Here is a 112,579-nt window from a genome sequence, read left to right on the forward strand (position 1 = left end):
CTTAAAAAGGAGCAGCACCTGTTGCTGTGGCAGGCCCCAGAAGCGGTAGTGCAGGCATTGCGGCACGAAGGGTATACGTTTACAAGAGCCGAGGAGGCTCCAAGGGCAGGTGGTTATGACGCCGTGCTGCTGTTTGTGCAGCGCGCCGCCGAGCTGGAGCAGCTGGCACCGCAGGCAGTAGCGCTGCTGCAGCCGGAAGCCTTGCTCTGGATTGGCTACCCCAAAAAATCATCGGGCGTCAAAACAGACCTCACCCGCGACAGCGGCTGGCAGATAGTCGGCCAAATGCAGTTTGAGGCCGTGCGGCAGGTTGCGGTGGATGATACCTGGTCAGCCCTGCGGTTCAGGCACAAGGAGGAGCGAAAGCAGGCTTCCATGTTCGGAGTGGATAGGGCCGGCATTGACCGCAATACCAAAACGGTTGTAGTGCCGGAAGACATGAAAGTGGCGCTGCAGGAGGCTGGCTTACTGGAGAAATTCGAGAGCATGGCCTTTACGCACCGCAAGGAGTATGCAGTAGCGGTGCTGGATGCCAAAAAGCCTGAAACGCGCATGCGCCGCATCGCTAAAGCCGTGGAGGAGGTAGCTAAGAGGAACGTATAGCGTCGTATAGGCAGCCAAAAAAAAGGAGGCGCAACTTATAGAGTTGCGCCTCCTTTCTATTTTGTAACAGGGCTTACTGTTTGCTTATTGGATTGCAATGTTAAAGGTCGCCTCAATGTCGGTTTCACCAACGGTTACATCGCTTTCGTCGTTTTTCAGGCCTTCCTGGTGCTTCAGCGTAACCTTCAGCTTTCCGCTTCCGGTATTGCCCGTAGCCATCCTGGTCATCAGCCCGACAGGGCGGCCGTTATCGTCAAAATCATCCGGCACAATCTTCTGCACCACAACCAGGTCCTCAGACACCTCGAAGAAAACCTCGTGGTCTTCAGCCTCTGCTCTTATTTCATCCTCAATCTTGTCGTTGAAGGTGATGGTGGCGGTATACTGGGTGTTTGGCCGCAGGGTTAAAGTTGGCGTAGAGCCAGCCGTAAAAGTAGCCGTTGCTTGTGCAATGCCCTTGTCTGTAGCCACTGGGTCCAGCGTCAGCGTCATAGAGGTGATGTTTTCTTCCTCCTCAACCGGTGCCGGATCGTCGTCATCGCTGCAAGAGGTGGTAGAGATAAGGAGTGCGCCTAGTAAGAATGCTGTAAGATAAGGTTTAAATAGTTTTTTCATGATATAGGTGTTTAGGAATGTAAAACAATACGAGGTTATACAATAAATGATACTTATTTTTTTGAATTACTGAAATTGAGCGGCACCCGCACGCGCAGCATGAGCATCCGGCCGGGTTCATCGGCGTAGTAGCGCAGCTTGTTCAGGTATTCGCGGTACACAGTGTTTAGCAGGTTATTGCCCGTTATGCCCACCTCTATGGGCTGGTTGCCAAAGTGGACGGTAGTTCCTGCCTCAGCCTTTAAAAGAAAATATGCCTCCGGTGCCGGTGCGAAGTCCTGCTCCGCTTTCTCTGGCACCCGCTTTTGCTCTGCCACATACACTCCCCCCACCGATACGTAGGCGTTGGTTAACTTGCCGTTGTCTGCAGCTGCAAACTCATAGCGCAGGCTGTTGTCAAAGCGGTTGGAAGGCATGTAGATCAGGTAATCGTCGGTGTCGAGGTTGCGGGCGTAGAGCAGCGAGGTTTTCGACTCCAGTACCAATCCAGTGGCGATCTTATAATCCAGGTTGAGGTCCGCACCGGTAAAGGTGGCATCGGCCTGGGTGTACTTAAAGGCAGGGAAAGCACCGCGAACCGTTACAATAGGCTCTGGCTGCGGGGCCAGGTAAATAAAGTTGCTGATGTAGTTGTGGTAAAGACTCAGGGAGCCGTTCAGGCGCGGATTGCTGAAATAATCTACCGAGAACTCCAGGTTGTACGCCTGTTCCGACGTTAAGGTAGGGTCCCCCTCCTCGTACGTGGCCGCACTATGGTGCACCCCCTCGCTGAAAAGCTCGTTAGCGCCCGGCGCCCGCCAGGCCGAGGTGGCACTCAGGCCGAAGGTAAGGTGGTAGCCCACGTCATACATCGCCCCCAAGGTGCCGGATACGTTGTTAAAGTCATACTCCGGTTTGATCAGGGTGCGCTTGCTTTCAGCCTCCTCCTCGTACTTCTTCACCTGCAGGTACCTGTAGTCGTAGCGAATGCCTGCCTCTAGTTGCAGCCTGTCTTTTTTCCACTGCTCGGTGGCAAAGACACCGGCTGTCATACTTGTGTAGTATGGCAGAAAGTCGCTGTACTCGTAGGTGTTTTTCTGGTAGATGGTGCTCACGCCCACTGAGCCAAAAAAATTGCCCAGCGGCTTGTGGTTGAAAACAGCCTCGGTGGTATGCGTGTTTAGCGTAAGCTGCAGCGCTGGCAGGGAGCCACCACCACGGCGCGGCTCGTACTCCTCCCGCAGGTTGCGCTGCCAGCCGTAAACAAACTCCAGCTTCCCTGCCTCGCCCAGCTGCCAGTGCCCCTTGGCCTTTAGCAGGTCGTGCTGCACGTGCTGGTACGGTCGGTCTATGCCGTAGGTAAACTCCGCGTTTGCCGCATTGCTGGGCCTGCCGCGCTCAATGGCATACAGCAAATCCTGCACACTGCCAATGTGCGACTCCCGCAGAATACCCAGGTCGGTGCTGAAGTGGCTGTAGTACAGCTCCGCGCCATACGCCTCCTTGTTGTATCCCACTGCTGCCGAGAAGTTCTGCTCCTTCAGCCCCGTGTTCTCCAGGTAGTAATCCGGCGTTTTGGCATTGCCGGCTTTGCGCAGCGTGCCCTGCAGGCGCCAGCTTAGCGGCGGTACCTTCTCAAAATTACCCTCTACCGTAGCCGAGGTAGCCAACTGGCGGTTGTTGGTGCTGCCCAGCAGGTGCAGGTCTCCGGTGATGCCGGGGGATGTCGGTAGCGCCCTTGGCTCCACCAGCACCACGCCGCCAATGGCATCGGCGCCATAGCGCACGCCGGCGGCGCCTTTTATCACCTTCACCTCGGAGGCCACAAACGGGTCTATCTCCGGTGCGTGCTCTGCACCCCACTGCTGCCCCTCCTGTCGCACGCCGTTGTTGAGCAGCAGCACGCGGTTGCTGTGCATGCCGTGTATCACGGGCTTAGAGATGGTAGGGCCGGTTTGCAGCGAAGTAACGCCCGAAATACCCTTCAATGTTTCGGCCAGGGCCAGGCCGCGCGTCTGCTCCAGCTCCCGGCCGCTCAGGCTCTGCTGTGTCTGGGCCTGCTCGCGCAGGTGCTCACCGGTAACCTCCACTGTGCGCAACATGCGTGCGTCAGCGTGCAGCTGCAGGTCGCGGGTGGCAGAGCCTGACATTCTCACGCTGAAGCTTTCCTTCTCATACCCAACATAAGTCACCTGCAAGGTATAGGGCGCACGGCAAAGCTGATGGAAATGGTAGTTGCCATATTCGTCAGACATGGTGGCGCGGTCCAGCTCAGGGATGTAAACAGTAGCCCCGATCAGCGCCTCGCGCGTGTCGTGGTCCAGCACCTTGCCCGAGAGGGTAAGGCCGCAGTCCTGCTCCGTCTCCTCCGGCAACGGTGCCGGCAACGACTGCGCCTGCACCACCGGTAGCTGCAGCGCCAGTATGGCCAGGGCAAAAAGTATGGTTTTTGGGATCGGTTTCGTCTTTAACACTTCTTCCATTTTCAGCAAAAGAAAAATAACGGCTACAGAAACGTATAGCCAATTGCCTGCTGCGGCTGCATCTTGCCACTGGCAAAAGCATGCCTGCCAGGCTTAAAAGTATGGATAGATGATGTGCAGGCACCGCGGTCATACCAGGCAAAGTATGAGCGGAACCGTGCGGAGCAGCTGAAGGTTAGGCCACGGGAGGGCCTCGGAGGAAGTATAAAGAAGGTTTGCTGCCTTGCCCGCTGCAGGTGTAGGTAGCGGCATAAGCAACAGTATGCGTGATAGGGGTAAAATCGATTGAAAGCGTCGTGCCTTGGTATGGTGTGTTGAACACATCCTCTACCTGGCAGTGCTTGTGCTTCATGCCTACCTGCGCCTCATGGGTGTCGGCGTGGTCGGTGTGCACCGTGTGCGTGTGTGGGTGCAGCTCCTGAATCAGGGCATCCGGTACCATGGCTCTGCAGAATAGCAGCAGCAGGATCAGGGCGATATGTTGGATGTAACGGTGCACCTTGGGCGTTAGAACAAAGACAAATATATACTAAATTCCACAATGTTGCATTTGCAACAGGCTTACCTTCCCGATTTTACTGTACGCACAAGTATAAAGCGGGGGTTGTCTCGGGCATTGGACAAGAGCTCGGGGCGAAGGTTTAATCCGGGTGTGCAGAAATCTGCCGCAGCTGTTACTTTTTCCGCCGTGCTCTGACAACCTGTCACTCTAGCGGTGTCTGGAACAGGATTTGAAAGCAGGGCTGAAGCGTAAAGCAGCAACAGATCAACCTTAACCATATAAAGTATAGACAATGGAAGAAAGAGGTAATATCTCCATCCACACCGAGAATATTTTCCCGATCATCAAGAAATTCCTGTACTCCGACCACGAGATTTTCCTGCGCGAGCTGGTGAGTAACGCCGTGGACGCGACGCAGAAAGTAAAGCGCCTCTCCTCCATCGGTGAGTACAAAGGCGATTTGGGCGAGCTGAAGGTGAAAGTGGCCGTGAACAAGGAGGCCAAGACCATCACCATCTCCGACAACGGTATCGGTATGACGGCCGAGGAGATTAAGAAGTACATCAACCAAATTGCTTTCTCCGGGGCCACCGAGTTTGTGGAGCGCTACAAGGACGCCTCTGCCGACAAGGACCAGATCATTGGTCAGTTCGGTCTGGGCTTCTACTCGGCCTTTATGGTGGCTGAGCGTGTAGAGATCGTCACCAAATCTTACCAGGAGGGCGCCGAGCCTGCCCGCTGGGAGTGCGACGGCAGCACCGAGTTCACGATTACGACGGCCGACAGAGCCGAGCGTGGCACCGATGTGATCCTGCACGTGGCCCAGGACTCGGAGGAGTTTTTGGAGACGGCCCGCATCCGCACCATACTTGACAAGTACTGCAAGTTCCTGCCCGTGCCGGTGGAGTTTGAGGGCGAGACCATCAACAATCCAAACCCGATCTGGACGAAGCAGCCTTCGGATTTGAAGGACGAGGACTACAAAGAGTTCTACAAAGAATTGTACCCGTTCTCGGAGCCGCCGCTGTTCTGGATCCACCTCAACGTGGACTATCCGTTCAACCTGACCGGTATCCTGTACTTCCCGAAACTGAAGAACGACTTTGAGGTGCAGCGCAACAAGATTCAGCTGTACTCGCGCCAGGTATTCATTACCGACGAGGTGAAGGATGTGGTGCCGGAGTTCCTGATGCTGCTGCACGGCGTGATCGACTCGCCGGACATTCCGCTGAACGTGAGCCGCTCCTTCCTGCAGGCCGACGCCAGCGTGAAGAAGATCAACACCTACATCACTAAAAAGGTGGCCGACAAGCTGGCAGAGATCTTCCGCAAAGACCGCGAGACGTTTGAGAAGAACTGGGACGACATCAGCGTATTTGTGAAGTATGGCATGCTGAGCGATGACAAGTTCTATGAGAAGGCCAAGGATTTCGTGCTGCTGCAGAACACGGAGGGCAAGTACTATACTTTGGAGGAGTATAAAAACCAGGTGCAGGCCAACCAGACAAACAAAAGTGAGCAGCTGGTGCTCCTGTATACCACCGACCCCGATAAGCAGCACGCCTTTGTGGAGGCGGCCCAGAACCGCGGCTATGATGTGCTCAAGCTCGACTCCATCATCGATAGCCACTTTATAGGCCTGCTGGAGCAGAAGCTGGAGAAAACCACGCTTAAGCGCGTAGACTCCGAAACGATTGACAAGCTGATCGAGAAGGACGAGGCGAAGGAGAGTGTGCTGAGCGATAGTGAAAAGGAGGAGCTGAAGAAAGTATACGAGGAGGCCATCAGCAACCAGCACATGACCGTGGAGGTAGCGCCGCTTGCCCCGGACGACGCGCCGGTGGTGATCACGCTGCCCGAGTTTATGCGCCGCATGAAGGACATGAGCCGCGCCGGCGGTGGCGGGATGATGTTTATGGGCGATATGCCGGACACTTACAACGTCACCATCAATGCTAACCACCCGCTGAACCAGCGCGTGCTGAAGGCCGAGGAGAAAGGCAAGCTGGCCCGTCAGGCCTTCGACCTGGCCCTGCTGTCGCAGAACATGCTGTCGGGAGCGGCCCTTACTAGCTTCGTGAAGCGCAGCTTCGACCTGATGACAAAAGAATAGTACCTTTATTTAAATACCTAACAGCTAAGGCAGTGCCCGTTTGGGTGCTGCCTTTTTTGCTTTTGGCGCCTCCTAAAGTATAAATGAAACTTACCCGGCGCAGGCGTAGTTATAGGGGCTCAGTTACCTGTTGGTGCGTATACTTATATAATAATTGCTAAATTGCTTTACTGTTAACTTGTTGGTTTTCCTGTAGAAAGGGTCACGTATACTAAGATCATCCATTTAACAGTTTATCCATTAACAATAGAACACTTCAAAATTTGAAAAGCTCGGTTTATACTTTTTTGCTAAGTGTTGTGTTGCTAAGCCTGGGCAGCTGCGGCCAGCCCCAGTGGAACAGCGACTACAACCTGAACATGGCGCGCCTGAAGGAAGGCAACAAGGTAAAAACCGATGCCCTGGCCTCTGCCGATACCACACAACCAACTGTTGAGGCGAGAAACCCGCTGGAAGAGAAGATTGAGGAGAAGAAAAAGAAGCGCAAGGTAAAACGCAGCAAGCGCGAGTTTCTGGGTTACAAGATAAAGCGCGGATATACCAAGAGCGGCGCCCGCTACAAAGAAACCATCGAGACCTTCGGCTACCTGCCCGAGCATCAGGAGCCGGACCGCTATGCCCCCTACAAGTATTACTTCGACACCAAAAAGCGCAAGCTGGCCCGCTCAGGGTCTAACGTAGAGGACACCGACCGCTACAAGGTGCTGCACGGGCCATATAAGAAAACGCTGGACGGCGAGGTGGTGGAGGAAGGCTACTTTTACGTAGGCACCAAACACCTGCGCTGGGAGAAGTACCGCAACAACGAGGACCACACGCTGGTAGACAAAGAGCACTATGAGAAGGGCTTCCTGCGCGACGCGGTGGTGACCTATTACGGCGATACCAAGAAGATAAAGGAGGTGATCCCTTACGAGTACGGGCAGGTGCAGGGAACCTACTACCGTTTCTATGAGAACGGGCAGCTGGAGTGGAGCGGGCAGTACGAAAAAGGCCGAAAGGTGGGCGTGTGGATCAACTACTACGACTTCCGCAACCGCCGCCACTATGAGTACCAGTACCCTGAAACAGCCTACGACCCGCCGCACGAGCCCTACCTGCTCCGCGAGTACGACCGCCATGCTACCCCTATCTACGAGCGCGGCAAGTTCGACAAGCGCTCGCAAGCGAGTAGTAAGTAAGAAAACTAGCCACTGCCCTCGTGCAGATAGAAGGTTATGTGTAAACCCACCTCCTGGTCCGCTGATAAGAGGAATCCTGTAGCACTGGGTCCAACCATCCCTGCCCCTCCTTGTTTAAGGAGGGCAGCTCTGTAGCTACTTTGGCTAAAGGGTAAGCTTCATGGCTACTTTCCTCGCGCGGATTGGTTGCGACTTGTCCCTATAGGTGTAAACTCACCCCTAGCCCTTCTGAGGAGGGGGTTTGTCCGGCATCTGCTATCATCCCCTGTCCCCTTCCAAGGGAGACTGCAAAGACAGCAACTATCGAAAACTGTTCCCAGTCTTTGGGTTGAGCGCCTATGCGAGTTTTTCCGGTGCCGAAGGCATTGCGACGCAGGAGCAAAGGAAAAGCTCCCAGCGCGATGCCCTTATCGAGGGCCCCTACCCCCAGGACGAGGCCTCCCGGCCTGGAGGGAGCCAAAGCAGGAGATGAAACGAGCCGCTCGTAAAGCCAGTGGGATGAACGGCAGCTAGAAAGGATAGCTTGGCTCAAGTTGCAGAAAGCAGCGGCTATGAAAGTATTGCAAAAGCATGAAGCTTGGCTCTGCGAGCCAGTTGGGTTGCAAACCCAACATCATCGTGAGGCACGAGTTGCAAACTCGCGCCAGCGGAAACCTCTGAAAGACGCGCAACCTCAGTAAAAAGCATCCTCGATATGATGTATAGCCGGAGGAGACGTGAGCGTTACCGAGATGATATCAAACCGCACCTCATGCGGCCACTCCTCCTGCAGTATAAACGCCTCGGCGGCACCCAGCAGCATCGCCTCCTTGCGGTAATTAACCGCCTCCTCCGGATACCCGTATTTATTAGTAGACCTGGTTTTCACCTCCACAAACACCAGCAGGTTGCCTTTCTGCGCAATGATGTCTACCTCGGCGCGTTTATGTCTGTAGTTTTGCCGCAGTATGCTGTATCCCTGCTCCCGAAGGTAAGCAGCAGCGTGGTTTTCGCCTTGCTGGCCGGTGTGGAGATGTCTGCCTGTTTGAGAAGCCATTTAAAACTTGTACTTTGCAGCAGCTAAGGCTGATGCGCAACTTTAGCATACTATGAAACAACTTACTGAAGGTTTTACCCAACAGTTACGCCACGCCATAGAAATAGGAGAGAGTGCCACCGTCACCTTCTCCGGCCCCAAGTATAGCAATGTGGTTTTTTCCGGAATGGGGGGCTCTGGCATAAGCGGCAATATGGTGCAGGCGTACGTGGCCGATAAGCTCGGGGTGCCGGTAATCGCGCACAAAGGCTATAGCCTGCCGCTTTTCGTGGGGCCAAGCACGCTCTTTATTGCCTCCTCCTTTTCAGGAAACACCGAAGAAACGATTTCGAATGTGCGGCAGGCAATGGAAGCGGATGCCAGCGTAGGCTTTATTACCTCCGGCGGAGAGCTGCTGCGCCTGGCACAGGAGCGCAGCATGCCGCATATTGTGCTGCCCGCCGAAGTAAGGCACCCGAGGGCGGGGTTGGGGTACATGCTGGTACAACAGCTTTACCTGCTCCACTACGCCGGCCTGCTCGACGACACCTTCAAAACCGAGGTGCGGCAAAGCATCACCCTGCTCGAAGAGCAGGCGGGGAGCATTAAGGTGCAGGCCAGCGCCCTGGCTAGCGCCTTTCATGGCAAGCTGCCGGTTATCTACGCCGGAGATACTTTTGGCGCCGTGGCAATGCGGCTGCAGCAGCAGCTGAACACCAATGCCAAGCAGCTGGCGCACGTGAACACGGTGCCGGAAATGAACCACAACGAGATCGAAGGCTGGCGGCACCCGGAGAAACTATTCAGCCAGCTGGTTGTTTTATGCATTAAAACCGCCTACGACCACTCGCGCGTGAAATTGCGCATGGACCTGGCAAAGCCGATCTGTGCCTCAGCCGGGCATGAGATGCTGGAGGTGGAGGCCATGGGGGCCACTTTCTTGGAGCAGGTGCTGTACCTGGTCCATTTGTTTGACTGGGTGTCGGTGTACCTGGCCGAGCTAAACGGGGAGGACCCTGCTAGTAACGAGAACATTGATTCCCTGAAAAGGGAGATATCCAAAGTATAACGTGCAGAAAAATACTGACATTCAATTTGAGCACCTGGGGCTGATCGACTACAAGGAGGCGTGGGATTACCAGGACAAGCTCTTTACCGCCACCCTGGACCTGAAGGTGCGAAACCGCTCCGCGGAGCCGGATGCGCAGGTGGCGACGCCCAACTACCTGCTTTTCTGCCAGCATCCGCATGTGTATACCCTGGGCAAGAGTGGCCATGAGGAGCACCTGCTGCTGAACCAGGAGGGCCTGCAGGCCAAAGGCGCCACCTATTATAAGATCAACCGCGGGGGCGATATTACCTACCACGGGCCAGGGCAAATCGTGGGCTACCCTATCCTGGATCTGGAGAACTTCTTTACCGACATCCATAAATACCTGCGCTTTCTGGAGGAGGGCATCATCCTTACGCTGGCGGACTATGGCATTGCGGCCGGCCGCATTGAGGGCCTCACCGGCGTGTGGCTCGACCACGTGGAACAGCGCAACCCGCGCAAGATCTGCGCCATGGGCGTGAAGTGTAGCCGCTGGGTCACCATGCACGGTTTCGCCTTCAACATCAACACCGACCTGGACTACTTTAACAACATTGTGCCGTGCGGTATTTCTGATAAAGCCGTAACTTCGCTGGCCAAAGAGCTGGGGCATGAGGTGCCGCTGGCCGAAGTAGAAGAAAAACTGTTAAAGCACCTGGCCACCTTATTCGGGGCCACTATTACGACTGCTGCGCATGAAGAAGGACATTGATTTTGGGGCGGTAGAGGGGATCGCAGTGGCTGTTGCCAGAACCACGGACGCCTCCACAGACCAGCCTGCCTGGAACGTATACCTCCTCAACAACAATAATTTTCCGATAGAGAATGTACTGGTTGCCTCCAAGGGCTATGGCGTGGTAGAGGGCGAGGAGGTGAAGACCTCGGTGCTGCGGCACATGTTTGAGCGCGTAGAGGCCAAAAGCTTTGTGCAGGTGGAGCCCATCGACCCAGCTATTTTCCACATCAACAACGAGTATTGGGTAAGCTACTACATTGGCCGCCAGATTTACGACAAGCGCTTCGTGTTTGTGCCGGATACTATCGTGGAGGATAACCTCATTGAGATAAACATGCTGCAGATGCAGGGGGTGCTGCACTCCTGAAAGCACAGCCACAAGTATAAATAAAAGTATAAAACGGCCGTCGCCGCTTTGCTCCGTTAACTATTTGCACCGTGCAAAGAGCGTTTCTAAAGTATAGCCTCTCTTTCCTGCTTTTACTTGTAGTATGGCTGGGTGCCTGCCAGGTGCCTGTGCAAGGGCAGGTGTTGCCCCTGGAGCAGAAAAACACTATTACGGGCAACTGGCTCGTGCAGCGGGAAAAGGATGCCCAGTTGGTGCCGTATGTAGCCAACCAGCATGCCAGCTACAACGCTGTGCACCAGTGGCTGCCCATTACGCAGGCGCAGCCGTTCAATGTTGCCTTCACGGCCCCGCGCGACCTGTGCCTGTTCCTCAACAACCGCCTCATCTTTAAAGCCGACTCCACAGCCAATTACACCCTGGACCTGGCAAAGTTCAGCCGTGACACCGCGCCTGTGGAGGGGAAGTACCTGCTCACGGTGTGGCACCCCACGCAACAGCCCAACGTAGGCACCTTCCGCAACGTGGCGCTGGTAGCCGATGCCAAGCCCGACGAGGGGCAGCGCCCTTTCTCGGTGCAGGTGCGGGAGTACGTGAACCAAAACGCATTCATCATCTTTATGCTGCTGATCGGGCTCATCTATGGCCTGCTGCGCGTCAACTACCCGGCCGACTTTAAAAGCCAGTTCAACCCGTACAACTTCCTGCGCACCAACACGCAGGAGTTGCTGTACTCCAACAAGCCGCTGGGCACAGCCTCGAACCTGCTGTTTGTGCTGGCCTTCTCACTGTCCATGGCCCTGCTGATTGCCGCTATCCATACCAATGTGCAGCACGTGCGGCTGTTTAACCGCCTGTTCCCGGTGTCTGAGGCCGACATTACCACCAAAATCCTTTTTTATACTTTGCTGATCTTTGGCGTGGTGCTGCTAAAGTATGTTTTTTTAAAGGTGATGGCGTTCGTGTTCGGGCTGGGGGGGCTGGTGCAGCTGCAGTACCGGCAGTTTCTGCGCTCGCTGCTATTCCTGGGCCTCTTCCTGCCGCTGGTGATGCTGCTTTACCTCTCGCTGAACGCCGAGATGCCCGAGACGATTCTGCTGATTTCGAGCCTGGCGGTGTCTTTGCTGCTGGTAATCACGATCCTGCGCGTCTTTTACACCGTAAATAAGAAAGCCTCGGTGATAAATTTGCATTTATTTTCGTACCTTTGCGCCACAGAAGTGATTCCGCTGGCAATAATGCTAGAGCTGATCGTGTTTAATTTCTAGGCAGGTGGCAGCGGGCATCGCAGCAGGCGAACTTAAAAGCATCATTTTTAATATGGCTGAAAGCAAAGCAAAGGGCTCTGCGAACCCTGAAAGACACAAGATTCCTATCAAAAGTATTCTGGTTACCCAACCGCAGCCTACTACCGACAACTCCCCCTACCTGTCTATTGCGGAGAAGTATGGTATCAAGGTAGACTTCAGGGCGTTTATCGAGGTGGAGCCGGTTCCTTACAAGGAGTTCCGCAAGGATAAGGTGGACATCCTGTCGCACACCGCCGTGATCTTTACCAGCCGCAACGCTGTCGACCACTTCTTTCGCATCTGCCAGGAGAGCAAGATAGAGATGCCTGCCGACATGAAGTACTTTTGTATCTCCGACCAAACGGCATACTACCTGCAGAAGTACATCACCCTGCGCAAGCGCAAGTTGTTTGTAGGCGAGAAAACCGCCAAGGACCTGTTTGAGGTGATCAAGAAGCACAAGAACGAGAAGTTCCTGTTCCCGTGCTCCAACATCCGCAAAGACGATATCCCGGAGTTTCTGAAAACGAACAAGATCAAGCACACAGAAGCGATCATCTACAAAACCGTGGCCGCCGACCTGTCGGATCTGGACGATGTGACCTACGATTGCCTGGCTTTCTTCAGCCCGTCAGGAATCCACTCGCTGTTCATCAACTTCCCTGACTTTAAGCAGAATAACACGCGTATTGCTGCTTTTGGCCCTACCACGGCCAAGGCCGTTCGCGACGCAGGCCTGGAGTTGGACATAGAGGCGCCGATGCCGAACGCCCCATCCATGACCGGAGCTATAGAAGTATACATACAGAACCAGATGCAGGAGGCAAAAAAATAGGTTGCAACGCAACTTTTAAGCCTTTTTTGCATACTACTAAAACGCAAACGCCGCAGCTGCCTCAGGCAGCCGTGCATTTGCGTTTTAGCGTTTAATAGCTATATTTGAAAAGCGTTCCGTGCAAAACAGCTCATCCTAACCATGCCTTCTTAGCCGCAGCCTATGAAAAAGCTTTTATCTGTTTTGTTGCTGGTGCTCCTGGTGGCACCCTTTGCCCATGCGCAGCAGCAACCTCAGTTTACCCACTATGGGTTTAATGGCATGCAGTTAAGCCCTGCCTACGCAGGCATAACCAATCGGCCGGAGTTCATGTCCATTTACCGTTACCAGTGGCTTGGCTACGATGCCTCTTTCGATGACGGTGGCGCTCCGCAGACGCTCTTCCTGTCGGCCCATACACCGGTCAGGCTGCTGCACGGAGGCGTTGGCCTGAACCTGATGCGCGACAAGATCGCCAACACGACCATTCTGACAGCGGCTCTCTCCTATTCCTTCCACATCAATATTGGCGAAACCGGCAAGCTGGGCCTGGGCATACAGGGTAACGTGAACAATTACAAGAAGGGGCGCTACCGTGCCATAGACGAGGGCGACCCGAATGTGCCGTTCAACAGCGAGGACACCAAGTATGATTTGGGCGCAGGTGTTTGGTATGAGTCGGAGGTGTTTTATGCCGGAGGTGGCGTTACCAACCTGCTGAAGGCGGAGTATGAGTTCGCTGACTCCACGAACACCGGAAAAGGCACATTGCTGGGCGAGAACCACGTGTACGTGACGGCCGGTTACCACATGCCGCTGACTGCTGACCTGACCCTTACACCTACCGTTTTACTCAAGCACGACACGGAGACTTTCTCGTTTGATGCCGGTGGCCGGGTAACATACCAGGAAAAATATTGGGCCGGAGTGAATTATCGGCATGAAGAAGCTGTTAGTGCCCTTGTGGGAGTCTCTCTGTTTCAGGATAATGCGTTGCGGGTGGGGTACGCGCTGGATCTGACCACCTTTAACAAAGCGGCTAAAGCAGCCACCTCGCACGAGGTGATGGTAAATTACCGCCTACCGGAGCCAGTAGTAAGGTTTAAGCCACCGGTAAGAACTCCCCGCTACTTTTTTACACGGTAAGATGAATGGTAATTGTAATTGCTTTTTTACTTTTAGGAGCGATTCTTTAAAAAGTGCATAAAAAAATAGTCCTGCATAGCAATAATAATCAACCCCTTAGCGCGTTAAAAAAATTAAAAAAGGTGAAGGAGTGAATTGTTTTTTATTTATTCCTAATTCTTATATATTTGCTACACTCGTAGAAGTGTGCTAAAATCTATTACAGAAAATTTTACTTTTAACAGTCATCATGAATAAACTACTAAAGCTGTCTTCCTTCGCACTGGCGGTGGTGCTGCTTGCAAGCTGTGGTATGAGACGCGGGCCCCAAGGTGATCTTGTGGGCGCTGAAGACAGGCCAGAGTACAATCCGCAGGAAGTGCCTTACGGCATGGTGGCCTGCCCGGGCGGTACGTTCCACATGGGGCAGGCTGATCAGGATATAGCGGCATCTATGGCAAACTTGAACAAGCAGGTGACGATCGGTGGCTTCTATATGGATGAAACCGAGATCACCAACAACGAATACCGTCAGTTCATCAATGTGATGATGGAAGATTCGCTGGACGTGTTAGGGGAAGAGCATGTGATGAGCAACCTGTATCCAGATACAACTGTTTGGGTAAAAGACTACACCTACCACATGGGTGACCCGCTGATGGAGTACTACTTCTCTCACCCGGCGTTTGATGATTATCCGGTTGTGGGTGTAGACTGGTTTGCGGCCAAATACTTTAGCGAGTGGCGCACCAAGCACAAGAACCAGGCAAATGCAGAAAATGGACGTGCCCCAATGCCACAGTTCCGTCTGCCTTCTGAGGCGGAGTGGGAGTATGCGGCGCGAGGCGGCCGTGACATGGCGGTATACCCTTGGGGTGGCCCGTACCTGCGTAACGCCAAGGGCTGTCTGCTGGCTAACTTTAAGCCAGGACGCGGCGACTACTACAGCGACGGCTTTACTTACACTGCCCCTGTAGCGCAGTTCTTCCCGAACGACTTCGGCCTTTACGACATGGCCGGTAACGTGGCTGAGTGGTGCGAGGATGCTTATTCAGATGCCACCGTTCCTGTTACTTGGGACCTTAACCCGGTGTATTATGATGACAATGAACCTCGTAAGATTGTAAGGGGTGGCTCATGGAAAGATATCGCCTACTTCCTGGAGACAGGTACACGCAACTTTGAGTATCAGGACTCTTCCAGATCTTATATCGGCTTCCGCAATGCAATGCATTACCTGGGCCGTTCATCAGGCAGAGAGTTTTAATAAGCAGTAATTCAAACCCCTATATTAATTTACCAATCCCCCAATTAATCCTTAATTAATCGTTCACTACTTAATTAGAAAACAAAATGAGCAAAGCTAAAGGTCGCAGTTTCTTGTTCGACGTTTTGATGCCAAAGATTTATGGTATCGGTGCTGCCGTCGTGATTGTGGGTGCGTTGTTCAAGATCCAGCACTGGCCAGGAGCCGACTTGATGCTGATCCTTGGTCTGAGCACAGAGGCTATCATCTTCTTTCTGAGCGCGTTCCAGCCGCAGCATGCAGAGCCGGATTGGGCCAGAGTATACCCACAACTTGCCGATGACTACGCTGGTGAAGGCATTGTGCCTGCTACAGCAGCAGCTGCAGGTCCGTCTGTAACAGGAAAGCTCGACGAAATGATGCGTAATGCCGACATTACGCCGGAAACAATAAACCAACTTGGCATGGGCCTTAACCGCCTGAGCGAAACTGCTGCCAGCATGGCTGACATGACCAATGCCGCCGCCGCGACAGAGGAATACACTGTTCGCGTAAGAGCTGCCGCCGGTCAGTTGGATAAGATCAACAGCGCGTACGCTACTACAGCAGATGCCATTGCACAAATGGCTGTTTCTGCTACAGATGCTAAAGAATACCACACCCAAATCCAGGGCATGACCCGCAACTTGGGTGCGCTGAATGCAGTGTACGAGATGGAGCTTCAGGACGCTAACAACCACCTGAAAGCCATGAATAAGTTCTATGGCAACCTGAGCATGGCCATGGAAAACCTGACTGACGCCAGCAAAGATACAGAACAGTTTAAGCAAGAAGTTTCTCGCTTGACGCAGAACCTGCACTCTCTGAACACAGTGTATGGTAACATGCTGACAGCGATGAAAGGATAATTTCCTTCCTTGGTTAAATAAGTTGTATCTACAGAAAACACAGTTAATATAGTATAAAATGGCTGGAGGAAAAGAGACACCAAGGCAGAAGATGATCGGTATGATGTACCTCGTACTGACCGCACTTCTGGCCCTTAACGTGAGCTCGGCGATCCTGTTAAAGTTTCAGTTCCTGGATGAGTCTTTACAGACTGTGAACCGAAAAACAGTAACAGATAATGCCGGGGTCGTATCAAACATACAGGCTGCCATTGCAGAAAACAAGAACCCTTCTGCCAATGACCAGCGTGTGCTGAAAACAGCACAGGAAGTACGTAATCAGACAAATCAAATGGTTTCCTACATTCAGGATCTGCGTAAGATGCTGATTGAGAAATCAGGAGGAATGAATGATGAAGGCACAGGATATAAGCAGCCAGAAGGCAATGATATCGTGGCCATGAACATGATTGGTGCTGCGAGCAAGAACAACGGTAAAGCGTATGAGCTGGAGCAAAAGCTGAATGACTACGCCAAGTTCCTGCGCCAGTACAATGAGCAGGTTCCGCAAAAACTTGCCTTGAGTGGCAAGGAGGATCCGGTAGCACAGAATGACCCGGCACAAAAGCGCAAAGACTTCGCGCAGCTGAACTTTGAGGAGACACCAATGGTGGCTGCCCTGGCAGTGCTTTCTCAGAAAGAAGCAGAGGTACTGAAGTATGAGGCGGACGTGCTGCAGAAGCTTGCCCAGCAGGTAGGTGCTGACATTATCAAGTTTGAGAAGATTTTTGCCATGGCCCGCGCCGAGTCTAAGACAGTGGCGGCTGGTACAAAATATTCAGCGGATATGTTTATCGCTGCCTCTTCTGACAACATTACCCCTAAAATGAGTTTCCAGGGTAAGCCTGTAAAGGTTGAGAATGGCTTAGGTAAAGTAGAGTTTGTGGCTTCCGCCTCTAACTACGATGCCGATGGCAACTCAAAGCAAACATGGAAAGGCCAGGTTACCATCAACCAAAATGGCCGCGACACTACGTTTACGGTAACAGAAGAGTATATCGTAGCGAAGCCAGTGATTCAGGTGCAGTCTGCTGCTGTGCAGGCGCTGTACTTCCAGTGCGCGAATGAGCTGAACATCCAGGTGCCTGCCCTAGGTGCCGTGTATGACCCAAGCTTCAGCGCATCAGGAGGTTCTGCAATTCCTGGCTCTAAGAAAGGCGAAGTAACAATCATCCCGAATGCTACGGAGGTAACAATCAACGTAAGCAGCGGCGGCAACAGCATCGGTTCCGAGAAGTTTAAGGTGCGCCCGATACCTAAGCCAGAGATTGTGGCGCTAGTAAACGGCAAGCCAGTGGACGTGAAGCGTGGGGTACCGGCACAGTCTTTCAGAGCCGTAGAAATACAGGCTGTAGCAGACGAAGGCTTTAAGCAATTATTACCGAACGAAGCACGTTATAGAGTAACGAAGTGGAGAGCTTACCTGGTGCGTAACAACCAGCCGGTAGATCAGGGCGAGTTTAACGGCCCGTCAGCTAACCTGACCAGCTTTGCCGCTAAAGCAGCCAAAGGTGACCGTGTGGTGATAGAGGTGCTGGATGTGAAGCGCCTGAACTACAAAGGCAATGCTGTAGACGTGAACGTAGGTAGCCCGAACTTCAACGTTCCTTTAAATTAACAATTAGAAGCTTACAAGGAGTATGAAATTAGTTAAAGCAATAGGTGTAGCAGCCGGTTTGATGCTATCTGTAGGTGCCATGGCGCAACAGGTGTCAAACTCAACGTCCAGCAACCCATCGGCAAGGCCTATTCCTGAGTCTGATATCCTGTTCAAGAAAACGGTATGGCGTAAGATTGACCTGCGCGAGAAGCAGAACAAGCCACTGTTCTCTGAAAACAGGGAGATCACAAAGGTTATTATAGAGGCCGTTAAAAGTGGGGAGCTTACTGCCTACAGAAGCGACTCTGTAAACACGCCAATCACACGCGAGGAGTTTATGGAAAACATGACTCCGAAGCAGACAGATGGCGGGCTTAGCGAAGAGGAACTGGCTGCCGGCTTTGGCGAGGTAGAGGAAGAGAATGATGACGCCTGGGGTGCTGCCTTGGGTGGAAACGCCGGAACTACTGAAACCGCTCCTGTAAGCAATGAATATTTCCCGAAGCAACTGTACCTGCTGGAGCTGAAAGAGAACGTGGTATTCGATAAAAAGCGCTCGCGCATGTACCACGATATCCAGACGATCAGCATAAAGGTGCCGGCTACATTGAACCCGCTAGGTTTCGAGCAGAACGTGGCAAGCTTTAAAATGAGCGACCTGGTAACGCTGTTCCGCAACAATCCGGAAACGGCTATCTGGTATAACGCACAGAATGATGCCCAGCACAAGAACCTGGCAGATGCTTTCGATCTGTGGCTGTTCAGCTCATACATCACCAAGATCTCTAACCCAGGCGACCAAAGCCTGGCCTCGATCTACGGTGGTGGCAAAAAAGGGCTGCTAGCTGCACAGGATGCTTTGGAAGCACTTATCGAGTACGAGTATAGTCTGTGGAGCTACTAAGCAAAGCAGCAGTACCAATAAAAAAAGGAGGCTTGAGAGAGCCTCCTTTTTTGTTTATATACTTTAGTAAAACCAATAGCTTGAAGCTATACTTCTTTCCCTTCCTCGGTAGGGTGCAGGTAGTTAAACAGGATGGCAGCCTTAGCTTTGCCAATCTCAGAAGAAAGCTCTTCTAAAGTTAACTCTTTGATCTTCTTAACAGACCTGTACTTCTGCAGCAAAGCATCGGCCGTGGAAGGCCCAATTCCTTTGATGTCGGTAAGCCCGGTTTTCAGCGTTCCGGCATCGCGCTTGCTGCGGTGGAAGGTAATGGCAAACCGGTGCGCCTCGTTGCGCAGGCGCTGGATGAGCTTCAGAGACTCTGATTTCTTGTCGATGTACAGTGGAAGGGAATCACCGGGATAGAAGATCTCCTCCAGGCGCTTGGCAATGCCCACCACGGCAACTTGACCGTAGATGCCTAAATCGCGCAGCGCTTTCACGGCCATGCCTAACTGCCCCTTGCCTCCATCGATAACGATGAGTTGTGGCAAGGGCTGGTTCTCATCTAACAAACGGCGGTAGCGGCGGGTAACAATCTCATACATGGAGGCAAAATCGTCAGGGCCGACAACCGTTTTGATGTTGAAGTGGCGGTAGTCCTTTTTGCTGGGTTTGCCGTTCTTGAAGCACACCATAGAAGCGACCGGGTTATCGCCCTGAAAGTTAGAGTTGTCAAAGCACTCAATCTGGCGGGGGAGTTCGGTAAGGCGAAGGTCTTTCTTGAGGGTCTCCAAAACGCGTACTTCCCGCTGCTCGCTCAGTTCTTTGTTCTTCTCCTGTCGCCCCTCCCGCTCCTTGCGCAAGTATAAAGCATTCTTCAGCGATAGGCTCAGCAGCTTTTTCTTATCACCGATTTGTGGATAGGTAACGGTAACGTTGTCTAATGGCAGCCTTAGCTCAATGTTCGTAATGACTTCGCGGGAGGTGCTCTCAAACTCCTGGCGCAGCTGTACCACTACCGAGGCAAGTATGTCAGCATCCTCCTCATCCAGCTTCTTCTCCAGTTCCAGCGATTGGGTAAGGATGATGGAGCCGTTCATGACCTTCAGGTAGTTGATGAAGGCGCACTGCTCGTTGCTGGTGATCGTAAAGACATCAATGTTGGTGAGCGTATTGCTGACAACAGTAGACTTTGCCTGGAAATCCTCCAGCATGTCCAGCTTCTGCTTATACTTGTGCGCCACCTCATACTGGTAGTCTGCGGCAGCGGTAGCCATCTGCTCCTTAAAGTATGATTTTGCCACCGACAGGTTGCCGGCGAGGATGTTCTTGATCTGGGAAATATTGACGTTATACTCCGTCTCGTCCACCAGCGCTTCACAGGGCCCCTTGCAGTTGCCGATGTGGTACTCCAGGCACACCTTGAACTTGCCGGCGGCAATATTCTCAGGCGAGAGGGCATAGGTGCAGGTACGGAGCGGGTACAACGTCCGGATCAGGTCCAGCAGCACATTCATGGTCGTGACGCTGGGGTAAGGGCCGAAGTAGCGCGAGCCGTCGTTCTTTTTGTTGCGGGTGCTTATAACGCGCGGGAAACGCTCGTTAACAATGCAGATGTAAGGGTAAGTCTTGCCATCCTTCAGCAGGATGTTATACTTGGGCTGATACTGCTTGATGAGGTTATTCTCGAGCAGGAAAGCATCGGCCTCGGTGTCTACGATCGTAAACTCAATGTCCCTGATCTGGGAGACGAGCTTAAGTGTCTTTTTATTATGCTGGGCAGAACGGTTGAAGTAGGAGCTGACGCGCTTCCTGATATCAACCGCTTTGCCTACATAGATAATGCCATGATCATCGAAGAACTTGTAGATACCTGGCTTGTGTGGCAGGTGCGATATTTTTTCCTTCAGCTTCTCGTTGGCTGGCATATAGGTTTCAGAATTAGATCTCCAGGTCTAGTTGGGTAGGCAGATTCAGGAACTCATCCTGTTGCGTCGAGTCGATCTGCACACCGCGGTTATACTTATCACAATCTAATTCTACCGATAAAGGCATAGAAGGTTTAGGGAAAGGGTCTTTTGACACATCCAATGACTTATCGTTGTACACTTTCTGCATGAAGGCGCCATAGATAGGCATGGCTAGCCTGCCACCCTGGCCAAGGGCAATCGTGCGGAAGTGGATGGAGCGGTCTTCGCCGCCTACCCAGGTGCCTGCCACCAAGTTAGGGGTGATTCCCATAAACCAGGCATCGGAGTAATTCTGAGTTGTACCGGTTTTGGCACCCATTTCATTCTTCAGACCATTACGAAAGCGCAGGCCATAGTAAGCGGTTCCGCCGGGCTCGGCGGCGGCCTTCAGCATATGTACCATCATGTAAGCCGTTTCCTCGCTGAGGGCCTCTACCGTTTTCGGAACGAATTCAGCGATCACGTTGCCGTGCTTGTCCTCAATCCGGGTGATATACGTAGGCTCTACCCAGGTCCCACCATTCACGAAAGTGCCGTAAGCCCCCACCATGTCGTAAAGCGTCACATCACTTGTGCCAAGCACCAGCGATGGCGTCTCGTCGAGTTTGGTGCTGATGCCCATGCGGCGGGCGGTCTGGGCCACGGCAGGCGCACCGAGTTTATTCACCAGGAAAGCCGAGATAGAGTTCACTGACTCTGCCAGCGCCTTGCGCAGCGTGTACTTTTCGCCGCTGTACTTGTTATCCGCGTTTTTAGGGCACCACATTTTGCCGTCCGGCAACGGGATACAGGTCTCCGTGTCCAGCACCTCATAGCAAGGGTAATAGCCGTTCTCAATAGCCGTAGTATACAGGAATGGCTTAAACGTAGAACCCGGCTGGCGGGAGCCTTGTTTCACGTGGTCGTACTTGAAATGCTTGTAGTTGATGCCCCCTACCCAAGCCTTGATATGGCCAGTCTGCGGCTCCATTGCCATAAAGCCGGTCTGCAGGAAGTGCTTGTAATACTTCAGCGAGTCCATAGGGCTCATCTCCACCTGCTTCTCGCCATCCCAGCTGAAGATGGTCATCGGCACTTTCTTGTTCAGGTAATAGTTGATGGAGTCGGTGTCATCGCCAAAGCGGGCCTTCAGGCGGCGGTAACGATCGGAACGTTTGATGGCTTGCTCCGGAAAGCCTTTGATTTCGCGCATGTTCTCGTCTACCCACGGGTTGCGGCCTTTCCAGTGCTCAAAGAACGTTTTCTGCCGGTCTTTCATGTGCTCAGCTACAGCTTCCTCGGCATACTTCTGCATGCGAGAGTCTATGGTCGTGAAGATTCTCAGGCCATCGGCGTACAGGTCGTAGCCATTCTCGCGGCACCACTGCAACAGGAACTTGCTGGCCTCTGTGCGGAAGTAGGGCGCCAGGCCGATGTTGTGGTTCTCCACGCGGTAGTCCAGCGCAATATCCTCTTCCTTCAGCTGGTTGAACTCCGCCTCCGTCATAAAGCCATACTTCACCATCTGCGCCAGTACCGTGTTGCGGCGGCGCTTGGAGTTCTCCGGCTTGAACTTAGGGCTGTAGTAGCTTGGGGCCTTTAAAAGACCAACCAGCACTGCCGATTCCTGTACCTCCAGCTCCTCCGGCTTTTTATTGAAGAAGGTCTTGGCCGCTACCTTGATACCAAAGGCATTGGACCCGAAGTCAACCGTGTTCAGGTACATCGTCAAGATCTCGCGCTTAGTGTAGGAGCGCTCCAGCTTCACGGCCATAATCCACTCTTTTGTCTTCAGGATGAGCATGCGCAGGCCAGGCACATCGTTCAGCAGGCCATTGTTGAGTTCATCGCTGCGGGTATCGAAAAGGTTTTTGGCAACCTGCTGCGTCAGCGTGCTACCGCCGCCCTTCTGGTTTCCCGTGATGATACCAGCCGCCACCCGCACCATAGACTGTGGGTCGATGCCGGCATGCTCCTCAAATCGGACGTCCTCTGTGGCAACTAGGGCGTTAATCAGGTTGTCCGGCAGCTCCTCGTAGTCCGCCGGCGTGCGGTTCTCGCGGAAGTACTTTCCTAGCTGCACATTGTCTGCAGAGTACAACTCTGACGCAATCTCGCTCTTCGGGTTCTCCAGGGTGCGCAGGTCGGGCATTTCACCGAACAGGTTCAGGAAGTTGATGCTTACCGCGTAGATGTAGAGTACGAAAGCTGCAAAGCCACCGATAAACAGCAGCCACAGCACCGACACAACCTTTGGGTAAAAGGACTTTTTGGGAGAGAGGGTTTTTTGACGCGTAGTCATGGAATTAGTAATTGTCTTTGAAGAAGGTCAGGTAAACTTCAGGATCTTTCTTCTGTATAAATTTCTCGTAGTTGGCAGAAGAGATCACAAAGGTAATGAAATCTACGCCTCTTATTCTACCAACCGGAGCCTGGGGTGCCTTTTGTTTTACGTTGTAGGCATTGGCCAGCTTCGGGTCCTGGAAAGAGCGGGCCACCAGCATGGTTTTGCCACCCCCGTAGTCCAGGGTGTCCAGGCTTAGGTTCTCTTTTTTATAGTACATGGTGTTATACTTCTCATACTTCTGCACGATGTCGGCAAAGGCCTTCTCGCCATTGGGGTAGATCAGCACAAAGTAATAGGCTGAGTCTGCCTCCGCACGATAAGCCATTGGGTCAGCGGCCGGGTTCAGGAGCGTGTCAGAGGCTACTGCTGTTGATGGCGCCTGCACCTGTTGTACGGCAGTGTCTTGCGCTGCCACTGGCTGCTCCTTTTTGGTAGAGTCACCGGTTTGCGCAGTGCCCACTGGAGGCAGCACCACAGGCGTAGCCTTGGCAGCCGACGCGGTAGCCTGTGCAATTTCTGTGCTAACTTTCTGCTCCGGTGTCAACTCTGGGGCTTTTTCCTTGGGTTTTGGCGGGGCAGGGGCATCGGCGCGCAGCTGGTTTCGCTGCTCCAGCTCCTGATAAGTGGCCAATAGTTTATCGGCCTGCTTCACCAGCGGGCTGCCCTTGTGCTCTTTCTTGAAGCGGTTGAGCTTGTCGCGCAGTACCTCCGGCTTCTCGGTGCGGGCGGTAACCATGGCATCCAAGAACATCACCTTATCCTGGATATCATTAAAGGGATACTGCGCCGTGATGGTGTGGAGCTGCTCCTGCGCCAGCTTATACTCCTCTGCCTCATAATAGGCGTAGGCCGAGTCGTAGATCGCATGCACCTTGATGTTGTCGGCCGCGGTTTTGGCCATAAAACCCTCATCGTCGAGCAGGCGGGCGTAGGTGGTGTTCGGAAACTGCTGCTTTATTTTGTTATAGTATGCCTGCTGCTGTTCCTGGTTGCCGGCACGGCCGTAAAGCAAGTATAAGCTGTAGTACGTCTCGGCGGCATGTGAGGTATGCGGGAAGCGCTGCAGCAGCTGCTCATAGGTAGCGATTGCCTCGTCTGGAGCCTGCAGGTTTTGGGCATAGATGACGGCCAGGCGGAAAAGCGCCTCCTCCACCATTCTTTCAGACTGCTGCAAGGCTACCGTAGAAAGCGGCAGGCTCTGCAGGTACGTATCCACCTGGGCCTGCATGCGTGCCTCCGGGCTCACTTCCTCCGCTGGCTTGGTTATCATGTTCTCCGGAACCTGGGCCACCGGCGCTGGCTGGTTTCCGGCATCGCCGCGCGTGCGGGTGCGCCAGAAGTCCTGGTTCGGGCGGTCGCCCCAGCGGCGGGTAAACTCGGCACGGGCAGTGGCCATGGCCGTTGGGTTGTCAAAATACCACACGCCGCCGCTGTTGCTGGTGCCGAAGGCTTCTTCTCTGTTGTTGCGTACCTGATTGCGGCGGCTGCTCTGCTCCTGGCGCTGTGCCTGCTCCTGCTCCTGCGCGAGCGCTGCCAGCCTTTCTTCCTCCTGGCGCTGCGCCAGCTGCTGCAGAAAAACCATGCGTTCGGCCTCCGGCATTTTGGCGATCCGCTGCAGGCTGTCCTGGGTATGGATCGTGGTATACTGCTGGGCGAAGTCGGCCAGGATGTCGCGGCGCTCCGCCACGGCCTCGTATTGGGCGGCCTGCTGTGGGTATACCTGCACGGCACTATCGTAGTAGGCGGCAGCCAGCTCATACTTGTTCAGGTGCTCGAAGTAAATCTCGCCGGCCAGCACATAACTATAGGCCTTCTGGTTAGGCAAAGCCCCCGGCGTGCGCAGCGACTGCTCCAGGTGCTCCAGCGCCTCTTCGTGCTGCTGCTGGCGGAGCGCAAAGCGGGCCATTTCATAGTAGATCTTGTCGCGGTACTCCTTGTTCTTCTCGTCGCGGAGCATTTTCTGGTAATAGCCTTCAATGCGTTGCACGTCATTGTTGTCGGCCAGCTCCGTTACCTGCCCCAGGTTTAGGCGGCTGAAGAAGCCAAGGTCGTAGGGCGGGTTGTTGCGCAGCACTTTGCTGTACTGTTTGTTGGCTTCCTTCTGCTGTCCCGTTAGCTGATACAGCTGCCCCAGGGTATAGCGCGCCCTCGATTCCGCGTCCTTCTCCTCAAAGTTGGGCAGCGAGAGCGCCAGGTTCTCGATCACCTGGGCTGTGTCGCCCTGCAGGCGGTGGTACTGCGCGCGGGTCAGGTACAGCTCGCGGGCGTTGTCCCGGTTCAGGCGCTCCTTGCGCAGGTACTCCGATACCTGCTGCGCGTTTTCCATTTCGCCTAGTTCTATAAAGGAGCGCATGAGCCACACCAGTGCCTCGTGCCGCTCGTCTTTGCCTTTGCCATTCGCGTTCACATACTTAAAGGTGCGCACGGCTTCTTCAAAGTCCAGCTCATAAAAGTTGGCCTTGCCGATGAGTACATAGCTGTTGTCTACCCACTTGCTGTTCTGGTGGTACTGTATCGGGAAAGAGGCTTTCTTCTTGATGTCTTCCAGGTCGGCGGCCAGGGCGGTAGCCTTGGCCGTATCCAGCGGCGGGAAGATCGGGAGAACCTGGCTGTAGTCGTACAGGGCTTGCTCCTGCAACTGCTCCTCCAACAGGCGCAGCTTCTCCTTGGCCAGGAAGTAACCGTTGTAGCGGGCCGTGGTGTTGTGGTAAGTTTTGCTGAGCGGGTTGTTGCGCTCGGCAGAGCATGCCGCCAGCAGCAGCCCGGCAAGTATAAAAAATATGTGCAGCGGTTTCTTGTTCAAGGCGATGGTGTGCAGCTGGTTTGGGTGCTTCTTATTATATAAAGTATAAACGTCTGAGCCAAGGCCGAAAGTATAGCCATACTTGCTGTAACAGCCCGTGCAGCGTCGTTCCTAAAGGAGCTGTGCTGCAGGTTATCTACAAAAATACAATAATCATCGGATAGTTAAGCATATAGCCTGGCGGAGGCCTGCTATTGAACTATACAAAAATCTAAATGGTTTCAGGCCAAGTATACTTTGCGGCTTTACACTGCTTTGGCGCTTTTACCCGTAAAAAGGAGTATCTTTGCAAACTTCTGACACACATGGAGAATAACCCGGAAAAGGAGCAGAAGCCTGAGCAGCGCAGGCAGGAAAGTATAAAGCCTTACGTGAAATACTCGGGCATGGCATTCCAGATGATCGGGGCGCTGGTACTGGCGGCTTTTGCCGGGCGCTGGCTGGATGCACAGGTGGGGAACGATAAGCCCTGGTTTACCATTGCACTGCTGCTGCTGGCTGTTATCGCTACCATGATCCTGACCATACTATCTATCAACAAAAAATAAACCTTGTGAAGTTTGTTCGAAACCTGGCCGTGCTGACGGCTATACTTTGTGTGATAACAGGCGCGCTGCTGCAATTTACCGGTTACACACTGCTGCACAGCTATATCTGGTACATGCTTGTCTTCTTTGTCTTCATCACCGGGTTTACCTACTACCTCACCCAACTTGGGCACAAAAACGACCCTGAGAATTTCCAGGTGTACTATTTTGCCTCCATGGGGTTCAGGGTTGTGCTGAGTATCGGGGTGGTGGCCCTGTACGTCTGGTTCTTTAAGGATGGGCGTTTGCAGTTCGTCTTCAACTTCTTTGCGTTATATTTCCTCTTTACCGGGTTTGAAATTTACAGTTTGTTGGCTAACTTGCGCCCGCATTTGAGAGGGCAGAATTAACGGTAGGTTCTGTCTGTAAAATCTTGCTTCTAAATCATTCTTAATGAAGAGGTTATTCGTTCTATTGTTTTCCTTCCTTACGCTGACTGCTTTTGCTGAAGCGCCTGTGGAAGGCGGAGAGTTCCAGCCAGGGGATATGATCACGCACCACATCGCGGATGATTATACCTGGCATTTTGCTGACGGTGCGGTGGTGTACCTGCCCGTTATACTGGTAGACAATGGTGAGTTTAAGGTATTCTCTTCTCACAATTTCTACAACGAGAACCACGAGACGGTGCCATACAACGGCTATGCCCTGAATCATGGCCACATCGTGAAAGTGGATGAGGCGGGTGAGCCATTGGAGAGCCATGCAGGCCTGTATGATTTTTCTATCACTAAGAACGTGGCCTCTATGTTTGTTAGTGTGGCCCTGCTGCTGGGTATTTTCTTTGTTATCGCAGGCCGCTACAAGAACAACCCGAAAGCCGCTCCGCGTGGCATCCAGTCCTTCTTTGAGCCAATCATCATCTTTATCCGCGACGAGATTGCCAAGGCGAACATCGGTCCGAAGTATGAGCGCTACATGCCGTACCTGCTCACCGTGTTCTTCTTTATCTGGTTTAACAACCTGCTGGGCCTGATGCCGGGCGGCGCCAACCTGACCGGTAACATTGCGGTAACGCTGGTGCTGGCCCTGATTACCCTGCTCATTACCGTGTTCAGCGGCAACAAGAGCTACTGGAAGCACATCTTCGCGACGCCTGGCGTACCAACCTGGCTTGCCCCGATCATGATCCCGGTGGAGTTGATCGGTATCCTGACGAAGCCTTTCTCCCTGATGGTCCGACTTTTTGCGAACATCACGGCGGGCCACATCATCATTCTGTCGCTGTTTAGCTTGATCTTTATTTTCCAGAGCATCGCGGTTGGGCCGCTGAGTGTGGCCTTTGCCACGTTCATGAACTTCCTGGAGCTGTTTGTGGCCCTGCTGCAGGCCTATATCTTCACGCTGCTGTCGGCCATGTACTTTGGCGGCGCGGTAGAGGAGCATGACCACGCGGAGGACCATCATTAATCTGAATTTTATTTTTTAACTATATATTTCTATAACTATGTTGTTAGCAATTCTGCTTCAAGCTGTTTCTGAAGGCGCTGGTCTTGGTATCATGGGTGCCGGTATCGGTGCAGGTCTGGTTGCCCTTGGCGCTGGTCTTGGTATCGGTCGTATCGGTGGTTCCGCTATGGAGTCTATTGCTCGTCAGCCAGAGGCTGGTGGCAAAATCCAAACTGCCATGATTATCTCTTCTGCACTTATCGAGGGTGTAACCCTGTTCGGTGTAGTAGTGTGTCTTCTGATCGCTATTGCTTAATTACTTTTAGAGTAACAAGCTAACATTACCTGATCTCACGTCTGGGCGCATGGCCCAGACGATGAGATCAAAGTCATAGTTCCGATATAGTTAAATGGCAGCCAAAGCGGCTGTTGCAAAAGAACCTAATATTCAACCTACATAAACAATGGAATTAGTAACCCCTGGTATTGGTCTACTTTTCTGGCAGACGGTAACGTTCCTGATCGTTCTGTTCCTGCTTGGTAAGTTTGCTTGGAAGCCGATCATGAACGCGCTGAACGAGCGTGAGGCTTCTATCGAGAACGCCCTGAGCGCCGCAGAGAAAGCAAAGCTGGAGATGCAGGCGCTGAAAGCCGATAACGAGAAGCTGCTGGCTGAGGCCCGCCTGGAGCGCGACAAAATTCTGAAAGAGGCAACGGATGCTGCCAATGGCATTGTGGAAACTGCCAAGCTGAAGGCCAACGAGGAGGGTGCCCGCATGATTGAGCAGGCCCGTGAGTCGATTGAGAATGAGAAGCGTGCCGCGATCACGGAGGTGAAGAACATGGCTGCCTCTCTGTCGCTGGAAATTGCCGAGCAGATCCTGCGAAAAGAGCTGAGCGACAAGAACGCGCAGCAGGCACTGGCGCAGGATTATATCCGAGAAGTAACGCTTAACTAATAAAGTATAAACGCGGGCTGCCCAGGCAGTGCCGCTGCAACATAAACAACTATGTCAGATATTAGAGTTGCTTCCAGATATGCGAAGTCGCTGATTGAACTGGCTGAGGAGAAGAAGGTGCTGGAGCAGGTAAATGCAGATATGCAGCTGTTCTCGCAGGTCGTTTCCCAAAACCGTGATTTCAAGCTGCTGCTGCAGAACCCCATTGTGAAGTCAGACAAAAAGCTGGCGATCATCAACAAGGTTTTCAAAGGCAAGGTGCAGGAGCTGACGCTGGCTTTCTTTAACCTGATCGCCCGCAAAAACCGTGAGGCTGTGCTGAACGCCGTGGCAACCTCTTTCCAGGAGCAGTACCGCATCAAGCAGGGGATACAAAGCGCAGAAGTTGTTTCTGCGGTGCCGCTTACGCCTGCCTTGCGCGACGAGCTGGGCCAGAAACTGGTGGCCCAGACTGGCAAGCGCATCGAGCTGGTGGAGCGCGTGGACCCATCGCTCATCGGCGGTTTTGTACTGACAGTAGGAGATAAACAAATCGATAGCTCGGTGAGGAACAGTCTTCGCAAGCTTAGAAATCAATTTAAAGACAACCCATACATTAATAAACTATAATCATGGCAGAAGTAAGACCTGACGAAGTATCAGCCATATTAAGAGAACAGCTATCTAACTTCCGTACCGAGGCGGAACTGGAAGAAGTAGGTACTGTGCTGCAAGTGGGTGACGGTGTCGCTCGCATCTATGGCCTTTCCAAGGCTCAGTCTGGTGAGCTTTTAGAGTTCGAGAACGGCCTGCAGGCACTCGTTCTGAACCTGGAAGAGGACAACGTAGGTGCCGTATTGCTCGGTGACTACAGCGAGATCAAAGAGGGCGCCACTGTAAGAAGAACAAACCGAATTGCCTCTATCAAAGTAGGCGACGGCATTGTTGGCCGTGTTGTAAATACACTGGGCCAGCCAATCGACGGCAAAGGTCCAATCTCGGGTGAGCTGTATGAGATGCCGCTGGAGCGTAAAGCACCAGGCGTAATCTACCGCCAGCCGGTAAACGAGCCGATGCAGACAGGCATCAAGGCGATCGACTCTATGATTCCAATCGGCCGTGGCCAGCGTGAATTGATCATCGGTGACCGCCAGACAGGAAAGACTGCGGTTGCTATCGATACCATCCTGAACCAGCGTGAATTCTACGACAGAGGCGAGCCTGTTTTCTGTATCTACGTAGCCGTTGGCCAGAAAGCGTCTACAGTAGCTCAGGTGGTGAAGGCCCTGCAAGAGGGTGGCGCCATGGACTACACGGTAGTAGTAGCTGCTTCTGCCGCTGACCCTGCTCCAATGCAGTTCTTCGCGCCATTTACAGGTGCTGCCATCGGTGAGTTCTTCCGTGACACAGGCCGCCCTGCCCTGGTTGTTTATGACGACCTTTCGAAGCAGGCGGTGGCTTACCGTGAGGTATCCCTGCTGCTGCGTCGTCCACCAGGACGTGAGGCTTACCCAGGTGACGTATTCTACCTGCACTCTCGCTTGCTGGAGCGTGCCGCGAAGATCAACGCATCGGATGAGATCGCCCAGAACATGAACGACCTGCCAGAGTCTATCAAGCACCTGGTGAAAGGCGGTGGCTCTCTGACAGCCCTTCCGATCATCGAGACGCAGGCGGGTGACGTATCTGCCTATATCCCGACAAACGTGATCTCGATCACGGACGGTCAGATCTTCCTGGAGACGAACCTGTTCAACGCGGGTGTTCGTCCGGCCATCAACGTAGGTATCTCGGTATCGCGTGTGGGTGGTTCTGCGCAGATCAAGTCGATGAAGAAAGTAGCCGGTACCCTGAAGCTTGACCAGGCGCAGTTCCGCGAGTTGGAGGCTTTCGCTAAGTTCGGCTCTGACCTGGATGCCGCTACCAAGCTGACCATCGAGCGTGGCCGTCGTAACCTGGAGATCCTGAAGCAGGCGCAGTTCTCGCCGGTACCGGTAGAGGAGCAGGTGGCTACTATCTATGCCGCTACAAACGGTCTGCTGGATACAGTTCCGGTATCGGAGGTAAGAAACTTTGAGAAAGACTTCCTGCGCAACATGCGTGCACAGCATGCGGATGCCCTGAATGCTCTGAGAGTTGGTAAGCTGGATGACGAAACCACTGGCGTTATCAAGCAAGTGGCGAAGGAAACCGCTGCAAAGTATAACAAATAGTCTTTAAGTAAAGAGGCTGGGGTTAGGGGCAGGCGCCTTTAACCCTGGCTTTTGCTCATAGCGATAAAATATGGCAAGTTTAAAAGAGGTTAGAAGCCGCATTACATCTGTATCGTCTACGCAGCAGATCACCAAAGCCATGAAAATGGTTTCGGCTGCCAAGCTAAGACGCGCACAGGACAGTATTCTGCGCATGCGCCCTTATGCGCAGCGCCTGAGCGGCATCCTGACGAACCTCTCCTCTATGGCAGAGGGTGCTGTAACAAACCCTTACGCTGAGAAGCGCGAAGCGAATAAGGTGCTGATCATTGCGGTTACCTCTGACCGTGGCCTGGCAGGTGCATTCAACTCTAACATTGTGAAAGCAGTTAATGCGCTCGTAAACGGCCAGTACAGAAGCCAGTTCGAGGCCGGTAACCTGACCATCATGACCATTGGCCGCAAAGGCTTCGATGCCTTCCGCAAGAGAGGCTATAACGTTATTGGCGACTACAGCAACACCTTCACGAACCTGTCCTTCGATACCGTGCGCGTGGCAGCGGAGCGTGCCATGGCGGGCTTTGTGGCCGGTGAGTTTGACAAAGTGGACGTCATTTACAACGAGTTCAAGAACGTTGCGACGCAGATCGTGCGCCAGGAGCAGTTCCTCCCGATTGTGGAGAAGCCGGCTGAGGAAGCGGATGCGGAGATGACGCTGATCGACTACACCTTTGAGCCATCGAAGGAGCAGATCGTGGAAGAGCTGATCCCAAAATCGCTGAAGATCCAGGTGTACAAGGCGGTACTGGAGTCGAATGCTTCGGAGCACGGTGCCCGTATGACGGCCATGGACAAGGCAACAGAAAACGCAGGTGAGCTATTAAAGCAGCTGAAACTGACATACAACAGGACAAGGCAGGCAGCCATCACGAAGGAAATCCTCGAGATTGTTGGTGGTGCAGAGGCTTTGGCTTCAGAATAAGCAAAGCTAAAGATTCAGGAGCAGCGCCCACCCGTACAAGTGGGCGCTGCTTGTTTTATAAGCACCTGTTGTATGGCACCTGGCAGCAGGCGTGTTAACAATTCGTGAAATAAGCGTTGCGACACCAAGAAAGGCGTATTAATGCGCTGCAGTTCTTATATTTGTCGGAAACGAGCTATAGAAGAATGAGATACACACAGTTAATGAGAACATTAGGTTGGGCCAAAGCTACGGTAGCCTCGGTGCTGCTGCTGAGCGCTTGTGCCGGCACCACGCCTAATGCCCCTGCCGCTTCGCCATCTAAGACAACAGCCGTAAGCACTGTAGAAGACCCTATACAGCAGCGTCCGAAGCTGATAGTGGGAATAGTGGTAGACCAAATGCGCTACGACTACCTCTACCGCTACTGGAGCAAGTATGGCAACGATGGCTTTAAAAAGATGCTGTCGCAGGGCTTTAACTTTAAGAATACGCAGTACAGCTATGTGCCAACCTATACAGGTCCGGGCCATGCATCTATTTACACCGGCAGCGTACCGGCATTCAACGGCATCGTTGGCAATAGCTGGTACGACAGAGACCAAAAAAGTGTAGTATACTGTGTAGAGGATAAAAGCGTGCAGACAGTGGGCAGCGACTCTGATGCAGGCCTGATGTCTCCGGCTAACCTGAAGACAACCACTATTACGGATGAGCTGCGGCTGGCCACAAACAAGCAAGCCAAAGTGGTAGGGGTAGCGCTGAAAGACAGGGGCTCCATACTGCCGGCTGGCCATCTGGCAAACGGTGCTTACTGGTTTGACTCGAAGAGCGGCAACTGGATCACGAGCACGTTCTACCACGAGCAGCTGCCACAGTGGGTGCAGGAGTTTAACAGCCAGAAACTGGCTGACAAATACCTGAGCCAGCCATGGGAAACACTGCTGCCGATAGAAGAGTATACCGAGAGCACGGCCGATGATGTACCATGGGAGCACACGCTAAAAGGCGAGGAGCGCCCGGTGTTCCCGCACAACGTGCCAGCCATTAGAGGAAAAGACTTTGAGCTGATCCGCTCTGTGCCTGCCGGTAACACCATTACAAAGGATTTTGCCCTGGCAGCGTTGAGAGGAGAAGAGTTAGGCAAGGATGATGTCACGGACTTCCTGACGGTCAGCTTCTCTACCACAGACTATGTAGGCCATTCATTCGGACCTAACTCCATAGAGGCGCAGGACGTATTTTTGCGCCTGGACCGTGAGATGGCGGAACTGATCAGCACCATTGAAAACGAGGTAGGCAAAGGCGAAGTGCTTTTCTTTCTGACAGCAGACCATGGGGCAGCTCATGTGCCCGCCTTTCTGCAGGAAATGAAGGTGCCGGCAGGCTTAGGCTCTTCTGCTGTGATTCGCGACTCTGTAGAAGCTTACCTGGATGAAACCTATGGGAAAGCAGAGTGGCTGCAGCGCTACATGAACCAGCAGCTCTACCTGAACCGTAAGGCGGTAAATGACAAGAAGCTTAGTCTTAGCGAGGTGCAGCAGCGCGTGGCGGATTACGTGCTGCGCTTCGACGGGGTGATGCGTGCCGTGCCAGCCACTGTCCTGCAAAGCAGCAACTGGGGTATGGGCATGATGGCGCGTGTAGAGAGCGGCTTCCATGCCAAGCGCTCCGGCGATGTGATCGTGCTGCTGGAGCCAGGCTGGTTTGAGGGTTACGGCAAAGAGCCGAAAGGCACCACGCACGGCTCCTACTCGAATTATGACACCCACGTGCCGCTGCTGTGGTATGGCTGGAAAGTGCAGCCAGGCGAAAGCGACGCACAGGCAGAGGTCTCTGACATAGCCGCCACGCTAGCCGCTTGGCTATACATACAGGAGCCGAATGGCAGCGTGGGCAAACCATTACAAGTATACATGAAATAAAACCATAGCGCCTGAAGAAGAACAGATTGACGGCGCGACTAACATTAACGAGGAATATGGAGAATACAGAGGACAAAAACAATCCATGGCATAGCGTAAGCTACGGCGAGATGTCGCCAGAGGTGGTAACGGCTATCATTGAGATTCCGAAAGGATCAAAGGCCAAGTATGAGTTGGATAAGGATAGCGGCATGCTGAAGCTGGACCGTGTGCTTTTCTCATCGGTTAACTACCCAGCCAACTATGGCTTTATCCCACAAACCTACTGCGACGACAAAGACCCGCTCGATATACTGGTGATCTGCTCGATAGACGTGCAGCCGATGTGCCTGATAGACGCGAAAGTGATTGGCGTAATGCAGATGATCGATAACAACGAGGAAGACGACAAAATCATCGCCGTTGCCTATAACGACATGTCGGTGCGCCACATCAATGATATTTCGGAGCTGCCGCCGCACACGCTGCTGGAGATGCGCCGTTTCTTCGAGGACTACAAGAAACTGGAGCACAAAGAGGTGATCGTGGAGCAGTTCCTGGGTCGTGAGCATGCCATGAAGATCATCCAGGATAGCATTGAGCTATACAACACCACCTTCGGGGAGCCGACAAAAAAAGAAAAGGCACTCTAAAAACATTACTTTTCCTGTTAAGCCTGGCGTGGGGTAACCTGTGCCGGGCTTTTCTTTTTGAGAGGCAGCAAGAAGTATAGGGCAAGGCCACATGCTCGTTAACAGCGAAGGCATTTGATTGCGGCTGGATTTGTTGCGTACTTGCAAAGGAAGATGAGTGTGAACAAAGACATCGGAGAAAGAAAGGCGCAGCAGCCATACCGGCTGCTGGAGGGGTTGCTTTACAGCAGCGCCTTCATCTCTTTCTGCGGCTTTGCGCTTACGGTGGAAACGTACCTGCTGGCGGGGCTGCCGGTGTCGGGGCCCATGGCCGTGTTTGTTTTTCTGGCCACCCTGTTTACCTATAACCTCAGCAGTGTGCAAAGCATGCTCCGGCGTCCCAACCAAAGTATAAACAGGCAGGATCCGGTGTGGGGGCAGCGGCACAAGAGGGAACTGGCGGTGCTGGGGCTGCTGAGCATAGCGGCGGCGGCAGGCGTATACTTCTGGTTTGGGCTCCGCATAGACCCATGGTTTCTGCTGCACCTGGCCCTGATCTCGGTGGGGTATACGGTGCCGGTGCTGTACAAGCGGAAGCGGGTAAAGCCGCTGCGCAGTGTGCCGCTGCTCAAGGTATTTTTGATCGCCTATGTATGGGCCGTGGTGACGGCCATGTTCCCGCTGTTGGACGCAGGCCTGGACGCATGGCAGCCGGAGGTGCTGTGGCTGTTTCTGCGCCGCTTCCTGTTCATACTTGCCCTCGCTCTCCTCTTCGATGTCCGCGACTATGCCTACGACCGCGACATGAACACGCTGACCTTTCCGGGGTGGATAGGCGTGCGCAACACCAAGCTACTGTCGCTGGGGCTGCTGCTGCTGTATGTGCTGGTGTTGCTGGCAAGCGGGGAGAGGGGCCTTGTGCTTTGGGCCCTGCTGGCCAGTGCGCTGGGAGCAGCGGTCATCGTATGGCGATCAGCGGAAAACCGGCCACGGGCATACTTTGCCATACTTGCCGACGGGGCCATGCTGCTGCACGCCGGGCTGGTGCTGCTGGCTATGGCAATGGCCGGCTAAGGTGCAGGAAAGCCTTGGGCAGGTGGTCTATCACATCGGAGGCCGTCATGGCTATATCCCCCACACGTTGCAGCGCCAGGTCGGCGGCCAGGCCATGTATAAACACCCCAAGCCGGCAGGCCTCCCCTAGCGTATACTGCTGCCCCACCAGCGCTGTGATGATACCCGTCAGCACATCGCCGGTGCCGCCTGTGGCCAGGCCGGGGTTACCGGTGGTGTTAAAGTATACCTTGCCTTCGGGGGTGCCAACGGCGGTGTGGTTGCCCTTTAGAACCACGTGGCAGCCATACTCCAGGCAGAATTCCCGCAGGTGCTGCAGGCGGTCATAGTCATTCTTCACTTTTCCCACGAGCCGCTCAAACTCCTTGGGGTGCGGCGTAAAAACCACCTGCTTCTTGTACAGTTGCCCTTTTAACTTCTCACTGGATGCAACCAGGTTGATGGCATCGGCATCTAGCACAATAGGGTGAGAAGAAGTACTTAGCAGCTGCCCTATGGCCGTCTTGGTAACACGCTCAGTGCCAATGCCCGGGCCGATTCCCACCACGCTGTACTTCTCCATGCCCTGTGGCAGCTCCGAAAGGTGTTTTCGGTTTTTATCGGTCAGGGTCATGGCCTCGGGCACGGCCGTTTGCAGGATGGGGTAACCCGCCTGCGGCACCTGCACCGTGAGCAGGCCGATGCCGCCGCGGAGGCAGGCGCGGGCAGCCAGCACGGCGGCTCCCATTTTGCCGTAGCCACCACAGAGCAGCAGGGCATGCCCATACGTGCCCTTGTGCGAAAACTTCCTACGGAGCTTTAGCAGCTGTTGCATCTCCTCCTGCTTGGTGCAGTATAAGTCTGACTCCACCTCTGAGATAAACCGCTGGCTGAGCCCGATGGGTACCACCTGCCACTCGCCCACAAAAGGCTCATGCTGCGGCAGCAGGAAAGCCAGCTTGGGAAGCTCAAAGCTGACTGTGTAACTCGCCCTTATGATCGCCCCTTCTTCGGGTGTCTGGCTGTCGGTGTAGAGGCCGGAGGGGATATCGATGGCGGTGATGGTGGCGCCGCTGCCATTCAGCGCATCAATCACCTGGGCATACAAGCCGGTTACGGGGCGGTTCAGGCCGGTACCGAAGAGGGCGTCCACCACAAGCGCATCCTCTTTAAGCGCAGGTATGGGGCCATCCTGTTCCACGTGGATGGGGTGCAGCTCCGGTGGCAGGCGCCTGAGGTTTACGTTAAAGTCATCCGAAGCTTTGGTGATGTCACCCACCACATATGGCTGTACCTTATACCGGCGCTCGTGCAGCAACCGCGCCACTGCCAGGCCGTCGCCGCCGTTGTTGCCCGGGCCGCAGAGGATGTGCACCTCCCTGCCGGGCTGAAACTTATTTTCGAACCAGCCGGTAAAGGCTTTAGCCGCCCGTTCCATCAGATCGGTGGAAGAAATGCCTTCTTCACGGATCGTAAAAGCGTCGGCTTCGCGGGTTTGGGCGGCAGTAAGGATTTTCATGTGAAACAGCTGGGTTAGGTATGCCTACATATACTTTTAAGTGCTGCTTCGGTTGCGGGTGCAGATGACAAGCCTGCTTGGCTGATCCCGAAGCTGCTCACCAGAAAAAGCAGCGGCTGTGGCACAAATTATGCTAAAATGCAGTTTATTAGCTACTGCTCAAACTTAAAAACCTGCTAGGAGAATTGGAACTGAAGAATAAACTGACTGCTTTGCTGCTGGGGCTAACGGTGTTGGCAAACCCCGTGCTGGCGCAAACGCAACAACCGGATGTAAGTACAGGAGCCGTGATGCCTACGCCTGTAGAAGCAGACACAAGCGCGGCCCCGGCTTTCGATTTACGGAACAAGGCAATTATCACGGCGGAGGGTGATACCGTTTACCCGGGTCAAAAACACCCCTTCACAGAGGCGCAGCTGCGGGAGGGGGAGAATAAGCGCTACCTGAAGCGTGCCGTAATTCCGGCCGCTGCCCTCATCGGCCTCGGCATCTATACCATTCAGGACCGGGGTGTATTCAGCAGCTTTGATGCCCGTGATATCCGCAACAAGCATACACCGGACTTTGCCACCAAGGTGGATGACTACGTTTTCTTTGTGCCGCTGGCCTACCTGTATGGCTTCAACGCTTTCTCCTCGCAGAACCGGCACGAGGTGGGGCGGCAGACAAAACTGCTCATCGCCTCCGGTGCGCTAACCTCTGCCCTGGTGTGGCCCACGAAGAAGCTGACAGATATAGACCGGCCGAATGGAGACCCCACCGCTTTTCCGTCGGGCCATACGGCCTACGCCTTTACTATTGCCACTGTGGTGGATAAGGAGTTCCGGCACAAGAGCCCGTGGGTGAGTGTGGGCAGCTACGCCATCGCCACCGGCACCGGCGTGATGCGCATGCTCAACAACGAGCACTGGATGGCTGATGTGCTGGCCGGAGCCGGTGTGGGCATCCTTTCGGTAAACACCGTATACTGGCTGCACGATAAGTTTGCAAAAGACAAAGGGCTGAACACCATGGTGGTGCCGACGGTGCTGCCCAACGGAAGCCCGGGGGTGGGGCTGAGTGTAACCTTTTAACCTATACTTCACGAAGAACGGAAGGCGCTGCAGGAGTGGCGCCTTTTCTTTTTATCTTTACCCGATGCCATACTTCCGCAGCCTCTTACTTCTATACCTGTGCCTGCTAACTGGCACTGCCCTGGCGCAGGTGCGGCAGGTGCGGGGCGTGGTGCGCGACGCGGCCACCGGCGAGCGCCTGCCTTTTGTCAGCATCGTGGCCAACGAGGGCGAAACCGGCACCACCACCAACCTGGAGGGGGAGTATAACCTGCGCCACCGGCAGCCTATCCGCAGCCTGCGCTTCAGCTACGTGGGCTACCTGCCCCATACAGTCTACCCTGACTCCGTTGAAAGTATAAACGTGCAGCTACAGCCAACCGCGGCCCGGCTGCAGGAGGTGGTGGTGCTGGGCACCGGCGAGAACCCGGCGCACCGCATCATCCGGCTGGCCACGCAAAACCGCGAGCGGCACCACCTGCAGCACCTCGAGAGCTATACCTACCGCACTTACAACAAATTCATACTTACCGCCACCGATGTGGGGGAGCAGGAGCTGCGCGATACGCTGCAGCTGAGTAAACGAGACTCTGCCTACCTGAAATTGCGCAACCTGCTGGGCAAGCAGCATCTCTTCCTGGTGGAGAGCATCACCGACTACGCCTTTCTGCAGCCCAACCTCACCAAAGAGACTATCCTGGCCACGCGCGTGTCGGGCCTGCAGCAGCCGAGCTTTGGCGTAGTGGCGGCCGAGGCGCGGGAGTTCTCGGTGTACGACGACCTGCCGGTGTTCTTCGGAAAGCGTTACCTGAGCCCCATCAGCCCGGGCAGCACCCGCAAGTATAACTTTGTGCTACAGGAAACGGTGGTGCAGGGGCAGGACAGCATCTTCATCATTTCCTTTGAGCCGCAGCAGGGCCGGAACTTCGAAGGGCTGAAAGGGCTGCTGTATATCAACAGCAGCGGCTGGGCGGTGCAGAATGTGCTGGCAGGCTCGGCGGGGGATGATGATAAGCGTAACATACAACTGCAGCAGCGCTACGAGCGGGTGGGGCCGCAGCAGAAGTGGTTCCCCACGGAGCTGGATGTGGAACTGACCATCCCGCAGCTCAACCTGAACGGGCACCAGCCTTACGCGCACATGCGCACCTACATCACCAACATCAACCTGAATCCGAACCTGCGCCGCTCTGAGTTCGGCGTGGTGGCCCTCAGGCAGCAGCCCAATGCCCACCGGCAGCCCGACAGCTTCTTTCAGACCTTTCGCCCCGACTCGCTTACCCAACTGGAGCAGCGCACCTACGAGCGCCTCGACAGCGTAGGCCGCGCCCAAAAGCTAGACCGCACCATCCGCACACTGGAGTACCTGATGAGCAAGCAGATCCCCATAGGGCCAATAAGCCTGGACCTGAGGCGCCTGTTCCGCGTGAGTGCCTTTGAGGGCGTGCGCCTGGGTATGGGAGCGCATACGAATGACCGTCTTTCGGAGCGGTTTAAGGTGGGCGGCTACTGGGGCTATGGGTTAAAAGATGAGGAGGCCAAGTATGGCGCCGATGCCTCGGTTATACTTTACAAGCCTCTGGAGCTGCAGCTTAAGGCCGCGTACTTCAAAGACGTGCTGGAGACCGGCGGGCGCAGGTTGGCCTTCGAGGAAGGGCACGGCCTGCTGGGTAACCTGCGGCGGGCGCTCTTAACAGATATGGATTACACCTCGCACCAAAGCGTAGCCTTGCAGGGCCGCGTGCTGCGTTACCTGCAGGCCAATGCGCAACTGCGGCAGGAGGAGCGGCGGCCAACGCTGCTGCAGCCGGAGGGGGAGCCGATGCCGGAGTTTAACCTGACGGAGGCGGTGCTGAGCTTGCGCTATGCCCCAGGCGAAAAGTACATGCAGCAGTTCAACCGCATAGTGCCCATGGCCGGGGAGGATAAGCCGGTGCTGTGGCTGCAGTATACCCGCGGTTTGGATGGTTTTCTGGACGGTGACTACGGCTACAACAAGTATGATTTGCGGCTAAAGGCCCTGCTGCGCCACCGCACCTTCGGCGAGAGCAGCTTTACACTTGCCGGCGGCTGGGTAGATGGCAACGCCCCGTTGGTGTCGCGCTACAACGGCTACGGCAGCAACAACCGCGACTATAAACTGTACACCGGTGATGGCTTTGAAACGATGTACCCCTACGAGTTCTTCACCGACCGATATGCTTCCCTGTTCTTCTCCCAGAATTTTGGCAAGCGCCTGCTCAACACCCGCTTCTTTGCCCCGGACCTGGTGGCGGTCACCAACATCGGTATCGGCAGCATGGAAGAGCCGCTGCAGGAGCTACCTGAAATAGCCTACAGCAGCATGCGCAAAGGCTATTTTGAATCCGGGTTAATGCTCAACAACATCATCAGTTCTCCGTTTAGTGGCATAGGCATAGGTGCCTTTTACCGCTACGGCCCTTATGCCCTGGATAACTCCCGCGACAACCTCCGCATCAAGCTTACGGCAAGTTTGCTGTTTTAGCGAAGGCCAAGGTGTGGGAGCAGCAGTTTGGGACAATGCAAATATTGCCAATTACATAAGGATGTGCTTGAATTAATGCGAATGTGCTTGTAGTTATGGGTGATAGTAAACAAAATAATAAAACGTAGTTCATGCTAAAGTAGAAATCCATAACTTAGCAGCTCCTTCTTTCCACTCAGCAAATCATACAGTATGACAGTTTCTAAAATGGCGCAGAACCTGATCGGGTCCGAAATCATTCGGGTAGCCGGCGAGGTGAACGCAATGATTGCCAAAGGTGAGCCTATCTGCAACCTCACCATCGGTGACTTTAACCCTAGCATTTACCCGATACCGGAGGAGCTGCGCAAAGGCATTACAAAGGCTTATGAGCAGGGGCACACCAACTACCCGCCTGCCAATGGCGTGGCCGTACTCCGCAAGGCGGTGGTGGCGTTCACACAGGAGCGCCTGGGCCTTTCGTACCCCGAGAATGATATACTGGTGGCTGGTGGCTCTCGCCCGCTGATTTATGCCACCTACCTGGCCCTGGTGGATCCGGGCGATAAGGTGGTGTATCCAACCCCATCCTGGAACAACAACCACTACTGCCACCTGTCCGGCGCTACGCCCGTGGAGGTGAAGACGCGGCCCGAGAATAACTTTATGCCGACTGCCGCCGATGTGAAGCCGCACTTGAAGGGCGCCACTATGCTGGCCCTGTGTTCCCCGCTGAACCCAACCGGCACCATGTTCTCTAAAAAAGACCTGGAGGAGATATGCGACCTGGTGCTGGAGGAGAACCGCAGCCGCGGCGAAGGCGAGAAACCGCTGTACGTACTCTACGACCAGATTTACTGGATGCTGACCTTTGGCAATGCCGAGCATTACGACCCGGTGAGCCTGCGCCCGGACATGCGCCAGTACACCGTGTACATCGACGGTACCTCTAAATGCTTTGCCGCCACAGGCGTGCGCGTAGGATACGCGTTTGGCCCGACGGTGGTGATGGACAAAATGAAATCCATACTTGGCCACGTGGGGGCCTGGGCTCCTAAGGCAGAACAAATGGCTACCGCTGAGTTCCTGCAGGATCCGCAGGCCGTGGATAGCTTTATGGGCGAGTTCAAGCCAAAGGTGCAGGAGAGCCTGAACGTGCTCTACAATGGTTTTCAGGAGCTGAAAGCAGAGGGCTTTGCCGTGGATGCCATTGAGCCGATGGGGGCGATCTACCTATCTGCCAAAATGGACCTGGCGGGCAAAACCACGCCGGAAGGAAAGGTGTTGGAGACAAGCCAGGATGTGACGTTCTATGTGCTGCACGAGGCGAAGCTGGCCGTAGTGCCATTCTCCGCATTCGGTTCCGGCAAAGACCTGAACTGGTTTAGGCTGTCTGTAGGTGGTGCCTCGTTGGAGGATATCCAGGCATCCTTGGGAAGGCTGCGTGAGGCACTGCAGAAGCTGAAGTAGGCGAGTTCCCATACCTGGTGGGCAGGGGCTATATTACCAGCCATCATGATCTACCCACCAAGAGAATAAATAAACCATGTGCCGCCCGGAGCCAATGGCCTGGCTCTCGGGCTTGAGTTATACTTGTAGAGACGCCCTTACCGGCGTCTCTATTTTTTTGCCTGTTACTCTATCTGTATTTGCCGGTTTATACTCTCCTCCAGCGAGATCAGTGTTTCGGTGCGCTGCACGCCCTCGATGGACTGCAGCTTCTCGTTCAGCACCTCGCGCAGGTGGCTGGTGTCGCGGCAGATGATCTTAGCAAACATGCTGTAGGCACCGGTGGTGTAGTGCAGTTCCACGATTTCCGGTATATCCCGCATCTTCTCCACTGTTTCCTTATACTCCGAACCCTTCTCCAGAAACACGCCGATAAACGCACAGATATCAAAGCCTACCGCCGACGGATTTACCAGCAGCTGCGCCCCTTTCACCACCCCCATCTCTGTCAGCTTCTTCATACGCACGTGTATTGTGCCGCCCGAAACGTGCAGTTCCTTGGCAATATCGGTGTAAGCGCGGGTCACGTCCTGCATCAGCAGGCGCAAAATCTGCTTATCCAGGTTATCAATTTCGTAATTCATAGGCTCCTGTGTTTGCTGCTGTTAACAATATGACAAAGATAGTGGATTTATATTGATAATTTGACAAACATAAAAAATAATATTTAATAAATTTATAAAAATAGATAACGTTCTTTACATTTGTGATGTATAAATGTTGAATTGTTTAACAGATCTTCAAAAAAATGACTGAAGAAGTAACACTTTCGAAACCAGCGGTGCTCGATGCCACCGTAAGCCACCTGAGCCGTACGCAGTTGCCCAAGATTCTGAGGGTGCAACAAGGGATAGTGCGTGCCACACATGATTTTATGTACCGCAAAGGCCTGACGCAACTCATGCCGCTCATGCTCTCGCCGATTACCGACCCGCTGAACCACGGCGTGGTGGATGCCACGATTGGTTACGCCGACCAGCGCTGGAGCCTCACCAAGTCCATGATCTTCCACAAGCAACTGGCCCTGATGAACCCGGAGCTGAGCAGCCTCTACATTGTGTCGCCGAACGTGCGCCTGGAGTTCTCTGATCGCGCCGAAACAGGTCGCCACCTGTTCGAGTTTACGCAAATCGACTTTGAGTTCAAGGGCAAGGATCGCTTTTTCGTGATGGAGTTTATGGAGGAACTGGTAAACTTTGTGTTCCGCCGCCTAAACGAGGAGATACCAGAAACTATACTGGAGCTACGCGGGGAGTTGCTGCCGCAGTACGAGAAGTGGGAGGTATGCCGCACCGAAAAACTGGAGGCTGCCCTTGGCCCGGACTACGAGCGCATCAAATCGGAGGAGGCCACCGCCCCCTTCTGGCTGCTGAACCACAAGCGCGAGTTTTACGACAAAGAAGACCCGAAGAAGCCGGGCACCTACCTGAACTACGATGTGATCTGGCCAGGTGGCTTTGGCGAAGGCCTATCCGGAGGGGAACGCGAGCATGAGTACCACCAAATTAAGAAGCGTATGGCAGAGGTTGGTACCAACGAAGAGGCTTTTGCGCATTACCTGGAGGTAGTAAAAGAAGGTGGCATCCCGAAAACAGCCGGCGGTGGCTTTGGCGTAGAACGCATGACCCGCTTTATCTGCCGTCTCAGGGATGTGGATGAGGTGACTGTTTTCTCGCGTAAGCCTTTTACAAAGGCAGTGTTCTAGTGTAAAAGTGATCCCTACTACCCGTGTTAGATGAATAAAAGGATATGGATGACAATAGCGACAATGCGGATAATCCTGCGAATCATACGCTGACAGCGTGTTTTAAGATGATGTGAAGGCCTGCTGCTTAACTGCTGCAGGCCTTTTCTGTACCGCTAGTCCTTAATAGAATTTTAAATTGTTGAGCGTAGGATGCTCAACTCTTAGCAGGAGTAAGTTTAGATGAAGCTTTGTGATAGCTGGCGAGTAGTTGGCTGCTGCACCGCGCCCAACCACCCCTGCCCCTCCTTGTTTAAGGAGAGGAGTCTGTAGCTGCTGCAGCTAAATTATAAGTTTCATGGCTGCAGGGGTAGCATCAGCAGAAGTATAAACCCACCTCTAGCCCCTCCGAGGAGGGGAATTACTCGTGAACGATTAGCATCCCCCTACCCCCTTCAAAGGGGGACTTGGCTGAGGCTCCGTCAGCGCTGGCAATCGAATTCGATCCCAGTCTTTGGGTTGAGCGCCTTCTAGATTTCCGGTGACGAGCGAGAGCGAGGCATTGCGACAGCAAAGGAAATGTAGAAGGCGCGATGCCTTATCGAGGGCCCCTACCCCCAGGACGAGCCCTCTCGGGCTGGAGAGCACCAAAGTCAGAAATGCAACGATAGGCTTGTAAGGCTGAGGATCAGCAGCAGCTAGCAAGGATAGCTTGCATCAGGCTGCAGGAAGCAGCGGCTAAGCACAGGCACAAACGGACGCTTGCGCCAGGGAAGCCGACTCCTATTGCTATGGAGCTACAAAAAAGCCTGGACCGAAACCGGCCCAGGCTGCTGATTATACTTTCTAAAACTAATCTTACCACTTATAGTAGCCGTTCTCCTCGTTGTCGTTCAGCACGTCTGCGGCGGTGTTAGGGCTGCGGTGGATATCGGCCAGCTTGCGCTCTTTCCAGACAGCTGCCGACTCGCGCACCACCTCCAGGTGTGCATCCGACTTGATGCGCTCCTCTTCCCGCTTGGCATCCATTTCATACTCGCGGCGGGCGGCAAACTTAGCCTCTGCCACTTCCTGGCGGGTATCGTACTGCTTCTGGCGCTCCGCCACACGCTGCATTTCCTGCGTGGTACGCTCGTGCTCTATTCCCTTCAGGATATCGTCGTAGGGGCCTCTGCTGGAGATAAGCTTGGTGAAGATGGGCGCGGTCTCAAGGCAGATGAACAGCAGCGTGATGAAGAACACCGGCAGCCAGGGCAAGGAATCCAGCGCATTGATGCGGGCCATCAGACCATCATAGTTCGAGAAGCTTGTCTGCCCCTCCGCCACCGTTTCGTCGTACTTGGCCATCAGGTTGTTAATGCGCTGCTGGCGCTGGTTAATGCGTTCCTGAGCATCGGCCTGCAGTAGCTTCAGCTCTTCGTCCACCTTGTCATACTGGCGCTTCTTTTCCTCGTAAATAGGGCCTCTGCCTACCTTGCCCGTGCCACCGGTGCCATCGGCCTCGGCAGCCACGGCGTCGTACAGCTTGTTCCGCTCCTGCAGCTTGGCCTCCACCTCCTGGCGTATGGCGGCAATCTCTGCCTTTACAGAGTCTACCTCGGCAAACTGGCGGTTCACCAACTGCTTGTGCTCAATGGCCAGCTCTGCCTGCTTCTCCTTCAGCACGGCCTGTATTTCCTTATCGAAAATCTTTAGCTCGAGTGGCTTGGAAATAACCACGGCCAGCACCAGTGCCAGCAGAATACGCGGTGTTACCTGCAGCAGTTCTTTCCAGAACCTGCCCTCCTTGCGCAGCGTGGAGACAATAAAGCGGTCGAGGTTAAAGATAACGGCACCCCACAGCAGCCCGAAGGCAACGGCCATCGGCGCCGAGTCGAAAACGGTGTAAAGCGCGTAGCCGCCCGAGATGCTGGCCAGCACCCCTGTGAAGAGTACGGTGGCGCCCACACCCGCATACTTTAGGTGCTCCGATTTAGAGCATTTTTCAAGAATGGTATCGTCGGCGCCGGCACACCACCAAAAGAATTTCTTCATCTACACGTTATCAAAAGTTTTATGCAAAGCTACTGCAAAAGGTATAGGTTACTAACGTAAAGTACAGGTAGTTCTATACCTTTTCAGGGACATAATCGACTAATATCCAAATAGCTACTATAAAACAGCCAACAGTAGTAGCTAAGGGTTTGGTTCAAGCGAGGTGTTGGAGTCGTGGAGCTTCTCGTAGAGCAGCAGCGAAGCCATGGCGCTGGCCAGCACCATGCGGGTGTCGCCGGGGAGGTTGGGCTGCAGCCACACCTTGCCGTCGTTGAGCACCTGCACCGCCCCCAGTACCTGATCGCCTGCCCTAAACTCGTAACCTACAATGTCGGGTAAGGGCAGGCTCTTGCCCTCAAATTTATACACAGGTGCTACCGTATATACCTTGCTGCCATTGGATAGCTCCCCCTCGAAGCGCTGGCGGTCCTGGTAATGGCCTGGGTCGGCGGTGAGCAGGCGCCACTGGCCGCTCTCCGGGGAGGTGAAGTAGCTGGCGTAGTACTCCAGGTTGGGCGAGAGCCGTATGCTGATGCCGTTGTCGGACTTCAGGTTCTTCTCATGCAGCCGGCTGGCGCCGAACACGTACCACTCCGCGCCCTGTGCACTCCTCACGCTAAACTCGTGCCGTTGCTTTTCTTTGATGTTCTCATAACCGAGGAGGTTGAAGCCGCTGCTGTTTTTCCAGCCGCGCTGCACATGGCCCACGGTATAATCGCCGATGCTGAAGTTGCCGTTTGGCTTAAACGTTTTACGGCCTTCCACAGGCAGCTCCTGCGCCTGCTGCTTGAAGGTTGGCTCCACGGCCATGTGCGGAACAGAGCAACTCTGCAGCGCCAGCACGCCGGCCAGCACCGCGGTTAACAATATACTTCTCATAGTTTTATAGGTTGAGGTGTAAAGCACTAGGAACAAATATAGGCTTAGCATATATAGTGCCAGTTGCTGCTAAAGCGGCTGGGGGCGAGGCAAAAGTATGGCTAGTGGATTCGCGGAGCAGATGAAAGTACAGCCTAAGCAAGTATAGACTGTTCGGCCCGGCTCATGGGCACCCGCGCTTCCCGCGCCCGACACCTGTTTGTGTGGAAATGAAACAGCGGGCAACAAAAAAGGCAGGAGCCGTAGCCCCTGCCTTTCATACTTGCTGCAGTTTGTGCCTTAGAAGTTCAGGATCACCTCCTCAATGATGTCGCAGCACTCGTGCAACTGCTCCTCCGTCATCACGAGCGGCGGCGCAAAGCGAATGATGTCGCCGTGCGTGGGTTTGGCAAGCAGGCCTTTGTCCTTCAGGGCCACGCACACATCCCAGGCGGTGCGCCCATCCGGTGTCGGGTTGATGATGATGGCGTTGAGCAGCCCGCGGCCGCGCACCAGCGTTACCAGCTCCGGGCGTCCGCTGATCAGGCGCTGCATGCGCTCCCGGAACAGCTCTCCCAGCCTGCTGGCATTCTCCGTCAGGTTCTCTTCTCTAATAACCTCCAGGGCGGCAATGGCTACCACGGCAGCCAACGGGTTGCCGCCAAAGGTAGAGCCGTGCTCTCCCGGTTGTATGCACAGCATGATGTCATCGTTGGCCAGCACGCAGGAAACCGGCAACACACCACCGGAAAGGGCCTTGCCAAGTATAAGGATGTCGGCTTTTACGTCATCGTAGTAGCTGGCCAGCAGCTTGCCCGTACGCCCGATGCCGGTCTGTATCTCATCTGCCATCAGCAGCACATCGTACTCCTTGCACAGCGCATGCGCCTTGGCCAGGTAGCCTTCGTCGGGCACTACCACGCCAGCCTCGCCCTGAATCGGCTCCACCATAAAACCGCACACATTCGGGTTCTCCTTCAGGGCACGCTCCAGCGCCTCCACATCGTTGTACGGGATCACCTTGTAACCCGGCATGTACGGGCCGAAGCCTTTGGTGGAGTCCGGGTCGGTGGAGAAGGAGATGATGCCGGTGGTGCGGCCATGGAAGTTGTGTTCTACCACAATGATCTCCGCGTTGTGCGGCGCAATGCCCTTCTTCATGTAGCCCCACTTGCGGGCCAGCTTAATGGCCGTCTCCACGGCCTCGGCGCCAGAGTTCATGAACAGCGATTTGTCGTAGCCGAAGAGCTCGCACACATACTGCTCGGCAAGGCCTAGTTTATCGTTGTAGAAGGCGCGGGAGGTAAGCGTTAGCTGCTGCGCCTGCTCAGTAAGGGCACCCACAATCTTGGGGTGGCAGTGGCCCTGGTTCACGGCGCTGTAGGCCGAGAGGAAATCGTAGTACTTTTTGCCTTCCACGTCCCACAGGTGCACCCCCTCGCCGCGGTTCAGCACCACGGGCAGCGGGTGGTAGTTGTGGGCGCCATACTTGTGCTCAGTGTCGATCGCCTGCTGGCTGAAGGTGATGGTTTGAGTGTTCATAGTTTTCAATTATCAGATTCATGAGTAAAGGCAGTGTAACCGCCAATCTTTATTACAGCAAAATGTGTTTATTGTTGTCAAAATTACACATTTCGGGCCCACTTCAAAACCGATGCCCCACTTATGCCTCTGCAGGGCCAGGAGGCACCGCCTGGCATGTGCTAAACGTGTGGCAAAGCTTGTAGCCGTTGGTTTTAATGCCGTACTTTGTGAAAACATCGTATAGCTGTGGCGCAGAAGTTAACAGAAGGAGAGGATTTTTACTTTAACCGGCAGGGGCTGATGGTGCTCACTGCCAAGTACCTGCTCAAGCGCGGGTATTGCTGCAGAAACGCCTGCAAGCACTGCCCGTACGGGTTCCGCAAGGAGGTGACGGAGATGCAGAAGAAAGTATAAAACCTGTAACCACGGCCGGCGCGGCGAAGCAGATTCTATACATGGAAAGTAAAATTTTAGCTACAGGTTTGATATTCTGTATCTTTTTATAGATATTTGCACCCCTATTGAAATAAACCAGAAAAGAATACAAGATGGCACGAGTTTGCGACTTAACAGGTAAAAGACCACAGGTTGGTAACAACGTTTCTCACGCTAATAACAAGACGAAGCGTAAATTTTACCCTAACCTACAGAAGAAGCGCTTTTACATCCCGGAGGAGGATGCATGGGTAACGCTTAAAGTTTCTACTTCTGCACTGAGAACCATCAACAAGAATGGCATCTCTGCAGTGCTGAAAAAAGCTGCTGAGCAAGGTTATATCCTGTACTAGTAGCGCTGTACTTCCGGCTACGCCGCCAAGGTAGCTTCATTGGTGCCCCGGCTGCCAAGTGCCCGGAAAAGCCATCTGGTACTTTAAGATAAACATCGGCAACGGAGAGAAGCTGTTAGATGCTTTCCTCCGTTGCTCTTTTTTTGACCTTTGCCGTTTCTGCTGCAGCAGCAGGAGGGCGCACAGCAGCAAGTGTAAATTCTGTGGAATGCCGCCACGTGCTTTCACAAGAAAGTTTATACTTTGTTTGTAATTAGAGATTTAAGCTTTTATATTTGCAGTCCTAAATAAAAAATTACTGTCGAGATGGCTAAAAAAGCAAAAGGTAATAGAATCCAGGTTATTATGGAGTGCACAGAGCACAAAGCTACTGGCATGCCTGGTACTTCAAGGTACATCACTACCAAAAACAGAAAGAATACTCCAGAGCGTCTTGAGCTGAAGAAGTATAACCCTGTGTTGAAAAAAGTAACTGTACATAAAGAAATTAAATAACCATGGCTAAGAAGGTAGTTGCAACCCTAAAGACCGCTACAGGTAAAGACTGGGCAAAAGTGATCAAGGCTGTGAAGTCTCCAAAGACTGGTGCTTACAGCTTTAAAGAGGAGATGGTGCCTGTTGACAAAGTACAGGAGTTCCTTGCTAAGAAATAATACAGCCTACTCTACATCGATAGATAGATAACACGAAGAAGTCCCTTTACTGGGACTTTTTTAGTATATTACCGTATCACTGAGATAGCATTCACCCTACATCATAAACCGGCATGGGAATTTTTGACTTTTTCAGCAAAGAGAAGAAAAAAGAATCGCTGGACAAAGGCCTCGAGAAAACCAAAGACAGCTTTTTCGGTCAGTTAAGCAAAGCCGTAATGGGCAAATCCACTGTGGATGTGGAGGTGCTGGATGAGCTGGAGGAGGTCTTGGTGCATGCCGACGTAGGGGTGGAGACAACGGTGAAGATCATCGACCGCATTGAGAAGCGCGTGGCCCGCGACAAGTACGTGAGCACCGATGAGCTGGACCGCATCCTGCGCGAGGAGATCGCCGCGCTGCTGGAGGAGAACCGCGCCGGAGACGGTGCCAACTTCGAGCTGCCGAAGGACATCAAACCTTACGTGATTATGGTAGTAGGCGTGAACGGTGTGGGCAAAACCACGACCATTGGCAAGCTGGCGGCCCAGTTCCACAAGGCCGGCAAGCAGGTGGTGCTCGGCGCCGCCGATACGTTCCGTGCCGCCGCCGTCGACCAACTCATCATCTGGGGAGAGCGCGTGGGTGTGCCGGTTATTTCGCATGGCATGAACACAGACCCTGCCTCCGTGGCCTACGATGCGGTGAAGAAAGGGGTGGAGATGAATGCCGACGTGGTAATTATTGATACGGCCGGACGACTGCACAACAAGGTGGGCCTGATGAACGAGCTGGCTAAGATCAAGCGCGTGATGCAGAAAATAACACCAGACACGCCGCACGAGGTGCTGCTGGTGCTGGATGGCAGTACAGGGCAGAACGCCCTGCTGCAGGCCCGCGAGTTTACCAAGGCTACCGACGTAACAGCGCTGGCCATTACCAAGCTCGACGGCACGGCCAAAGGCGGTGTGGTGATCGGTATCTCCGATGAGTTTAAGATTCCGGTGAAGTATATCGGAGTGGGCGAGAAAATAGAGGACCTGCAGCTGTTCGACAAGCACGAGTTTGTGGAGTCATTCTTCTCGCGCAAGTAAAAAAGTATAGCCATGGTGAAGCTCCTGCTGTTGCCGCTGGCGCTGCTGGTATCGCAGTGCGGCGCCAATCAAACCCATCAGAATGCACAAGAGCGGATGGAGAGCCAGGAGCAGGCAAAAGAGGGGCAGCAAGCCCCTATAGCACAAGGCATCAGCGGACAGGTGCTGTGGCAGGCGGGCAACCAGATGCCATCGCCGGACGCGCCACCCAGCAAAGGCAGGGGTGTGCAGCGCACGCTCTATATCTATGAGCTTACCAAAGCCAGCCAGGCCAACACGACAGACGGTGTTTTTCACACCAACATTCAAACTAATTTAGTGACTCAGGTTGTTACAGATGCTAATGGCAACTTTGCGGTTAGCCTGAAGCCCGGCACATACAGCCTGTTCTCCAAAGAAGAGAAGGGATTGTTCGCCAGCCTTTACGATGAGGAGATGAACATCAATCCGGTAGAGGTGCAGGAAGGGCAGGTAACGCAAGTAGAGTTTCTGATCAATTATCAAGCAAGTTATTAATCCGTGAAAGTAAGATCGCTTAAGAAGGATAAAGTAAACGTAGTGACATTGGGTTGCTCTAAAAACCTGGTGGACTCGGAAGTACTGATGGGGCAGCTGCGCGCTAACGAATTTGAGGTGGCGCACGAGTCTGAGAACGACGATTCGAACATCATCATCGTGAACACCTGCGGTTTTATCGATAATGCCAAGCAGGAGTCTATCGACACCATTCTGCGGTATGCAGAGGCGAAAGAGGCCGGGCAAATCGATAAGCTGTACGTGACAGGTTGTTTGTCGCAGCGCTACAAGGATTCGCTGGAGCAGGAAATTCCGCAGGTGGATGCCTATTTCGGTACGCTGGAGCTGCCGCAGCTGCTCAAAAAGCTGGAGGCCGATTACAAGCACGAGCTGATTGGGGAGCGCCTGCTGACCACGCCTTCGCACTTCGCTTACTTTAAGATTGCCGAGGGCTGTAACCGCCCTTGCTCTTTCTGCGCCATCCCGTTGATGCGCGGCAAGCACGTAGACCGCCCCATTGAGGACCTGGTGCGCGAGGCGAAGCGCCTGGCAAGTATGGGTACGAAAGAGCTGGTGCTGATTGCCCAGGATTTGACTTACTACGGCCTGCAGCATTATGGTGAGCGTAAACTGGCTGATTTGCTGCGTAACCTGTCTGATGTGGACGGCATTGAGTGGATCAGGATGCAGTACGCGTACCCGTCGCAGTTCCCGATGGAGGTGTTTGACGTGATGAACGAGCGCGAGAACATCTGCAAGTACCTGGACATGCCGCTGCAGCACATTTCGGATAATATGCTGAAAACGATGCGCCGTGGCATCAGCAAGCGCCGCACCATCGAGCTGGTAGACCAGATCCGCCAGCGCGTGCCGGACATCGCCCTGCGAACCACCCTGATTGCCGGCCACCCGGGCGAGACAGACCAGGATTTCCAGGAGCTGTATGACTGGGTAGAGGAGACCAGGTTCGACAGGTTAGGCATCTTTACTTACTCACACGAAGATAACACGCACTCCTATACGTTGGAAGACAGCGTGCCGGAGGAGGTGAAGCAGGAGCGTGCGGATGCCATTATGGAGCTGCAGCAGGGCATCTCGGTGGAGCTGAACGAGGAGAAAATCGGCAATACCTACAAAGTACTGTTCGACCGCAAGGAGAGCGGCTATTTTGTAGGCCGTACCCAGTACGACTCCCCGGAGGTAGACAACGAGGTACTGGTGCCAGCCGACAGCACCTATGTGCGCCTGGGCGACTTTGCGAATGTGAAGATCACGGATGCCTCGGATTTTGATTTGTATGGGGAGGTGGTGGTTTAGACCTCCCCCTGCCCCCTCCTAAAAACAGGAGGGGGTGTGAAGATATTTTTTAAAGGCCTTTCTCTACCGTAGAGGAAGGCCTTTGCTTTTTGGAACATTTATAATGGGAGTTGATGTTTGCTGGCAAAGTATAAAATATGCGGAAAGACCAGCTACACAATATTCCTAACCTGAGGCAAGAGCGATCTACATTGAGAAGTGCTATGACTCCTGCTGAGGAAGAATTGTGGCGTTTGCTTCGGAAGCACAAGTTAAGGGGCAGGAAGTTCAGGAGGCAGCATAGCGTCGGCAGCTACATAGTTGATTTTTACTGCGCTTCTGAAAAGCTGATAATTGAAGTAGATGGTTCCGTGCATGATACCCCAGAGGCGAAAGCTAGTGATAAAGTACGGGATGAGACACTACAGCACCTTGGCTATGAAATTATTCGTATCAGAAACGAAGAGGTATTCGAGCAACCGGAACAGGTGCTACAGAGAATAGCCGTTGCTTTCAAAATTTCCTAAAGTACCCCCTCCTGTTTTTAGGAGGGGGTAGGGGGAGGTCACTTCAACACATACCTGCTCAGCACCCGATAGGCCTCGTTAATGTTATCCCCTTTCCGGAAATCCTGCTTGATAGTGGGCTGGTCCTCGCCGGTAAGCCAGATTTTTAGCTCTGCATCCAGGTCAGCGATGCCGGCGCTCTCTTTGGAGAACATCTTGATGCTGCCGTAAGGGATACTTTGGTAATCCGTTTTGGAGCCCGTGAGGCCCTGCTTATTGACAAGTATGAGCCGCTTGTTGGTAAATACCAGCATGTCCCGGATTAGCTTGTATGCCCGCTCAATGCGTTCGTCGTCAATAAGGATTGGCTGAAATTCCTTTGCCAGTTTTTCGATAGACACTTCCGAGGCGTGTCCCATCATGCCGCTTAATAGTCCCATAGTTCTAAATGAAAGTACCTGCTTGTTTACGTTTTCAGGCGGAATGGTTTACAGGGCTGGCAGCTGCGAGAGAGGTAGGTGCCGCTGCGTTGCCGCCTGTGGCTGTCTGGCGGCTTTCTATCGTATCATCTGCAAAACCAAAAATAAAACCTTTACTTTGTGCTGAGGCGGCGAAGTATAAAATAGCTGCAACACATTTCGGGCTAAACTGTTAAAAGGGCTAAACCTACGGCTACAGAGTAGATGGAAGTACAAACCATGAAGATCACCAAGATAGACTACGCCGCCACCGGCGCCTTCTCAAAAACTATAACTGACTACCTTTGTTGTAGCGAGCAGCTACAACCGTTCTACAACCGTTTCCCAACCTTGGAGGCCTTCGGTGCCCAGCTGAAGGAGAAGAGCTTCAGTGAGACCCAGCGTAAAACCCTGCACCAGGCGCTGCAGGAGCAGTATACTTCCATCGCCGAGATCAACCCAAAAGTACAGCAGCACATCGGCCTGCTGTTGCAGCCCAACACCTACACCGTTACCACGGGCCATCAGCTCAACATCTTTACCGGTCCGTTATACTTTGTTTACAAGATCATCACGGCCATCAACACCTGCCGGCAGCTGCAGGAGCAGTACCCCGACTACAACTTTGTGCCGGTATACTGGATGGCCACCGAAGACCACGACTTTGCCGAAATCAACCATTTTAGCCTGTTTGGGAAGAAGTACACTTGGGAGAGTGAACAAACCGGCGCCGTAGGCCGCTTCTCCACCGAAGATATGGAGCCGCTGCTAAAGGAGCTACCAGAAGCCTACCCGGTGTTTGAGGAGGCATACCGCAACAGCAAGAATTTAGCAGACGCCACCCGCGCCATCACGCATGCTCTGTTCGGGGAGTATGGCCTGGTAAGTATAGACGGCGACCATGCAACACTGAAAAAGGCGCTGACACCGGTGGTGGAGCAGGAGCTGACCGAGCAGCTGTCGAACCGGCTGGTGGAAGAGGCAAGCGAGCAGCTGGAGGAACTGGGTTACAAGCCGCAAGTATACTCCCGCGAGATCAACCTGTTTTACCTGACCGACACCTTGCGTGAGCGTATTGTGCCGGAAGAGGGCAAGTATAAAGTGCTCAATACCGACCTGAGTTATACCTTGGAAGAGCTGCTGCAGGAGGCGCAGGAGCACCCGGAGCGCTTCAGCCCGAACGTGATTCTTCGCCCGCTGTACGAGGAGCTCATACTTCCGAACCTGGCCTACATCGGCGGTGGTGCCGAGGTGGCTTACTGGTTTCAGCTGAAAACGCTGTTTACAAAGTATAAAGTGGCCTTTCCGCTGCTGATGCTGCGCAACTCTGCTATGTACATTAGCCGTAGCAACGCCAGCCGCATGCACAAGCTAGGCCTGCAGCCGCAGGACCTGTTCCAGGATTTCCAGGAGCTGAAAAAGCAGCTGTCCAGCCAGTTGCATGAAGAGGAGATTAGCCTGGAGGCGCAGCGCCAGGCGGTGGCCGCCGCCTTTGCCAGGGTGGGGAAGCTAGCCGAAAGCATAGACCCGACGCTGCAGAAGGCCGTGGGCGCCGAGGCGCAGAAAGCCGCCAACTCGCTGCAGATGCTGGAGAAGAAGCTCTCCAAAGCCCGCGACAGCAAGCACGAGCAAACCTTTAAGCAACTGGAGAACCTGAAGGAGAAGCTCTTCCCGGGGGGCAGCCTGCAGGAGCGCAAGGATAACCTGCTCACCTTCCAGACGAACAACCCCGATTTTATACCAGCCCTAGTAGAGGCCTTCGACCCGCTGGAGTTTAAATTTACTGTATTGGAGGAGGCCTGATGAAGAAGGCAGACCTACGCAAACACATGCTGCAGCAGCGGCGCGCTCTGCCACCGGAGGAGGTGCAGCAGCGCAGCCAAAGTATAGCCGAGGTGTTTTTCCGCCACTTCCCGCTGCGAAAAGGTCAAACGGTGCATGTGTTCCTGCCTATCCTCAAAAACAACGAAGTAAACACCTGGCTCATCATTGAGCGGCTGCGGCAGGAGCATCCCCAGGTGCGCGTGGCGGTGCCCATAACCGATGTGGAGCAAAACGTGCTCACGCACCACCACCTGACCGAGGAGGCCGTGCTGTTGGAGAACAACTGGGGCATTCCTGAGCCGCAGGACGCGCAGATCATACACGCCCAGGAGGTGGATGTGGTGCTGGTGCCGCTGCTGGCATTCGACAAGGCAGGCCATCGCGTGGGCTATGGCAAAGGCTTCTACGACCGTTTCCTGGCCGACTGCCGCCCTGACGTATTGAAGGTTGGCCTCTCGCTGGAGCCACCCGTGGAGCGTATAGCCGACCCCAACCCCTTTGATGTGCCGCTGGATGCCGTGGTGATGCCGCAAGGGGTGTGGAAGCCATCCGTATAACAGGAGACAAGTTTTTTTGAAAATTTGTTTGTAGAAACAAACGTATAGCTGCAAAGTCTTAATTTTTAACTAGCTATATTGTACTTTTGTATTTGGCCCTAACAGGTCTACTGCACTGTGCCTCCCAAGCCCGTTTCAGAACCTGCTATTTTAGTAAGACGATGCCCAAAACCAAGAAAGAAATTATCCTAGACACCGCATTACACCTCTTTGCAGAAAAAGGGTACGATGCCACTCCCACTAGCCAGATAGCCAAGGCGGCCGGCGTTTCAGAAGGACTTATTTTCAAGCACTACATCAGCAAGGAGAACCTGCTGGAGGCTGTTGTGAAGGCTGGCTACAGGCGTATCACCGAGAAAAGCAAAAGATCGGTGGAGGAGAACGACCCTGCCAAGCTGATCAGCAACGTGCTGGACATGCCGCAACAACTGGTGGAGGACGAAAGGGATTTCTGGCGGATGCAGTTCCGCATGGTGGACGAGGAAGTGGCGCAGCGGCACCACCAGCGTTACCTGAACTCGGTGAAGAAGAAGCTGGTGGAGGCGTTTCAGAAACTGGGCCACAAAGAGCCGGAGCTGGAGACGGAGGTGCTCATGCTGTTGGTGGAAAGCCTTTGGAGGGCCTACCTCACCAACGAGGATAAGACCCACTTTGCCAAAATGCTCGAGCTCACCAAATCAAAATTCATTCGTGAGTAAGCCGTACATATAAACTGGCATCATGCCCAGGCATAAAAAAATCCCCGCAGGCCACCTGCGGGGATTTTTTTATGCCGTTAAAAGCTGGCTAGCCTTTATACACAACATTAAACTTCTTCAGCTCCTCCACAGGGCCAAAGTTTTTCTTTTCAATGGTCTTGCCGCGGCGCTTCAGGTGCACCTCCACTGGGGCCATGGTCCTGGTCATGTCGGAGTTAATCACCTTAACATAAAACTTCCGGGCTTCCTCGGAGGCACCTTTCTCGAACGAGTGCTTCTGCTGGTTGCCGTTTACCGGCAGCCCCGGAACTACCTGATAGGTTGTGCAAACCACCTCATACTTAGGAAGAAACGGTTTGATGATGCTAAAAGAGACTTTTCTAAGTAAGCTTTTCATATGGTGAACGATTAGGAGATACTATTTATATAGTGCAATGTAGCGCTTTATTTGGTATTTCAAAGTATGGCGGTTGCAAAAAAGTGCAATTTAGCTCCTAACCATTTCATTATAGATTGGGTTCATCTTTGATCTGAACAAATTATAAAAACATGCCGCCGTGTCCGGGGCAAAGTATAAAGCTGTGCCCAAGGCCGAGGAGTGGCAGGAGGGTAAGTATAACTATTTAGTTGTCAGCGTGTCAGGCTGCTTTCCTTCTTGCTGCGCCTCGTGCATACCTTCTTCTATCGTCTCTACAGCTTCTTCGTGTGTTTCCTCGTCCGGCGCAGGGGGCACCTGCTCATACTTTTCATCAGGCTCATAGCTTAGCCTGATAAAGATGGGGAAATGGTCTGAATTGATGCCGCCCAGGCGCTCCATCTCCACCAGCCTGAAGTGGTTAGAGTGGAAGAGGTGGTCCAGGGGCCAGCGGAAGATCGGGTAGTGCGCATGATAGGTGCTGAAAAAGCCGCGGCCCACGCGCGGGTCCAGCAGCTGGCTTACCTCTTGGAAAAGCCGCGTGGTGGGGGACCAGGCCACATCGTTGAAGTCGCCGGCCACGATGACAGGGTACTTGGAGTTGGCTACTTTTTTGCCTACAATAATGATCTCCGCGTCGCGCTTGCGGGAGTCCTCCTCCTCGGTAGGCACAGGCGGCTTAGGGTGCACGCCCCAGAACTCGACCCAAGTGCCGTTGCGCAGCTGCATATAGGTTCTGACCGAGGGAACGCCGTCATCCAGCATGTAGTTCACCTGCTTCTGGCGCAGCGGCAATTTGCTGTACAGGTGCATGCCATAGGTGTTATCTAGCGGTACCTCTACCCGGTAAGGGTAAGCCTGCGTCACTTCCCCCAGCCCCTCCTGCCAGCCGGCATCCGACTCCAGCGCCAGCAGCACATCCGGCTCATACTGCCGTATCAGGGCAATAAGCCCGCTGTACGACCTGTTGGTCATCAGTACGTTGGCCACTAAAACACTCACCTGTGTGGTATCAGCGGTGCTGCGGTCAGACTTCTTGGTTTGCACCGGCGAGAGAAAGGTATAAGGAAAGATGTTGATGGATTGGTAGATAAGCGTGGCAGCAAGTAAGACCAGCAGCGCCTTGTTGCGCAGGCGGTACCTGAGGCCCAGAAAGAAGCAGAGTGCCAGGCTAATGACGGCCAGAAAAAGGAGTTGCAGCCTTGGGAAATCGAACATGCGCACGTACCAGCCCTCAGCCGGGAGGAGCGGTATCAGCGTTCCTATGACAGCGATAGCTGCCAGCGCGTAGGTGAAAATGGTAAGTGCTTGCTTCATAAAGTTTCTGTAGGGAGCGTCCGCCCCGCGTTTAAGCCAGCACCACAGCCTGTGTTAGCAAACAACCGGCAACGGCTTCAGGCCACGTGTCATCTCACGCTTGCCCGGAGGGCCCGGCAGGGCCTCTACCGTGAACCCGGCTGCTTTGAGGCTACGCTTAAACGAGCCTTTGGCACAGTAGGTAACCAGTATGCCGCCCGGCCGCACGGCCTTGTACAGCTTTTCGAACATGGCGTCAGACCAAAGCTCTGGCTGCTTTTCGGGGGCAAAGGCATCAAAGTACACCACATCGTAGTAGGAGCTGGGCGCCACAAACTCCTCCAGCGACTCGTGCATCTTCTGCAGCGTGAAGTAGGGGATCACCTCTGCGGGTTCGTTCCAGGGGGCCTTGTGCAGTTTCAGAAAATACTCATACAGCTCCGGGTTCAGGATGATGTTCTCGTAATGCAGCTGCTGCACCACCTCCTCTGAGAGCGGGTACTTCTCCAGCGTGTCGTACTGAATAAAAGCCTTCTTGGCCAGTGCGTACGGAAAGGTAAGGATGGCGTTAAGGCCGGTGCCGAAACCGACCTCCAGCACCTTCAGGTCCTTTTTCTGCTCCAGCGCATGCTCCAGCCCATACTTTATAAACACATGCTGCGACTCCTGCAGCGCCCCGTGCACCGAGTGGTAATGCTCGTTCAGCTCGGGTACATAAAGGGTGTTGGAGCCGTCTTTCGTCTGTCGGATTTCGAGGTGCATGGTTTTTGTGTTACCTTGCAAAGGTACACATTCCAATCATGTGGCTGCAATATCCTATTATCAGAATTTAACAAAATATCATTGGCTGGCCATAAAGTATAAATCTGTACCTGCGGCGGCCTCACTGCTATGGCACGAGTTAAGGTAGACATTCCCTCCCACACCCACTTCACGGCGCATATCCCGGTGCGCGTAACCGATCTCAACTACGGCAACCACCTCGGCAACGACGCCCTGCTCTCCATCATGCACGAGGCGCGCATGCAGCTGCTGGGCCACTTTGGCTGGAGCGAGCTGAGTATAGGCGGTGCCAGTATGATTATGGCCGATGTGGCGATAGCGTATAAAGGCGAGGGTTTTTATGGCGATGTGTTAAGTATAAGCATGGCCTTTGATGACCTGAACAAGTATGGCTTCGACATCACCTACCACATTATTAACCAGAATGGCAAGGAAGTAGCCCGCGCCAAGACCGGCATGCTGTGCTTTAACTACCAGGAGCGCAAGTTAATGCCCCTGCCCGCCGAAGTAAAGGCAAAGATTGAAACTAAAGCCTGAGGATTTTTGTAATTTTGCAGTATGACTTTGATTGCAGACATAAATATCATCAACAAGAAGGACATCCGGAAGCTGACGCTGGACGACCTGAAGGCGTGGCTGGTGGAGAACGGAGAGAAGCCTTTCCGGGCCAAGCAGGTATACGAATGGCTCTGGAAGCACTCGGCCCAGTCGTTTGCGGAGATGAACAACGTGAGCCTGGCCCTGCGCGAGAAGCTGGAGCAGCACTTTGCCATTAACGCTGTGCAGGTGGCCACCGAGCAGCTGAGTAACGACGGCACGATCAAGTCTGCTTTTAAACTCTACGATAGCAATATTGTGGAGGGGGTGCTGATCCCGCATGACGAGCGCAAGACGGCCTGCGTGAGCAGCCAGGTAGGCTGCTCGCTTACCTGTAAGTTCTGCGCCACCGGCTACATGGACCGCGTGCGCAACCTCGACGCCGCCGAGATCTACGACCAGGTGGTGCGCATCAACGAGCAGAGCCTGCGCCAGTATGGCCAGCCGCTCACCAACATCGTGTACATGGGCATGGGCGAGCCAATGCTCAACTACGCCAACGTGATGAAAAGCATCGAGCGCATCACGGCGCACGATGGCCTGGGCATGGCCGCACGACGCATCACGGTAAGCACTGCTGGTATCGCCAAGCTGATCAAGAAAATGGCCGATGACGGGGTGAAGGCGAACCTGGCCCTGTCGCTGCACGCGGCCAACGACGAGAAGCGCAACCAGATCATGCCGATCAATGAGACAAACTCGCTGGAAGCCCTGAAGGATGCCCTGAAGCACTACCACCAGGTAACCGGCCGCAAGGTTACGTACGAGTACATCGTGTTCGATAACTTTAACGATACCCTGCAGGATGCCGAGGAGCTGCTGCGCTTCTCTAAGATCATCCCATGCAAGATTAACCTGATCGAGTATAACCCGATCGAGAACGCCGACTTTGTGAACACCGACGACGACCGCCTGCAGGCGTTTATCTACTACCTGGCCGATCGCGGCCTGCAGGTAAATGTGCGCCGCAGCCGTGGCAAGGATATCGACGCCGCCTGCGGGCAGCTAGCCGTGAAGGAGAAGCAGCCGGCGTAGTTTTACATGTCGTGCGTACGGGCTTAGGTAAGCCACATATAAGTATAAAACCGGCTTCTGCTCATACTTGTAGAAGCCGGTTTTATACTTTAAAGCTATACTGAGTTTGCTCTGCCTGGCGTAAGCGCCCGCTTGTGCCTTTCTTAGCCGCGGCTTCCTGTAAATGGACACAAGCTGTCCTAACTAGCTCCTGTTTATCCTCCAGCCCCACAAGCCAATCGTTGCATTTCATACTTTCTGCTCTCCAGCCCGAGAGGGCTCGTCCTGGGGGTAGGGGCCCTCGAAAAAGACATGGAGGGGGAGGGGCGGTTGGACCCGGTGCTGCGGGCAGTCACAAGGCTGTTTCCAGCTTGCATATAACGAGTGACAACCTACGAGCAAACGGAATCAAATCTCAAACCTACCCTCTGCCTTCGGCCTGCCGGTGCCTTCCAGTTCCCGGGGCTTGTCGGTGACCTCCCGCTCCTCTACAAACACGGCGTGTTCTTTAGGCGTAATGCGTTGGCCATACTTGCGGGCGTACTGCTGGGTAAACTCAGCCCCAAAGAACACGATCATAGACGAATAATAAATCCAAACCAGGATAAGGATGATGGAGCCGGCCGCCCCATAGGCTGAGCCGGGGTCGGAGGTGCCGATGTACCAGCTGATGAGGAACTTGCCGATGGTGAACAGTATGGCTGTGATCAGTGCCCCGATCAAGGTGTCTTTCCAGCGGATGTAGGCGTCGGGCAGGTACTTTAAGATGAGCGCGAACAGCAGCGTGATCAGCCCGATGGAGATAATGAAATCCAGCCCCTTTATCACCCAATAGCCTATGTCCGGTATCATGTCCGTGATGTAGTCGCTCAGAACGGATATGGCGGCGCTGATGACAAAGGAGATGAGCATGAGCAGCGAGATGCTCAGGATCAGGCCAAAAGAAAAAATGCGTTCCTTGGCCATGCGCAGGATACCGCTGGTGGGTTTCACTTTCAGGTTCCAGACGCTATTAAGCGACTGCTGCAGCGTAGCGAAGAAGGTGGTGGAGGCGAAGACAAGCGTACCGATACCCACCCACATGGCCCAGCCCGAGGATTCGGTGGTGCTGGCGTTCTGCACCATGGTCTGTATGGAGGAGGCCGCGTCGGGGCTGATCGCCGTGGAAGCCTCCTGCTCCAGCTTGCCTGAAACAGCTTCCTCGCCGAAAAAGAAGCCTGCCGCCTTGATTATGATAAGCAGCAGCGGCGGAATAGAGAAGATGGCGTTAAATGCCAGCGCCGCCGCTAGCCGAAGTGAGTTGGCATCCAGGAAGCCGTTCACGGAAGACTTTAGCAGCTGGAAAATTCCTTTAAGAGTATATCTGGCCATAGGCGGGTTTAGTCGTTAGTGGTATGGTTCTACACTACGCAGCGCGTCTGTAATGAGTTAATGCAGTTTTACCAGGAGCATCCTGTGCAGACATAAATGCGTACACGGGAGCAAAAACCAAACCTACGCCCATGCCCCTGCAACGCCTGCTTAAACCATTGCTCCTGTGCCTGCTGCTGCTCCCGCTCGCCTGCGCACAATCGCCCGAGGAAAAAGCCCAGCGCATAGCCCAGAAAGTAATAGAGAACATGGGTGGGGAGAAAGGCTGGAACGATACCCGCTACCTTGCCTGGACCTTTAACGACCAGTACCAGGTGTGGGATAAGCAGCAGCACCGCTTCCGCTGGGAGATGGACAGCCTGGTAGCCATTATCAGCACCGAGACCAAGGATGGCAAAGTATACGTGAGCGGGAAGGAACTACCGGCGGGGGAGGAGCGACAGAAGCTGCTGGAGCAGGCCTATGCCCTCTGGATAAACAACTCCTACTGGCTGGTGATGCCCTTTAAACTACTGGACCCCGGCGTAAACCTGACCTATGTGGGCGAGGAAGAAACCATGGATGGCGCCCCGGCGGATGTACTGGAAATGACCTTTGAGGAGGTGGGCCTGACGCCGCAGAACAAGTATAAAGTATGGGTAGACAAAGAGCAGGGGCTGGTAACGCAGTGGGCCTTCTTCCGGAATTACGAAGATGCCGCCCCCACCTTTACCCGCCGCTGGAGCAACTACCGCGACTACGGCAGCATAAAGCTGGCCAGCGACCGCAGCAATCCCCAAAGCGACTTTGAGCTGTTCCATATAGCCGTCCCGGCCAGGGTGCCGGAGAGGGTTTTTAACAGCCCCAAGCCAATTGGGAAACTCTGATTCCTGGTATGACAAAAGACTATTAGACAAAGGACAAAGGAGTTCACTTGCGAGGTAGAGTCGTTTGTCCTTTGTCAAGTAGTCTTTTGTCCAGAAAGCTAAAGCTTGTCTATGGTAGCGGTTAGCGTGCCCTTGGCGTTTACCACGGCCTTGATGCCATCCTGGGTCAGGTAAATATTGTCCGGGGAGATGTGGTTTATACTTCCGCGCAGCAGCACCGACTCGTGCACACGCCCCTGCTTGTCGAGCGTAGTCTGTAGCATTCTGCGGGCATTGTCCAGCTCGTGCTGCACCGGTATGTTTACCTGTTGCTGTATCATCTCCTCAAACTTGTTCTGGGCCAGCCAACTGGCGGCGCTCAGGATCTTGTCTTTTGTGTCGAGGTCGTAAGCCACATCGCGTACGCGGATGGACGCGGTCTCGGCATCGTAGTAAGGGGTGCCGCGCAAGTATACTTTGCCCTGGATCTTCTTCGTGAAAATACCCGCCTTGGTCTTGCCGTTCACGTCCAGCATCAGCACCAGTTGGTTGCCACCGGGCGTTATGGCCGCCTCGTTCACCGTTATCTCGCTCTTGCCGCCATCAAACGTATAGGTCTGCTTTGCCACCTGCTCCTGCAGCAGCTTGCTGGCGTGGTCGTAAGGTATGCTGGCTGTCAGCCCGATCTGGATGGCATCGCTCATGCGGCTGTCTACAACAAGCTTGGGCAGGTTTCTGTTTAGCTGCACCTGTGGCTTGCCATCGGTGGTAACGGTAATGTAGGAGGTGATGCCGAGGCGGGTGTTCAGGGTGCCGTTCTGGGCCAGCAGCGGGGCCATGCGGATCTCCTGCGGCACCACCGTGAGCCAGGCATTCAGGCCATCGTCCAGCTTTACGGGCTGCTGCAGCTGTTGCCATGCCTCCGACACATACTTTTTCACATCCACGCGGCTCTGCAGCTCCTTGTCCAGCTGCTTCGAGAGCGTGGCCATTTGCTGGCGCAGCGCCGGCTCCACGAACCGCGCCAACCCTATGCGCAAGGGCCCCAGTTCCAGTACCGGCTTGGTATTGCCCCACTCAAAGTCGCCGCTCGTCACGGTGCTGATCCTATAATCCTCCGTCAGTCCGATTTTGCTTTCGGTTTTAATGATCATATCGAAGGAGGTATCCTCCGTTTTGTCGATGGAAGGGCAGAGTTTGCAGGGGTCCCACTTCCAGCGGCCTTTGGCGTAGATGCGCAGCGGCACCGAGAAGTATACTTTGTCGCGCTCGGCGCGCATGCTCAGGCTGCCGTTCCGGGCCACAGTCACGGCCAGGTTGTCGTCGTTCAGGTTAGTGTCTCTGTAGAGGATGTCGGCAATCTCTTTATTGAGCTTATCCTCCAGGGCCGCCACGGAAACAGAAACAGGCACAGTGATGGATGAAAGCTGCGGCTTATAAGCGGGTATAGCCGAGGCGGTGGCGGCGGGTGCGGCCGTATTCAGTTTCTCGGTGCTGGAGCAGCCCGGTATGGCAAAGCCGCTGGCAACCAACAGGAGCAGCACAGGCAGTGTGCGAAAAGTTTTTAAAGTCACGGTTTTAGCTGTTTAAAAAGCGGCGCAAGGTAGCACAGGATTTTCATAACAGCTATAGGGCAAAGGTCGTTCCGAAAAAAAGGCAGGTCAGGAAAGCTGGAGCAGGCTGTGCAGCATCTCGCGCAGCTCAGTCTCGGTGGCCGCAATGCCGCAGTCGGCGAGCAGGCCGTTGTGGTAGGTGGCAAAAAACGGGGTGCCCTTCAGCCGCACCTCCCGGCTGGATACGGGGTTTTCCTTCGCGTTCATCCGCAGGAAGGAAACGTTTTTGAAAGCAGACTCTTCGGATATCTTCCTGTACTTGGGCTCCATTACCTTGCATATCGGGCAACCATCATCCGTAAACTTCACGATTACCCTGTCTCTTTCGAATATTAGTTTTCTTAGTTCGTTGTCGTTTGATTCTATTACCATTACAGTTCGTCTTACATTAAGGGCGCCACCGGCCACAGAAGTATAGACGAACTTTGGAGAATATGGGTTAAAGCAGATATTTGCCTGGGCTGGGAATGAGCGAGGAAATAAAAAAGAAGGGCAGCAAACTGAATTGCCGCCCTTGCTCCGGAAACCGCTTCTCTTTAGAAGGCAAAGCCAATCCTCAAGTTGCCATTCGTAAAGGTTCTGAAATCAAGTCCATGGTGCCCCTCTGAGTTGATGTTACGTGTAAAGTCATTTTTATACTTTACTTCCACATCGGCATAATTCAGGTAGCTTAAGCCTATGCCTGCCTCAAAGCCTACATAAAAGTTTTTTACAATATAGAGGTCCACTCCCGCAAGCCCGTTTACACCGGCAGAGAAGTAGGAGCGGTTGTAGTTGCCGTATACGCCAGGGGAGTCTGTCCCTTTCGCCTCCACCTGATCATCCTTATAGCTTTTGGTGCTAACGGCGATCGGGACCGCAAAGCCCAGGTACGGAGAGAGTCTTCTGTTTCCACCAAAATGCTTTTCGAAGCCAGGGGCAAAGCTCAAGGTAAGGTTAGAACTGCTAGCATCTTCAGCAGGCTGTGTGTAGCTGTAGGATATGCCTGTAGTGTAGCGTAGTGCCATTTGCTCAGACTTGAACTTGCGGAGCTTTATTTGTGTGGAGGGACCTCCGGAAAAGCTCAGGGTTGCTTCCAGGGTCTTGTTGCCGGCAACAGGTTTTAGGGTTTCTTCCTCTACAGTTTGTGCGTTTGCAGTAAATGAAAGGCCACAGGCAATAGCTAGCAGGTAAAGTTTGTTTTTTGACATGATTTGGATAAATTATTAGTATATCCAAATTTATTGCAATAGTGCTAAGTTATGCAGCGGGTGCTACAATTTAACTGCCACTTCTTATACTGCACCTTGGCCTGGTGCAACGCCTGCGCCAGATCAGCATCATCCTTAAACTGTAGTTGCTCCAGCACCCGGTACTCCACCTGCACTTCAAGTTGAGTTTGCGCAAAAGGCCAGGGTTCCACGTGTGCCGTTTCGTTTTGCAGTTGCTTTACAAAGTATACTTTATCATCAGGCCCCGTGGCGATTTCCAGCGCCCGCTCATCGGTGGGCAGCTCGTTGCGGCAAAATATAAGCGAGAAGCGGTCGCACCACTGCATGATGGTGTACGCCTGTTGGGCCTGTTTCTGAGTGATGCCGAGGCTGCGGCGGCAGTTTTGCTGTAGCTCCTGCTGCTCATCCAGAAAGGTATCGGTGCCTTTGCTCTCGCCACGGCGGCTCTCGTACAGGTAGCTCATGTGCAGGGAGGTGAGCAGCGCCACCCAGCGGCCCTGAAACCGCACCGCATGCATCAGCGCCTTGGCCTGCTCCAGCTTGTTGGGCTGCAGCATGAAATCAGCGGGCGCCCCGGCCGGTGTTAGCCCGTCTTTGCCGCGCCAGGTGCGCTGCCGGTTGTCGTGGTTGGCGATGGCTACCAGTGTTTCTACCCAATGGGGGCACTGCAGCTCCGGCCTTAGATGGTAGGCCAGCTCTGCAGCCAATATGCCGTGCGCCTGCTGGTAAATCACTTCCCAGCCTTGGGGTATCTGATTAACGATCATAGATCAGGATGTACGGGATTTGGGGAATAACGGGATGATACCGGCGAAAGATACATGCGGCGTGCTACGTATGTTGGTTAAGAACCTGAGCTGTTATCTGTAATAATGTGCAGGTGTTAGAGATGTGGCATGTTGGAAAAGGCTGTAGCTTAGACAGGTGACACCGGATATAACCACCCCTGCCCCTCCTTGTCTGAGGGGAGCCTGCAGCTGTCGTTGTACAAGTATAGATTTCATAGGCTCTGCTTTAACACCCCTGTCGTCCCCTCAAGGGGACAGTCGTAATAGCAGTAGCTATTGAAATGATCCCAGTCTTTGGGTTGAGCATCTTGTGAGATCCGGTGCCGCGTGAGCGGCAGCGCCCTGGCGCAGGAGGGAACACAGCGCGATGCCCTTATCGAGGGTTCCTACCCCCAGGACGAGCCCTCTCGGGCTGGAGAGCACCAAAGCCAGAGATGAAACGAGCAGGATGTAAAGCCGTGGATGAACAGGGGCTAGAAAAGATAGCTTGGTTCCAGTTGCAGGAAGCAGCGGCAACAGAGAAAGCACGAGCTACAAGCTCGCGCTAGCAGATGGGAAGCAGTGGCTATGAAAGTATAGCCTAGGATCATAAAAAGGCACGAGCTGCAAACTTCCGCCAGCAAAGGGTAAACCCTCCATACTAAACGAAAAAGGCGATGCTGCTGCACCGCCTTCTCCTGTGGTTTATACTTTAAAACCGATGCTATACCGCCTGCTCCTGCTTCATCTTTTTCAGGTTCACCAGCATGTCCTCAGTCATGGCGTCTAAATCATAAGCCGGGTTCCAGCCCCAATCCTGCTGGGCGGCGCTGTCGTCTATGCTTTGTGGCCACGAGTCGGCTATTTTCTGGCGCGAGTCGGGCTTGTAGGTGATCTCAAAATCCGGGATATGTTTTTTGATGGAGGCGGCAATCTCCTTCGGAGAGAAGCTCATGGCGCTTAGGTTGTAGGAGTCGCGCACTTTTATACTTTCTGCCGGCGCGTGCATCAGGTCCAGTGTCGCCTTGAGGGCGTCCGGCATGTACATCATCGGCAGGTAGGTGTTTTCGCTCAGGAAGCACTCGAACGTCTCGCCCTCCAGCGCCTTGTGGTAAATGTCCACGGCATAATCCGTTGTGCCGCCGCCTGGCAAGGCTTTGTAACCGATCAGGCCGGGGTAGCGGAGGCTGCGCACGTCCAGGCCATACTTCTGAAAGTAGTACTCGCACCAGCGCTCACCAGCCTGCTTGCTGATGCCGTAAACCGTGTTGGGATCCATAACCGTTTGCTGCGGCGTATGTTGGCGCGGCGTGCTTGGGCCAAAAACAGCGATAGAGCTTGGCCAGTACACACGGCCCACTTTCTGCTCCAGGGCCAGGTCCAGCACGTTAAAGAGGCCGTCCATGTTCAGCTTCCAGGCAAACTTAGGGTTCTTCTCACCTGTAGCCGACAGTACAGCCGCCAGGTGGTAAATTTGCTTGAATTTATACTTGGAGGCCAGCCCCGCCAACACATTTGTGTCCAGCACATCCACCTTCTCAAAAGGGCCTGAGTCGCGCAGGTCGGCTTGCTTGGGCGGGGCAATGTCTGCAGCCACCACGTTTGCATCCCCGTACATCTTGCGCAGCTCCATTGTCAGTTCAGAGCCCAGCTGCCCGCAGGCACCAATCACCAATACCGTATCACTTGTGTTTGCCATAGCGAATAAAAATCTTTGCACAAAGTAACCGAATTCGGTGCAATCCTGAAAATATACTTCGGAAGAAACCTGGGGCCACGGCAAGTATAAAAGAAGAGAGGCCACGGACTATGGTCTGGGGCCTCTCGTCAACCTAATCTAAACTAATCTTTATCTCACCTTGCAACAAAGGTAAACCGGCTTTAGGCGTTGTGAAAGAGGGGCGGGCAGACTTAATGATTACATAAACAGCCGTAAACTATCGGTAACCTTAAACCGGCGCGGCGGGTGGATTTTCTTATATTTGTAAGGATGGCGGCACAATACGGCGCACAGATAGCCAATTTAAGCCTGAAAACGTAACTTGCGGCACCAAAGGCCTGTAACGTATGACATTTGAGGAGTTTCTGGTAAAAAAGCGGATTAACAAAGCGGCCTTTGCGGCGGCTGAACCGGCGCGCTTTGCGGCGTGGCAGGAGATGTACGCCCAGATGCACCCCAACAGCTTTCTGGTGCAGGTGAAGATGGTGGTAAATAATGTGCGCCTGCGCTATCACCTGGCCGAGGCGGACATGCCGAAGCAGGAGCCAGCAGCGGCGCGTCCGGCCGCCGTGCGCAGGGCTGTTGCGCCTAAGCCTGCGGCTGAGGAAGCCGCCGCTCCGGCTGCAGCAGCCGAAGAGAGCACGCCTAAGCCACGGCCCGTGGTGCGCCGGCCTGCCGCCATGCAAAAACCTGCAGCGGGTGAGGTTACCGAAAAGCCGGCTGCGGCAGAGACAGGAGGCGAAGAGGCCAAGCCGGCCACACGCCCAAGGCCAGTGGTAAAGCGGCCGGTTATACCCAAGCCTGCGGCAGAAGGAGCGGAAGATGCGGCGAAACCAGAGGAGGCCGCACCAGCCGCACGCCCGCGGCCGGTCATCAAGCGCCCTGCTGCGTTACAACCGCCGGAGGGGGAACGTGCTGCTGCCACACCATCAGGGGAAAGTATACAACCAGCTGACGGAGAAGCGCCAGCAGCCAAGCCCGCCCGACCAAGGCCGGTGATAAAGCGACCAGCCGCCCTGCAGCAGCCTAAACCGGAGGAGGAACAGCGGGAGCAGACTCCGGAAGCAGTTCCGGAGGATAAACCGAAACCGCCAAGGCCGCGTCCGGTTATCAAAAGGCCAGTTGCCTTGCAGCCACCGGAAGAGGAGCAGCCACAGCCGGCGGAGACACCAGCACCGCCAGCCGAAGGGGACGCAGCAAAGGCACCGCACCCAAGGCCGGTGATAAAACGCCCGGTAGCGCTGCAAAAACCAAAGGAGGAGGAGGAGCAAAGCATGCCTGTGGCACCAGCGCCTGAAGCAGAGGATACGCCCAAACCTCCGCGCCCGCGGCCTGTTATCAAGCGCCCTGTGGCCCTACAGCAGCCGCCTGCCGGGGCATCCGAAGCAAAAGAAGATCCAGGTATAAATCCGCCAGAAGAGGAGGCGGGGCTGCCGCCTAAGGAGACGGAGGGGCAGCCAAAACCAAAGCCGCCACGGCCACGGCCCATTATGAGCCGGCCACCGCCAACACCCGATGAGACTGGCGACGCCACAGGTCTTTAGAGCAATACTTTAAGAGAACAACGAGCAACGTATAACGATAAACGAAAAATGTACGAGACCTTAAAACCAGACTTAGAGCAGCAGCTTGCCGAGATAAAAGAGGCAGGTTTGTATAAGCAGGAGCGTATCATCACCACCCCGCAGGGCGCTGACATTGATACCACGCAGATGCACCACGTGCTTAACTTCTGCGCCAATAACTACCTGGGCCTGTCGGCGCACCCGAAGGTGATAGAGGCGGCCAAGCAGGCCATTGAAACGCACGGCTACGGCATGAGCTCCGTGCGCTTTATCTGCGGCACCCAGGACATCCACAAGGAGCTGGAGCGTAAGATATCTGAGTTCCTTGGCACAGAGGACACCATCCTTTACGCCGCCGCCTTCGACGCCAACGGTGGCGTGTTCGAGCCGTTGTTCGATGCGGAATCGGCCATCATCTCCGATGCCCTGAACCATGCCTCCATCATTGATGGCGTGCGTCTGTGCAAGGCCAAGCGTTTCCGCTACGAGCACAACGACATGGCCGACCTGGAGGCGAAACTGCAGGAGGCCGTGGCTGCCAACACCAAGCACCGCATCATCGTAACGGATGGCTCCTTCTCGATGGACGGTACGATTGCTCAGCTAGATAAAATTGTGGCACTGGCCGATAAATATAATGCCTTGGTTATGGTGGATGACTCCCACTCCACCGGTTTTATGGGCAAGACCGGCCGTGGCGTGCACGAGTACCACAACGTAATGGGTAAGGTGGATATCATCACCGGTACGCTGGGCAAGGCCCTTGGCGGCGCGATGGGCGGCTTTACCTCGGGCCACAAAGAGATCATAGACATGCTGCGGCAGCGCTCGCGCCCGTACCTGTTCTCCAACTCCCTGGCTCCGTCTATCGTGGGTGCCTCCATTGCCGTGCTGGATATGCTGAGCTCCACCACCGAGCTGCGCGACAAACTGGAGTGGAACACGAAGTATTTCCGTGAGCAGATCACGCTGGCAGGCTTTGACATCAAGCCAGGCGACCACCCAATTGTGCCTGTGATGTTGTATGATGCCCCGCTGGCGCAGGAGTTCGCCGCCCGCATGCTGGACAAAGGCATCTACGTGATTGGCTTCTACTACCCGGTGGTGCCAAAGGGCCAGGCCCGCATCCGTGTGCAGTTATCGGCCGTGCATGACAAAGAGCACATCGACAAGTGTATTGCCGCCTTCGTGGAGGTTGGCAGAGAGCTGGGCGTGATCAAGTAAGTATAAGCCCAGTACAAAGTATAGAAAAGCCACTCCTGCTATGGGAGTGGCTTTATTTTTTCCTAACTTGTACCAAACTCAGGATAAATCAGAAGTATGAACAATATAAAGATAAAGCCGGGGCAGGTGTTGTTGGGTACGGTGCTGTCGTGGATGGTGATCTCGTTTCTGGCCTATACGACGGCGGGTGTTCGCGGAGAGGCTGATATTGTGTACACGCTGCTCCAGATCACGTTCTACTTCTCGCTGCTGCTGTCGGTAGAGGCGTACCTGAGCATGCTGCTGAACCCGCAGTGGACGCGCGTGCATTTCGGCACCATTCTGCTGCTGATCGCGCCGGCGCTGCTGTACCTGATGTGGTTTATAAGCGAAACCTTGTTCTAGCCGATGGAGTTGCTTGCCCGTAACCCTGCCATTTTCCTGCTGGTCACGCTCAACTACCTGCTGGTGGCCATTGCCCTTATTCACCTCATCTTTAAGTCTGATTACCCTGTTGGCTCACGCCTAATCTGGATGGCCATACTGTGGCTGGTGCCTGCACTCGGCATCGCGGCCTATTGGCTGGTATGGTACAGGAAAGAGGGAAGGATTTAATAAAAGTATGAATGCCTGGCGCCGGTACCCACCCGGTGACGCGCAGTGGATGGCACGTATCCAGACCTGCTTGTGCTGCACCATGGCAAATCCCTCAGTCCTGTAGATGTGCCTTCAGTAATTCCTTGTTGGTGCGAGCTTGCAGCCCCAAGCGCTTCTTATTGCTATGTAGCCAGGAACTCCAGGTTTTATTTTGCGGCTCTGACAATTGCATATGGGCGGCAGCGAAAGTACGCTACACTAGAAACTGCCTTCCTAAGTATAAAAAACCCTACGCGGCGCTAACCGATTTCTCCGATACGGCGGCGGCTGGTTTCTGATCGGTGTCGAACAGGAACTGGTTGAGCTTTACGCGCAGGTCGGCGGAGGAGAGGTTGCGGTAGGCCTCGCCGTTGCGTACCAGCGCGATCTGCCCTGTCTCCTCCGATACCACCAGCACAATGCTGTCGGTGATTTCTGTGAGGCCGATGGCGGCGCGGTGGCGCAGGCCCATAGAGGCCGGGATGTCTTGGTTCTCCGACACCGGAAGTATGCAGCGGGCAGCCTTGATGCGGTTGCCGGAGATGATTACGGCCCCATCGTGCAGCGGGCTATGCTTGTTAAAGATCGACATGAGCAAGCGCTTGGAGATCACGGCATCAATCAGGTCGCCAGACTCGGCATAGTACTTAAGCTCGGAGCTTTTGGCAAACACGATCAGCGCCCCTGTGTTCTTGCCGGCCAGAGTTTTGGCCGCCTCGATAAACGGTGTCAGGCTCAGTTTCTCGCTCTGCTCGCGGCGCCACGGAAAGCCCCAGAAGCGGTCGTGGTTAAGGGAGGTGGTTTTGCCGATGAGCAGCAGGAAGCGCCGGATCTCAGGCTGGAAAAGTATAATGGCGGCCAGCACGCCCACGCCCATGAATTGCCCGAGAATAATGGTCAGGAGCTCCATGCCCGCAGCGCGCACCACCAGGTACAGCAGGTACACCGACAGCAGGCCCAGGAAGATCTTCAGCGCCACACTGCCGGTCAATAGCTTGTACAGTTGGTACAGCAGTACCGTTACGAGCAGGATATCTATAATCTCGATCCACCCTATCTCTAAAAAACCTATGCTGAATAAGAATATCAAAGTTTCGTTTTCTCTAAAAGTATAACGGTTTGCTTAGCTTCTTTTACGTCGTGCACCCGCAAAATGTCGGCACCTTTCATCAACGCTACCGTGTTCACGGCTATTGTACCGGTTAAGGCATCGGCCTGGTGTATGTCCAGCGATTTGTAGACCATGGATTTGCGCGACATGCCGGCCAGTACCGGTAGCCCGAAGATACGGAAATCATCCAAGCGGCGCAGCAGTTCAAAATTCTGCGCCACGGTTTTAGCGAAGCCGAAACCAGGGTCCAGGATCACGTCCTTTACGCCGAGTTGCTGCAGCTTGGCCAGCTGCCCCTGCAGTTCGTCTATGACATCCACCACCAAATTATCATACTTTGTAAGGGTGTCCATGGTTTGCGGCGTGCCGCGCATGTGCATCAGGATGTAGGGCACCTGCAGCCGGGCAACGGTCTGGAACATGGCTTCGTCCAAAAGCCCGCCGCCCACGTCGTTGATGAGGTGCGCGCCGGCGGCTACACTGGCCTCGGCTACACTTGCCCTAAAAGTGTCTACGGAAATAACGGCCTCGGGGAAGCGTTGAAGTATGGCCTCAATGGCCGGTAAAATGCGGTCCTGCTCCTCCTGTGCCGATACTTCTGCGGCGCCCGGGCGCGTACTGTAACCGCCAATATCCAGTATGTCGGCGCCGTCTGCCAGCATTTGCTCCGCTTTGCGCACGGCCTCCTCAGAGGAGTTCAGGCGGCTGCCAGGGTAGAAAGAATCCGGGGTCAGGTTCAGGATGCCCATTACGAGCGGCACCTCCAGCGAGAGCAGCTTTCCGCGGCAGTTTAGTGTGGATTTTTTCTTAAAAAGCGTATCTTTCGCTTCCAATGTTGGCATGTAAGTCAATTGTTTTTAAAATTAAAGCTAAAAAGTTGATTAGTCAAACACTGCAGGAATATAATCAGGTAGTACAGCGCTGCAAGGATACCTTCGTGAAGAAGACCAAGGATTACGGCACCGCCTGGCGCGTGCTGCGGCTGCCTTCCATCACCGATCAGATCTTTATCAAGGCCCAACGCATCCGCTCTATCCAGGAAAAAGGCAAACAACTGGTGGCGGACGATATCAACGGCGAGTTTGTGGGTATCATCAACTACTGTGTGATCGCGCTGATGCAGCTCAACCTGCCTGCCGACGCCCCGCTGAGCCTATCGGCAGCGGAGGTGGAGCGGGAGTACGCCCGCCACATTGAGGAGAACATCCAGCTGCTGAACGCCAAGAACCACGACTATGGCGAGGCCTGGCGCGATATGCGCGTGAGCTCCATCACCGATATTATCCTGATGAAGCTCTACCGCACCAAGCAGATAGAGGATAACGAGGGGCAGACGCTGATTTCGGAGGGCGTGGAGGCCAACTACCGCGACATGATCAACTACGCCGTGTTTGCGCTCATCAAGTCTGGATTTGCGGAGAAGGTCGGTTAAAGGAAGTTCGAGCTACAAGCCCGCACCGGCGCTGGGTGGTTGGATACCCAACTATAGCCTCCCAAACTTTCTGACTCCTAAACTCTTTAACTCTCAAACTCTCTAACTCATAAAATGAAGTTCATAAGCAAGTTCTTTTGGCTGTTTGTAGGGGTGCTGTTCATCTTCTCGGGGCTGATCAAGATAAACGACCCGGTGGGAACGGCTATCAAGCTGGAGGAGTATTTCGAGGTGTTCTCGCAGGACATCGCGCCCTTCTTCAAGAGCTTTGAGCCATACTCGCTGTTCCTGTCCATTTTCCTGAGCGCGGCCGAGATCATGCTGGGGGTGGCGTTGCTCGTGCGGTTCAAACTCAAAGCGGTGCTATGGCTGCTGCTTGCCATGATCGTGTTCTTCACCTTTCTTACCTTTTACTCGGCCTACTTTAACAAAGTAACCGACTGCGGCTGCTTCGGCGATGCCATCAAGCTGACGCCGTGGGAGTCGTTTACCAAGGACGTGGTGCTGCTGGTGATGATTGTGGTGCTGCTGCTTACGCAGCGGTACCTGGAGCCGTTCATGCGCGCCTCTTCCGGGGCTATTATCACCATAATCGTGGCGGCGCTGTCGGTGGCGGTGGGTTGGTATGCCTACGAGCACCTGCCCTACATCGATTTCAGAGCCTACAAAGTGGGCAACAGCATCCCGACGCTCATGAAGCCATCGGAGCCGCTGCGCTACAAGTACATCATGACCAAGAACGGGCAGGACGAGGAGTTTGAGGAGTATCCGATGGACACCACCTATACTTTTAAGGAAATGGTGGCGGTAAATCCGGAAGCCGGCCCCAAAATCACGGACTTTAACGTGTGGAACGACGAAGGCGACCACACCCAGGAGGTGCTGACAGGCAAGAAGCTGCTTATTATTGTGCACAACGTGGCGAAGGCCGAGCAGGATAACTTCGGGGACATAAACGCGCTGGTGAAAGCCGCAGAGGCAGCTGGTGTCGCGCCCATAGCTGTTACCAGCAGCAGTGCGGCCGACTTTGAGAAGTTCCGCCACGAGGTGAACCTGGCCGCGCCGTACTACTTCGGCGACGGAACCGTGCTCAAGACCATCATCCGTTCTAACCCTGGCCTCGTGCTGCTGCAAGACGGCACCGTGAAAGGCAAGTGGCACCACAACGATACCCCGGATATAGAGGAGGTGAAAGAGGCGCTGGCAGAGGAAGGGACGTTGTCTGCTGGCTTGTAACCGTTGGTGCTGTGAGAGGATGATGGATCATACCTTGTCAGCCAGTAATTTCCTTTAACCTCTATAATGTTAGTGCTGTGCGGATTTTCCTGATAGGCATGATGGGCAGTGGCAAGACCACCCTGGGCCGGCAACTGGCCGAGCAAATCTCCTGCACGTTCGTGGACCTGGACGAGTACCTGGTGCAGCGACAGGGGCAAAGCATTGCGCAGATTTTTGAGCAGCAGGGGCAGGAGCATTTCCGGAGGCTGGAGCGGCAGGCGCTGGAGGAGGTGGTACAGGCCCACGGGCAGGCCGTTATTTCTACCGGCGGCGGCGCCCCCTGCTTTTTTGATAACATCGATTACATTAACCAGCATGGCACCAGTGTGTACCTGGAGGTACCGGTGGAGCAACTGGTGCAGAGGTTATTAAGCCAGGGGCTGGTGGAGCGGCCGCTGTTGGTGGGTAAGAGCCCCGCAGAATTAAATTCCTTCCTTGTCGAAACATTAACCGCGCGAAAGCAGTTCTACGAACGCGCAGCCTATACTTTGAGCGGCAATAACGCCTCCGCCCAAAGGGTTTTGCGCCTGCTCAACTTATAGCAGACACACCTCGTTAATAGCATTACACTTGCGGCAATTTGTGGCCGCACTCTAAAATTTAAGTAGTTTTGCAGCGTTAACTGAAACAGCAAAATCTAACTATGAAGCCTAATCACAAAGGAAGCGCACAGCTTTTCAAGAACCCGATTCTGGAGAAGATGACCAGAACGCATATTGCCATACCTATCAGTATCTTCCTGGCTATCGCCATTGGCCTGATCTACTACGGCATCACGTATGGTTTTATTAATATCATTGAGGCCATTGGTTTCTTCTTCCTGGGTTGGTTTATCTTCACCCTGATCGAATATCTGGCGCACCGTTATGTATTCCATATGGATACAGACACGCCCCTGAAGGCCCGCCTGCAGTACCTGTTCCACGGCAACCACCACGAGTACCCAAAGGACAAGAAGCGCCTGGCCATGCCACCGGTGGTGAGTATCCTTTACTCCTCGGCCTTCTTCTTTATTTTTAAAGTGATCTTCGGAACCTTTGTGTTTGGTGTGGTAGCCGGTGTGCTGTTTGGCTACGCCATGTACCTGTTGGTGCATTACGTGGTGCACGCGTACCCGCCGCCAAAGAACTTCCTGAAACAGCTTTGGATCAACCACAGCATTCACCACTACAAAGATCCTGAAGCCGCTTTCGGCGTGTCCTCACCGCTCTGGGATTATATCCTGGGCACCATGCCGAAACGCTCGAACAAGTAATAACCTGCTGCCTAAGTATAAAAATATAAAAAGGAGCCCCTTGGGGCTCCTTTTCTTTTGTGGGCAGCGTAACTCCGCTATCTTCTGAATTTGCGGAACAACCAGGTGATCAGCAGTACGATCAGCACGATAATGATCAGTGCTATCCACATGCCTGCTTCAAAGATATCTCCCACCACCTCGCAGCTGCTCATGGTAAAGGTCAGCAGCACGAGCACGGCCATCAGATACGGTTTTATATTTTTCATAGTTTTATACTTTGGTTCGTGCACTGGCCATCCATAAATATGGCAACAAGGGAGCCAGTGCGAAACATGATAATATCGCCATTTATAAGTACTGGAAATCTGTGGAAAAGGTTAGCGGGCAAGCATGTCGCAGCGGCGGCGCTTTCACCGCTAGCCATTAGCTGCCAGCGTGGTGCAGGAGGCGGAGAGATGTAAATTTATATGGAGCCAAGGCAGCAAAGTATGCTGCTAACTGCTTAAATTTGAGGCGTGAGAAATCCTGCAAAATATGTACTGCTTCTGTTCGCCCTTGTGCTCAGCTATGCTGGCGCACAGGTAGGCAGCGGTGGCGATGCATCGCAGGTGCTATCCTGGCAAGCCAGGGACGAGGCGCCTCAGGGCAGTTTGTCTGGCGTGGAGCAGCGCAAGTCGCCCGGCCTGCAACAGACAGAGGAACAGGTAAGCCTCATCAACCATTTCCCCTCGCCCCCTTCCAAGCACCAGCACCACGGCTTTGCCGCTAACCTGCAGGCATTCGAAGTAAGGCTGCAGGCTATAGCGCTGCAGTATATGTGGCGCGCAAAGGCCATTTGCCGGGGCTTAACCAGCAGCGAGATTATTTTCCCTTTCCACTACTTCTGGTAATCCACTTATAATTCTTGTTTGGCTGTGCCTGGCACCGCCATTTTAAAGCCATGCGGGCATGCTGTTGCGTGCCCTGCTGTGGTACAGTGTGTTTTTAAAAGAATAATAAGAATGAATTTATCAACAATCATTATCGGAGTGGTTTCTGTGGCGCTGTTCGTGGTGCCTATTTTATACGTTCAGCGAAAGCAGAAGAGCAGAACAGCAAAGCTGCTGAGCGACTTCCTGCGCCTGGGAGAATCGAGGCAGCTAAGAGTAACGAAGCACGAACTTTGGAACGACTGCTATGGTATTGGCCTGGATGAAGGGCAGAAGAAGCTGTTTTATGTGAGTACACGCAACAGCAACGAGCAGCAGCTGTTGGTAAACCTGCTTGATCTAAAGAAGAGTACTGTCGCCAGCGTACGAAGAGAGGTGAACGGCAGCAAAATAATAGACCAGGTTGGGCTGCGGTTAACGCCCCGCGAGGGAAAAGAGCTGTACCTTGAGTTCTACAACAAGGAGGAGAACCTGAACATGAGCGGAGAGCTTCAGCTGGCCGAGAAGTGGAATGGGCTCATAAGCGGCAGCATTGCGGCGGCCACAGTGGCAGGCACAGCTCCTGAGAGGACAATCCCAGCTTAACAATAAAGCCTAAGCCATACTTTGAAAAGGACCGGAAGCCATGCTTCCGGTCCTTTTTTGCTATAGGTCTGTTATTATGCTGTTTTGTCCATTATAATCATTGTAGAATCTAATAAAGGGATGTCTCGTATAGCTGACTGTTATATGATTATAAGTATAGGTATTTGTAATTTTTATGCTATTCTGCCCAAATCAGCGAGCTATGCAAAAAGACACTGTCAGCAACTTAGGCCCTAAGATTTTAAGTGCACCTAAAGTAGAGGTTATCACCGGTGATGGTGTGTATAAACTACTGTCAGACGTTGCATTTCTATCCGGCTGGACCGAACTATATGAAGCATGCCCCTGGGCTACGGTCTTCCAGAGCAAAGAATTTGTAAGCGTGTGGTATAAAGTATTTGGGCAGGAACATTTGCCAATTGTGGTAAAAGAGGAGCTAAACGGCAAGCTTACAGGCCTTCTAACGCTGGCAAAGGATGTGAAAGGACTGGGCATCACGGCTGCAGGGGGCTACAATGCATACTACCATACATGGCTTGTGGCTGATTATGACGATGACAGGTTTATTAAAAGGGCGTTGGCTGAGGTAAGGAAACTTTTCCCACAACAGAAGATCACGCTCAAGTATATTCCTCCTAACACCCCACTCGGATGGCTTAAAGCAGATGCCTACTGGGCTGCCCGCTACACCATCCGTCCGTTCAAGCGCCCCGTCATGAATTTCAATGATCCGGACATAGCAAGGTTCTTTAGCAAGAAACGCTTCAGAGAGTCCCGCAATCGTTTAAAGCGGCAAGGAGAGCTGGTTTATGATCAGATCACAGACTACAGTGCGCTTGTCTCTGTGTTCGACGAACTTGCTGACCAGTATGACTTTCGCAAAGGGGCAACGTTGGGCAAGGCGCCTTTTAGGAAGAACCCCTTAAAGAAAGTGTTTCTTCTTTCGCTTTTTAAAGAGAATGTACTGCACGTAAGAGTGCTGAGGCTAAACGGCAAGATCATCGCATCGCTTATTGCTACCGAAGGTAAAAACAAGTGGGTGCATGGTGCTGGCATAAACACGCATCACCCTCAGTACGCTAGGTTTTCACCGGGTTACATGATCATGATGATGCTGGGCCAGCAACTTTGCGGGGAGGGGTACCAGGCTTTTGACTTAACTCCCGGAGGCCACGATTATAAAGAAGGACTGGCTAATGCGCATGATCAGCTATACGAGCTGACAGTTGTCGATAGATGGACCGCTTTTTCCACCAAGTTCATTAACAAGTACATTAGGAGCAGAGGAAAGCTTTTCCTCTCCGGAACAGGCATTACCTCGGAGCATGTCAAAAGAGATGTTAGGAATTGGCTGAGACACAAAAAGGAACAATGGTGGCTGGTGCAGAAAGGACATATCCAGGCGGCGCTGAAAAATGAAGACATTCGCCACGCCCACGATACCGAACTTTTTGTGGTTGACCGGGCAGTTTTAAAAAACGATGTTTCGGTGCCCATAGAGGTGAATAGCTTACACGATCTGCTCGCTTATGGTGACGGTGAGGGGCGTATTACTTTCTGGCGATTTATCGAAGACAGCTCACAGCGGTTTGAAGGAGGGGAAGAGTGCTTTACTTGGGTAAAGGAGGGACGATTGATGGCTTGTGCCTGGCAACTGCCAACGGCTAAAAAGGACGGGGTAAAGGCAAGCCTGCCCGAAGAAGCTATTGTGCTTGATGGCGTTTACTGCCACGATGGCGGGCAGGCGGACTTGGCTGCTTTCTTGTTAGCCGTGCTAGCCCGAATAGGAGGGAGCCAAGTGGCCTATGTTGCTGTTAGTGCTGCCAATAAACCTTTTAGCGCTGCACTGGAGCAAGCCGGTTTGTCTAAGCTTTCAGCGGGGCTCGACCAGGTGCGGCTACAGGTGTAAGGGTGTTTAGCCAGAAACAAGGTCACCCACATGTTGCTGCCTGTAGGATGGGTATGCCTATAAACAAAAAAGCCACTCATTTCTGAGTGGCTTTTGCTCCCCCTCCTGGGCTCGAACCAGGGACCCCCTGATTAACAGTCAGGTGCTCTAACCGACTGAGCTAAGGAGGAATCTCGACATATCATTCAACTGTTTCCAGCCGTTTGATGATGCAATATTACGGCAGTAAAGCTTAATACGCAAGTGTGGTCTCGAAAAAATCTTTATAAAAACTTTAATTTCCTGTAAATCAACCTTAAAAAATTAATTGGTGATGTAGAGTGTGGAGGCTACCAGGGAGGTTCTGTACTGCTTTAGTGCAGAAATGGCCGGGCCACCGATTACCTGGCCCTGCAAGTTGTACTGGGAACCGCAGCATGGGTCAGTGATGTACAGCCGCGACGGGTCTACCTCCAGCACACAGTCGTTGCCCGGGTCGTAGGTGCAGGTCCGCTCAAAGGCCAGGTAGCTGCCGGCACTCTGGCGTACCACAATAATGCCTTTATAACCCTCTGGCAAGTACGCGTAACCGCCGTCCTGGCGCAGGTCGGGGTAGAGCTGGCTGTTTACGTTGAGCTGCGTGTTTACCGGCACGTTAGGGATAATGGGGCTGTTGCTGCCGCTGTCTTTGCTGCAGGCACCGGCTAGTATGGCCAGCAGGGGCAGCAGCAACTTACTTCTCATAAGTATAAAAGCCTTTGCCCGACTTGCGGCCGTGGTGTCCGGCGTCCACTTTCTGCTGCTGTATGCGGCTCGGTCTGAACTTGGCATCATAGTGGAAGGCCTCGAACATAGAGGTTGTTACAGAGTAGTTTGTGTCTACCCCAATCAGGTCCATGAGCTCGAAAGGCCCCATTTTAAAGCCACTGGCCTGCATCAGCTTATCTATGGTTTCCACATCGGCCACGCCTTCTTCCAACAGCTTTAGTCCCTCCACATAAAAATGGCGCGCCACGCGGTTTACGATAAAGCCTGGTGAGTCTTTGGCCATCACAGCGGTCTTACCAAGCTTTTCGGCCAGCTCTCTTATGGTTTGGGCTGTTTCAGGGGATGTGGCGGCACCGGAGATCACCTCGACCAGCTTCATGATATGGGCGGGGTTAAAAAAGTGCATCCCTACCACGCGTTCCGGGTTAGGCACGGCTGCGGCAATCTGCGTGATCGGGATAGAGGACGTGTTGGAGGCAAGTATGGTGTCGGGCTTGTTGATGCTGGCTAGCTCCTGAAAGATGTTTTGCTTCACTTCCAGCCGCTCCACCACTGCCTCTATGATCACATCGCAGCTCAGCTGTAGCGTGTTGCCTGTGTAGCTCAGGTTGCTAAGGGCGGCTTCTTTCTCTTCCTCGGTCAGTTTGCCGCGCTCTATCCCCTTGTCCAGGTTTTTCACGGTAGTCTGCCGTGCTTTCTCCAGCACCTGCGCGTTGATATCGAAAAGTATGGTTTTATACCCGGCCTGCGCACAGATCTGCGCGATGCCCTGGCCCATGGTTCCGGCACCTACTACGCCTATGGTCTTGATCTCCTCTAACGTCATAGCTTTAGTTTATACTTATAAAAACGAAGAGTGAATGCTCTGCTATACTTGTACGGCAAAACACTCACTCTCCCATTTATTCCTTTACTCTAGATTAAATAACCCCCTCAAACTGGCGCAGGAAGCGCACATCGTTTTCGGTAAAAAGGCGCAGGTCTTTTATCTGGTACTTGAGCATCGTAATACGCTCGATGCCCATACCAAAAGCAAAGCCCGAGTACACTTCCGGGTCGATGCCTGAGCTTTGGAGCACGGCCGGGTCTACCATGCCCGAGCCACCGATCTCTACCCAACCTGTGCCTTTACAGATGTTACAGCCCTCTCCTTTGCAGATGAAGCAGGTAATATCGATCTCGGCGCTAGGCTCGGTGAAGGGGAAGAACGACGGCCGGAAGCGAATCTGCGTACCCTGCCCGAACATCTCTTTGGCGAAGTAGTACAGCGTCTCCTTCAGGTCTTTAAAGCTTACGCCTTTGTTTACGTACAGGCCCTCTACCTGGTGGAACACCATGTGCGCTCGCGCCGAGATCGCCTCGTTGCGGTACACGCGGCCGGGCATGATGCTGCGCAGCGGCGGCTGGTTGTTTTCCATCAAGCGCACCTGCACCGTGGAAGTATGGGTGCGGAGCAGTTTCTCCTTGTCCTCACTCAGGAAGAACGTGTCCTGCATCTCACGGGCCGGGTGGTTCTCCGGGAAGTTAAGGGCGGAGAAATTGTGCCAGTCATCCTCCATCTCCGGTCCCTCGGCCACGTTAAAGCCGATGCGCTCGAAAATGCGCACAATCTCCTGGCGCACCAGCGAGAGCGGGTGGCGTGTGCCCAGCGTATTCGGTATGGTTGGCAGGGTAAAGTCAAAGCCTGTGTCGCCGGCATTATCTGTGGCACTGGCCAGTTGCTCCTGCGCCTGGTCGAAGCGCTCCTGGGCGCGGTTCTTCAGGGTGTTCAGCTGCTGGCCCACCTCGCGGCGCTGCTCCGGCGCCACAGTCTTCAGGCCGTCAAAAAGCTCGGCAATGCGGCCCTTGCGGCCTATGTATGCTATGCGGAATTGCTCTAGTTCGGCAGCGTTGCTAAGAGGTGCCGCTTCAATCTCTTGTGCTACTTGTTGTATGTTCTCCACCATAATCTGCAAAGATAATAATTTGGCGCGTTCTGCCCCTAGTTAGGTAATTCTGAATTGGTACGCAAACAAGCAAAGCGGGTATGGGCGAAAAATGTAGGCAGCCCGCTGTAGCTATAGGGCCAGCCATCTATGCTCTCCCTTATAAACATATATGGGAGCGGTGCTCCTGCTCCGCAGCAGCGGCTAAGGAAGGATAGCCTATGAATACAGCCCATAAAAAAGCCCCGGAACCAAGTGCCGGGGCTTTTAACTTTTACGTACAGGTAATTCCTTATCAGCTGGCTTTTTTGATCGTGTGGGTGGCCACAAAGTCCACAAAGTCGCCTACTGTGTCTATAGGTACCTCATCCGGAATCGTGATCTTGAAGTTTTTCTCCAACTCCAGGATAATGTCTACCACGTCAACAACATCGAAACCAAAGTCGCGAAGCATTCTGTCGGCCCACAGGCGGTCTGCTTTAATCGCCTTGGTTTTGCTAATGATACGGATAACCTCCTTCTCAATAGCGGTATCTGTTATAAGCATATTTCTATAATGTGTATTCTCTTACTTTTCCATTCACGAGCTGCTCTTGCTGCTGTAGCTTCAGCGCCCCGCGCTTTTTCTTGCCGATCACCCTGTCCTTCAGCTTCTCGTTCAGCAGGTACATCACCGGCACTACCAGCAGGGTAACGATGGTCGCAAAACCCAGGCCAAAAATGATGGTCCATGCCAAAGGCCCCCAGAACGCCGCACTGTCGCCTCCCAGGAAGAACCCTGCCTCGAACTCCGTAAACAAAGTATAGAAGTTAAGGTTTAAGCCGATTCCCAGGGGGATAAGGCCAAGTATGGTAGCCGTTGCCGTCAGCAACACCGGGTTCAAACGCGTTTTGCCCGCTTCCACAATCGCCTCCTTCAGCTCCTTGCCCTCACCGAGGAGTATGTCTGTGAACTCCACAATCAGGATACCATTCTTCACCACGATACCAGCCAGCGCCACAATGCCCACACCAGTCATCACCACCGACACATCCATGCCGAAGATGGAGAAGCCCAGCAGCACACCGATGATCGAGAACAGCACCTCCGAGAGGATGATGAACGGCTTTGAGACAGAGTTGAACTGCGTTACCAGTATCAGGAAGATAATGCAGAAAGCCGCCACCAGTGCCACCAACAGGAACTCGAATGTCTCCTGCTGGTCTTCCTGCTCACCGCCCATACTTATCTCGAAGCCCTCCGGCGTTTCGAAGTTCTGCAGCGACTCTTGTATCTGCTGCACCACCTCGTTAGCATTGTAGCCATCCAGCACGTTCGACTCCAGTGTAACCACCCGCTTCAGGTTTTTGCGCTTGATGCCGCCATACGTGTTGGTGTACTCCAGCGTAGCCACCGACGACAGCGGGATCTGGCGGATCTGGCCAGAGTTCATGTCGCGGTAGGTGATGCGCATGTCCATCAGGGCGTCTATGTTCTCGCGGTACGGCTCGGCGTAACGCACCTGTATCGGGTATTCCTCCTCGTCGCGCTTAAACTTGGAGGCTTCCGTGCCGAAAATAGCCGTACGCACCTCCTGCCCGATCTGCCCCGTGCTGATGCCCTCGCGGTTGGCGCGCTCGCGGTCTATGTTCACCACGATCTCCGGCTTGCTGTCTTCCAGGTCGGAGCGCAGCTCCTCTATGCCGCCAATCTGCTGCTGGTCTATGTACTGCTCCACCTGCTTCGAGAGAGCGATCAGTTCCTCAAAGTCCTCGCCGGCGATCTCAATTGAGATCGGCTTGCCCACCGGTGGGCCATTCTGCTCCTTGTCCACCGTAATGTTGGTGCCCGGTATGCCCTTCACAGCCTCACGTATGTTGGTCAGGTAATCTGTGGTCGATCTCTCTCCCACACGGTCTTTATACTCTATAAAGGCAACGGTAACCTTTCCTTTATGAGATTGTGCCGTGGTGGAGCGGTCGTTCTCGTCGCCGGCACCTATGGCTACGTTCGAAATAACGGACTCCACATCAGGATTATTCTCACCTATCACACTGTAGACCCGCCGCTCCACAAGCTTAGTAACAGAATCAGTTACAGCCTGATCTGTGCCGATCGGCATGTTGATGTAAGTATAGACGAAATTGGGCTCACTGCTCGGGAAGAACTCCACCTTTGGCGGACGCACGGCTGTTAAAAACAATGAAAAAATTAATAGGCCGATGATGCCGAAGAACACCCCGACCGGGCGTTTGCCTACCAGCATCCAGCGCAGCAGCCTTTCGTAGCCTGACATAAAGCGCGGCAGCACCCGCTCCTGAAAATTGGCGATCATGCCGTTGAGCACGAACTTGTTGAGCAGCACCAGCAGAATGGCCAGTATGATCAGGTTAGCCACGCCATACGATCCGGCGATATAGCCTACCACCGCCACCACAAAGCCTACGGCAATCAGAATCCAGAAGAGCTTGCCGCCGCGCCTTGCGGTTGGCTCCGCATCGTGCTTCTTCATGAAAGACACGGCAAACACCGGGTTAATGATAAAGGCCACCAGCAACGACGACATCAGCGTGACGATGAGCGTGATCGGGAGGAAGAACATGAACTCGCCCACAATGCCTGGCCAGAAGGCCAGCGGCAGGAACGGTGCCACTGTGGTAAGCGTACCTGCCAGCACCGGCACAAACACCTCGCCGGCAGCGGCCTTTGCCGACTGCACCACGTTCAGGTTAGAGGTGTGGTAGATGCGGTGCGTGTTCTCGATCACCACAATGGCATCATCCACCACAATACCCAGCGCCAGCAGGAACGAGAAGAGCACGATCATGTTCAGCGAAAAGCCAAAGGTCGGCATCAGGATAAAGGCCAGGAACATAGAGATAGGCACCGACAGTCCCACGAAGATGGCGTTGGTGGTTCCCATGAAAAACATCAGGATCAGGGTAACCAGTATAAAGCCGATGATGATGGTGTTGATCAGGTCGTTCAGGGTATGGCGCGTTTGGGTAGACTGGTCACCCGTGACGGTGATGTTCAGGTCGGCCGGCAGTGTGGCTCCCTGCATCTCCTCTATCGCCTCGTGTACCTTGTCGGAAGCCTCGATCAGGTTCTCGCCGCTGCGCTTGATCACATTGAGCGTGATCACCGGCTCGTTGCCCAGGCGCGCATAGCTCTCCTGCTCCTCAAAGCCTTCCTTCACCTCGGCGATGTCTCCCAGGCGGATGTTCGCGCCCCCCAGGGACTTCAGCACGATATCGTTGATACGGTCCGGATCGGTGTACTGGCCCACCACGCGCACCGAGCGCTTGGCCTCGCCCACCGTTACGTTGCCGCCCGAGATGGTCATGTTCTCGCGGGCAATGGCCGTGGAGATGTCGTTGAAGGTAACCTGGGCGGCCTGCATTTTGTAGAGGTCCACGTTTACCTGCACCTCCTTGTCCAGCGCACCCACCATGTCCACGCGCGTAATCTCCGGGAATGACTCAAAGCGGTCCTGCAGCTCCTCGGCGTAGTCCTTCAGCTGGTCCAGGCTATAATTACCCGACACGTTCACGTACATGATCGGGAACTCCGAGAAGTTCACCTCCTGCACGTCCGGCTCACGGGTGAGGTCTGTCGGCAGGTCGGTGCGGGCCTTGTCCACGGCATCCTTCACCTGCTGCTTCGCGTCCGAAACCTCCACATCAGTGTTAAACTCCACCACGATCATCGAGAAGTCCTGCATGGAGTTGGAGGTAACCTCCTTCACCCCGGAGATGGCCTTGATCTCCTTCTCGATCGGGCGCGTCACCAGGTTCTCCATATCTGAGGGCGAGGTACCCTGGTACACCGTGCTCACGAACATCGTCGGGATTACAATGTCCGGGAAGTTCTCTTTCTGCAGGTTGATGTAAGAGAAGATACCCGCCAGCGTAATGATGATGGTAATGATATAGATACTGGTCTTGTTATCGATCGACCAGCTGGTTGGCTTAAACTGTTTCATAGTTTTATACTTTTAGGTATTACTTCTGCGTCAGACTGCTCTCGGCAAACACCACCGGCTGCCCCTCGTTCACGTTCTGGTAGCCTGCCGTAATCACTCTGTCTTCCGCAGAAAGGCCGCTCAACACCTCCACTTGCCCGCCGTAGCTCAGGCCTGTTTTAATCTCCTTGCGGGTGGCCACATACTCGTTGCCCTTCTTCTGGGCCACGTATACATAGCTCGATTTCTCGTCTTTTTGCACCAGGTTTACCGGCAGCGTTACCACGCCTTCGTTCTTGTAGTCCTGGATGCGCACCACAGCCACCATGTTCGGGCGCAGCGCAATGTCGGAGCCGTTCTTCAGGCGCAGCTCCACGGTAAAGGTGCGGCTGGTGGGGTCTATGAAGCTGCTCACCACCTCCACGCGGGTCTGCACCTCCTTCTTCAGGTCCGGGAAGTATACCACAGCCTCGTCGCCTTGGCTGATCTTGTCCTGGTAGGCCTCCGATACCTCGGCCACGATCTTGCCGCCCTGCAGGTTCACCACCCGGATGATGCCCACACCCGGCGCCACGGCCTCCCCGGTGTTTGGTCGCACCTCGTCTACCACACCGCTGATCGGGGCTTTGATGTTATACTGGTCGCGCTGCTGCTGCAGGGCTGCCAGGTTTCGCTCCAGGGCCTCCTTGTTGTTCTTGGCCGTGAGGTACTGCATCTCGGTGCCTATTTTCTGGTCCCAGAGGTTCTGCTGCTTCTCGTAGGCCACACGGGCCAGGTCGAGGCGGGTTTTCACTTCGGCAATACTTTGCTCCAGCACCTGGGCATCAATGGTGGCCATGGTCTGCCCCTTCGACACGCGGTCGCCGCGCTCCACGCGCACGCTCGTCAGCACGCCCGGCACTTTAGCGCTCACCAGCACGTTCTGCGTAAAGTCCACGCGGCCCTGTACCTCCAGGTAGTGGCGGAAAGTATCCTGCGCCAGCGCGGTTACCGATACCGGCACGGTTTTCTGCTGCACGGCCACTGTTTTTCCGTCGGCCTTCAGCTCATTCTCCAGTTTCTCTATCTGCGCCTGTAGCTCGGCCTGCTGGCCCTTCAGTTCATCCAAACGGGCTTGCTTATCATCCGCGCCACCGCAGGAGGCCAGGCCCAGTAAAAGTATAAGAGATGCTGATGCTATGATTCGGTTCATGGTGTAGTAGTAAGATTGGTTTTTTCGATAGTTTTATTTTACAAGTAGCGTTCCGGTGGCCTTCTCCAGGTTTACCTTCGCGATGAGGGCATCGTACATGGCAGCGTAGTAGTTGGTTTGGGCCTCGCGCAGGTCGGTTTCAGCGGTTACCACCTCCAGGTTGGAGCCTATCCCCTCCTGAAACTTGATCTTGGCCACGCGCGCGATGTCCTCGGCCAGTGCCAGGTTCTCCTGCTGCGCCTTCAGCACATCCAGGGCGTTCGTGAGTTCGGTGGAGGCCTGCTCCAGCTCCAGGTCTATACTTTGGCGCAGCGTCTCGAAGCCGAGCTTGGCGTTATCCAGCGTCACCTTGCTCTGCTGTATCTGGTAGTGCTTGCGCAAACCATCGAAGATCGGCACCTGGAGCTGTGCGCCCACGTAGCCGTACTCCAGGTAATTGCGGGTGGTGGTGATTTCTTTGAACTCGTTGCTGGCGGCGTTATAGCCGTAGCGGGCGTTTAAGTGTAGTTTCGGCAGATAGCCGGAGCGGATGTTGCGCAAATCCAGCTCGGCCAGGCTCTGCTGCGTCTCCAGCAAAGAATACTCGATGCGGTTGCTATAGTTGAAGTTCTGCGGGTGCAGCTGGCTCATGTCGATGTCCACCTCTTCCAGTTTATCGGTCAGCAGCACCGGCTGCTTCTGCGATAGCCCCATCTGGAACTTGAGCAGGTTTTCGCTCAGCTGCAGCAGGCGCTGCGTTTTCTGCTGCTCCACCTTCAGGTTGTTCAGCTGCACGCGCAGGCGGTCCACATCCAGCTTCTCGGCCACGCCGTTCTCAAACATCACCTGTGTCTGGAACAGCAAAGTATCCAGGCGGGTGATGTTCTGCTCCAGCAGCGCCATGCGCTCCCCGCTCACCAGCACGCTGTAATAGGCCTTGCTCACCTGCTCGGCCACCTCAATCTCGCTTTGGGCAGTAGTTTTGCGCGACAGCTCGGTATAGGTCTTCGCCGCCTTCAGGCCTATCAGGTAGGAGCCGTCGAACAGCAGCTGGCTGGCCGTTATGGTGGCATTGCTGGTATAGGCCGGGGTGAAGGTTACCGGCACAAAGGTGCCGGGCTGCGGCGAGTTAGGGTCGTCGGGGTCGTTGAAAAACTCTGCCGGCAGAAAGCTCTGCTGCTGCACAAAGTTATCGCCCGTCTCCAGCGCCGCGTTTATCTGCGGCAGGCCCATGGCGCGTATTTCGCCCACCTTGGCTTTGGCGCTGCGCTCCTCGTTACGGGTGGCCTGCAGGCTGGCACGGTGCTGCATGGCGTACTCTATACTTTCCTGCAGGCTCAGGCGCATGGGCTCCTGCTGCTGCCCCTGCGCAAAGCTGCCGCCGCACAAGGTAAGTATGGCTAAAAGCAGGCTAATCTGTTTTTTCATAATTTATTTTGATTGGTGGTAGTAGGTAGTAATTATTCTTCTTCGGTTACTTGCTTGTACTGGTTGATCAGTTTATGCCCCTTTAGCGTTGCCATTCCCAGCATGTAATGCTCCAGCACCGCCAACTGCACCTGCTTTATGTCAAACTCGTGCGGCGGGTATACTTCCGGGTTAAAGGGCAGCTCGATCAGGGCCAGGCGCATGCGGGCCATCACCTCCACATCCAGGTCTTGGCGGAACAGGCCTTCCTGCATTCCCCGCTCAATGTTGCCTTTCACGATACCGAGCATAAAGCTGTTCTTGTGCTGCATCCAGAGCTCCCAGCTGTCGCGGTGGTACTTCTGCAGGTCGTGGAAAACGGAAGGGTGAATCACGGAAAAGACCTTCTTTGTCAGTTGGATGATCTGGAAGAGCTCGTCAATGGCGTTGTCGGCCCGGTCCACAAAGCACACGCAATCGCTTTGCAGTGTTTTCAGGTAAGCCATGGTGGAGTCGTACACCACCTGGTCTTTGTTCTTAAACCACTTGTAAAGCGTTTTCTTGGACATGGCCAGGTGCTGGGCAATGTCGTCCATAGACACGCTTTTTATGCCGCGCTGGCAAAACATGCTAAACGCCGCCTGCAGTATCTTCTTCTGAGTATCTGTTCTTTCTGCTGTCTCCATACCTTAAATGCGGGGCAAAACTATGGAAACAATTTTCATTTCAAAAGTTTCCTGCCTGTAATTTAGTTAACAACAGACGTTATACAATGTTCTTATCTGGCTTAATTACAAGCATTTGTGATTGATGATGTGCCCGTGCCAGCTACAGGTTTTTAGACGAACAGCGGTGTTATATAGACAAACTCACGTGAAAAGTATAGCAATACTTGTCCGTGCTTCATCCAAAGAAAAGCAGCCGGCACAGCAGGTTTATACTGTTAAATTTTTGTTAAATGCCTAGCACTTGCCGTAGCTTGCTGTAGCCGCTGCGGCTTAGCGGTATGCGCACCCCGGTCTTGAGCAGGGCCAGGTGGCTGTCTTTCTCCAGGGGCTCTATGCGGGTGAGTTGGGTGAGGGGGATGATGTAGGAACGGTGCACGCGCACGAATTGCTTCGGGTCCAGCACGCGCTCGTAGTAGCTCATGGTCTTCTTCTTCAGGAAGAGGCCCTCGGAAGTATGCACCTTCACATAATCATCGTAGGCCTCCAGGTATAAAACGTCCCGTACAGGTATAATGCGGATGTCGTTGGCAGCCTTTACCACGATGCGCAGCTGCTCCTCGGGCTGTTTGGCGGGCACCTCGCTCAGGTCCCCGGCCTTGCTTTCCGCAGTTGTGGCGCCTCGTTTCTGCAACCATTTTTTCAGGGCGGCATCAAAGCGCTGCTGGCTGAAGGGCTTGAGCAGGTAATCCACGGCGTTGGCCTCAAAGGCCTTCAGGGCGTACTCGTCATAAGCGGTGGTAAAAATTACGCCCGGCGCCTGCTCCACCAGTTCCAGCATCTCAAAGCCGTTTATCTTGGGCATCTGTATGTCCAGGAAAATCAGGTCAGGCTGGTGCTGCTGTATAGCCTTTACGCCTTCAAACCCGTCGCCGCACTCCTGCACCACCTGTATCTCCGGGTGCTGCTGCAGGTACTCCACCACAATACTGCGGGCCAGGGGCTCATCGTCTATAACTAAACATTTAATCATTTTTCTGTGGGATTTTAATGCTGGTGACAAACTGGTTCTCCTCCTGCCGCGTCTGCAGCAGGTCTTGCCGGGCGTAGAGCAGGTACAGGCGGCGCTGCACAGAGCTAAGGCCGAAGCCGGTGCCGCGCTGTGGGCGTGTGGTGGCGGGGTCGTAGGGGTTCTGCACCTGCAGCAGCAGCTGATGATCCTGGGCGGTGGCTTTTATGCTGATCACGGTATCCCCCACGGTATCGTAAAGGCCGAACTTAATGGCATTTTCCACTACAGGCTGCAGCAGCAGGGCCGGCAGGCGCATGTTCATTGTTTCATCTTGTACTTCAATGGCAGTTTGCAGGCGGTGCCCGAAGCGCACCTTCTCTATTTCCAGGTAAAGCTCCAATTGCTGCAGCTCATCGGAGAGGCTTACCTGTTGCTGATTGTCCTTGCGCAGGGTGCCGCGCAGGAAATCGGAAAGCTGCTGTATCATTCTACGGGCCTGCTCCGGCCGCGCCACCACCAGCGCCGAGATGGAGTTAAGGCTGTTGAACAGGAAGTGGGGCTGCAGCTGCTGCCGCAAGGTATGCAGCTCTGCCTCACGGGCTAGTTTCTCGGCGGCGGCGCGGCGCTGCTCATCCTGCTGCCTTTCTAAGGTATAAAACCAGAACCAACTCAGCAGCAAGAGCAGCAGCACCATCAGCCAGGTAAACACGAAGCGCACCGCCAGCGTGGCGTCCACAAAGTCCAGGTACACCACATCCCCCTTAAACGCCCGGGTGGTAGCCCAGTAAAAAACCACTGTGCTGAGGGCTGCCAGGCCCATGCTCCAGCCCAGCAGATAGGCAGCCTCGCGTATACTTGGCTGGTAGTAGCGCAGGCCGGTGCCCATGGCGTAGCCGCCAGCAGCAAGCAGCAGGTTGGTGAGCAGCGCGTCCGATGCAGCCACTGGCAGGCTAAAGCCCACCGACCACAGCAGCGCCGTCTGCACCGCCGCCCACAGCAGCGCCCACCCTAGGTAAGCAAGTATAACGCGGCTCGGAGACATGCTTTAGAGTTAGAGAGTTTAGGAGTCAAAGAGTTTTAGAGTTTAACAGAGACACAATTTGTTGTGTCTTTATAGTTAAGGAACCAGGTATCGGATAACGAACAACCGGTAACGAGTAGCGATACTTTAGTAGCTCTTGATGTTGAGGCCTCCGAAGAGTGTGGTGCCTTTTAGAATAAGCACTTTGCTTGGGTCAAAGCCGTCAGGCAACATCGGGCGTTTGTCTTCCACGCCGCCCAGTATGGCCACCATTTCGGACTTTACCTGCCAGTGCGGCGGGATGATCAGGGTGGTTCCGCCAAAGATCTGCGTGGCCTCCAGCACAACCGGGTGCTGTATGTCCGCCTGGCTTAGGTTAAGTTCGGTTCCGCCAAACACGCTCACCACTTCTCCTCCCAAAAAGTTCTTGGAAACGATGTTCTTCTTGATGCCCCCAAGGATGGCGGTGGCGTCCACAATGTCTTCGGTAGAGTAGGTGGTGTCGGTGTAGCTGTCTGCGTAAGGGCCGCTGCCAGGTTCTTTGCTCTCGGTATAGCGGTCGTAAGGCTCGTGCCCAGGGCCTTTGTCGGATGCCGGCGGGCTGAGGCGATGGCTGTAACGGTTGCGCGGCTTCAGCATCACCCATAAGCCAATACCGATCAGCAGGATGGGCCAGAAGTAGATGCGCAGGTTAAAGCCTGCCACCAGGTCGTTTATCAGGAAGATTGTTCCGATCAGCACCAGCACCAGCCAGCCCGATTTTCTAAAGTTATGCCGGAAGCCCACAAAGAGGCCGATCACGATCAGCAGCATCTGCCAGGAAAAGACCCAGTAAGGCAGGAAGAAGATGTTGAGTTTGGAGGCAAGTATCGTAACGCCTACCGCAATCAGCAGCAAGCCTGCCATTACTTTGCCTCTGGAGCCGCCACGCTGCTCGGGCCAGTTATCGCCGTAGTGGCTGTTTGGGACTTGGTTTCTGTTTTCCATAGTTCTGTTCCTTAAGTTTCTGTTGTAAAGGTACTTTAAACTGGCTCGCGCGTCTAGGGGTAATAGGCAGACTCGGGAGAGAAGTCGGTAAACTACCGGTTTGCGTCGGTAAGCTACGAAGGTTAAGGTGCTGCTGCAATTTACCGATAGGTTCGACAGCTGATTTTCTGTGAGATATGTGATTGGAGCTGCTGCTCAGCTTCCTTTGGCGCATGGGCCCGTTTGTGTCTTCTATTGCCACTGCTTCTTTTGATTTGAACTAAGCTATCCTCTCTAGCCACTGCTGATCCACAGTCTTATAAGCAGCCCCCCGCTAGCGCGAGCTTTTAGCTCGTGTTGCCCCTGCTTCCTGCAATCAGAACTAAGCTATACTTGCTAGCTGCCGTTCATCCTCAGTCTTACGAGCGGCTCTTTCCATTTCACACTTTGGTGCTCTCCAGCCCGAGAGGGCTCGTCTTCGGGCATCGCGCTGTCTACATTTCTTTTGCTGTCGCAATGCCTCGCTTTCGCTCGGCACCGGAAATCTAGAAGGCGCTCTTTTTCGAGGGCCCCTACCCCCACCCAAGGACTGGGAACATGCTCGATAGCTCCAGCATACGGAGCTTGAACAGAGCTCCCTCTCCTGTTTTTAGGAGAGGGCTGGGGTGAGGTGAATTCCCCTGCTCGGAGGGGCTAAAGGTGGTATGATCCGACACAGCCTGTAACTCCCTTTCCTGTTTTTAGTAGAGGACTGAGTATGGGCTTATACATTGCTCGCAAGGCAAAGGGAGTTACAGGCTATGCTGCAAAAGCAAAAAGCGCTGCAGGGAAACCTGCAGCGCTTTTCTGTGCGCCATCATGTGGTAAGTAGGGCACAGTAATACTTTGTAGCAGCAGCCTCTCAGGCCGTTACCGGTTTGTTTTCAATCAGGAAGTATAAATCAGCTTAGTAAAGTATGGCAATAGGCAACCTGTTAGAAAATGGAGATTCGGTAAGCTTTCAGTTTTTTGTCGAGGTCTTTGGCGTTGCCGCAAACACTGTCGAGCAGCGCCCAGAAACGCGGACCGTGGTTTTTCTCTACCGTATGCGCCAGCTCGTGCAGGATCACATAATCGCACAAGGCATCGGGTAGGCGCATCAGGTGCAGGTTCAGGTTGATGTTGTTGGTGTGCGAGCAGCTGCCCCAACGGCTCTTGGCGTTCTTGATGAACACGCTCTGGTACTCAAACCCAAACTTGTCGGCAAAGTAGGCCACCCGTTGCGGCAGGTACTGCTTGGCCTCCTTGCGGTAAGCCTCCTCCATGGATTTGCGGATAAACTTCTGCACATCCGGGTCGCGCACCTCCTTAAAGGCTGGGTAGAACACGTTGATGTAGCCGTTCTGGACGACGCAGCGCATGTCGTAGCGGGCATGGGTGAGCAAACGCAGGGTGTGGTACTTCGTTTTGAACTCCGTGTTGTGGTCGTAAGTGGTTACCTGCTGCTCCTGCTGCTGCATGCGCGCCTGGTGCTCTTTGATCCAGTCGGCCTTGGTGTAAATAAGCTGTTCTGCTTTCTCAAAGCTGATGTGCGGCGGCACAGCTACTCGCACGCCCTTCAGGGGGCGCACACTGATGCTCAGCCGCTTTGCTTTGTCGCTCCGCTCAAACAGCACCTTCCCAATTCCGTCGATATGCAGGTTGACGGATGTAAGACGTAAGAATGATGAAGACACTGGCTAAAAGTTAAAGTACAAAATTTATGTGGCCAAAGATAGGTATTAATTTAATTAAAAAAAGACTACTGCAGAAGCTTTTGTGGCATTTAATTTAAATTAATGTATTTGTATTGTGCTATATTTTAGAAGTTAAAGACTGATGAGTAGGCGGAAAGACAGTTGTAGAGGGAGCTTTTGTAGCTGTGTAAAGTACAAGAAAAAAGCAGCGGCAGGCTATATTCTAGCCTGCCGCTGCTTTTTTCGGAATAGCGTAAGTTAGCGAACGTTACCTCCGGTCGGCATGTCGTCGTGCGGGTTTTTAGGGGCACGGCTGCTGTCGGTGGTGGCAGAGCGTTCTGTGGCCTCTCGTGTGTTTGTTACAGTGCCCTTTGCGTCGGTGCTGTGGCCTTGCGAGGAGTGTTTAGCCTTGGGGTTTTCGTGCTCCTCACCCTGCTGGGCTTTCGCTTTCTTGTCCTGGTTTTTCTTGTTTGTTTCCATAGTTAGTTTGGTTTGGTTAATAGCCTGGCTTGGTGTCGGTCTGTATGTCGCCGGCTGAGCGGTCGCTATACTTTGGGGTGCCGAACGAGACGTCGGCATCGTGTTTCTCGGGGGTGTGTTGCCCGCCTTCGGCAGGCGTTACCTGTATAGGGCGGGAAGCTTCCCACTCCTTAAACTTATCCAGCTCGGTTTTTATACTGGCCATAAACCAGGCCAGCAGGCTGGCATCATCTAGCAGGCCTATCACCGGAATCACGTCCGGTATCACATCTATCGGCATCAGAAAGTAGATGAGGACGGCCACGCCGGCAACCAATGTAGTAGTAGGGATGCCTTTGTACTCGCCGGAGCTGGCGGCTTTCAGCATGCGGGTAAGCAGCTGCAGGTTCTCCCACACTTCGCTGGCGATGGCTCCCACGCCTTTTTTGGCCGTGGCTTTTTTCAGGGTTTCGCTAATCAGCCTGGCCACTTCCGATGGGTGCTTCAGGTAAGCTTCCGCCTTCTCGAGTATCTTCTTGAATATGGGGCTGTCGGCTACTTTTTTGCCTTCCGGTCCTTTGTTATCTGTCATGCTTATACGTTGGGTTAAGGTTGCTCTGGGGCGGCCTCTGCTGCTGCCAAAGCGGGTGCAATTTGCGTAAACAATTGGTAACCTTCCTATACTTGCTCCCATTAAAATTGTTATGGTTTGCAGGATAAAAAGCCAGGAGCAGGGGGGATGGCAGAAGGTTAGTTTACCCGGCCGGCGGCAAAGTAGCGGTTGCGGAAGTATGGCTCTGAAAGTGAGCTGACCATGACGCCCCTGGTGGTAGAGGAGTGAATGAACTTGTTGTTCTTCAGGTAAATGCCCACATGGAAGATGGGGCCTTTGGCGCTGCGGCGGAAGAACACGAGGTCGCCGGTGCGTACGCTGTCTTTCTTGATGCGGGCCACATCCTGAAACATGGAGCGGGAGCTGCGGCTGAGGTTTATGCCGTACACTTCCTGATACAGGCTGGTAACCAGGCCGGAGCAGTCGGTGCCGCGTTTGCTGCTGCTGCCGTAGCGGTAAGGGGTGCCAATCCATTTGGAGGCTGCCTCCACCAGGGCACGGTAGTCAGGATTTCTGAACCTGAGGCCTAGCTTTTTGATGTAATACTCCTCGTGTGGCTCCTCGGCCTCTTTGTCCGGCATCATGTACTCAGCCCAGGCATAGGGCACGTAAGCCTGCGTATCCAGCGGGTAAGGGGTAATGGCAGGCAGTGCCATTGCCTGCTCTGTAACTGGCCGGCTGGCCGGGGCCACCTCGTAAAAGTATGAAAGCACCAGCGACAAAATCGCCAAGGCACTTAGTATGGCTGCTTTTTTCATAGGGTAAAGCATGTACCGGGCCCACCCGATCATTGCCCGAAAAAGTATAAAATAGGTAATGGCAGCAGAGATGCCGTACCTTATCCGGTGCAAAAGTAGCCCTTATCTGCTTAAGCGCCAAACTATAAGATGCCCTGTGGGCGTGTTTGCTGCGCAGCTTTTACAGCCAAAAGGTAACTTTGGAGCATCGGTGGCAAGTATAAATGCTTATACTACGCCTTATTTAGAGTACTATTTTTATGGATTTTAAAGTTGTAGAACGCTCATTTTTTGCCCGTATTGCGCGCCTGGTGCTAAAGAGCAGCAATGTGGCCATGGTGCTGGGCAAAACCATTTACCTGAGCGGAGTTAGCCGGGAAACGTTTCTGAAGGACGAGGGGTGGGTGGCGCATGAGCTGTGCCATATACGGCAGTTCCGGGAGCACGGCTTTTTCCGGTTCCTGTGGCTGTACCTGCAGGAGTCGTGGCGGGTAGGCTACTACAACAACAAGTATGAGGTGGAGGCGCGGCTGGAGGGCCTGAAGCACCGCCGCCACCTGAGCCCTTCACAAAAGGCCGGCAGCGCCATTGCGCCCACAGAGGCCCCCTTGCCAATAGATACCAAGAAAACAGAATAGGGCAGCATCATTTGCCGCCCTATTTATACTTTACTTTTCCCCGGTGCCGATCTCACGCCCGCTCCTCGACCACTCGCTCCAGGAGCCAACGTATAGCTTCGGTATGTCCAGGCCCGCGTAGTCCATGGCCAGCAAGGTATGGCAGGCCGTTACCCCGGAGCCGCAATGCACCGTCACATCCTCTGGTTTGCGGTTGCCGAGCGCTTCTTTATACTTTGCCCTGAGCTCCTCCTGCGGCAGGTAAAAGCCGTTGCTGTCGAGGTTAGAGGTGTACGGGATGTTCACGGCACCCGGAATGTGGCCGGCTACCAGGTCAATGGGCTCAACCTCGCCACGGAAGCGTGCAGCGGCGCGCACATCAACCACCAGATTTTCGGGGTTCTGAACGGCTTGCTCCACTTCCTCTACAGTGGCAGTGGGCAGTTGCCAATCCTGTTGCGGGTAAGGCTGCTGCGGCATAGGCTGCTCCGGCTTGCTGCTAACAGGAACACCCGCTGCCACGGCAGCTTGGTAGCCTCCGTCCAGCACCTGCACCCGCTCGTGGCCCATCGCTTTCAGCATCCACCAAAAGCGCGCCGCGGCGTTGGCACCGCTCATGTCATCGTACACCACCACATGGCTCTCCGGGGTTATGCCCAGTTGCCCCAGAAAAGCTGCAAACTCCGGAGCGCTTGGCAGCGGATGCCTGCCCCCCACCGCGGGGTTATCCGTCGGCCTTGCCAGGTCTGTCTCCAGGTCGGCAAAGAGTGCGCCCTGCAGGTGCGCTGCCTTATACTTGTCCCCGGCATCGGGGCCGGAACGGGCGTCTATTAGTATGAGGGGCTGCTGCTGGAGGAGTGAAACCAGGTCCTGTGGCTTGATGATAGGATTCATAGTTTATAGGTTGGGTTTTAGAAGGAAGCCCCGGGGTAAGTATAAACACTAACTCCGGAGCCTGGTACATCATATACGTTACTCACCGCCGGCAACCACCGTCCATTGGCGCACCTGCCACTCCCGGATCAGGCCGTTCTTTACATACGGGTCGTTCTTGGCAAATTCTTCGGCCGCCTGCGGGCTGTCGCCCTTAAAGATGAAAACGGCACTGTCGGCAGGGTCTGCCATGGCACCGGCCATTACCAACTCGCCTTTTGCATGGGCTTTGTTGATCAGGTCCAGGTGCTCAGGGCGATACGCGCCGCGTCTCTCGAGGTAATCTTCTGTGGTTTTGTAGAAAAGGATATAATACATATGTGTGAGTTTGTGATGTTCAGTTTTGTGTAACGGTTAGTATATGCATAACCCGTGCGTAGCAAGGGATTTGTATATACAGTGTTAGAAGGTTGTTTTTCTTTTAGTATTCCTGAATAAGCACATTTGTCGGGATATTCAACGTCTTATGCAGATTCCTTATCATTTCCAGTGTGAGCTTTCTCTTTCTGTTCAGCACCTCACTTACCCTACTCTTGAAGCCCAGCACTTCGGCTAAGTCCTTCTGCTTTATACCGAGTTGTTCCATTCTGAACTTTACTGCTTCAATCGGGTCAGGTGCTTCAATCGGGAAGTGTTCCTTCTCGTAGGAGTCTATTAGGAACGAGAGCACCTCCAACTCATCGCCGTCCTGAGTGTCCGGTTCTGCGTCAAATATCTCTTCCAGCCTTTGCAGGGCCAATTGGTAATCTTCTTCTGTTTTTATCAGCTTAATATTCATTTCTATTTTAGTTAAATTTTAGTAGCGTCAATCTTATCATATTCAGCATGCGTCCCGACAAAGCGTATCCAAACAATTCCATACTTGTAGTTGATTCTGACGATTAACCTATAGTTATTCCCCTTGATGTTGAAGACCATTCTGTTGTCCTCCAGTATGCTAGCTGAAGGGTAATCTTTCTTTATGTCGTTCGGGGACTTCCATTCAGCCTGCTCTGCCTCGCTATACCAAGCTTTTAGCTGCTGCTCACTGTCGGCATGCTTTTCCCAAAAATCCCGCAGTGTCCGTTTTGCTATTACTCTCACTTCTTTAGTTTAGAACTCAAATATAAAGAAAAAAGTTACCAAAATGGTAACTTCAAGATAAGATTTTATTCTAAATTTCTTCTAACGGTTAGGCTATAGTGTGTTTATAAACTATAGCTGTTGTTAGCCAGCAGTTATTTTCCATGCCAGATAGAACAGAAAAGCTGTTAGAAAAATCAACATTATCAGCCAGTACATACCAGATGAACCAAACAGTTTCTGCTCGAACTTACCATACTGTTCAGGGTCACCCACAAAACCTTCTGGCAGTTTCTTGGTAACAGCTTTTAGCCTATTTATCAATATGTAATAATCGGCTGTCTCGTATGAGTTGAAGCTTAGCACTTCTCCTGCTTCCTTTGTGAGTACAGTAGCCTTTCTCCCCCTATGAACCTGATATGTTGTGCTTTCATGCTTTGCTGAAACCTCGTAATCTTCTTCCTTTATCTTGCTTATATTTTCCAGGTAGACTTCAAGGTAAACAGGCAGAATTGGTGATTTATAAATAAGCCTTCTATCGGTGAGAATCAATTGTTTCATTCGGAATGAGTCTAATAATGACCAAAAACCGAAGAAGGCGAAGAAGCCTACAAGTAAAGCGTAAGTTAAATCGTAGACTTTTGTTTGGGACGTAATTAGAAGCACAAAAGCGGAACAAAGTAGAAAGCCTCCAATTCTGAACAATAAGAATTGTTTATTAACCCCAGACTTATGTATAATTTCTTCCATTTCTTAAATGTTGGCTAACTATAGTGTATAAGGAGCTGTTCCGGTTATTGGCCCTATATGTGGTGCTATATGTGCACGGTTTAAAAATTGAATGTGTAAACATGCAATATAGAACATTAGTAATACAAGATAACACTAAAGTGCCTATCAAGCAAACTCTATACATAAGTAACCAGGAATGCCTTAAAAGCATTGGATATAAAGGTTTTGTATGTGGTATTGATGTTGCTGTGGTGGTAGTCCGTTTGCAAAGGAAACATATTTTAAGCAGCCTGCTTATCTATAGGCGTATCATGAAACGGATAGTTACGTATATAAACGCTTATCTCGGCTAAATTATAAAGTCCCTGTCATTTTACCTGACAGGGACTTTATACTGTACTCCTTGTAACCGGGATAAAACTAAACTACGCCTCCTTCCACTTTATAGTGCAGCCAATGGCTTTGGTGTGAGGCTGGCTGACGGCTTTGCCTGCTACCAACTCATCCAGAGCAGCTTCGGCATATTTCTTTCCTACCTTAGAGGCGTCGCGGGAGTTATCGTCAATAGTGCCAATGTAGGCCACTTTATACTTGCCGTCGTTCTGCTTCTGCACAACATATAGGTGCGGCGTACGGGTGGCGCCATAAGCTCTCGTAATCTCCTGCGTTTCGTCCTGCAGGTAAGGGAAGGGGAATTTCTTCTCCTGCGCGCGCTGCTGCATGTCGGCAAAAGAGTCTTTGGGCGAGGCGCTCACATCGTTCGGGTTGATGGCGATAACGGGATAGCCTTTCGGCGCATACTTGTTGTGCAGCGCTATGAGGCGGTCTTCGTAGGCAACGGAGTAGGGGCAGGTGTTGCAGGTAAAGGTCACGATGAAGCCTTTGGCATCCTTGTAATCGGCCATGGAAACCATTTTGCCGTCCACGTTCTTCAGCCTGAAGTCGCGGGCAGTATCGCCTACCTGGTAGCCGTTAGAGGCAGGAACAGCTGCCAACAGGGCGCCCACAAACAGCAGGCAGAGAAAATTTACGAAAGGTAGCTTAGCTTTTTTCATAGTGGGTAAATGTTATGGTTTATACTTTGTGATCAGGCTTTGCAATTCCTCCTGCGACAGCTCCCGCTCTACAAACTCATACTGCTTTCGCTTGTTGTTGAACACCATGGTGGCCGGTATGGCGCCGCTCCATTTGGGCTCCAGTTTGTCTATCCAGGTGTTGGCGTCTACCTCGTCCAGCAGCAGCACATCCGACTGTAGGTTGCGCTTCTGCACGAAAGGCTTCACGCGTTTGTCCAGGTCTTCGGCGGCATCCATACTAACCAGCATCACGCGCACCGGCTGATCTTTATACTGCTCCGAGAGCGCCTCGAAGTACGGCATTTCTTTTATACAGGGCTTGCACCAGGTGGCCCAGAAGTTAACCACATATAGTGTGTCGTGCGGAACTGTGCGGATCTGCTCCAGGTCTTTGAATTTTATTACCCTTACCTCCTGCGCAAAAGCAGGGGACGCTACAAGTATAAATGCCAGCGCGGCGAACAGTAAGTTCAGTCTTTTCTTCATAGTATAAGGATAACGTTTCACCGGAAAATATAGGTGTGGGGTTGGCTAAAATTAATATTTACAGTTGATTTCAGGAAGACTATTTAGTGGGAAAGGGGCTTCCGTGGGACCTGTTCTAGCCAGCCCTGCCAAGCAACACCTCTCCCCAGCCCTTTCCAGTTAAGCAGGAAGGATATGGGAGCTCCATGTAATACCTGGTTCAACCACCCATGCCCCTCCTTGTCAAAGGAGGGGAGCTCTGTTCAAGCTCCGTCAGCGGTGGCTATCAAATTTGATCCCAGTCTTTGGGTTGAGCGCCTTCTAGATTTCCGGTGCCGAAGGCATTGCGACAGCAAAGGAAATGTAGACAGCGCGATGCCCGAGGACGAGCCCTCTCGGGCTTGAGAGCACCAAAGCCAGAGATGAAACGAGCCGCTTGTAAGTCGGTGGGTGAACGGTTGTTAGCAAGGATAGCTTGGTTCAAGTGGAAGGAAACAGCGGCTAAGCGAGGCACAAGCGGACGCTTGCGCCAGCAGAAGTGTAGCCAAAGTATAAGGTGTGGCTTTTCAAGCCAGCAGAGTCAGAAATCCGACACCATGGCAATATACCAGCTGAAGACTTACGCTAGAAAGAAAATGCCCCCGCCACGGCTTAAAGTATAAACCGTGGCGGGGGCTGGTATATATCAGTGTTGTCCTGCTTCTCCCAAGAGTCCTCAGGAGAAACTACTTACTGGCTAAGGTGGCATGCGCCGCAGTCCGGACAACTTTGCCCGGCTTCTTCTTGCGCAGCTTGTTTATCCAGATAAGCGTGCCGGTAACGGGCAAGCTGGTGGCTATCAGGCAGGCAATAAAATAAAGGATCTTGGAGAAGGTGCCGTATACATTGCCCAGGTGCAGCGGCTTTATCAGCGATACGATCTGCTCGTTTAGGGCTTTATCGGAGAACTTCTCTACTTTCAGCGGCTCTGCGTTGTGCTTGTTCAGCTGAACTTTGTCCGAGGCGGCCAGGGCAAAAAAGCCTGTCTTGCTCTTTTGGATAACTACCGCCGTGGTGTCATCGGCTGGCAAGGAGAGGCGCAGGTCTCCCGGGTAGGGCAGCAGCAGGTTGGCCTGTGCTACATAATCTTCCGGGGTGGCTGTGGTTGGTGCAGCGGCAATGGGGGCAGGCTTCTCTTTTCGTCCTTTAAACACCTCGGAGCCCATCACGCTGCTCAGGCCGTCGCGGTACCACTCAAACGACCAGCAAAGGCCGGTAAGCGCCATGATCAGCAGCAGGATGGAGGAGTAAAAGCCCAGCGTATTGTGCAGGTCGTGGTTTACGCGCTTCCACTTCGCGTTAGTTTTGATCTTGAGGCCCTGTTTCCAGTTTTTGCGCTTCACGGGGAACCACAGCACCAGGCCCGTTAGCACCAGAAACGTAAAGATGATGGTAGAGGCACCCACGATAACCTTACCCACATCGCCCTCTATCAGCAGCCAACGGTGCAGGCGCATCACAGTGCCGAAGAATTCCGAAGTGCCGCTTTCCGGTGTGCCTACTACGGCGCCGGTATATGGATTCACATAGTAGGTCGCCGGTCTTCCGCCGCCGCCTTTGCCTTTTTCTCCACCCTTTTCGTTCGGTTTGCCTTCCGGGCCACTGGCAGGGGCAATGCCCACGCTGTAGGTACTGGCTTTATCCTCTGGTATGCTCAGGTTCACCACCTTGCCCTTCAGCTCCTGCTCCAGCTGCGCGATCAGGGCGCTGGGGGCCATAGGCTGTGCATCGGCCGGTACCTCCACACGGTACTTGCCCGGGTCCATCAGCTGCTCCACCTCATCCCGGAAAGTATAGATAGTACCGGTAAGGCAAACCACAAACAGCACCAGACCGCTGGCAATGCCCAGCCACAGGTGCACATCGTTAAAGAATTTTCGGAAGGTATACTTTTTCATGGTGCGAGGGGTATAGGTGCTTGAGTTAAAGCAAAACTGCCGATGTAAATATCGGCAGTTTTTAATTATTTGGAATCAATCTAATTAAAATTTATAAGTAACTACACCAGAGAAATTCCGCGGCTGAATTCTGTCGATGAAGTTGCTGCGGTAAGCGTCGTAGCCCACGGTGTCGAAGATGTTGTTAAACAGCGCCCTTACGCCCCAGTGCTTCTTAAACTCGTAGCCCAGCTGCGCATTGACGATGGTGTAGGCTTTGTTGTACCAGGGGGCAGTGTTTGGGTCGATGTTGTGGTACTGCACCCCATCCTGTGTCCAGTCGTTGTAAGGGCGCTCGCCCAGGTAGTAAGCGCCGGCGCCGATGTTCAGGCCTTGCAGCATGCCGCTGCGCAGGGTATAGTTGGCGTAGGCGTTAAAGGTGTGCTTTGGCGTGTTGTTTGGCGCAGAGCCCGGTACAAAGGTGGTGTGGTCTTTATACTGTGCATCTATGTAAGCGTAGCCGGTCACGATCTCCAGGTTCTCCAACACACGGCCGGTCAGTTCCACTTCTACACCTTTGCGCTCGTCATTCCCGCCTTTAACATAGTAGCCGGTTGGCAGCACCACGCCGTTCTCATCCACGGTAAAGGCCTGCAGGTTCATGTCCTTGTTGTTGATCTTGAAGAGCGTCAGGTTAAAGCGCAGGCGGTCGTTCAGCCACTCTGACTTAATGCCGGCTTCCAACTGATCGATGCGCTCGGCGCCCAGCGGGTTACCGTTCTCGTCTACCACCGAGGCTGAGCGCGGGTTGGTGCTGTTGGTATAAGAACCGAAGATGTTCAGGCCGTCTTTAATCGTGAACATCACGCCCGCCAGCGGGTTCCAGAACTCGGTGGTGGCGCTGTTCTCGCCGTCGCTCCTGGTTTTGTTGGTGCTGTAGCGCACGCCACCGTATACCCGGGCCCAGTTAGTCAGCTGAATCACATCCTGGAATGTGGCGCCGAAGCGGTAGTCGTAAGCGCGTGTGCCGCCGGTGCGCTCAAAGGCAGGCAGGTTCTCCGGCAAAGTATGCGAGACAGTGGCCGGGTCGAACACGTTGATCTCGTCTATGGCGATGGAGTTGTAAGTAGGCTGAAACAGGTCGATGTAACGGTAATCAGCACCTAGCTGGAAGGTGTGGTTGATCTTGCCTGTAGCCACCTTGCGGCCTACCAGGTCCAGCTGCAGCACCGTGCTGTTGTCTTCACGGGTGGAGTTGTGCCCGATAGAGCGGCGGTACCAGTTCACCTCGTTCACGTTTACGCCTGTTTGTGGGTTCGCCTTCAGCGCCGACAGGTTGGTCTTGATGGCGTCGTAGTTGTAGTTGGAGTTGAAAACAGCGGCACGCAGGTATAAGCTGTTGGTGATATTGTAGTTGTAGCGGGCGGTGTAGGTGGTATGCTTCAGGTCTGTCTTGTCAGACTCAAAGCCCAGGTAGCGCTCCGACGGCAGGTCGTAAATTTTGTTCTCCTTGTTGCCGACAGAGAGGTTCACCGTACCCGGGTCTATGGTTTGCGCCTCGTTAAAGTAGTCCATCTCCAGGGTTAAAGTGCTGCGGTTGTTTGGCCGCCACTCCAGGGATGGGTTGATGTAGAACGACTCGTTCTCCATGTGGTCGCGGAACTTGCCGCCGTTCTCATAGGCGCCGTTCAGGCGTACGGCCACTTTGTTGCTTTTGTCCAGCACGCGCTGCACATCAAAGGTAGGCCTGATCAGCCCCCAGCTGCCGGCGCGCAGCGACACGCTGCCGGAGTTCTCGAACTTAGGGGTTTTGGTGACGATGTTCACGATACCGCCCGGGCCACCCAGGTCCGTAGAGGCACCCATGGTAATAGAGCTGGCGCCCTTCAGCACCTGCACGCTCTCCACCCCCTGCATGTCGGTAGAGAAGCCCTGGCCGCGGAAGTCGGTCATTACGCGCACGCCGTTCTTCAGCGTCGGGATGCCACGGAAACCGCGCGAAGAGATGCTTTCGCGCACCCCGCCGTAGGTAGCGTAAGTATAAACGCCCGGCACGTTACGCACCCCCTCGATCACCGTCAGCGCGCCCTGCTGCTCAATCAGTTTTTCAGAGATCACCGAGATGCTCTGGATCTGCTCGCTCGGCTTCAGGGGCAGGCGCGTGATGGCATCCAGCTTCTCAGGCTGCTTGTCTCTCACCCCGAACACCTCTATCTCCGATACCTGGTTCGCTTTGGCAGCCAGGCTAAAGTCAATTGTCTTGGTCTCGTCGTGGGCCAACTGCACCTTGGCAGTGCTGCTGTTGTAGCCCATCATCATGGCCCTTACCTGGTAGGTGCCCTCCGGCAGGCGCCTGATCTCAAAGTAGCCGTTGTCATCGGTTACCGTGCCCAGCTGGGTGTTTTCGATAACAATGCTGGCTGCCGCCACGGGCTGGCCATCTGCCTGCAACACGCGGCCCTTAATGGCGGCGCCCTTGTGATGGGAGCGGTGTTGTTGCTGGTGCTGCTGTTGCTGTTGCGCCGAGGCCATGTGGCTAAGCGTGAGTAGCGCAGCAAGTAAAGTATACTTTCTAAGCATATCGCGGTTTGGTTTATGGGGGCCTTGCAAGGCATTTCCTTTGCTGTGCCAGGCCTTTTTGTTTATTTAGACTAATTACAAATAGTGGCACAAACTTAGGCTGCCAGGCTCAAACCCGCAAGTTAATTTTGAAGAAATATTAGCGGCGGCTAAGATTTAATAGGGAGGGGATTTGGAAAGGAGGTTAACAAAAGGCGCACTCAGTCGTTATTTAGATAGGAAATGTTTAACGACTAAAAACAAACTTAACAATGGCTAACAAACTAGAAGGAAAGAAGATTGCGATACTGGTAGAAGAAGGATTTGAGCAGGTGGAGCTGACAAAGCCGCTGCAGGCCCTGAAGGATGAGGGGGCCGAGACGCACATCATCTCCCCAAACAAGAATAATGAGATCAAGGCCTGGAACCACACCGATTGGGGCGACAAGTTTAAGGTGGATAAGAAGCTGAGCGAGGTGAGCGCCGAGGACTACAACGGGCTGCTGCTGCCGGGCGGCGTGATGAACCCCGACCACCTGCGCGCCAACAAGGAAGCCGTGAGCTTTGTGAACAAGTTTATGGAGAGCGGCAAGCCAGTGGCGGCCATTTGCCACGGCCCCTGGACGCTGATCGAGACCGGCAAGGTGAAAGGCAAGAAAATGACCAGCTACCACACGCTGCAAACCGACCTGAGAAATGCCGGCGCCGAATGGGTGGACCAGGAAGTGGTGGTGGATAACGGTTTGGTGACCAGCCGTAACCCCGATGATATACCGGCCTTCAACAGAAAGATGGTAGAAGAGTTTGCCGAAGGGAAGCACGACCGCTAACCCGGCATCATCTATACTTTGCAGCGAGCCGCACTTTACACGTTAAAGTGCGGCTCGCTTTTTTTGGAGATGGCAGGAAGTACGAACCGTGCGCTTTACCCCTGCTGCACCATCCGGAAGAGCGGCTCCGCGTAATTCTCCAGCAGCACCACCAGCACCAAATCCAGCAGCAGCAGGAAAGCCCCCTGAAGGATGATGGACTGCCCCCAGCCCTGCAGCTGCTCCGTTTTAATAGCGGTGCGCGACCGCTCTCTCAGATAGGCCCCCAAAAGTATGAAACCGAAGTCGAGGCCAAGGCTCAGGTACAGCACCTTCTTGAAAGAGACGTGCAGCTGCAGGCTCTCGGCAAGGCTCAGGGCGGCGCTGTCCCTGGAAAGGATAACGTAGAGCGCGAAGCTGGCGATCAACAGGTTGATAATGTTCCAGTATACGTTCATCTGGTAAAGGTACTTGCGGTTGCGGGTGGCCTTGGTCAGCTTAAAGCTGCTGAAAAGTATGTTCACAATGGCCCATCCGCCAAGCACGAGCATACCCGTCTCCAGCGTGCGTGCCTGCCCCTGGTTCAGTTGGCTCAGGCTTTGGCCCTGGGCGCTGGCTGTAAGGCTAAGGAATAGCAAAGAGAGCAGGTAGAGGTATTTTCTCATAGGTAACGGTGGTTTTATGAGTAGGAACGCACAAAAAACGGCTTTAGCATACAGCCGTTGTTGTTTGTGCCGGCAGCACCAAAGGGTTTATGCCTCCGGCGAAGGGTAAGCAACTGTGGGTTAGGGCTTTCGGTGGGTGGCCACGATATCCAGGCCAATGTTTACCTCAGGGCGGATGGTTTTATCGCCCAGGGAGTTGTCGGAGCGGTACACCAGACCCCACTTGGTGCGGTCTATGTTAAAATTGGCCTTGGCGCGCAGCAGGCTGTCCTCCAGCGTTACCCGTGCCGGAAAAGACACACTCTTGGTCTGGCTGCGGATGGTCAGGTTGCCGGTAATGCGGTGCGATGGATTCTTTACCCGGTGCTCGTCATAACGCGGCACCACGCCGCTTACCTGCTCATCGGTGCTATCGTAAGGGGCTATGCCGGTTAACTCAAAAGAGGCGGAGGGGTAGCGTTCCGAGTCGAAGAAGTCGGGGGAGCGCAGGTGGTCGGTAAGCTTCTGGTTACTCTTTTGGTCAATGGTCTTGTCGGCAGCGCGCACGGTGGTCATGTTCAGCTCTATGTTGCCGCCTGTCACCAGGCTGTCGGTCATAAACAACTCGCCTTGCTGTATGTCGATCAGGCCGTTGTGGCGGCCGGTCATTTTCGCCCCGATCCAGGTAACCTTGCTGCGTGCCGTGTCTATAACAAAGGTATCGGTGGGCAAAGTACGGTTCTCCTTTACCACGGCATCACTGATCAGTGCCTCATCGGTCCTGACGGTGGTGTCGCATCCGCTGGTTATCAGCACAAGTACAACCAGCTGCAAGAGCAGGTATCGGAGTTGTTTGCCCATGTTTGTTTTTAGGTGGATAATCTGGGCCAGGGGCCGCATTACAACCTAATGGTACGCTTTTATAGGAAAAAATGATATAGTTTATACTTTGCAGGAGCCCCCACACTAAAAAAAGCCGGTGCTTTGCCGGCTTTTTAAGGATATTGTACGTGCGTTGCAGGGGTCAGAAGCTGATGCCCACATATACCTGGATCACGCCGTTCTTGATGTCCTCGTCTATGCTGGCGCCGCTATCGTTCTGCTTGCGCAGGTCGGCAAAGCCGTGGGCGTAGCGGGCGCCTAGCCTGAAGCGGTCCAGCTTGCCCTCCAGACCGGCGGCAAGGCCGTATTCGAAGGTGTTGTACGGCTCCAGGTCTATTTCCTCATCCTCCACCTTCGCCGACACCATCACGCCTACCTGCGGGCCCAGGTGCACGCTCAGGTTATCGGATATGTTGAACACGGCCAGTACCGGCACCTCCAGGTAATCGAACCTGTAAACAGAGTCCTGCCGCTCAAAGCCCTTGCGGGAGTACAGCAGCTCGGGCTGCAGCGAAAAGAAGTCGCTGAGGCCAAACTGGGCGAAAACGCCTGCGTGGAAGGAGGTGTGGCTGTTGGTGGAGCCGAACTTATCTTTATCGCTGCCGTGCACGCTGGCAAAGCTTACGCCGCCTTTTATGCCTATGCCTGAGTTAGGCGATCGGCTCAGGAGGTTGTGGTTCTGCATAATCCTGCTGGGCCCTTCCATGTCATCATCCTGGGCAAAGCCGGCAACCGACCAAAGCAGCAGTGCGACTGCGAAAAGTATCTTTTTCATAGTTATGGGTTAACAGTGTACATGGCCCCGCATGATGCAAGGAACTTATATAGGGTTTATACTATCATTTCGCACCAGAGGTTTTGTAACGGCGGCTATATTCCTCGAGGCGAAGCGCAGGCTTTGCACACGCTCCTGCTACAGTAGTCTTTATTGTGCTTTTTGATGAATAGGGAAAGTGATATTTAGGTGCGTTGTCGCTGTGGCAACATTTATAAGGGCTGTGGATAATTTCCACACTTCTGCCGGTTTTCACTGAAATATCAGAAATTGAAGCTCTTTTTCACAGCTAATTCACAGCTTTTAGTGGATAAACATGTGTAATCAACAAAGTTATCCACATTTATATACCTTGAAATGCTGGAAAACTCACCACCTGCCCACAAGCTAAAATGGTTACAGAAGTTATCCACCAAGCATAATTGGAGTGATATAAATTGGATAAATTCTGTATGAGAGCGGCGTGAGGAGTAGGCTTGAATTCTGTTGTTTTCGCGAAACACTGGTGCCGTTATTATTGTTAGTTTTGTGCTATGCTGAAGATTGCCTGGTCCGAAATATTTGCCCACAGCCTGCCCGAAGGCCACCGCTTCCCGATGGAGAAGTATGATCTGTTGCCCGAGCAGCTGCTGTACGAGGGCACCATTACGCATGATAACTTATTTGCGCCTGATCCGCTTAAAGAGCAGTTCATCCTCGACACACACGATACCGACTATTGGCAGCGGCTTAGTAACCTGCAGCTCACGCCGTCGGAAATCCGAAAGACAGGCTTTCCGCTCTCCGAGCAGCTGGTGCAGCGCGAGGTGGTGATCATGAACGGCACGGTGCAGGCCAGCCTGTTTGCGCTGGAATATGGTATCGGGATGAACATCGCCGGCGGCACCCATCACGCCTTCACCGACCGCGGCGAGGGCTTTTGCCTGCTCAACGACATTGCCATCGCGGCCAACCACCTCCTCAAGTATAAAGGTATCAGCAAAGTGCTGGTGGTGGACCTGGATGTGCACCAGGGCAACGGCACGGCGCAGATCTTCGAGTACGAACCGCGCGTGTTCACCTTCAGCATGCACTGCGGCCACAACTACCCGTTTCATAAAGAGAAGTCGGACCTGGACGTGCCGCTGGCCGAGGGTACTGATGACAAAACCTACCTGGCTATACTTCAGGAGAAACTGCCGCGCCTGCTCGACGAGGTGCAGCCGGAGTTCGTGTTCTTCCAGTCGGGGGTGGATGTGCTGGCCACGGATAAGCTGGGCAAGCTGGGCATGAGCATAGAGGGTTGCAAGAAACGCGACCGCGCGGTGCTGGAGCTGTGCCGGAAAAACAACCTGCCGGTAACGGTAAGCATGGGCGGCGGCTACTCCGAGAAGATCGCGCACATTGTGGAGGCGCATGCCAACACGTTTCGGCTGGCGCAGCAGCTGTGGTTTTAGTGGAGGAATTTTGAAGGAGTGATTGAGCGAATTAGTGAGTTATCAATGCTGCTCATCCTGATTCAGACGAGAAGTAGTCTTTAATCCCGCTCCCGCAGCTTGTCCTCATCGCGCTTCTTTATCGGGAAGATCATCCGGAGGATGAGGTAAATGACAGGGGCTAGGGCCAGCGTCAGGATCACGATCAGGATGACCTTGAGCGCCTTGAAGAAAATGGTGATGGCCAGTGCCGAAAGAATAACGGAAACCGAGAAAAGGATCCAAAAGTTAATGGTTTGTCTGCTCATGCCTGTACTTTAAAGGATACTACGAAGATGGGCGCTCACCGGTGGCAATGCGGGCAACATACATGAAGAGCGGGAATAGGTAGAACATCAGCTCTGGCAGCGAGGGCACCGTCCCTTTATCAGCGACCAGTATAAGCGCAAGCAAAGTATAGGTAAGAGCCAGCCACAAATGGAGCCGCAGCGGCAAAAGCTTGTTCATCAGCATCTTTATTGAGAGGTAAAGCTTAATGCACAGGTGGTTTATACTTTGTACAACAGCAACTGCCACCGGAAGGCCCACATCCAGCGCAGCTTATACTTCGTGACGCCTGCCTGCCGCACCAGTTCCTCCAGCTCCTGCCTCCGGAAAGCCCGCCATACCGAAAGCGGCGCGTCGTTTTTTACAAGATGTGACCTGGAAAAGGCCCCCGTGATGTACTTGATGGAGTAATACGCCAGCCAGTGCCGGTGCAGATCGTTGATGATAACGGCCATACTTGCCTGCTGGTGCAGTTGCCCGAACATGCGCACCAGCTGCGCATCCGTAAAATGGTGGCAAAACAGGCTGCAGACCACCACATCATATTTTTTTTTGGCGAATTCTTCCGAGAAAACATCGTGCTGCTGCACCTGCACCTCCGGGTAGTCACGGCAATGATTACGGGCGTACTGCACCATAAAGTCGTTGGCATCCACGCCCACCAGCTCTACATTTATACTTCTGCGCCGGGCCCAGCGGGCCATACTTGTTAGGGTGTCGCCGCCGCCGCAGCCAATGTCAGCGATGCGCAGGTGCCGGGGCTTATACTTGGCCACCAGCTTATCCAGCGCATCCAGCACCACTTTGTGCCCGCCCAGCCAGTTGTTGATCACCTCCAGCTCGGCCAGGTTCTGCCGCAGCTCCTCGCCACTTAGCGTCAGGTCGTCCATCAGCTCCGGCTCGTTAGACCGTTGCCTCAGCATGTGCATAGTGTACTTTGAGCAACATCGATTCGAGGGTAAGGCCGGGGCCGAAGGCAAAGCTCAGCACCGGCTCGTTCTGCTCCTGCGGCGTCAGCGTCTGCATCAGCTCCTTCAGCACAAACAGCACCGTGGCCGACGACATGTTGCCGAAGTCGCGCAGCACCTGGTAGGCGAAGCGGTTGTCGTGGCGCGACATGCCCAGTTCCTGCTCTATCACCTCCAGGATGCGGCGCCCGCCGGGGTGTATGGCAAAAAGCTTTATCTCGGAGGCAGTGGTCTTCAGCCCCTGCAGCAGCCGCTCGGTCAGTTGTTTGATGCCTTTCTTAATGAGGTCGGGCACGTAGGAGGAGAGCGTCATTTCAAAGCCGGTGTCGCCGATGTGCCAGGCCATGTCGCGCTTGCCCGCCGGGGCCAGGTCGCAGTGGAACGACTGCAGCTCCAGGCTCACTTGTTGGCAGGGCTGCCCCTGCATCAGCACGGCCGCCGCCCCGTCGCCAAACAGAGCGTTCGACACCAGGTGGTCCTGCTCCGGGTTTTTCTGGAAATGGATGGTGCAGATCTCGGTGCATACCAGCATCACCTTCGCCTCGGGGTTTGCCCTGCAAATAGAGTCTGCCAGCTTAATGGCGTTAAAGGCCGCATAGCAGCCCATAAAGTTCACCGACGTACGCTGCACACAAGGCGAGAGATCCAGCCGCTCCACCAGCTCAATATCCAAGCCAGGGGCGTACATGCCCGTGCAGCTCACCGTGATCAGGTGCGTCAGCTCGCGCAGCTGCGTTGGCCCCGCCTGCTCCAGGCAGCTGCGTATGGCTTTCTCTGATAAGTCCACGGCATGGCGGCGGTACACATCCATGCGCTGCTGCACCGTGGGGAAAGGCTCTAGAGTAGGGGTGTTGGGGTAAAAGGAGAAGCTGCCGTTCTGGCGGGTATAGTCCTCCAGCACACTGTAGCGCTGCCCGATGCCCGACACGCGGTACAGCGCCTTCAGCTTGCGGGTGTCCTGCTCGCCAAACTGCAGGGCGGCGGCCATAAAATCTGCCACCTGCATCTGCGGTATTTTGTGCGGAGGGTTTGCCGTGCCGATGGCGCAAATATAGCTCTTCATGTAGTCGGGGTTGCAGGTGTAAAGCTTGTATCTATAGACTCTCTTAAGTGTATGGTTAACTTCTGGCAGCCGGAA

At 53.9% G+C, this 112,579-nt stretch carries 112 protein-coding genes and 1 tRNA gene (1 of these 113 cut by a window edge); 56 read left to right on the forward strand and 57 right to left on the reverse strand.

What is annotated here, in order from left to right; genetic code table 11:
• Window positions 1-603, forward strand: partial view of a YdeI/OmpD-associated family protein gene (locus tag PXG97_RS14945; RefSeq protein WP_276498584.1) — the 3' portion only. 27 nt of this gene lie to the left of the window's left edge; only the last 603 of its 630 coding nucleotides appear in the window; its start codon lies beyond the left edge, outside the window; the stop codon is at window positions 601-603.
• Window positions 604-687: 84 nt separating this feature from the next.
• Here the strand turns inward: PXG97_RS14945 and PXG97_RS14950 are convergent, their stop codons facing one another.
• The 3 genes from PXG97_RS14950 to PXG97_RS14960 form a co-directional block, all read right to left on the reverse strand.
• Window positions 688-1,218, reverse strand: coding sequence for a hypothetical protein (locus PXG97_RS14950; protein WP_276498585.1), 531 nt, complete (start codon window positions 1,216-1,218; stop codon window positions 688-690).
• A gap of 53 nt (window positions 1,219-1,271) precedes the next feature.
• A complete protein-coding gene (locus tag PXG97_RS14955; RefSeq protein ID WP_276498586.1) occupies window positions 1,272-3,680 on the reverse strand; it encodes a TonB-dependent receptor in 2,409 nt (802 codons plus the stop codon).
• Between the two features lie 175 nt (window positions 3,681-3,855).
• Window positions 3,856-4,179, reverse strand: coding sequence for a hypothetical protein (locus tag PXG97_RS14960; protein ID WP_276498587.1), 324 nt, complete (start codon window positions 4,177-4,179; stop codon window positions 3,856-3,858).
• A 295-nt stretch (window positions 4,180-4,474) separates the two neighbouring features.
• Between PXG97_RS14960 and htpG the strand changes: the two genes are divergently transcribed.
• Window positions 4,475-6,295, forward strand: coding sequence for a molecular chaperone HtpG (htpG, locus tag PXG97_RS14965; RefSeq protein WP_276498588.1), 1,821 nt, complete (start codon window positions 4,475-4,477; stop codon window positions 6,293-6,295).
• 263 nt (window positions 6,296-6,558) lie between these two features.
• On the forward strand, window positions 6,559-7,476 hold the full coding sequence (locus PXG97_RS14970) for a toxin-antitoxin system YwqK family antitoxin (protein WP_276498589.1): 918 nt from the start codon (window positions 6,559-6,561) through the stop codon (window positions 7,474-7,476).
• Window positions 7,477-8,149: 673 nt separating this feature from the next.
• On the opposite strand, the gene PXG97_RS14975 is transcribed toward PXG97_RS14970, so the two are convergent.
• A complete protein-coding gene (locus PXG97_RS14975) occupies window positions 8,150-8,512 on the reverse strand; it encodes a YraN family protein (protein ID WP_276498590.1) in 363 nt (120 codons plus the stop codon).
• A 52-nt stretch (window positions 8,513-8,564) separates the two neighbouring features.
• On the opposite strand from PXG97_RS14975, the gene PXG97_RS14980 reads away from it, so the two are divergent.
• From PXG97_RS14980 to porN, 10 genes are all read left to right on the forward strand, one after another.
• Window positions 8,565-9,560: a bifunctional phosphoglucose/phosphomannose isomerase gene (locus PXG97_RS14980; RefSeq protein WP_276498591.1), complete on the forward strand. Its 996-nt coding sequence runs from the start codon at window positions 8,565-8,567 to the stop codon at window positions 9,558-9,560.
• Between the two features lies 1 nt (window position 9,561).
• Window positions 9,562-10,296 (forward strand): lipoyl(octanoyl) transferase LipB, encoded by a 735-nt coding sequence (lipB, locus tag PXG97_RS14985; protein WP_276498592.1) that lies wholly within the window; start codon window positions 9,562-9,564, stop codon window positions 10,294-10,296.
• The gene (locus tag PXG97_RS14990) at window positions 10,280-10,687 is read left to right on the forward strand and encodes a hypothetical protein (RefSeq protein ID WP_276498593.1); all 408 of its coding nucleotides are present in this window, start codon (window positions 10,280-10,282) and stop codon (window positions 10,685-10,687) included. Before lipB ends, PXG97_RS14990 begins: the two co-directional genes overlap by 17 nt.
• A gap of 71 nt (window positions 10,688-10,758) precedes the next feature.
• Window positions 10,759-11,934 (forward strand): DUF4271 domain-containing protein, encoded by a 1,176-nt coding sequence (locus PXG97_RS14995; protein ID WP_276498594.1) that lies wholly within the window; start codon window positions 10,759-10,761, stop codon window positions 11,932-11,934.
• 52 nt (window positions 11,935-11,986) lie between these two features.
• Complete coding sequence (locus tag PXG97_RS15000) at window positions 11,987-12,790, forward strand: uroporphyrinogen-III synthase (RefSeq protein WP_276498595.1); 804 nt, start codon at window positions 11,987-11,989, stop codon at window positions 12,788-12,790.
• Between the two features lie 162 nt (window positions 12,791-12,952).
• Window positions 12,953-13,915: a PorP/SprF family type IX secretion system membrane protein gene (locus PXG97_RS15005; RefSeq protein WP_276498596.1), complete on the forward strand. Its 963-nt coding sequence runs from the start codon at window positions 12,953-12,955 to the stop codon at window positions 13,913-13,915.
• Window positions 13,916-14,144: 229 nt separating this feature from the next.
• The gene (gene porK, locus PXG97_RS15010; protein ID WP_276498597.1) at window positions 14,145-15,161 is read left to right on the forward strand and encodes a T9SS ring complex lipoprotein PorK/GldK; all 1,017 of its coding nucleotides are present in this window, start codon (window positions 14,145-14,147) and stop codon (window positions 15,159-15,161) included.
• Window positions 15,162-15,247: 86 nt separating this feature from the next.
• Window positions 15,248-16,048 carry a type IX secretion system motor protein PorL/GldL gene (porL, locus tag PXG97_RS15015; RefSeq protein ID WP_276498598.1) on the forward strand — a complete coding sequence of 267 codons (801 nt, stop codon included), beginning with the start codon at window positions 15,248-15,250 and terminating at the stop codon, window positions 16,046-16,048.
• A gap of 58 nt (window positions 16,049-16,106) precedes the next feature.
• On the forward strand, window positions 16,107-17,705 hold the full coding sequence (porM, locus tag PXG97_RS15020) for a type IX secretion system motor protein PorM/GldM (protein WP_276498599.1): 1,599 nt from the start codon (window positions 16,107-16,109) through the stop codon (window positions 17,703-17,705).
• A 22-nt stretch (window positions 17,706-17,727) separates the two neighbouring features.
• Entirely contained in the window at window positions 17,728-18,591 is an 864-nt protein-coding gene (gene porN / locus PXG97_RS15025) for a type IX secretion system ring subunit PorN/GldN (protein ID WP_276498600.1), read from the forward strand.
• A gap of 86 nt (window positions 18,592-18,677) precedes the next feature.
• On the opposite strand, the gene uvrC is transcribed toward porN, so the two are convergent.
• The 3 genes from uvrC to porW are packed head-to-tail and all read right to left on the reverse strand — an operon-like array spanning window position 18,678 to window position 25,672.
• Window positions 18,678-20,501, reverse strand: coding sequence for an excinuclease ABC subunit UvrC (uvrC, locus tag PXG97_RS15030; protein ID WP_276498601.1), 1,824 nt, complete (start codon window positions 20,499-20,501; stop codon window positions 18,678-18,680).
• Window positions 20,502-20,514: 13 nt separating this feature from the next.
• Window positions 20,515-22,824 carry a penicillin-binding protein 1A gene (locus PXG97_RS15035; RefSeq protein WP_276498602.1) on the reverse strand — a complete coding sequence of 770 codons (2,310 nt, stop codon included), beginning with the start codon at window positions 22,822-22,824 and terminating at the stop codon, window positions 20,515-20,517.
• A 4-nt stretch (window positions 22,825-22,828) separates the two neighbouring features.
• Window positions 22,829-25,672, reverse strand: a complete 2,844-nt coding sequence (gene porW / locus PXG97_RS15040) for a type IX secretion system periplasmic lipoprotein PorW/SprE (protein ID WP_276498603.1) — start codon at window positions 25,670-25,672, stop codon at window positions 22,829-22,831.
• A 305-nt stretch (window positions 25,673-25,977) separates the two neighbouring features.
• Between porW and PXG97_RS15045 the strand changes: the two genes are divergently transcribed.
• The 11 genes from PXG97_RS15045 (at window position 25,978) to PXG97_RS15095 (ending at window position 35,349) form a co-directional block, all read left to right on the forward strand.
• Window positions 25,978-26,220 carry an AtpZ/AtpI family protein gene (locus tag PXG97_RS15045; protein WP_276498604.1) on the forward strand — a complete coding sequence of 81 codons (243 nt, stop codon included), beginning with the start codon at window positions 25,978-25,980 and terminating at the stop codon, window positions 26,218-26,220.
• Window positions 26,221-26,225: 5 nt separating this feature from the next.
• Window positions 26,226-26,609: a hypothetical protein gene (locus PXG97_RS15050; protein WP_276498605.1), complete on the forward strand. Its 384-nt coding sequence runs from the start codon at window positions 26,226-26,228 to the stop codon at window positions 26,607-26,609.
• A 43-nt stretch (window positions 26,610-26,652) separates the two neighbouring features.
• The gene (gene atpB, locus PXG97_RS15055; protein WP_276498606.1) at window positions 26,653-27,669 is read left to right on the forward strand and encodes a F0F1 ATP synthase subunit A; all 1,017 of its coding nucleotides are present in this window, start codon (window positions 26,653-26,655) and stop codon (window positions 27,667-27,669) included.
• Between the two features lie 37 nt (window positions 27,670-27,706).
• Entirely contained in the window at window positions 27,707-27,964 is a 258-nt protein-coding gene (gene atpE, locus PXG97_RS15060; RefSeq protein WP_025608468.1) for an ATP synthase F0 subunit C, read from the forward strand.
• A 148-nt stretch (window positions 27,965-28,112) separates the two neighbouring features.
• Window positions 28,113-28,607, forward strand: a complete 495-nt coding sequence (locus PXG97_RS15065) for a F0F1 ATP synthase subunit B (protein WP_276498608.1) — start codon at window positions 28,113-28,115, stop codon at window positions 28,605-28,607.
• 51 nt (window positions 28,608-28,658) lie between these two features.
• On the forward strand, window positions 28,659-29,216 hold the full coding sequence (gene atpH, locus PXG97_RS15070; RefSeq protein ID WP_276498609.1) for an ATP synthase F1 subunit delta: 558 nt from the start codon (window positions 28,659-28,661) through the stop codon (window positions 29,214-29,216).
• Between the two features lie 2 nt (window positions 29,217-29,218).
• On the forward strand, window positions 29,219-30,799 hold the full coding sequence (gene atpA / locus PXG97_RS15075) for a F0F1 ATP synthase subunit alpha (protein ID WP_276498610.1): 1,581 nt from the start codon (window positions 29,219-29,221) through the stop codon (window positions 30,797-30,799).
• A gap of 70 nt (window positions 30,800-30,869) precedes the next feature.
• Window positions 30,870-31,760, forward strand: coding sequence for an ATP synthase F1 subunit gamma (gene atpG / locus PXG97_RS15080; protein ID WP_276498611.1), 891 nt, complete (start codon window positions 30,870-30,872; stop codon window positions 31,758-31,760).
• A gap of 203 nt (window positions 31,761-31,963) precedes the next feature.
• On the forward strand, window positions 31,964-33,664 hold the full coding sequence (gene pafA, locus PXG97_RS15085) for an alkaline phosphatase PafA (protein WP_276498612.1): 1,701 nt from the start codon (window positions 31,964-31,966) through the stop codon (window positions 33,662-33,664).
• 56 nt (window positions 33,665-33,720) lie between these two features.
• Window positions 33,721-34,296, forward strand: a complete 576-nt coding sequence (locus tag PXG97_RS15090; protein ID WP_276498613.1) for an inorganic diphosphatase — start codon at window positions 33,721-33,723, stop codon at window positions 34,294-34,296.
• A 153-nt stretch (window positions 34,297-34,449) separates the two neighbouring features.
• Window positions 34,450-35,349, forward strand: a complete 900-nt coding sequence (locus PXG97_RS15095) for a UbiA prenyltransferase family protein (protein WP_276498614.1) — start codon at window positions 34,450-34,452, stop codon at window positions 35,347-35,349.
• On the opposite strand, the gene PXG97_RS15100 is transcribed toward PXG97_RS15095, so the two are convergent.
• Window positions 35,330-36,847: an NAD(P)H-hydrate dehydratase gene (locus PXG97_RS15100; RefSeq protein ID WP_276498615.1), complete on the reverse strand. Its 1,518-nt coding sequence runs from the start codon at window positions 36,845-36,847 to the stop codon at window positions 35,330-35,332. The genes PXG97_RS15095 and PXG97_RS15100 overlap by 20 nt on opposite strands.
• A gap of 185 nt (window positions 36,848-37,032) precedes the next feature.
• On the opposite strand from PXG97_RS15100, the gene PXG97_RS15105 reads away from it, so the two are divergent.
• From PXG97_RS15105 to PXG97_RS15115, 3 genes are all read left to right on the forward strand, one after another.
• A complete protein-coding gene (locus tag PXG97_RS15105) occupies window positions 37,033-37,920 on the forward strand; it encodes a phosphatase PAP2 family protein (RefSeq protein ID WP_276498616.1) in 888 nt (295 codons plus the stop codon).
• Between the two features lie 64 nt (window positions 37,921-37,984).
• Window positions 37,985-40,405, forward strand: a complete 2,421-nt coding sequence (locus tag PXG97_RS15110; protein ID WP_276498617.1) for a DUF5686 and carboxypeptidase-like regulatory domain-containing protein — start codon at window positions 37,985-37,987, stop codon at window positions 40,403-40,405.
• A 192-nt stretch (window positions 40,406-40,597) separates the two neighbouring features.
• Complete coding sequence (locus tag PXG97_RS15115) at window positions 40,598-41,854, forward strand: pyridoxal phosphate-dependent aminotransferase (RefSeq protein ID WP_276498618.1); 1,257 nt, start codon at window positions 40,598-40,600, stop codon at window positions 41,852-41,854.
• Window positions 41,855-42,018: 164 nt separating this feature from the next.
• Here the strand turns inward: PXG97_RS15115 and PXG97_RS15120 are convergent, their stop codons facing one another.
• Complete coding sequence (locus PXG97_RS15120) at window positions 42,019-42,477, reverse strand: Lrp/AsnC ligand binding domain-containing protein (RefSeq protein WP_276498619.1); 459 nt, start codon at window positions 42,475-42,477, stop codon at window positions 42,019-42,021.
• A gap of 164 nt (window positions 42,478-42,641) precedes the next feature.
• Here PXG97_RS15120 and PXG97_RS15125 point away from each other — a divergent pair, with 164 nt between their 5' ends.
• Complete coding sequence (locus PXG97_RS15125) at window positions 42,642-43,598, forward strand: asparagine synthetase A (protein ID WP_276498620.1); 957 nt, start codon at window positions 42,642-42,644, stop codon at window positions 43,596-43,598.
• Between the two features lie 837 nt (window positions 43,599-44,435).
• Here the strand turns inward: PXG97_RS15125 and PXG97_RS15130 are convergent.
• The 3 genes from PXG97_RS15130 to rocD form a co-directional block, all read right to left on the reverse strand.
• Window positions 44,436-45,611, reverse strand: coding sequence for a DUF4407 domain-containing protein (locus tag PXG97_RS15130; RefSeq protein WP_276498621.1), 1,176 nt, complete (start codon window positions 45,609-45,611; stop codon window positions 44,436-44,438).
• 141 nt (window positions 45,612-45,752) lie between these two features.
• Window positions 45,753-46,490: a hypothetical protein gene (locus tag PXG97_RS15135; protein WP_276498622.1), complete on the reverse strand. Its 738-nt coding sequence runs from the start codon at window positions 46,488-46,490 to the stop codon at window positions 45,753-45,755.
• Between the two features lie 279 nt (window positions 46,491-46,769).
• A complete protein-coding gene (gene rocD, locus PXG97_RS15140) occupies window positions 46,770-48,011 on the reverse strand; it encodes an ornithine--oxo-acid transaminase (RefSeq protein WP_276498623.1) in 1,242 nt (413 codons plus the stop codon).
• A 228-nt stretch (window positions 48,012-48,239) separates the two neighbouring features.
• On the opposite strand from rocD, the gene PXG97_RS15145 reads away from it, so the two are divergent.
• From PXG97_RS15145 to PXG97_RS15180, 8 genes are all read left to right on the forward strand, one after another.
• Complete coding sequence (locus PXG97_RS15145; RefSeq protein WP_276498624.1) at window positions 48,240-48,407, forward strand: C1orf53 family protein; 168 nt, start codon at window positions 48,240-48,242, stop codon at window positions 48,405-48,407.
• Between the two features lie 134 nt (window positions 48,408-48,541).
• Window positions 48,542-48,781: a 50S ribosomal protein L28 gene (gene rpmB / locus PXG97_RS15150; RefSeq protein WP_046309557.1), complete on the forward strand. Its 240-nt coding sequence runs from the start codon at window positions 48,542-48,544 to the stop codon at window positions 48,779-48,781.
• 306 nt (window positions 48,782-49,087) lie between these two features.
• A complete protein-coding gene (gene rpmG, locus PXG97_RS15155) occupies window positions 49,088-49,276 on the forward strand; it encodes a 50S ribosomal protein L33 (RefSeq protein WP_073851609.1) in 189 nt (62 codons plus the stop codon).
• Between the two features lie 2 nt (window positions 49,277-49,278).
• Window positions 49,279-49,434 carry a DUF4295 domain-containing protein gene (locus PXG97_RS15160; RefSeq protein WP_276498625.1) on the forward strand — a complete coding sequence of 52 codons (156 nt, stop codon included), beginning with the start codon at window positions 49,279-49,281 and terminating at the stop codon, window positions 49,432-49,434.
• A gap of 113 nt (window positions 49,435-49,547) precedes the next feature.
• A complete protein-coding gene (gene ftsY, locus PXG97_RS15165) occupies window positions 49,548-50,507 on the forward strand; it encodes a signal recognition particle-docking protein FtsY (protein WP_276498626.1) in 960 nt (319 codons plus the stop codon).
• Between the two features lie 12 nt (window positions 50,508-50,519).
• Entirely contained in the window at window positions 50,520-51,023 is a 504-nt protein-coding gene (locus PXG97_RS15170; protein ID WP_276498627.1) for a carboxypeptidase-like regulatory domain-containing protein, read from the forward strand.
• Window positions 51,024-51,026: 3 nt separating this feature from the next.
• Complete coding sequence (gene rimO / locus PXG97_RS15175) at window positions 51,027-52,340, forward strand: 30S ribosomal protein S12 methylthiotransferase RimO (protein ID WP_276498628.1); 1,314 nt, start codon at window positions 51,027-51,029, stop codon at window positions 52,338-52,340.
• A gap of 137 nt (window positions 52,341-52,477) precedes the next feature.
• Window positions 52,478-52,846 (forward strand): endonuclease domain-containing protein, encoded by a 369-nt coding sequence (locus PXG97_RS15180; protein ID WP_276498629.1) that lies wholly within the window; start codon window positions 52,478-52,480, stop codon window positions 52,844-52,846.
• A gap of 38 nt (window positions 52,847-52,884) precedes the next feature.
• On the opposite strand, the gene PXG97_RS15185 is transcribed toward PXG97_RS15180, so the two are convergent.
• Window positions 52,885-53,265, reverse strand: a complete 381-nt coding sequence (locus PXG97_RS15185; RefSeq protein ID WP_276498630.1) for a PH domain-containing protein — start codon at window positions 53,263-53,265, stop codon at window positions 52,885-52,887.
• A 258-nt stretch (window positions 53,266-53,523) separates the two neighbouring features.
• Here PXG97_RS15185 and bshC point away from each other — a divergent pair, with 258 nt between their 5' ends.
• The 3 genes from bshC to PXG97_RS15200 all read left to right on the forward strand — a co-directional run bounded on the left by bshC (window position 53,524) and on the right by PXG97_RS15200 (window position 56,362).
• Window positions 53,524-55,086: a bacillithiol biosynthesis cysteine-adding enzyme BshC gene (gene bshC / locus PXG97_RS15190; protein WP_276498631.1), complete on the forward strand. Its 1,563-nt coding sequence runs from the start codon at window positions 53,524-53,526 to the stop codon at window positions 55,084-55,086.
• The gene (locus tag PXG97_RS15195; protein ID WP_276498632.1) at window positions 55,086-55,664 is read left to right on the forward strand and encodes a 5-formyltetrahydrofolate cyclo-ligase; all 579 of its coding nucleotides are present in this window, start codon (window positions 55,086-55,088) and stop codon (window positions 55,662-55,664) included. Before bshC ends, PXG97_RS15195 begins: the two co-directional genes overlap by 1 nt.
• A gap of 161 nt (window positions 55,665-55,825) precedes the next feature.
• Window positions 55,826-56,362, forward strand: coding sequence for a TetR/AcrR family transcriptional regulator (locus PXG97_RS15200; protein ID WP_276498633.1), 537 nt, complete (start codon window positions 55,826-55,828; stop codon window positions 56,360-56,362).
• A gap of 88 nt (window positions 56,363-56,450) precedes the next feature.
• Here PXG97_RS15200 and PXG97_RS15205 read toward each other — a convergent pair whose 3' ends face one another.
• From PXG97_RS15205 to mnmC2, 3 genes are all read right to left on the reverse strand, one after another.
• On the reverse strand, window positions 56,451-56,759 hold the full coding sequence (locus tag PXG97_RS15205) for a hypothetical protein (protein WP_276498634.1): 309 nt from the start codon (window positions 56,757-56,759) through the stop codon (window positions 56,451-56,453).
• A gap of 222 nt (window positions 56,760-56,981) precedes the next feature.
• A complete protein-coding gene (locus PXG97_RS15210) occupies window positions 56,982-58,094 on the reverse strand; it encodes an endonuclease/exonuclease/phosphatase family protein (RefSeq protein WP_276498635.1) in 1,113 nt (370 codons plus the stop codon).
• Between the two features lie 54 nt (window positions 58,095-58,148).
• Window positions 58,149-58,835: a tRNA (5-methylaminomethyl-2-thiouridine)(34)-methyltransferase MnmC2 gene (mnmC2, locus tag PXG97_RS15215; protein ID WP_276498636.1), complete on the reverse strand. Its 687-nt coding sequence runs from the start codon at window positions 58,833-58,835 to the stop codon at window positions 58,149-58,151.
• Window positions 58,836-58,964: 129 nt separating this feature from the next.
• On the opposite strand from mnmC2, the gene PXG97_RS15220 reads away from it, so the two are divergent.
• Together PXG97_RS15220 and rlmN are read left to right on the forward strand one after the other, a co-directional pair.
• On the forward strand, window positions 58,965-59,393 hold the full coding sequence (locus PXG97_RS15220) for an acyl-CoA thioesterase (protein ID WP_276498637.1): 429 nt from the start codon (window positions 58,965-58,967) through the stop codon (window positions 59,391-59,393).
• Window positions 59,394-59,414: 21 nt separating this feature from the next.
• Window positions 59,415-60,488 (forward strand): dual-specificity RNA methyltransferase RlmN, encoded by a 1,074-nt coding sequence (gene rlmN / locus PXG97_RS15225; RefSeq protein ID WP_276498638.1) that lies wholly within the window; start codon window positions 59,415-59,417, stop codon window positions 60,486-60,488.
• Window positions 60,489-60,875: 387 nt separating this feature from the next.
• Here rlmN and PXG97_RS15230 read toward each other — a convergent pair whose 3' ends face one another.
• Entirely contained in the window at window positions 60,876-61,838 is a 963-nt protein-coding gene (locus tag PXG97_RS15230) for a YihY/virulence factor BrkB family protein (RefSeq protein WP_276498639.1), read from the reverse strand.
• A gap of 131 nt (window positions 61,839-61,969) precedes the next feature.
• Here PXG97_RS15230 and PXG97_RS15235 point away from each other — a divergent pair, with 131 nt between their 5' ends.
• Window positions 61,970-62,704 carry a DUF6503 family protein gene (locus PXG97_RS15235; RefSeq protein WP_276498640.1) on the forward strand — a complete coding sequence of 245 codons (735 nt, stop codon included), beginning with the start codon at window positions 61,970-61,972 and terminating at the stop codon, window positions 62,702-62,704.
• A gap of 98 nt (window positions 62,705-62,802) precedes the next feature.
• On the opposite strand, the gene PXG97_RS15240 is transcribed toward PXG97_RS15235, so the two are convergent.
• From PXG97_RS15240 to PXG97_RS15260, 5 genes are all read right to left on the reverse strand, one after another.
• Window positions 62,803-64,257 (reverse strand): DUF4403 family protein, encoded by a 1,455-nt coding sequence (locus tag PXG97_RS15240; protein ID WP_276498641.1) that lies wholly within the window; start codon window positions 64,255-64,257, stop codon window positions 62,803-62,805.
• A gap of 87 nt (window positions 64,258-64,344) precedes the next feature.
• Complete coding sequence (locus PXG97_RS15245) at window positions 64,345-64,668, reverse strand: thioredoxin family protein (RefSeq protein WP_276498642.1); 324 nt, start codon at window positions 64,666-64,668, stop codon at window positions 64,345-64,347.
• Between the two features lie 164 nt (window positions 64,669-64,832).
• Window positions 64,833-65,486 (reverse strand): hypothetical protein, encoded by a 654-nt coding sequence (locus PXG97_RS15250; RefSeq protein ID WP_276498643.1) that lies wholly within the window; start codon window positions 65,484-65,486, stop codon window positions 64,833-64,835.
• Window positions 65,487-65,530: 44 nt separating this feature from the next.
• Entirely contained in the window at window positions 65,531-66,274 is a 744-nt protein-coding gene (locus tag PXG97_RS15255; RefSeq protein WP_276498644.1) for a DUF3891 family protein, read from the reverse strand.
• Window positions 66,275-66,998: 724 nt separating this feature from the next.
• The gene (locus PXG97_RS15260; RefSeq protein WP_276498645.1) at window positions 66,999-67,973 is read right to left on the reverse strand and encodes an NAD-dependent epimerase/dehydratase family protein; all 975 of its coding nucleotides are present in this window, start codon (window positions 67,971-67,973) and stop codon (window positions 66,999-67,001) included.
• Window positions 67,974-68,341: 368 nt separating this feature from the next.
• Between PXG97_RS15260 and PXG97_RS15265 the strand changes: the two genes are divergently transcribed.
• The 4 genes from PXG97_RS15265 to PXG97_RS15280 all read left to right on the forward strand — a co-directional run bounded on the left by PXG97_RS15265 (window position 68,342) and on the right by PXG97_RS15280 (window position 71,377).
• The gene (locus tag PXG97_RS15265; protein WP_276498646.1) at window positions 68,342-69,538 is read left to right on the forward strand and encodes a hypothetical protein; all 1,197 of its coding nucleotides are present in this window, start codon (window positions 68,342-68,344) and stop codon (window positions 69,536-69,538) included.
• 48 nt (window positions 69,539-69,586) lie between these two features.
• Window positions 69,587-70,783, forward strand: a complete 1,197-nt coding sequence (kbl, locus tag PXG97_RS15270; RefSeq protein ID WP_276498647.1) for a glycine C-acetyltransferase — start codon at window positions 69,587-69,589, stop codon at window positions 70,781-70,783.
• 96 nt (window positions 70,784-70,879) lie between these two features.
• Window positions 70,880-71,167 (forward strand): hypothetical protein, encoded by a 288-nt coding sequence (locus tag PXG97_RS15275; protein WP_276498648.1) that lies wholly within the window; start codon window positions 70,880-70,882, stop codon window positions 71,165-71,167.
• A gap of 3 nt (window positions 71,168-71,170) precedes the next feature.
• Entirely contained in the window at window positions 71,171-71,377 is a 207-nt protein-coding gene (locus PXG97_RS15280) for a PLDc N-terminal domain-containing protein (RefSeq protein WP_276498649.1), read from the forward strand.
• A 271-nt stretch (window positions 71,378-71,648) separates the two neighbouring features.
• Here the strand turns inward: PXG97_RS15280 and cdaA are convergent, their stop codons facing one another.
• Together cdaA and folP are read right to left on the reverse strand one after the other, a co-directional pair.
• A complete protein-coding gene (gene cdaA, locus PXG97_RS15285) occupies window positions 71,649-72,488 on the reverse strand; it encodes a diadenylate cyclase CdaA (RefSeq protein ID WP_276498650.1) in 840 nt (279 codons plus the stop codon).
• Window positions 72,485-73,351, reverse strand: a complete 867-nt coding sequence (gene folP / locus PXG97_RS15290) for a dihydropteroate synthase (protein WP_276498651.1) — start codon at window positions 73,349-73,351, stop codon at window positions 72,485-72,487. The genes cdaA and folP overlap by 4 nt, the downstream gene beginning before the upstream one ends.
• Before the next feature lie 35 nt (window positions 73,352-73,386).
• Here folP and PXG97_RS15295 point away from each other — a divergent pair, with 35 nt between their 5' ends.
• The 4 genes from PXG97_RS15295 to PXG97_RS15310 all read left to right on the forward strand — a co-directional run bounded on the left by PXG97_RS15295 (window position 73,387) and on the right by PXG97_RS15310 (window position 76,474).
• The gene (locus PXG97_RS15295) at window positions 73,387-73,941 is read left to right on the forward strand and encodes a DUF1599 domain-containing protein (RefSeq protein WP_276498652.1); all 555 of its coding nucleotides are present in this window, start codon (window positions 73,387-73,389) and stop codon (window positions 73,939-73,941) included.
• 114 nt (window positions 73,942-74,055) lie between these two features.
• On the forward strand, window positions 74,056-75,177 hold the full coding sequence (locus PXG97_RS15300) for a BT_3928 family protein (protein ID WP_276498653.1): 1,122 nt from the start codon (window positions 74,056-74,058) through the stop codon (window positions 75,175-75,177).
• Window positions 75,178-75,254: 77 nt separating this feature from the next.
• Window positions 75,255-75,761, forward strand: a complete 507-nt coding sequence (locus PXG97_RS15305; RefSeq protein WP_276498654.1) for a shikimate kinase — start codon at window positions 75,255-75,257, stop codon at window positions 75,759-75,761.
• Between the two features lie 101 nt (window positions 75,762-75,862).
• Entirely contained in the window at window positions 75,863-76,474 is a 612-nt protein-coding gene (locus tag PXG97_RS15310) for a sterol desaturase family protein (protein WP_276498655.1), read from the forward strand.
• A gap of 77 nt (window positions 76,475-76,551) precedes the next feature.
• Here PXG97_RS15310 and PXG97_RS15315 read toward each other — a convergent pair whose 3' ends face one another.
• Window positions 76,552-76,722 carry a hypothetical protein gene (locus tag PXG97_RS15315; RefSeq protein WP_276498656.1) on the reverse strand — a complete coding sequence of 57 codons (171 nt, stop codon included), beginning with the start codon at window positions 76,720-76,722 and terminating at the stop codon, window positions 76,552-76,554.
• Between the two features lie 249 nt (window positions 76,723-76,971).
• On the opposite strand from PXG97_RS15315, the gene PXG97_RS15320 reads away from it, so the two are divergent.
• The 3 genes from PXG97_RS15320 (at window position 76,972) to PXG97_RS15330 (ending at window position 79,879) form a co-directional block, all read left to right on the forward strand.
• Window positions 76,972-77,346 carry a hypothetical protein gene (locus PXG97_RS15320; protein ID WP_276498657.1) on the forward strand — a complete coding sequence of 125 codons (375 nt, stop codon included), beginning with the start codon at window positions 76,972-76,974 and terminating at the stop codon, window positions 77,344-77,346.
• Between the two features lie 111 nt (window positions 77,347-77,457).
• Entirely contained in the window at window positions 77,458-77,970 is a 513-nt protein-coding gene (locus PXG97_RS15325; RefSeq protein WP_276498658.1) for a hypothetical protein, read from the forward strand.
• A 202-nt stretch (window positions 77,971-78,172) separates the two neighbouring features.
• The gene (locus PXG97_RS15330; RefSeq protein WP_276498659.1) at window positions 78,173-79,879 is read left to right on the forward strand and encodes a GNAT family N-acetyltransferase; all 1,707 of its coding nucleotides are present in this window, start codon (window positions 78,173-78,175) and stop codon (window positions 79,877-79,879) included.
• A gap of 96 nt (window positions 79,880-79,975) precedes the next feature.
• Here PXG97_RS15330 and PXG97_RS15335 read toward each other — a convergent pair.
• The 16 genes from PXG97_RS15335 to PXG97_RS15410 all read right to left on the reverse strand — a co-directional run bounded on the left by PXG97_RS15335 (window position 79,976) and on the right by PXG97_RS15410 (window position 96,282).
• Window positions 79,976-80,049, reverse strand: a tRNA-Asn gene (locus PXG97_RS15335).
• Between the two features lie 133 nt (window positions 80,050-80,182).
• A complete protein-coding gene (locus PXG97_RS15340) occupies window positions 80,183-80,602 on the reverse strand; it encodes a QcrA and Rieske domain-containing protein (protein ID WP_276498660.1) in 420 nt (139 codons plus the stop codon).
• Complete coding sequence (locus PXG97_RS15345; RefSeq protein ID WP_276498661.1) at window positions 80,592-81,452, reverse strand: 3-hydroxyacyl-CoA dehydrogenase family protein; 861 nt, start codon at window positions 81,450-81,452, stop codon at window positions 80,592-80,594. Before PXG97_RS15345 ends, PXG97_RS15340 begins: the two co-directional genes overlap by 11 nt.
• A 94-nt stretch (window positions 81,453-81,546) precedes the next feature.
• The gene (gene pheS, locus PXG97_RS15350; RefSeq protein ID WP_276498662.1) at window positions 81,547-82,572 is read right to left on the reverse strand and encodes a phenylalanine--tRNA ligase subunit alpha; all 1,026 of its coding nucleotides are present in this window, start codon (window positions 82,570-82,572) and stop codon (window positions 81,547-81,549) included.
• 274 nt (window positions 82,573-82,846) lie between these two features.
• The gene (locus PXG97_RS15355; protein WP_276498663.1) at window positions 82,847-83,098 is read right to left on the reverse strand and encodes an acyl carrier protein; all 252 of its coding nucleotides are present in this window, start codon (window positions 83,096-83,098) and stop codon (window positions 82,847-82,849) included.
• 4 nt (window positions 83,099-83,102) lie between these two features.
• On the reverse strand, window positions 83,103-86,516 hold the full coding sequence (locus PXG97_RS15360; protein ID WP_276498664.1) for an efflux RND transporter permease subunit: 3,414 nt from the start codon (window positions 86,514-86,516) through the stop codon (window positions 83,103-83,105).
• 19 nt (window positions 86,517-86,535) lie between these two features.
• Window positions 86,536-87,687: an efflux RND transporter periplasmic adaptor subunit gene (locus tag PXG97_RS15365; protein ID WP_276498665.1), complete on the reverse strand. Its 1,152-nt coding sequence runs from the start codon at window positions 87,685-87,687 to the stop codon at window positions 86,536-86,538.
• Between the two features lie 33 nt (window positions 87,688-87,720).
• A complete protein-coding gene (locus PXG97_RS15370; RefSeq protein WP_276498666.1) occupies window positions 87,721-89,094 on the reverse strand; it encodes a TolC family protein in 1,374 nt (457 codons plus the stop codon).
• Window positions 89,095-89,126: 32 nt separating this feature from the next.
• Window positions 89,127-89,759, reverse strand: coding sequence for a TetR/AcrR family transcriptional regulator (locus PXG97_RS15375; protein WP_276498667.1), 633 nt, complete (start codon window positions 89,757-89,759; stop codon window positions 89,127-89,129).
• Window positions 89,760-90,027: 268 nt separating this feature from the next.
• The gene (locus PXG97_RS15380; protein ID WP_276498668.1) at window positions 90,028-90,771 is read right to left on the reverse strand and encodes a LytR/AlgR family response regulator transcription factor; all 744 of its coding nucleotides are present in this window, start codon (window positions 90,769-90,771) and stop codon (window positions 90,028-90,030) included.
• Window positions 90,764-91,792: a sensor histidine kinase gene (locus tag PXG97_RS15385; protein WP_276498669.1), complete on the reverse strand. Its 1,029-nt coding sequence runs from the start codon at window positions 91,790-91,792 to the stop codon at window positions 90,764-90,766. The genes PXG97_RS15380 and PXG97_RS15385 overlap by 8 nt, the downstream gene beginning before the upstream one ends.
• Window positions 91,793-91,918: 126 nt before the next feature.
• On the reverse strand, window positions 91,919-92,758 hold the full coding sequence (locus PXG97_RS15390) for a LiaF transmembrane domain-containing protein (protein ID WP_276498670.1): 840 nt from the start codon (window positions 92,756-92,758) through the stop codon (window positions 91,919-91,921).
• Between the two features lie 953 nt (window positions 92,759-93,711).
• Window positions 93,712-94,452: a M48 family metallopeptidase gene (locus PXG97_RS15395; RefSeq protein ID WP_276498671.1), complete on the reverse strand. Its 741-nt coding sequence runs from the start codon at window positions 94,450-94,452 to the stop codon at window positions 93,712-93,714.
• Between the two features lie 258 nt (window positions 94,453-94,710).
• Window positions 94,711-94,932 (reverse strand): hypothetical protein, encoded by a 222-nt coding sequence (locus PXG97_RS15400; protein WP_276498672.1) that lies wholly within the window; start codon window positions 94,930-94,932, stop codon window positions 94,711-94,713.
• Window positions 94,933-94,948: 16 nt separating this feature from the next.
• Window positions 94,949-95,503 (reverse strand): YkvA family protein, encoded by a 555-nt coding sequence (locus tag PXG97_RS15405; protein WP_276498673.1) that lies wholly within the window; start codon window positions 95,501-95,503, stop codon window positions 94,949-94,951.
• Between the two features lie 158 nt (window positions 95,504-95,661).
• A complete protein-coding gene (locus PXG97_RS15410; RefSeq protein ID WP_276498674.1) occupies window positions 95,662-96,282 on the reverse strand; it encodes a C40 family peptidase in 621 nt (206 codons plus the stop codon).
• Between the two features lie 239 nt (window positions 96,283-96,521).
• Here PXG97_RS15410 and PXG97_RS15415 point away from each other — a divergent pair, with 239 nt between their 5' ends.
• Window positions 96,522-96,899: a hypothetical protein gene (locus tag PXG97_RS15415; RefSeq protein ID WP_276498675.1), complete on the forward strand. Its 378-nt coding sequence runs from the start codon at window positions 96,522-96,524 to the stop codon at window positions 96,897-96,899.
• A 30-nt stretch (window positions 96,900-96,929) separates the two neighbouring features.
• On the opposite strand, the gene PXG97_RS15420 is transcribed toward PXG97_RS15415, so the two are convergent.
• From PXG97_RS15420 to PXG97_RS15460, 9 genes are all read right to left on the reverse strand, one after another.
• The gene (locus PXG97_RS15420; RefSeq protein ID WP_276498676.1) at window positions 96,930-97,772 is read right to left on the reverse strand and encodes a sulfurtransferase; all 843 of its coding nucleotides are present in this window, start codon (window positions 97,770-97,772) and stop codon (window positions 96,930-96,932) included.
• A gap of 78 nt (window positions 97,773-97,850) precedes the next feature.
• The gene (locus PXG97_RS15425; RefSeq protein ID WP_276498677.1) at window positions 97,851-98,129 is read right to left on the reverse strand and encodes a YciI-like protein; all 279 of its coding nucleotides are present in this window, start codon (window positions 98,127-98,129) and stop codon (window positions 97,851-97,853) included.
• Between the two features lie 103 nt (window positions 98,130-98,232).
• On the reverse strand, window positions 98,233-98,589 hold the full coding sequence (locus PXG97_RS15430) for a helix-turn-helix domain-containing protein (RefSeq protein ID WP_276498678.1): 357 nt from the start codon (window positions 98,587-98,589) through the stop codon (window positions 98,233-98,235).
• An 11-nt stretch (window positions 98,590-98,600) separates the two neighbouring features.
• Window positions 98,601-98,894, reverse strand: coding sequence for a type II toxin-antitoxin system HigB family toxin (locus tag PXG97_RS15435; protein ID WP_276498679.1), 294 nt, complete (start codon window positions 98,892-98,894; stop codon window positions 98,601-98,603).
• A gap of 123 nt (window positions 98,895-99,017) precedes the next feature.
• Window positions 99,018-99,623, reverse strand: a complete 606-nt coding sequence (locus tag PXG97_RS15440; protein ID WP_276498680.1) for a hypothetical protein — start codon at window positions 99,621-99,623, stop codon at window positions 99,018-99,020.
• A 407-nt stretch (window positions 99,624-100,030) separates the two neighbouring features.
• A complete protein-coding gene (locus tag PXG97_RS15445) occupies window positions 100,031-100,660 on the reverse strand; it encodes a thioredoxin family protein (RefSeq protein ID WP_276498681.1) in 630 nt (209 codons plus the stop codon).
• Between the two features lie 12 nt (window positions 100,661-100,672).
• On the reverse strand, window positions 100,673-101,167 hold the full coding sequence (locus PXG97_RS15450) for a TlpA family protein disulfide reductase (protein ID WP_276498682.1): 495 nt from the start codon (window positions 101,165-101,167) through the stop codon (window positions 100,673-100,675).
• Window positions 101,168-101,871: 704 nt separating this feature from the next.
• Window positions 101,872-103,083 carry a PepSY-associated TM helix domain-containing protein gene (locus PXG97_RS15455; protein WP_276498683.1) on the reverse strand — a complete coding sequence of 404 codons (1,212 nt, stop codon included), beginning with the start codon at window positions 103,081-103,083 and terminating at the stop codon, window positions 101,872-101,874.
• Window positions 103,084-103,167: 84 nt separating this feature from the next.
• On the reverse strand, window positions 103,168-105,642 hold the full coding sequence (locus tag PXG97_RS15460; RefSeq protein WP_276498684.1) for a TonB-dependent receptor: 2,475 nt from the start codon (window positions 105,640-105,642) through the stop codon (window positions 103,168-103,170).
• A 251-nt stretch (window positions 105,643-105,893) separates the two neighbouring features.
• Between PXG97_RS15460 and PXG97_RS15465 the strand changes: the two genes are divergently transcribed.
• Complete coding sequence (locus PXG97_RS15465; protein ID WP_276498685.1) at window positions 105,894-106,451, forward strand: type 1 glutamine amidotransferase domain-containing protein; 558 nt, start codon at window positions 105,894-105,896, stop codon at window positions 106,449-106,451.
• A 95-nt stretch (window positions 106,452-106,546) separates the two neighbouring features.
• On the opposite strand, the gene PXG97_RS15470 is transcribed toward PXG97_RS15465, so the two are convergent.
• The 3 genes from PXG97_RS15470 to PXG97_RS15480 form a co-directional block, all read right to left on the reverse strand.
• Complete coding sequence (locus PXG97_RS15470; protein WP_276498686.1) at window positions 106,547-107,095, reverse strand: DUF6992 family protein; 549 nt, start codon at window positions 107,093-107,095, stop codon at window positions 106,547-106,549.
• 120 nt (window positions 107,096-107,215) lie between these two features.
• Window positions 107,216-107,935: a YceI family protein gene (locus tag PXG97_RS15475; protein ID WP_276498687.1), complete on the reverse strand. Its 720-nt coding sequence runs from the start codon at window positions 107,933-107,935 to the stop codon at window positions 107,216-107,218.
• Window positions 107,936-108,098: 163 nt separating this feature from the next.
• Complete coding sequence (locus PXG97_RS15480) at window positions 108,099-108,731, reverse strand: porin family protein (protein WP_276498688.1); 633 nt, start codon at window positions 108,729-108,731, stop codon at window positions 108,099-108,101.
• A 533-nt stretch (window positions 108,732-109,264) separates the two neighbouring features.
• On the opposite strand from PXG97_RS15480, the gene PXG97_RS15485 reads away from it, so the two are divergent.
• On the forward strand, window positions 109,265-110,167 hold the full coding sequence (locus PXG97_RS15485; protein WP_276498689.1) for a histone deacetylase family protein: 903 nt from the start codon (window positions 109,265-109,267) through the stop codon (window positions 110,165-110,167).
• Between the two features lie 80 nt (window positions 110,168-110,247).
• Here the strand turns inward: PXG97_RS15485 and PXG97_RS15490 are convergent, their stop codons facing one another.
• The 4 genes from PXG97_RS15490 to PXG97_RS15505 are packed head-to-tail and all read right to left on the reverse strand — an operon-like array spanning window position 110,248 to window position 112,504.
• Entirely contained in the window at window positions 110,248-110,454 is a 207-nt protein-coding gene (locus tag PXG97_RS15490; RefSeq protein WP_276498690.1) for a hypothetical protein, read from the reverse strand.
• A 19-nt stretch (window positions 110,455-110,473) separates the two neighbouring features.
• Window positions 110,474-110,653, reverse strand: coding sequence for a hypothetical protein (locus PXG97_RS15495; protein ID WP_276498691.1), 180 nt, complete (start codon window positions 110,651-110,653; stop codon window positions 110,474-110,476).
• Window positions 110,654-110,694: 41 nt separating this feature from the next.
• The gene (locus PXG97_RS15500) at window positions 110,695-111,402 is read right to left on the reverse strand and encodes a methyltransferase domain-containing protein (protein WP_276498692.1); all 708 of its coding nucleotides are present in this window, start codon (window positions 111,400-111,402) and stop codon (window positions 110,695-110,697) included.
• Complete coding sequence (locus PXG97_RS15505) at window positions 111,377-112,504, reverse strand: type III polyketide synthase (protein WP_276498693.1); 1,128 nt, start codon at window positions 112,502-112,504, stop codon at window positions 111,377-111,379. Before PXG97_RS15505 ends, PXG97_RS15500 begins: the two co-directional genes overlap by 26 nt.
• Between the last annotated feature and the right edge of the window lie 75 nt (window positions 112,505-112,579).

The sequence above is a fragment of the Pontibacter litorisediminis genome (assembly GCF_029360645.1).
GTDB lineage: Bacteria > Bacteroidota > Bacteroidia > Cytophagales > Hymenobacteraceae > Pontibacter > Pontibacter litorisediminis.

What these genes read in the sequence shown, in the direction of transcription:
- PXG97_RS14950 (WP_276498585.1), bottom strand. Translation starts at nt 1,218, where the DNA reads ATGAAAAAACTATTTAAACCTTATCTTACAGCATTCTTACTAGGCGCA.
- PXG97_RS14955 (WP_276498586.1), bottom strand. Translation starts at nt 3,680, where the DNA reads ATGGAAGAAGTGTTAAAGACGAAACCGATCCCAAAAACCATACTTTTT.
- htpG (WP_276498588.1), top strand. Translation starts at nt 4,475, where the DNA reads ATGGAAGAAAGAGGTAATATCTCCATCCACACCGAGAATATTTTCCCG.
- PXG97_RS14975 (WP_276498590.1), bottom strand. Translation starts at nt 8,512, where the DNA reads ATGGCTTCTCAAACAGGCAGACATCTCCACACCGGCCAGCAAGGCGAA.
- PXG97_RS14980 (WP_276498591.1), top strand. Translation starts at nt 8,565, where the DNA reads ATGAAACAACTTACTGAAGGTTTTACCCAACAGTTACGCCACGCCATA.
- PXG97_RS14990 (WP_276498593.1), top strand. Translation starts at nt 10,280, where the DNA reads ATGAAGAAGGACATTGATTTTGGGGCGGTAGAGGGGATCGCAGTGGCT.
- PXG97_RS15000 (WP_276498595.1), top strand. Translation starts at nt 11,987, where the DNA reads ATGGCTGAAAGCAAAGCAAAGGGCTCTGCGAACCCTGAAAGACACAAG.
- PXG97_RS15005 (WP_276498596.1), top strand. Translation starts at nt 12,953, where the DNA reads ATGAAAAAGCTTTTATCTGTTTTGTTGCTGGTGCTCCTGGTGGCACCC.
- porK (WP_276498597.1), top strand. Translation starts at nt 14,145, where the DNA reads ATGAATAAACTACTAAAGCTGTCTTCCTTCGCACTGGCGGTGGTGCTG.
- porL (WP_276498598.1), top strand. Translation starts at nt 15,248, where the DNA reads ATGAGCAAAGCTAAAGGTCGCAGTTTCTTGTTCGACGTTTTGATGCCA.
- porM (WP_276498599.1), top strand. Translation starts at nt 16,107, where the DNA reads ATGGCTGGAGGAAAAGAGACACCAAGGCAGAAGATGATCGGTATGATG.
- porN (WP_276498600.1), top strand. Translation starts at nt 17,728, where the DNA reads ATGAAATTAGTTAAAGCAATAGGTGTAGCAGCCGGTTTGATGCTATCT.
- uvrC (WP_276498601.1), bottom strand. Translation starts at nt 20,501, where the DNA reads ATGCCAGCCAACGAGAAGCTGAAGGAAAAAATATCGCACCTGCCACAC.
- PXG97_RS15035 (WP_276498602.1), bottom strand. Translation starts at nt 22,824, where the DNA reads ATGACTACGCGTCAAAAAACCCTCTCTCCCAAAAAGTCCTTTTACCCA.
- PXG97_RS15045 (WP_276498604.1), top strand. Translation starts at nt 25,978, where the DNA reads ATGGAGAATAACCCGGAAAAGGAGCAGAAGCCTGAGCAGCGCAGGCAG.
- atpB (WP_276498606.1), top strand. Translation starts at nt 26,653, where the DNA reads ATGAAGAGGTTATTCGTTCTATTGTTTTCCTTCCTTACGCTGACTGCT.
- atpE (WP_025608468.1), top strand. Translation starts at nt 27,707, where the DNA reads ATGTTGTTAGCAATTCTGCTTCAAGCTGTTTCTGAAGGCGCTGGTCTT.
- PXG97_RS15065 (WP_276498608.1), top strand. Translation starts at nt 28,113, where the DNA reads ATGGAATTAGTAACCCCTGGTATTGGTCTACTTTTCTGGCAGACGGTA.
- atpH (WP_276498609.1), top strand. Translation starts at nt 28,659, where the DNA reads ATGTCAGATATTAGAGTTGCTTCCAGATATGCGAAGTCGCTGATTGAA.
- atpA (WP_276498610.1), top strand. Translation starts at nt 29,219, where the DNA reads ATGGCAGAAGTAAGACCTGACGAAGTATCAGCCATATTAAGAGAACAG.
- atpG (WP_276498611.1), top strand. Translation starts at nt 30,870, where the DNA reads ATGGCAAGTTTAAAAGAGGTTAGAAGCCGCATTACATCTGTATCGTCT.
- pafA (WP_276498612.1), top strand. Translation starts at nt 31,964, where the DNA reads ATGAGAACATTAGGTTGGGCCAAAGCTACGGTAGCCTCGGTGCTGCTG.
- PXG97_RS15090 (WP_276498613.1), top strand. Translation starts at nt 33,721, where the DNA reads ATGGAGAATACAGAGGACAAAAACAATCCATGGCATAGCGTAAGCTAC.
- PXG97_RS15095 (WP_276498614.1), top strand. Translation starts at nt 34,450, where the DNA reads ATGAGTGTGAACAAAGACATCGGAGAAAGAAAGGCGCAGCAGCCATAC.
- PXG97_RS15100 (WP_276498615.1), bottom strand. Translation starts at nt 36,847, where the DNA reads ATGAAAATCCTTACTGCCGCCCAAACCCGCGAAGCCGACGCTTTTACG.
- PXG97_RS15110 (WP_276498617.1), top strand. Translation starts at nt 37,985, where the DNA reads ATGCCATACTTCCGCAGCCTCTTACTTCTATACCTGTGCCTGCTAACT.
- PXG97_RS15115 (WP_276498618.1), top strand. Translation starts at nt 40,598, where the DNA reads ATGACAGTTTCTAAAATGGCGCAGAACCTGATCGGGTCCGAAATCATT.
- PXG97_RS15120 (WP_276498619.1), bottom strand. Translation starts at nt 42,477, where the DNA reads ATGAATTACGAAATTGATAACCTGGATAAGCAGATTTTGCGCCTGCTG.
- PXG97_RS15125 (WP_276498620.1), top strand. Translation starts at nt 42,642, where the DNA reads ATGACTGAAGAAGTAACACTTTCGAAACCAGCGGTGCTCGATGCCACC.
- PXG97_RS15130 (WP_276498621.1), bottom strand. Translation starts at nt 45,611, where the DNA reads ATGAAGAAATTCTTTTGGTGGTGTGCCGGCGCCGACGATACCATTCTT.
- PXG97_RS15135 (WP_276498622.1), bottom strand. Translation starts at nt 46,490, where the DNA reads ATGAGAAGTATATTGTTAACCGCGGTGCTGGCCGGCGTGCTGGCGCTG.
- rocD (WP_276498623.1), bottom strand. Translation starts at nt 48,011, where the DNA reads ATGAACACTCAAACCATCACCTTCAGCCAGCAGGCGATCGACACTGAG.
- rpmB (WP_046309557.1), top strand. Translation starts at nt 48,542, where the DNA reads ATGGCACGAGTTTGCGACTTAACAGGTAAAAGACCACAGGTTGGTAAC.
- rpmG (WP_073851609.1), top strand. Translation starts at nt 49,088, where the DNA reads ATGGCTAAAAAAGCAAAAGGTAATAGAATCCAGGTTATTATGGAGTGC.
- PXG97_RS15160 (WP_276498625.1), top strand. Translation starts at nt 49,279, where the DNA reads ATGGCTAAGAAGGTAGTTGCAACCCTAAAGACCGCTACAGGTAAAGAC.
- ftsY (WP_276498626.1), top strand. Translation starts at nt 49,548, where the DNA reads ATGGGAATTTTTGACTTTTTCAGCAAAGAGAAGAAAAAAGAATCGCTG.
- PXG97_RS15170 (WP_276498627.1), top strand. Translation starts at nt 50,520, where the DNA reads ATGGTGAAGCTCCTGCTGTTGCCGCTGGCGCTGCTGGTATCGCAGTGC.
- PXG97_RS15180 (WP_276498629.1), top strand. Translation starts at nt 52,478, where the DNA reads ATGCGGAAAGACCAGCTACACAATATTCCTAACCTGAGGCAAGAGCGA.
- PXG97_RS15185 (WP_276498630.1), bottom strand. Translation starts at nt 53,265, where the DNA reads ATGGGACTATTAAGCGGCATGATGGGACACGCCTCGGAAGTGTCTATC.
- bshC (WP_276498631.1), top strand. Translation starts at nt 53,524, where the DNA reads ATGAAGATCACCAAGATAGACTACGCCGCCACCGGCGCCTTCTCAAAA.
- PXG97_RS15195 (WP_276498632.1), top strand. Translation starts at nt 55,086, where the DNA reads ATGAAGAAGGCAGACCTACGCAAACACATGCTGCAGCAGCGGCGCGCT.
- PXG97_RS15200 (WP_276498633.1), top strand. Translation starts at nt 55,826, where the DNA reads ATGCCCAAAACCAAGAAAGAAATTATCCTAGACACCGCATTACACCTC.
- PXG97_RS15205 (WP_276498634.1), bottom strand. Translation starts at nt 56,759, where the DNA reads ATGAAAAGCTTACTTAGAAAAGTCTCTTTTAGCATCATCAAACCGTTT.
- PXG97_RS15210 (WP_276498635.1), bottom strand. Translation starts at nt 58,094, where the DNA reads ATGAAGCAAGCACTTACCATTTTCACCTACGCGCTGGCAGCTATCGCT.
- mnmC2 (WP_276498636.1), bottom strand. Translation starts at nt 58,835, where the DNA reads ATGCACCTCGAAATCCGACAGACGAAAGACGGCTCCAACACCCTTTAT.
- PXG97_RS15220 (WP_276498637.1), top strand. Translation starts at nt 58,965, where the DNA reads ATGGCACGAGTTAAGGTAGACATTCCCTCCCACACCCACTTCACGGCG.
- rlmN (WP_276498638.1), top strand. Translation starts at nt 59,415, where the DNA reads ATGACTTTGATTGCAGACATAAATATCATCAACAAGAAGGACATCCGG.
- PXG97_RS15230 (WP_276498639.1), bottom strand. Translation starts at nt 61,838, where the DNA reads ATGGCCAGATATACTCTTAAAGGAATTTTCCAGCTGCTAAAGTCTTCC.
- PXG97_RS15235 (WP_276498640.1), top strand. Translation starts at nt 61,970, where the DNA reads ATGCCCCTGCAACGCCTGCTTAAACCATTGCTCCTGTGCCTGCTGCTG.
- PXG97_RS15245 (WP_276498642.1), bottom strand. Translation starts at nt 64,668, where the DNA reads ATGGTAATAGAATCAAACGACAACGAACTAAGAAAACTAATATTCGAA.
- PXG97_RS15250 (WP_276498643.1), bottom strand. Translation starts at nt 65,486, where the DNA reads ATGTCAAAAAACAAACTTTACCTGCTAGCTATTGCCTGTGGCCTTTCA.
- PXG97_RS15255 (WP_276498644.1), bottom strand. Translation starts at nt 66,274, where the DNA reads ATGATCGTTAATCAGATACCCCAAGGCTGGGAAGTGATTTACCAGCAG.
- PXG97_RS15260 (WP_276498645.1), bottom strand. Translation starts at nt 67,973, where the DNA reads ATGGCAAACACAAGTGATACGGTATTGGTGATTGGTGCCTGCGGGCAG.
- PXG97_RS15265 (WP_276498646.1), top strand. Translation starts at nt 68,342, where the DNA reads ATGACATTTGAGGAGTTTCTGGTAAAAAAGCGGATTAACAAAGCGGCC.
- kbl (WP_276498647.1), top strand. Translation starts at nt 69,587, where the DNA reads ATGTACGAGACCTTAAAACCAGACTTAGAGCAGCAGCTTGCCGAGATA.
- PXG97_RS15275 (WP_276498648.1), top strand. Translation starts at nt 70,880, where the DNA reads ATGAACAATATAAAGATAAAGCCGGGGCAGGTGTTGTTGGGTACGGTG.
- PXG97_RS15280 (WP_276498649.1), top strand. Translation starts at nt 71,171, where the DNA reads ATGGAGTTGCTTGCCCGTAACCCTGCCATTTTCCTGCTGGTCACGCTC.
- folP (WP_276498651.1), bottom strand. Translation starts at nt 73,351, where the DNA reads ATGCCAACATTGGAAGCGAAAGATACGCTTTTTAAGAAAAAATCCACA.
- PXG97_RS15300 (WP_276498653.1), top strand. Translation starts at nt 74,056, where the DNA reads ATGAAGTTCATAAGCAAGTTCTTTTGGCTGTTTGTAGGGGTGCTGTTC.
- PXG97_RS15310 (WP_276498655.1), top strand. Translation starts at nt 75,863, where the DNA reads ATGAAGCCTAATCACAAAGGAAGCGCACAGCTTTTCAAGAACCCGATT.
- PXG97_RS15315 (WP_276498656.1), bottom strand. Translation starts at nt 76,722, where the DNA reads ATGAAAAATATAAAACCGTATCTGATGGCCGTGCTCGTGCTGCTGACC.
- PXG97_RS15325 (WP_276498658.1), top strand. Translation starts at nt 77,458, where the DNA reads ATGAATTTATCAACAATCATTATCGGAGTGGTTTCTGTGGCGCTGTTC.
- PXG97_RS15330 (WP_276498659.1), top strand. Translation starts at nt 78,173, where the DNA reads ATGCAAAAAGACACTGTCAGCAACTTAGGCCCTAAGATTTTAAGTGCA.
- PXG97_RS15340 (WP_276498660.1), bottom strand. Translation starts at nt 80,602, where the DNA reads ATGAGAAGTAAGTTGCTGCTGCCCCTGCTGGCCATACTAGCCGGTGCC.
- PXG97_RS15345 (WP_276498661.1), bottom strand. Translation starts at nt 81,452, where the DNA reads ATGACGTTAGAGGAGATCAAGACCATAGGCGTAGTAGGTGCCGGAACC.
- pheS (WP_276498662.1), bottom strand. Translation starts at nt 82,572, where the DNA reads ATGGTGGAGAACATACAACAAGTAGCACAAGAGATTGAAGCGGCACCT.
- PXG97_RS15355 (WP_276498663.1), bottom strand. Translation starts at nt 83,098, where the DNA reads ATGCTTATAACAGATACCGCTATTGAGAAGGAGGTTATCCGTATCATT.
- PXG97_RS15360 (WP_276498664.1), bottom strand. Translation starts at nt 86,516, where the DNA reads ATGAAACAGTTTAAGCCAACCAGCTGGTCGATCGATAACAAGACCAGT.
- PXG97_RS15365 (WP_276498665.1), bottom strand. Translation starts at nt 87,687, where the DNA reads ATGAACCGAATCATAGCATCAGCATCTCTTATACTTTTACTGGGCCTG.
- PXG97_RS15370 (WP_276498666.1), bottom strand. Translation starts at nt 89,094, where the DNA reads ATGAAAAAACAGATTAGCCTGCTTTTAGCCATACTTACCTTGTGCGGC.
- PXG97_RS15375 (WP_276498667.1), bottom strand. Translation starts at nt 89,759, where the DNA reads ATGGAGACAGCAGAAAGAACAGATACTCAGAAGAAGATACTGCAGGCG.
- PXG97_RS15380 (WP_276498668.1), bottom strand. Translation starts at nt 90,771, where the DNA reads ATGATTAAATGTTTAGTTATAGACGATGAGCCCCTGGCCCGCAGTATT.
- PXG97_RS15385 (WP_276498669.1), bottom strand. Translation starts at nt 91,792, where the DNA reads ATGTCTCCGAGCCGCGTTATACTTGCTTACCTAGGGTGGGCGCTGCTG.
- PXG97_RS15390 (WP_276498670.1), bottom strand. Translation starts at nt 92,758, where the DNA reads ATGGAAAACAGAAACCAAGTCCCAAACAGCCACTACGGCGATAACTGG.
- PXG97_RS15400 (WP_276498672.1), bottom strand. Translation starts at nt 94,932, where the DNA reads ATGGAAACAAACAAGAAAAACCAGGACAAGAAAGCGAAAGCCCAGCAG.
- PXG97_RS15405 (WP_276498673.1), bottom strand. Translation starts at nt 95,503, where the DNA reads ATGACAGATAACAAAGGACCGGAAGGCAAAAAAGTAGCCGACAGCCCC.
- PXG97_RS15410 (WP_276498674.1), bottom strand. Translation starts at nt 96,282, where the DNA reads ATGAAAAAAGCAGCCATACTAAGTGCCTTGGCGATTTTGTCGCTGGTG.
- PXG97_RS15415 (WP_276498675.1), top strand. Translation starts at nt 96,522, where the DNA reads ATGGATTTTAAAGTTGTAGAACGCTCATTTTTTGCCCGTATTGCGCGC.
- PXG97_RS15420 (WP_276498676.1), bottom strand. Translation starts at nt 97,772, where the DNA reads ATGAATCCTATCATCAAGCCACAGGACCTGGTTTCACTCCTCCAGCAG.
- PXG97_RS15425 (WP_276498677.1), bottom strand. Translation starts at nt 98,129, where the DNA reads ATGTATTATATCCTTTTCTACAAAACCACAGAAGATTACCTCGAGAGA.
- PXG97_RS15430 (WP_276498678.1), bottom strand. Translation starts at nt 98,589, where the DNA reads ATGAATATTAAGCTGATAAAAACAGAAGAAGATTACCAATTGGCCCTG.
- PXG97_RS15440 (WP_276498680.1), bottom strand. Translation starts at nt 99,623, where the DNA reads ATGGAAGAAATTATACATAAGTCTGGGGTTAATAAACAATTCTTATTG.
- PXG97_RS15445 (WP_276498681.1), bottom strand. Translation starts at nt 100,660, where the DNA reads ATGAAAAAAGCTAAGCTACCTTTCGTAAATTTTCTCTGCCTGCTGTTT.
- PXG97_RS15450 (WP_276498682.1), bottom strand. Translation starts at nt 101,167, where the DNA reads ATGAAGAAAAGACTGAACTTACTGTTCGCCGCGCTGGCATTTATACTT.
- PXG97_RS15455 (WP_276498683.1), bottom strand. Translation starts at nt 103,083, where the DNA reads ATGAAAAAGTATACCTTCCGAAAATTCTTTAACGATGTGCACCTGTGG.
- PXG97_RS15460 (WP_276498684.1), bottom strand. Translation starts at nt 105,642, where the DNA reads ATGCTTAGAAAGTATACTTTACTTGCTGCGCTACTCACGCTTAGCCAC.
- PXG97_RS15465 (WP_276498685.1), top strand. Translation starts at nt 105,894, where the DNA reads ATGGCTAACAAACTAGAAGGAAAGAAGATTGCGATACTGGTAGAAGAA.
- PXG97_RS15470 (WP_276498686.1), bottom strand. Translation starts at nt 107,095, where the DNA reads ATGAGAAAATACCTCTACCTGCTCTCTTTGCTATTCCTTAGCCTTACA.
- PXG97_RS15475 (WP_276498687.1), bottom strand. Translation starts at nt 107,935, where the DNA reads ATGGGCAAACAACTCCGATACCTGCTCTTGCAGCTGGTTGTACTTGTG.
- PXG97_RS15480 (WP_276498688.1), bottom strand. Translation starts at nt 108,731, where the DNA reads ATGAAAAAGATACTTTTCGCAGTCGCACTGCTGCTTTGGTCGGTTGCC.
- PXG97_RS15485 (WP_276498689.1), top strand. Translation starts at nt 109,265, where the DNA reads ATGCTGAAGATTGCCTGGTCCGAAATATTTGCCCACAGCCTGCCCGAA.
- PXG97_RS15490 (WP_276498690.1), bottom strand. Translation starts at nt 110,454, where the DNA reads ATGAGCAGACAAACCATTAACTTTTGGATCCTTTTCTCGGTTTCCGTT.
- PXG97_RS15495 (WP_276498691.1), bottom strand. Translation starts at nt 110,653, where the DNA reads ATGAACAAGCTTTTGCCGCTGCGGCTCCATTTGTGGCTGGCTCTTACC.
- PXG97_RS15500 (WP_276498692.1), bottom strand. Translation starts at nt 111,402, where the DNA reads ATGCACATGCTGAGGCAACGGTCTAACGAGCCGGAGCTGATGGACGAC.
- PXG97_RS15505 (WP_276498693.1), bottom strand. Translation starts at nt 112,504, where the DNA reads ATGAAGAGCTATATTTGCGCCATCGGCACGGCAAACCCTCCGCACAAA.